Source organism: Streptomyces sp. BBFR51 (assembly GCF_044591655.1).
Taxonomy (GTDB): domain Bacteria; phylum Actinomycetota; class Actinomycetes; order Streptomycetales; family Streptomycetaceae; genus Streptomyces.
The window spans coordinates 3,914,719-4,025,777 of sequence record NZ_CP172448.1; the positions used below are offsets into that span (position 1 = coordinate 3,914,719).

At 71.6% G+C, this 111,059-nt stretch carries 113 protein-coding genes, 1 tRNA gene and 2 pseudogenes (2 of these 116 only partly in view); 57 read left to right on the forward strand and 59 right to left on the reverse strand.

The features are described from left to right. From ACGH7X_RS17715 to ACGH7X_RS17755, 9 genes are all read left to right on the forward strand, one after another. Positions 1-3,417, forward strand: the 3' portion of a protein-coding gene (locus ACGH7X_RS17715) for a hypothetical protein (RefSeq protein WP_399886317.1). 420 nt of this gene lie to the left of the window's left edge; the window shows 3,417 of its 3,837 coding nt (coding positions 421-3,837); the start codon falls outside the window, past its left edge; it ends in the stop codon at positions 3,415-3,417. Positions 3,418-3,471: 54 nt separating this feature from the next. After that, positions 3,472-3,894, forward strand: a complete 423-nt coding sequence (locus ACGH7X_RS17720) for a phage tail protein (RefSeq protein ID WP_399886318.1) — start codon at positions 3,472-3,474, stop codon at positions 3,892-3,894. Positions 3,895-3,921: 27 nt separating this feature from the next. After that, positions 3,922-4,644, forward strand: a complete 723-nt coding sequence (locus tag ACGH7X_RS17725; RefSeq protein ID WP_399886319.1) for a LysM peptidoglycan-binding domain-containing protein — start codon at positions 3,922-3,924, stop codon at positions 4,642-4,644. After that, positions 4,644-6,563: a VgrG-related protein gene (locus ACGH7X_RS17730; protein WP_399886320.1), complete on the forward strand. Its 1,920-nt coding sequence runs from the start codon at positions 4,644-4,646 to the stop codon at positions 6,561-6,563. The genes ACGH7X_RS17725 and ACGH7X_RS17730 overlap by 1 nt, the downstream gene beginning before the upstream one ends. A 46-nt stretch (positions 6,564-6,609) precedes the next feature. Then, complete coding sequence (locus ACGH7X_RS17735) at positions 6,610-7,071, forward strand: GPW/gp25 family protein (protein ID WP_399886321.1); 462 nt, start codon at positions 6,610-6,612, stop codon at positions 7,069-7,071. Continuing rightward, complete coding sequence (locus ACGH7X_RS17740) at positions 7,071-9,029, forward strand: putative baseplate assembly protein (RefSeq protein WP_399886322.1); 1,959 nt, start codon at positions 7,071-7,073, stop codon at positions 9,027-9,029. Before ACGH7X_RS17735 ends, ACGH7X_RS17740 begins: the two co-directional genes overlap by 1 nt. A 62-nt stretch (positions 9,030-9,091) precedes the next feature. After that, on the forward strand, positions 9,092-9,601 hold the full coding sequence (locus tag ACGH7X_RS17745; RefSeq protein WP_399897130.1) for a phage tail protein: 510 nt from the start codon (positions 9,092-9,094) through the stop codon (positions 9,599-9,601). After that, on the forward strand, positions 9,598-11,028 hold the full coding sequence (locus ACGH7X_RS17750) for an NADase-type glycan-binding domain-containing protein (RefSeq protein WP_399886323.1): 1,431 nt from the start codon (positions 9,598-9,600) through the stop codon (positions 11,026-11,028). The genes ACGH7X_RS17745 and ACGH7X_RS17750 overlap by 4 nt, the downstream gene beginning before the upstream one ends. Before the next feature lie 162 nt (positions 11,029-11,190). Beyond that, entirely contained in the window at positions 11,191-12,840 is a 1,650-nt protein-coding gene (locus tag ACGH7X_RS17755; RefSeq protein WP_399886324.1) for an alpha/beta hydrolase, read from the forward strand. Between the two features lie 72 nt (positions 12,841-12,912). Here the strand turns inward: ACGH7X_RS17755 and ACGH7X_RS17760 are convergent. Further along, positions 12,913-12,986: transfer RNA gene (locus ACGH7X_RS17760), tRNA-Thr, on the reverse strand. A 219-nt stretch (positions 12,987-13,205) separates the two neighbouring features. Here ACGH7X_RS17760 and msiK point away from each other — a divergent pair. The 3 genes from msiK (at position 13,206) to ACGH7X_RS17775 (ending at position 15,837) form a co-directional block, all read left to right on the forward strand. Beyond that, positions 13,206-14,342, forward strand: coding sequence for a diacetylchitobiose ABC transporter ATP-binding protein MsiK (msiK, locus tag ACGH7X_RS17765; RefSeq protein WP_399886325.1), 1,137 nt, complete (start codon positions 13,206-13,208; stop codon positions 14,340-14,342). 259 nt (positions 14,343-14,601) lie between these two features. Next, positions 14,602-15,057: a hypothetical protein gene (locus tag ACGH7X_RS17770; RefSeq protein WP_399897133.1), complete on the forward strand. Its 456-nt coding sequence runs from the start codon at positions 14,602-14,604 to the stop codon at positions 15,055-15,057. 42 nt (positions 15,058-15,099) lie between these two features. Then, on the forward strand, positions 15,100-15,837 hold the full coding sequence (locus ACGH7X_RS17775; protein WP_399886326.1) for an NDP-sugar synthase: 738 nt from the start codon (positions 15,100-15,102) through the stop codon (positions 15,835-15,837). Between the two features lie 94 nt (positions 15,838-15,931). On the opposite strand, the gene ACGH7X_RS17780 is transcribed toward ACGH7X_RS17775, so the two are convergent. From ACGH7X_RS17780 to ACGH7X_RS17805, 6 genes are all read right to left on the reverse strand, one after another. Next, positions 15,932-17,656, reverse strand: a complete 1,725-nt coding sequence (locus tag ACGH7X_RS17780) for a DoxX family membrane protein (RefSeq protein WP_399886327.1) — start codon at positions 17,654-17,656, stop codon at positions 15,932-15,934. Positions 17,657-17,787: 131 nt separating this feature from the next. Beyond that, entirely contained in the window at positions 17,788-18,732 is a 945-nt protein-coding gene (gene rlmB / locus ACGH7X_RS17785; RefSeq protein ID WP_399886328.1) for a 23S rRNA (guanosine(2251)-2'-O)-methyltransferase RlmB, read from the reverse strand. Positions 18,733-18,863: 131 nt separating this feature from the next. Continuing rightward, positions 18,864-20,264, reverse strand: a complete 1,401-nt coding sequence (gene cysS, locus ACGH7X_RS17790) for a cysteine--tRNA ligase (RefSeq protein ID WP_399886329.1) — start codon at positions 20,262-20,264, stop codon at positions 18,864-18,866. A 255-nt stretch (positions 20,265-20,519) separates the two neighbouring features. Beyond that, a complete protein-coding gene (gene ispF, locus ACGH7X_RS17795) occupies positions 20,520-21,059 on the reverse strand; it encodes a 2-C-methyl-D-erythritol 2,4-cyclodiphosphate synthase (protein ID WP_399886330.1) in 540 nt (179 codons plus the stop codon). After that, positions 21,049-21,861 (reverse strand): 2-C-methyl-D-erythritol 4-phosphate cytidylyltransferase, encoded by an 813-nt coding sequence (gene ispD / locus ACGH7X_RS17800; protein ID WP_399886332.1) that lies wholly within the window; start codon positions 21,859-21,861, stop codon positions 21,049-21,051. Before ispD ends, ispF begins: the two co-directional genes overlap by 11 nt. A 316-nt stretch (positions 21,862-22,177) precedes the next feature. Further along, positions 22,178-22,660: a CarD family transcriptional regulator gene (locus tag ACGH7X_RS17805; RefSeq protein ID WP_003953493.1), complete on the reverse strand. Its 483-nt coding sequence runs from the start codon at positions 22,658-22,660 to the stop codon at positions 22,178-22,180. A 670-nt stretch (positions 22,661-23,330) separates the two neighbouring features. Between ACGH7X_RS17805 and ACGH7X_RS17810 the strand changes: the two genes are divergently transcribed. Continuing rightward, positions 23,331-24,089 (forward strand): DUF461 domain-containing protein, encoded by a 759-nt coding sequence (locus ACGH7X_RS17810; RefSeq protein WP_399886333.1) that lies wholly within the window; start codon positions 23,331-23,333, stop codon positions 24,087-24,089. Positions 24,090-24,213: 124 nt separating this feature from the next. Here ACGH7X_RS17810 and ACGH7X_RS17815 read toward each other — a convergent pair whose 3' ends face one another. Together ACGH7X_RS17815 and ACGH7X_RS17820 are read right to left on the reverse strand one after the other, a co-directional pair. Further along, positions 24,214-24,894, reverse strand: a complete 681-nt coding sequence (locus ACGH7X_RS17815) for a response regulator transcription factor (RefSeq protein WP_043381903.1) — start codon at positions 24,892-24,894, stop codon at positions 24,214-24,216. After that, entirely contained in the window at positions 24,891-26,162 is a 1,272-nt protein-coding gene (locus ACGH7X_RS17820; protein ID WP_399886334.1) for a sensor histidine kinase, read from the reverse strand. Before ACGH7X_RS17820 ends, ACGH7X_RS17815 begins: the two co-directional genes overlap by 4 nt. Before the next feature lie 242 nt (positions 26,163-26,404). On the opposite strand from ACGH7X_RS17820, the gene phoU reads away from it, so the two are divergent. The 5 genes from phoU to ACGH7X_RS17845 all read left to right on the forward strand — a co-directional run bounded on the left by phoU (position 26,405) and on the right by ACGH7X_RS17845 (position 30,222). Further along, positions 26,405-27,094, forward strand: a complete 690-nt coding sequence (gene phoU, locus ACGH7X_RS17825) for a phosphate signaling complex protein PhoU (RefSeq protein WP_217167220.1) — start codon at positions 26,405-26,407, stop codon at positions 27,092-27,094. 111 nt (positions 27,095-27,205) lie between these two features. After that, positions 27,206-27,361, forward strand: a complete 156-nt coding sequence (locus ACGH7X_RS17830) for a hypothetical protein (RefSeq protein WP_217167221.1) — start codon at positions 27,206-27,208, stop codon at positions 27,359-27,361. A 238-nt stretch (positions 27,362-27,599) separates the two neighbouring features. Beyond that, on the forward strand, positions 27,600-27,953 hold the full coding sequence (locus ACGH7X_RS17835) for an SCO4225 family membrane protein (protein WP_399886335.1): 354 nt from the start codon (positions 27,600-27,602) through the stop codon (positions 27,951-27,953). Between the two features lie 68 nt (positions 27,954-28,021). After that, on the forward strand, positions 28,022-29,281 hold the full coding sequence (locus ACGH7X_RS17840; RefSeq protein ID WP_399886336.1) for a lanthionine synthetase LanC family protein: 1,260 nt from the start codon (positions 28,022-28,024) through the stop codon (positions 29,279-29,281). 71 nt (positions 29,282-29,352) lie between these two features. Continuing rightward, on the forward strand, positions 29,353-30,222 hold the full coding sequence (locus ACGH7X_RS17845; RefSeq protein WP_399886337.1) for a GyrI-like domain-containing protein: 870 nt from the start codon (positions 29,353-29,355) through the stop codon (positions 30,220-30,222). 9 nt (positions 30,223-30,231) lie between these two features. Here ACGH7X_RS17845 and ACGH7X_RS17850 read toward each other — a convergent pair whose 3' ends face one another. Further along, entirely contained in the window at positions 30,232-30,612 is a 381-nt protein-coding gene (locus ACGH7X_RS17850) for a VOC family protein (protein ID WP_399886338.1), read from the reverse strand. A gap of 143 nt (positions 30,613-30,755) precedes the next feature. Between ACGH7X_RS17850 and ACGH7X_RS17855 the strand changes: the two genes are divergently transcribed. The 4 genes from ACGH7X_RS17855 to ACGH7X_RS17870 all read left to right on the forward strand — a co-directional run bounded on the left by ACGH7X_RS17855 (position 30,756) and on the right by ACGH7X_RS17870 (position 32,519). Then, positions 30,756-31,154, forward strand: coding sequence for a signal peptidase I (locus tag ACGH7X_RS17855; RefSeq protein WP_399886339.1), 399 nt, complete (start codon positions 30,756-30,758; stop codon positions 31,152-31,154). Between the two features lie 66 nt (positions 31,155-31,220). Further along, a complete protein-coding gene (locus ACGH7X_RS17860; protein WP_399886340.1) occupies positions 31,221-31,616 on the forward strand; it encodes a VOC family protein in 396 nt (131 codons plus the stop codon). Between the two features lie 94 nt (positions 31,617-31,710). Beyond that, positions 31,711-32,202, forward strand: coding sequence for a hypothetical protein (locus tag ACGH7X_RS17865; RefSeq protein ID WP_399886341.1), 492 nt, complete (start codon positions 31,711-31,713; stop codon positions 32,200-32,202). Continuing rightward, positions 32,199-32,519 carry a transcriptional regulator gene (locus tag ACGH7X_RS17870; protein ID WP_399886342.1) on the forward strand — a complete coding sequence of 107 codons (321 nt, stop codon included), beginning with the start codon at positions 32,199-32,201 and terminating at the stop codon, positions 32,517-32,519. The genes ACGH7X_RS17865 and ACGH7X_RS17870 overlap by 4 nt, the downstream gene beginning before the upstream one ends. 31 nt (positions 32,520-32,550) lie before the next feature. On the opposite strand, the gene ACGH7X_RS17875 is transcribed toward ACGH7X_RS17870, so the two are convergent. Beyond that, on the reverse strand, positions 32,551-33,168 hold the full coding sequence (locus ACGH7X_RS17875; RefSeq protein ID WP_399886343.1) for a hypothetical protein: 618 nt from the start codon (positions 33,166-33,168) through the stop codon (positions 32,551-32,553). An 813-nt stretch (positions 33,169-33,981) separates the two neighbouring features. Here ACGH7X_RS17875 and ACGH7X_RS17880 point away from each other — a divergent pair. The 3 genes from ACGH7X_RS17880 (at position 33,982) to ACGH7X_RS17890 (ending at position 36,784) form a co-directional block, all read left to right on the forward strand. After that, positions 33,982-35,973 carry an aconitate hydratase gene (locus tag ACGH7X_RS17880; RefSeq protein ID WP_399886344.1) on the forward strand — a complete coding sequence of 664 codons (1,992 nt, stop codon included), beginning with the start codon at positions 33,982-33,984 and terminating at the stop codon, positions 35,971-35,973. A gap of 78 nt (positions 35,974-36,051) precedes the next feature. Beyond that, on the forward strand, positions 36,052-36,267 hold the full coding sequence (locus ACGH7X_RS17885) for a hypothetical protein (RefSeq protein ID WP_399886345.1): 216 nt from the start codon (positions 36,052-36,054) through the stop codon (positions 36,265-36,267). A gap of 67 nt (positions 36,268-36,334) precedes the next feature. Continuing rightward, entirely contained in the window at positions 36,335-36,784 is a 450-nt protein-coding gene (locus tag ACGH7X_RS17890) for a hypothetical protein (protein ID WP_399886346.1), read from the forward strand. A 357-nt stretch (positions 36,785-37,141) separates the two neighbouring features. Here ACGH7X_RS17890 and ACGH7X_RS17895 read toward each other — a convergent pair whose 3' ends face one another. Together ACGH7X_RS17895 and ACGH7X_RS17900 are read right to left on the reverse strand one after the other, a co-directional pair. Next, positions 37,142-38,743, reverse strand: a complete 1,602-nt coding sequence (locus ACGH7X_RS17895; RefSeq protein ID WP_399886347.1) for a restriction endonuclease — start codon at positions 38,741-38,743, stop codon at positions 37,142-37,144. A 456-nt stretch (positions 38,744-39,199) separates the two neighbouring features. Beyond that, positions 39,200-39,526 (reverse strand): hypothetical protein, encoded by a 327-nt coding sequence (locus tag ACGH7X_RS17900; protein ID WP_399886348.1) that lies wholly within the window; start codon positions 39,524-39,526, stop codon positions 39,200-39,202. A gap of 447 nt (positions 39,527-39,973) precedes the next feature. On the opposite strand from ACGH7X_RS17900, the pseudogene ACGH7X_RS17905 reads away from it, so the two are divergent. After that, positions 39,974-40,477: pseudogene (locus ACGH7X_RS17905) on the forward strand (tyrosine-type recombinase/integrase); the annotation flags it as partial. Positions 40,478-41,225: 748 nt separating this feature from the next. Here the strand turns inward: ACGH7X_RS17905 and ACGH7X_RS17910 are convergent. Further along, the gene (locus tag ACGH7X_RS17910) at positions 41,226-41,987 is read right to left on the reverse strand and encodes a phosphoglyceromutase (protein ID WP_399886349.1); all 762 of its coding nucleotides are present in this window, start codon (positions 41,985-41,987) and stop codon (positions 41,226-41,228) included. A 163-nt stretch (positions 41,988-42,150) separates the two neighbouring features. Between ACGH7X_RS17910 and ACGH7X_RS17915 the strand changes: the two genes are divergently transcribed. Next, positions 42,151-43,431, forward strand: a complete 1,281-nt coding sequence (locus ACGH7X_RS17915) for an MDR family MFS transporter (protein WP_399886350.1) — start codon at positions 42,151-42,153, stop codon at positions 43,429-43,431. Between the two features lie 13 nt (positions 43,432-43,444). Here the strand turns inward: ACGH7X_RS17915 and ACGH7X_RS17920 are convergent, their stop codons facing one another. Beyond that, positions 43,445-43,915, reverse strand: a complete 471-nt coding sequence (locus ACGH7X_RS17920; RefSeq protein ID WP_399886351.1) for a DUF2000 family protein — start codon at positions 43,913-43,915, stop codon at positions 43,445-43,447. A 49-nt stretch (positions 43,916-43,964) separates the two neighbouring features. Between ACGH7X_RS17920 and ACGH7X_RS17925 the strand changes: the two genes are divergently transcribed. Beyond that, positions 43,965-44,795, forward strand: coding sequence for an AraC family transcriptional regulator (locus ACGH7X_RS17925; protein WP_399886352.1), 831 nt, complete (start codon positions 43,965-43,967; stop codon positions 44,793-44,795). 24 nt (positions 44,796-44,819) lie between these two features. On the opposite strand, the gene ACGH7X_RS17930 is transcribed toward ACGH7X_RS17925, so the two are convergent. Next, positions 44,820-45,341 (reverse strand): YbjN domain-containing protein, encoded by a 522-nt coding sequence (locus tag ACGH7X_RS17930; RefSeq protein WP_399886353.1) that lies wholly within the window; start codon positions 45,339-45,341, stop codon positions 44,820-44,822. Beyond that, on the reverse strand, positions 45,334-46,707 hold the full coding sequence (gene mshA, locus ACGH7X_RS17935; RefSeq protein ID WP_399886354.1) for a D-inositol-3-phosphate glycosyltransferase: 1,374 nt from the start codon (positions 46,705-46,707) through the stop codon (positions 45,334-45,336). The genes ACGH7X_RS17930 and mshA overlap by 8 nt, the downstream gene beginning before the upstream one ends. Positions 46,708-46,946: 239 nt before the next feature. Here mshA and ACGH7X_RS17940 point away from each other — a divergent pair, with 239 nt between their 5' ends. The 4 genes from ACGH7X_RS17940 to ACGH7X_RS17955 all read left to right on the forward strand — a co-directional run bounded on the left by ACGH7X_RS17940 (position 46,947) and on the right by ACGH7X_RS17955 (position 51,463). After that, positions 46,947-47,516 carry a CPCC family cysteine-rich protein gene (locus ACGH7X_RS17940; protein ID WP_399886355.1) on the forward strand — a complete coding sequence of 190 codons (570 nt, stop codon included), beginning with the start codon at positions 46,947-46,949 and terminating at the stop codon, positions 47,514-47,516. Positions 47,517-47,565: 49 nt separating this feature from the next. Then, positions 47,566-48,381, forward strand: coding sequence for a class I SAM-dependent methyltransferase (locus ACGH7X_RS17945; protein WP_399886356.1), 816 nt, complete (start codon positions 47,566-47,568; stop codon positions 48,379-48,381). A gap of 201 nt (positions 48,382-48,582) precedes the next feature. Continuing rightward, a complete protein-coding gene (locus ACGH7X_RS17950) occupies positions 48,583-49,731 on the forward strand; it encodes an NlpC/P60 family protein (RefSeq protein ID WP_399886357.1) in 1,149 nt (382 codons plus the stop codon). A 271-nt stretch (positions 49,732-50,002) separates the two neighbouring features. Continuing rightward, positions 50,003-51,463 carry a PP2C family protein-serine/threonine phosphatase gene (locus ACGH7X_RS17955; protein WP_399886358.1) on the forward strand — a complete coding sequence of 487 codons (1,461 nt, stop codon included), beginning with the start codon at positions 50,003-50,005 and terminating at the stop codon, positions 51,461-51,463. A 15-nt stretch (positions 51,464-51,478) separates the two neighbouring features. Here ACGH7X_RS17955 and ACGH7X_RS17960 read toward each other — a convergent pair whose 3' ends face one another. The 10 genes and pseudogenes from ACGH7X_RS17960 to ACGH7X_RS18005 form a co-directional block, all read right to left on the reverse strand. Beyond that, positions 51,479-51,814, reverse strand: a complete 336-nt coding sequence (locus ACGH7X_RS17960; protein WP_399886359.1) for a DUF2516 family protein — start codon at positions 51,812-51,814, stop codon at positions 51,479-51,481. Positions 51,815-51,931: 117 nt separating this feature from the next. Next, complete coding sequence (locus ACGH7X_RS17965; protein ID WP_399886360.1) at positions 51,932-52,588, reverse strand: hypothetical protein; 657 nt, start codon at positions 52,586-52,588, stop codon at positions 51,932-51,934. Positions 52,589-52,668: 80 nt separating this feature from the next. Then, a complete protein-coding gene (locus tag ACGH7X_RS17970) occupies positions 52,669-53,139 on the reverse strand; it encodes a helix-turn-helix domain-containing protein (protein ID WP_399886361.1) in 471 nt (156 codons plus the stop codon). 106 nt (positions 53,140-53,245) lie between these two features. Next, positions 53,246-55,283, reverse strand: a pseudogene (locus ACGH7X_RS17975) (HelD family protein). 49 nt (positions 55,284-55,332) lie between these two features. Beyond that, positions 55,333-55,938, reverse strand: a complete 606-nt coding sequence (locus tag ACGH7X_RS17980) for a TetR family transcriptional regulator (RefSeq protein WP_399886362.1) — start codon at positions 55,936-55,938, stop codon at positions 55,333-55,335. Between the two features lie 9 nt (positions 55,939-55,947). After that, positions 55,948-56,949, reverse strand: a complete 1,002-nt coding sequence (locus tag ACGH7X_RS17985; protein ID WP_399886363.1) for an ATP/GTP-binding protein — start codon at positions 56,947-56,949, stop codon at positions 55,948-55,950. 81 nt (positions 56,950-57,030) lie between these two features. After that, a complete protein-coding gene (locus ACGH7X_RS17990) occupies positions 57,031-58,110 on the reverse strand; it encodes a phosphotransferase family protein (protein ID WP_399886364.1) in 1,080 nt (359 codons plus the stop codon). A gap of 109 nt (positions 58,111-58,219) precedes the next feature. Continuing rightward, a complete protein-coding gene (locus ACGH7X_RS17995; RefSeq protein WP_399886365.1) occupies positions 58,220-58,366 on the reverse strand; it encodes a hypothetical protein in 147 nt (48 codons plus the stop codon). A gap of 259 nt (positions 58,367-58,625) precedes the next feature. After that, a complete protein-coding gene (locus ACGH7X_RS18000) occupies positions 58,626-59,363 on the reverse strand; it encodes an HAD family hydrolase (RefSeq protein WP_399886366.1) in 738 nt (245 codons plus the stop codon). Positions 59,364-59,392: 29 nt separating this feature from the next. Then, entirely contained in the window at positions 59,393-60,268 is an 876-nt protein-coding gene (locus ACGH7X_RS18005) for a winged helix-turn-helix domain-containing protein (RefSeq protein ID WP_399886367.1), read from the reverse strand. Between the two features lie 150 nt (positions 60,269-60,418). Here ACGH7X_RS18005 and ACGH7X_RS18010 point away from each other — a divergent pair, with 150 nt between their 5' ends. Next, positions 60,419-60,607 carry a hypothetical protein gene (locus ACGH7X_RS18010; RefSeq protein WP_399886368.1) on the forward strand — a complete coding sequence of 63 codons (189 nt, stop codon included), beginning with the start codon at positions 60,419-60,421 and terminating at the stop codon, positions 60,605-60,607. 10 nt (positions 60,608-60,617) lie between these two features. Here ACGH7X_RS18010 and ACGH7X_RS18015 read toward each other — a convergent pair whose 3' ends face one another. Further along, positions 60,618-61,529: a winged helix-turn-helix domain-containing protein gene (locus ACGH7X_RS18015; protein WP_399886369.1), complete on the reverse strand. Its 912-nt coding sequence runs from the start codon at positions 61,527-61,529 to the stop codon at positions 60,618-60,620. 153 nt (positions 61,530-61,682) lie between these two features. Between ACGH7X_RS18015 and ACGH7X_RS18020 the strand changes: the two genes are divergently transcribed. Beyond that, entirely contained in the window at positions 61,683-61,868 is a 186-nt protein-coding gene (locus ACGH7X_RS18020; protein ID WP_104635636.1) for a hypothetical protein, read from the forward strand. A 176-nt stretch (positions 61,869-62,044) separates the two neighbouring features. Here the strand turns inward: ACGH7X_RS18020 and ACGH7X_RS18025 are convergent, their stop codons facing one another. From ACGH7X_RS18025 to ACGH7X_RS18035, 3 genes are all read right to left on the reverse strand, one after another. Further along, positions 62,045-63,301: a GNAT family N-acetyltransferase gene (locus tag ACGH7X_RS18025; protein ID WP_399886370.1), complete on the reverse strand. Its 1,257-nt coding sequence runs from the start codon at positions 63,299-63,301 to the stop codon at positions 62,045-62,047. 58 nt (positions 63,302-63,359) lie between these two features. Next, positions 63,360-64,442 carry an asparaginase gene (locus ACGH7X_RS18030; RefSeq protein ID WP_399886371.1) on the reverse strand — a complete coding sequence of 361 codons (1,083 nt, stop codon included), beginning with the start codon at positions 64,440-64,442 and terminating at the stop codon, positions 63,360-63,362. A gap of 88 nt (positions 64,443-64,530) precedes the next feature. Continuing rightward, positions 64,531-65,154: an aerial mycelium formation protein gene (locus ACGH7X_RS18035; RefSeq protein WP_399886372.1), complete on the reverse strand. Its 624-nt coding sequence runs from the start codon at positions 65,152-65,154 to the stop codon at positions 64,531-64,533. Positions 65,155-65,332: 178 nt separating this feature from the next. Between ACGH7X_RS18035 and dtd the strand changes: the two genes are divergently transcribed. Beyond that, entirely contained in the window at positions 65,333-65,758 is a 426-nt protein-coding gene (dtd, locus tag ACGH7X_RS18040; protein ID WP_399886373.1) for a D-aminoacyl-tRNA deacylase, read from the forward strand. 18 nt (positions 65,759-65,776) lie between these two features. On the opposite strand, the gene ACGH7X_RS18045 is transcribed toward dtd, so the two are convergent. The 5 genes from ACGH7X_RS18045 to ACGH7X_RS18065 all read right to left on the reverse strand — a co-directional run bounded on the left by ACGH7X_RS18045 (position 65,777) and on the right by ACGH7X_RS18065 (position 69,067). Next, on the reverse strand, positions 65,777-66,742 hold the full coding sequence (locus ACGH7X_RS18045) for a YgfZ/GcvT domain-containing protein (protein WP_399886374.1): 966 nt from the start codon (positions 66,740-66,742) through the stop codon (positions 65,777-65,779). A gap of 10 nt (positions 66,743-66,752) precedes the next feature. Further along, positions 66,753-67,190, reverse strand: coding sequence for a Fur family transcriptional regulator (locus ACGH7X_RS18050; RefSeq protein WP_399886375.1), 438 nt, complete (start codon positions 67,188-67,190; stop codon positions 66,753-66,755). Positions 67,191-67,206: 16 nt separating this feature from the next. Beyond that, positions 67,207-67,782, reverse strand: a complete 576-nt coding sequence (locus tag ACGH7X_RS18055) for an FABP family protein (protein WP_399886376.1) — start codon at positions 67,780-67,782, stop codon at positions 67,207-67,209. 170 nt (positions 67,783-67,952) lie between these two features. Then, positions 67,953-68,243 carry a DUF397 domain-containing protein gene (locus tag ACGH7X_RS18060; protein ID WP_399886377.1) on the reverse strand — a complete coding sequence of 97 codons (291 nt, stop codon included), beginning with the start codon at positions 68,241-68,243 and terminating at the stop codon, positions 67,953-67,955. Next, positions 68,225-69,067, reverse strand: coding sequence for a helix-turn-helix domain-containing protein (locus ACGH7X_RS18065; RefSeq protein ID WP_399886379.1), 843 nt, complete (start codon positions 69,065-69,067; stop codon positions 68,225-68,227). The genes ACGH7X_RS18060 and ACGH7X_RS18065 overlap by 19 nt, the downstream gene beginning before the upstream one ends. Positions 69,068-69,239: 172 nt before the next feature. Between ACGH7X_RS18065 and ACGH7X_RS18070 the strand changes: the two genes are divergently transcribed. The 3 genes from ACGH7X_RS18070 to ACGH7X_RS18080 are packed head-to-tail and all read left to right on the forward strand — an operon-like array spanning position 69,240 to position 70,271. Then, positions 69,240-69,632 (forward strand): hypothetical protein, encoded by a 393-nt coding sequence (locus ACGH7X_RS18070; RefSeq protein WP_399886380.1) that lies wholly within the window; start codon positions 69,240-69,242, stop codon positions 69,630-69,632. Then, entirely contained in the window at positions 69,629-69,880 is a 252-nt protein-coding gene (locus ACGH7X_RS18075) for a hypothetical protein (protein WP_399886381.1), read from the forward strand. Before ACGH7X_RS18070 ends, ACGH7X_RS18075 begins: the two co-directional genes overlap by 4 nt. A gap of 28 nt (positions 69,881-69,908) precedes the next feature. Beyond that, a complete protein-coding gene (locus ACGH7X_RS18080; RefSeq protein WP_003974797.1) occupies positions 69,909-70,271 on the forward strand; it encodes a DsrE family protein in 363 nt (120 codons plus the stop codon). 119 nt (positions 70,272-70,390) lie between these two features. On the opposite strand, the gene ACGH7X_RS18085 is transcribed toward ACGH7X_RS18080, so the two are convergent. The 11 genes from ACGH7X_RS18085 to ACGH7X_RS18135 form a co-directional block, all read right to left on the reverse strand. Next, complete coding sequence (locus tag ACGH7X_RS18085; RefSeq protein WP_399886382.1) at positions 70,391-71,254, reverse strand: hypothetical protein; 864 nt, start codon at positions 71,252-71,254, stop codon at positions 70,391-70,393. Continuing rightward, on the reverse strand, positions 71,251-72,072 hold the full coding sequence (locus tag ACGH7X_RS18090) for a hypothetical protein (RefSeq protein WP_399886383.1): 822 nt from the start codon (positions 72,070-72,072) through the stop codon (positions 71,251-71,253). The genes ACGH7X_RS18085 and ACGH7X_RS18090 overlap by 4 nt, the downstream gene beginning before the upstream one ends. Then, positions 72,069-72,872 (reverse strand): hypothetical protein, encoded by an 804-nt coding sequence (locus ACGH7X_RS18095; RefSeq protein WP_399886384.1) that lies wholly within the window; start codon positions 72,870-72,872, stop codon positions 72,069-72,071. Before ACGH7X_RS18095 ends, ACGH7X_RS18090 begins: the two co-directional genes overlap by 4 nt. Positions 72,873-73,133: 261 nt before the next feature. Further along, positions 73,134-73,520: a VOC family protein gene (locus tag ACGH7X_RS18100; protein WP_399886385.1), complete on the reverse strand. Its 387-nt coding sequence runs from the start codon at positions 73,518-73,520 to the stop codon at positions 73,134-73,136. A gap of 41 nt (positions 73,521-73,561) precedes the next feature. Next, entirely contained in the window at positions 73,562-73,822 is a 261-nt protein-coding gene (locus ACGH7X_RS18105) for a DUF3099 domain-containing protein (protein WP_399886386.1), read from the reverse strand. Positions 73,823-73,939: 117 nt separating this feature from the next. Beyond that, on the reverse strand, positions 73,940-74,227 hold the full coding sequence (locus tag ACGH7X_RS18110) for a DUF1416 domain-containing protein (protein ID WP_003974805.1): 288 nt from the start codon (positions 74,225-74,227) through the stop codon (positions 73,940-73,942). 40 nt (positions 74,228-74,267) lie between these two features. Further along, positions 74,268-75,113: a sulfurtransferase gene (locus ACGH7X_RS18115; protein WP_399886387.1), complete on the reverse strand. Its 846-nt coding sequence runs from the start codon at positions 75,111-75,113 to the stop codon at positions 74,268-74,270. A gap of 447 nt (positions 75,114-75,560) precedes the next feature. Then, the gene (locus ACGH7X_RS18120; protein WP_399886388.1) at positions 75,561-76,298 is read right to left on the reverse strand and encodes a DUF2993 domain-containing protein; all 738 of its coding nucleotides are present in this window, start codon (positions 76,296-76,298) and stop codon (positions 75,561-75,563) included. A gap of 166 nt (positions 76,299-76,464) precedes the next feature. After that, positions 76,465-77,685, reverse strand: a complete 1,221-nt coding sequence (locus tag ACGH7X_RS18125) for a hypothetical protein (RefSeq protein ID WP_399886389.1) — start codon at positions 77,683-77,685, stop codon at positions 76,465-76,467. A gap of 3 nt (positions 77,686-77,688) precedes the next feature. Beyond that, a complete protein-coding gene (locus ACGH7X_RS18130) occupies positions 77,689-77,943 on the reverse strand; it encodes a MoaD/ThiS family protein (RefSeq protein WP_399886390.1) in 255 nt (84 codons plus the stop codon). A gap of 61 nt (positions 77,944-78,004) precedes the next feature. Then, positions 78,005-78,853 (reverse strand): alpha/beta hydrolase, encoded by an 849-nt coding sequence (locus ACGH7X_RS18135; protein WP_399886391.1) that lies wholly within the window; start codon positions 78,851-78,853, stop codon positions 78,005-78,007. Between the two features lie 256 nt (positions 78,854-79,109). On the opposite strand from ACGH7X_RS18135, the gene ACGH7X_RS18140 reads away from it, so the two are divergent. The 5 genes from ACGH7X_RS18140 to ACGH7X_RS18160 all read left to right on the forward strand — a co-directional run bounded on the left by ACGH7X_RS18140 (position 79,110) and on the right by ACGH7X_RS18160 (position 84,385). Beyond that, complete coding sequence (locus ACGH7X_RS18140) at positions 79,110-79,913, forward strand: response regulator transcription factor (protein ID WP_399886393.1); 804 nt, start codon at positions 79,110-79,112, stop codon at positions 79,911-79,913. 42 nt (positions 79,914-79,955) lie between these two features. Beyond that, positions 79,956-80,978, forward strand: a complete 1,023-nt coding sequence (locus ACGH7X_RS18145; protein WP_399886394.1) for a LacI family DNA-binding transcriptional regulator — start codon at positions 79,956-79,958, stop codon at positions 80,976-80,978. Between the two features lie 98 nt (positions 80,979-81,076). Next, on the forward strand, positions 81,077-82,138 hold the full coding sequence (locus tag ACGH7X_RS18150) for a S1C family serine protease (protein ID WP_399886395.1): 1,062 nt from the start codon (positions 81,077-81,079) through the stop codon (positions 82,136-82,138). 85 nt (positions 82,139-82,223) lie between these two features. Beyond that, positions 82,224-82,964 (forward strand): response regulator transcription factor, encoded by a 741-nt coding sequence (locus ACGH7X_RS18155; RefSeq protein ID WP_399886396.1) that lies wholly within the window; start codon positions 82,224-82,226, stop codon positions 82,962-82,964. Further along, positions 82,961-84,385, forward strand: a complete 1,425-nt coding sequence (locus tag ACGH7X_RS18160) for a sensor histidine kinase (protein ID WP_399886397.1) — start codon at positions 82,961-82,963, stop codon at positions 84,383-84,385. The genes ACGH7X_RS18155 and ACGH7X_RS18160 overlap by 4 nt, the downstream gene beginning before the upstream one ends. Before the next feature lie 115 nt (positions 84,386-84,500). On the opposite strand, the gene ACGH7X_RS18165 is transcribed toward ACGH7X_RS18160, so the two are convergent. Continuing rightward, entirely contained in the window at positions 84,501-86,354 is a 1,854-nt protein-coding gene (locus tag ACGH7X_RS18165; RefSeq protein WP_399886398.1) for a bifunctional metallophosphatase/5'-nucleotidase, read from the reverse strand. 172 nt (positions 86,355-86,526) lie between these two features. Between ACGH7X_RS18165 and mshD the strand changes: the two genes are divergently transcribed. Next, positions 86,527-87,456 carry a mycothiol synthase gene (mshD, locus tag ACGH7X_RS18170; protein WP_399886399.1) on the forward strand — a complete coding sequence of 310 codons (930 nt, stop codon included), beginning with the start codon at positions 86,527-86,529 and terminating at the stop codon, positions 87,454-87,456. On the opposite strand, the gene ACGH7X_RS18175 is transcribed toward mshD, so the two are convergent. The 5 genes from ACGH7X_RS18175 to ACGH7X_RS18195 are packed head-to-tail and all read right to left on the reverse strand — an operon-like array spanning position 87,416 to position 91,910. After that, positions 87,416-88,090, reverse strand: a complete 675-nt coding sequence (locus tag ACGH7X_RS18175; RefSeq protein ID WP_399886400.1) for an ABC transporter — start codon at positions 88,088-88,090, stop codon at positions 87,416-87,418. The genes mshD and ACGH7X_RS18175 overlap by 41 nt on opposite strands. Beyond that, on the reverse strand, positions 88,078-89,601 hold the full coding sequence (locus ACGH7X_RS18180) for an ABC transporter permease (protein WP_399886401.1): 1,524 nt from the start codon (positions 89,599-89,601) through the stop codon (positions 88,078-88,080). Before ACGH7X_RS18180 ends, ACGH7X_RS18175 begins: the two co-directional genes overlap by 13 nt. Beyond that, positions 89,598-90,458: an ABC transporter ATP-binding protein gene (locus ACGH7X_RS18185; protein WP_399886402.1), complete on the reverse strand. Its 861-nt coding sequence runs from the start codon at positions 90,456-90,458 to the stop codon at positions 89,598-89,600. The genes ACGH7X_RS18180 and ACGH7X_RS18185 overlap by 4 nt, the downstream gene beginning before the upstream one ends. Before the next feature lie 49 nt (positions 90,459-90,507). Further along, the gene (locus ACGH7X_RS18190) at positions 90,508-91,371 is read right to left on the reverse strand and encodes a zf-HC2 domain-containing protein (protein ID WP_399886403.1); all 864 of its coding nucleotides are present in this window, start codon (positions 91,369-91,371) and stop codon (positions 90,508-90,510) included. Continuing rightward, complete coding sequence (locus ACGH7X_RS18195; RefSeq protein WP_356823254.1) at positions 91,368-91,910, reverse strand: RNA polymerase sigma factor; 543 nt, start codon at positions 91,908-91,910, stop codon at positions 91,368-91,370. The genes ACGH7X_RS18190 and ACGH7X_RS18195 overlap by 4 nt, the downstream gene beginning before the upstream one ends. A gap of 258 nt (positions 91,911-92,168) precedes the next feature. Between ACGH7X_RS18195 and ACGH7X_RS18200 the strand changes: the two genes are divergently transcribed. The 7 genes from ACGH7X_RS18200 to pstB all read left to right on the forward strand — a co-directional run bounded on the left by ACGH7X_RS18200 (position 92,169) and on the right by pstB (position 100,712). Next, a complete protein-coding gene (locus ACGH7X_RS18200; RefSeq protein WP_399886404.1) occupies positions 92,169-94,409 on the forward strand; it encodes an RNA degradosome polyphosphate kinase in 2,241 nt (746 codons plus the stop codon). A gap of 289 nt (positions 94,410-94,698) precedes the next feature. Next, on the forward strand, positions 94,699-95,835 hold the full coding sequence (locus ACGH7X_RS18205) for a CHAD domain-containing protein (protein WP_399897135.1): 1,137 nt from the start codon (positions 94,699-94,701) through the stop codon (positions 95,833-95,835). Between the two features lie 30 nt (positions 95,836-95,865). Beyond that, the gene (locus ACGH7X_RS18210) at positions 95,866-96,345 is read left to right on the forward strand and encodes an NUDIX hydrolase (protein WP_399886405.1); all 480 of its coding nucleotides are present in this window, start codon (positions 95,866-95,868) and stop codon (positions 96,343-96,345) included. 218 nt (positions 96,346-96,563) lie between these two features. Further along, on the forward strand, positions 96,564-97,691 hold the full coding sequence (gene pstS, locus ACGH7X_RS18215) for a phosphate ABC transporter substrate-binding protein PstS (RefSeq protein ID WP_399886407.1): 1,128 nt from the start codon (positions 96,564-96,566) through the stop codon (positions 97,689-97,691). Between the two features lie 125 nt (positions 97,692-97,816). Further along, on the forward strand, positions 97,817-98,827 hold the full coding sequence (gene pstC, locus ACGH7X_RS18220) for a phosphate ABC transporter permease subunit PstC (RefSeq protein ID WP_399886408.1): 1,011 nt from the start codon (positions 97,817-97,819) through the stop codon (positions 98,825-98,827). Beyond that, a complete protein-coding gene (pstA, locus tag ACGH7X_RS18225) occupies positions 98,824-99,882 on the forward strand; it encodes a phosphate ABC transporter permease PstA (protein ID WP_399886409.1) in 1,059 nt (352 codons plus the stop codon). The genes pstC and pstA overlap by 4 nt, the downstream gene beginning before the upstream one ends. 53 nt (positions 99,883-99,935) lie before the next feature. Then, positions 99,936-100,712 carry a phosphate ABC transporter ATP-binding protein PstB gene (gene pstB / locus ACGH7X_RS18230; RefSeq protein WP_217166647.1) on the forward strand — a complete coding sequence of 259 codons (777 nt, stop codon included), beginning with the start codon at positions 99,936-99,938 and terminating at the stop codon, positions 100,710-100,712. Positions 100,713-100,866: 154 nt separating this feature from the next. Here pstB and ACGH7X_RS18235 read toward each other — a convergent pair whose 3' ends face one another. Together ACGH7X_RS18235 and ACGH7X_RS18240 are read right to left on the reverse strand one after the other, a co-directional pair. Further along, entirely contained in the window at positions 100,867-101,865 is a 999-nt protein-coding gene (locus ACGH7X_RS18235; RefSeq protein ID WP_399886410.1) for an anion permease, read from the reverse strand. A gap of 7 nt (positions 101,866-101,872) precedes the next feature. Further along, entirely contained in the window at positions 101,873-102,493 is a 621-nt protein-coding gene (locus tag ACGH7X_RS18240; protein WP_399886411.1) for a DUF47 domain-containing protein, read from the reverse strand. A gap of 263 nt (positions 102,494-102,756) precedes the next feature. On the opposite strand from ACGH7X_RS18240, the gene ACGH7X_RS18245 reads away from it, so the two are divergent. Next, positions 102,757-103,134: a metal-sensitive transcriptional regulator gene (locus ACGH7X_RS18245; RefSeq protein WP_399886413.1), complete on the forward strand. Its 378-nt coding sequence runs from the start codon at positions 102,757-102,759 to the stop codon at positions 103,132-103,134. 45 nt (positions 103,135-103,179) lie between these two features. On the opposite strand, the gene ACGH7X_RS18250 is transcribed toward ACGH7X_RS18245, so the two are convergent. Beyond that, positions 103,180-103,359: a hypothetical protein gene (locus tag ACGH7X_RS18250; RefSeq protein ID WP_399886414.1), complete on the reverse strand. Its 180-nt coding sequence runs from the start codon at positions 103,357-103,359 to the stop codon at positions 103,180-103,182. A 68-nt stretch (positions 103,360-103,427) separates the two neighbouring features. Then, positions 103,428-104,309 (reverse strand): hypothetical protein, encoded by an 882-nt coding sequence (locus ACGH7X_RS18255; protein WP_399897138.1) that lies wholly within the window; start codon positions 104,307-104,309, stop codon positions 103,428-103,430. Between the two features lie 590 nt (positions 104,310-104,899). Here ACGH7X_RS18255 and ACGH7X_RS18260 point away from each other — a divergent pair. Next, positions 104,900-106,498, forward strand: a complete 1,599-nt coding sequence (locus ACGH7X_RS18260; protein ID WP_399886415.1) for an FAD-binding oxidoreductase — start codon at positions 104,900-104,902, stop codon at positions 106,496-106,498. A gap of 22 nt (positions 106,499-106,520) precedes the next feature. On the opposite strand, the gene ACGH7X_RS18265 is transcribed toward ACGH7X_RS18260, so the two are convergent. Together ACGH7X_RS18265 and ACGH7X_RS18270 are read right to left on the reverse strand one after the other, a co-directional pair. After that, positions 106,521-107,234: a phosphatase PAP2 family protein gene (locus ACGH7X_RS18265; RefSeq protein ID WP_399886416.1), complete on the reverse strand. Its 714-nt coding sequence runs from the start codon at positions 107,232-107,234 to the stop codon at positions 106,521-106,523. 206 nt (positions 107,235-107,440) lie between these two features. After that, positions 107,441-108,460, reverse strand: a complete 1,020-nt coding sequence (locus tag ACGH7X_RS18270) for an NlpC/P60 family protein (protein ID WP_399886417.1) — start codon at positions 108,458-108,460, stop codon at positions 107,441-107,443. Between the two features lie 235 nt (positions 108,461-108,695). Here ACGH7X_RS18270 and ACGH7X_RS18275 point away from each other — a divergent pair, with 235 nt between their 5' ends. The 4 genes from ACGH7X_RS18275 to ACGH7X_RS18290 form a co-directional block, all read left to right on the forward strand. Beyond that, complete coding sequence (locus ACGH7X_RS18275) at positions 108,696-109,208, forward strand: hypothetical protein (RefSeq protein ID WP_399886418.1); 513 nt, start codon at positions 108,696-108,698, stop codon at positions 109,206-109,208. Between the two features lie 362 nt (positions 109,209-109,570). Further along, positions 109,571-109,879, forward strand: coding sequence for a hypothetical protein (locus tag ACGH7X_RS18280; protein ID WP_019526682.1), 309 nt, complete (start codon positions 109,571-109,573; stop codon positions 109,877-109,879). Positions 109,880-110,046: 167 nt separating this feature from the next. After that, positions 110,047-110,862, forward strand: coding sequence for a hypothetical protein (locus tag ACGH7X_RS18285; RefSeq protein ID WP_399886419.1), 816 nt, complete (start codon positions 110,047-110,049; stop codon positions 110,860-110,862). Next, on the forward strand, positions 110,852-111,059 hold the 5' end (the start) of the coding sequence (locus ACGH7X_RS18290; protein WP_399886420.1) for a hypothetical protein. Its footprint extends 1,136 nt past the window's final position; 208 of the gene's 1,344 nt are visible here — the first part of the coding sequence; it begins with the start codon at positions 110,852-110,854; its stop codon lies beyond the right edge, outside the window. The genes ACGH7X_RS18285 and ACGH7X_RS18290 overlap by 11 nt, the downstream gene beginning before the upstream one ends.

Genomic DNA, 111,059 nt, shown 5'->3' on the forward strand with positions numbered 1-111,059 from the left:
CCTCTGCGGGCGATACCGGCGGACACCTCGACCCCGGCCTCGGCACCGACCGCTCCCACGGGTTTCGGCCCTGGGGCGCGGGGCGGTGCCTCCGGCGCGTCCGGTGGGCGGGGTGCTGCCTCGTCCGGTGCGCGGGGTGCCTCGTCAGGCGCGTCGCCCTCGGCGTCCACGGCGTCGGCGACGCCGGTCCAGCGGGCACGCTCCGCCGGGTCGGCGTCTTCCGCGGCGCCCGCGAGCGCGTCGGACCAGGCACCGGCCCAGGCCGCCCGCGGGGTCCGGGTGACCCCGGTACCGCCGCCGTCCGCCGCCCCGCGTCCGCGGCAGGCTCTGACCAAGGCGCCCTCCGGTTCGTCGGCCGTGCAACGCCGGGCCCTGCCGGCGAGCCGCCGGACCACCACCCCCTCCTCCCCGCAGACCTCCGAAACGGCGCCCTCGTCGTCGGACGGCGACCGAGCGGACCCCGGCGCGGCACCGGCCGGTGACGTCCTGCCGGACCACGGCCCCGGCGCCGCGACGACCGCACCGGTGCAGCGTGCCGTGCAGCCGCCGGCCGCCACCGACGCCCCGGCCGCCGCTGCTCCCGTCCGGCGGGCGGAGTCCACGCCCGGGACCACACCGGCCACGGGCGCCCGCGGCAACACCCCGGCACCGAACCCGGCGCCCGGGGCCAGGGCCGGGTCCAGCGCCCCCAGCACGTCCGGCGACGGCACCGCACCCGCAACGCCGGTGCAGCGAGCCGCCGCACAGCCCGGCAGCGACGCGTCGTCCGGCACGCCGGTACAGCGAGCCGCCGTACGGCCGACCGGCCCCGCCCCGACCGCCACGACGGGCAGCGGCACCACCTCCGGAACGCCGGTACAGCGAGCCGCCTCCCAGCCCGGCGGCGACGCGTCGTCCGGCACGCCGGTACAGCGAGCCGCCGTACGGCCGACCGGCCCCGCCCCGACCGCCACGACGGGCAGCGGCACCGCCTCCGGCACACCGGTGCAGCGAGCCGCCGCCTCCCGGTCCGGCAACGGCACGACACCCACTTCCGGCGACGGCACCGCATCCGGTACGCCCGTTCAGCGAGCCGCCGCACGGCCGACCGGCCCCGCACCCGGCAACCCGACGGGCAGCGGCACGACACCCACATCCGACCACGACACCTCGCCCGGTGCACCGGTTCAGCGAGCCGCCGCACGACCGGCCGATCCCGCACCCGGCAACCCGACGGGCAGCGGCACCACGCCCGGCACGCCGGTACAGCGAGCCACCCCCCAGCCCGGGAGCGGCACGGCTCCCCCGTCGGGCAACCCCACCGCGTCCGGTGCGCCCGCACCACGAGCCGCCGCACAGCCCGGCCCCGCACCGGCCGACCGCCCCGCATCCGCCGGTGAGCGACGGGTCACCTCACCGGATGCCACGACGGCCGGCCCGCCGGTACAGCGGGCGGTGCCGCGGTCCGACCCGGCCGGCGCGCCCGGCGCTCTTGGGACCGACGGCCCGGCAACGGCCGCCCCCGGCAACGACACGGCACCCGGCACACCCGTGCAGCGAGCCGTGCCCCGGTCCGGCGCCACGCCGGGTGACGCGAAGGGCGAACCCCCGGTACGGCGGGCGGAGTCACGGCCCACCTCTCCCGCCGCCCCCGCGCCCTCTCCCACCGGCCGGGCCGACCGCGGCACGCCCGACCTGCCGGTGCAGCGCGCGGCGGCCCGGCCCACCACACCCGCGTCCGACGCCGGCACCGGCACCGGCACCGCGCCCACCGGCCGCGCGTCGACGCCGTCGCCGTCGGCAGGCGCCGTCCCGGCGATTCCTCCGGTCCAGCGAGCCGGGTCATCGCCCAACAGCCCCAGTACCGACCGGCCTTCGCCCGCACCCGACGCCCCCGTCGAGCGAGCGTCCGACCGGTCCGGCCACTCCACCCCGCCCGCCGAGACACACGACCCCGGCACCCCGCCCCCGCCGGTCCAGCGAGCCGTGGCCCGCGTCAACCCGGCCCCGGGACCCGGCGACGGAGCACATCGCCCCTCGGCGTCCCCCGGCCGTCCCGGCATCCCGACCGGTGCGCAGCCCTCCGTCCAACGCCGGGCGGCGCCCCAGCCGTCGCAGCCCCCGCGGCCCGCCCCGGCGCCCGCGGACACGGCACCACAGCCGCCGGTCCAGCGAGCCACGGACCGGTCGGCCGGCGTGCCCGCCGCGCCGTCCACCTCCCCGGCGCCCGCACCGCATCGCGACCCCGTGACGCCCCCCGCCCAGCGATCGGCTCAGAACCCCGTCGCCCAGACCGGACCGGCGAGTTCGGCCTCCCCGGCACACCCCGTGCAGCGCAGTGCCGCCGCGCACCGTCCGGGTCTCGGCGCCCCCACCTCGTCCGGGCCCGCCGACCTCGTACGCCGCCCGATCGCGCCGCCCTCCGTCGCCCCGCAGGCGTCCACGCCCCCCGCCCCGGCGGCACCGCCCGCGCAGCCCGCGCGCCGCTCCTCACTCGGCGCTCCCCTCTCCTCGCCTCCGGCCGGCGCCACTCCGCTCGTCACGCGGCCCGCCGCCACCGAGGGCCGTACGCCTCCGCCCGTCCAACGGGCCACCGCGTCGGCCGTCCCGCCCGCGGCAACGGCGACGGCACCGCCCTTCACGACCGCGGAACACGCCTCGGCGGCGTTCCCGACCACGCAGTCCCCGCTCCCGGTCTCCTCGCCGATGTCCACGCCGGTCTCCTCTCCGGTGCCCCCGCACCCGGCCGCCCCCGCGGCCCCCGTCACACCGACCCTCGCACCGCCCCTCGGGCCGCCCCGCCCCGCCCTCGGCGGCGGGCCCACGTCCCCCGCCGTCCAGCGCGCCCACGCCAAGGCCGTACCCCTGCGCCGGCCCCGAACCCCCGGCGCCACCGCCACCGCGGCCCCGCTCCCGGTGGCCCCCCTCACGCCGCCCGCGCCGCCCGCGCCCCCGGCGTCCGGCCCGGCCCTCCCGGTCGGCACGCAGGCGGCGGCGCCCGCGTCGTCGCCCACGGACACCGCACCCGCCGCGTCCGGCGGCGACCTGCCCCCGGTCCAGCGCGTGTTCGGCCGGTCGAGCCGTACCGGCCGCACCACCGGCGCCCTGGCCGCCCATGCGGCGGCCGCCGTGGCCGACACCTTCAGCCGCTTCCGGACGCCCTCGTCCCAGCAGCCCCCGGCCGAACCGCCGCCGCCGCCCTACAGCCCGGCGCCGCCGCCCAACGACCCGCCCCCGCCCGCGTACTCGGCGACCGCGGAGGGCGGCCGGCCGCCCGAGTACTCGGCGATCCCGGAGGGCGGGTTCGACCCGCGCGAGCTGACCGACTTCCAACTCGACGAACTGGTGCACCGGATCATCGGCCGTGTCACCCGTCTCGTCCGCACCGAACTGCGTATGGACCGTGAACGGATCGGCAGACTGCGCGACCCCCGCTGACCGGACAGCCGCGCCCGCCCGCCACCGTTCCCCCGACAGAAAGGTCGACCCCCGATGCCCCGCAAGGACCCGGGCTCCTCCATCTGGTTCAGTCTCGCCATCGACGGCGAGAGCCTCGGATACTTCAACGGGTGCGAAGGCCTGTCGACCCAGGTGGAGGTGGAACAGCGCCAGGAGGGCGGCAACAACGGCTTCGTGTGGCAACTGCCCACCCGCGTCACGTTCTCCAACATCCGGCTGACCCGCCCGCTCACCCCGGACACGGCGAAGGTCGCCAAGTGGATCTCCTCCGTGCAGACCGGCATCAAGCGGCCCACCGCGCAGATCTCGGCCATGCGCGCCGACGGCTCGCTGGTCGCCCGCTGGGGACTGATCGACGTACTGCCCGTCAGCTGGCAGGGCCCCAGCCTCGACCCCAACAGCCCGTCCGTGGCCAATGAGGTCCTGGAGATCGCCCACCACGGATTCACGGACTGACGGCGCCGCAGAGCAGAGAGGAAGACCATGGCCAAGAGCAGCAAGGGCGCCGGCAAGAGCCTCGTACGCGCCAACCTCGCCATCCACGAGCCGCCCAAGGGCACGACCACCACACCCGGCGCGCTGATCCGGACGTTCGCCTTCGAGTTCAACCCGGCCCAGCTGTCCATCACCCAGCGCACCCAGTGGAAGGCCACCCCGACGGCCGCCGTGCGCAAGGCCGCGAAGCCGCAGTTCATGGGCGCCGAGCCGCGGGAGATGACCCTGGAGATCTTCCTGGACTCCTCGATGAAGCCCAACGGCAACACGGTGCTGAAGAAGGTCGAGTCGCTGCTGACCTGCTGCCAGGTGACCGCCAAGAGCCTGGCCACCAAGCAGCCGTCACCGCCCTGGGTGGTGTTCGAGTGGGGGTCGTTCTCCACGGCCCGCTTCACCGCGTACGTCGCGTCCATCGAGGCGGCGTACACCCTCTTCAGCACCACCGGCGTTCCCATCCGCGCCACCTGTCAGGTGGCTCTGGTCGAGATCCCCGGCCCGACCCGCGGCCAGAACCCGACCTCCGGCGCCCTCACCGCACAGCGCGTGCACCGGGTCGTCGCGGGCGACTCGCTCCAGTCGCTGGCCTGGCGCGAGTACGGCAGCGCCAACTCCTGGCGGGCGATCGCCGAGGCCAACGGCATCGACGACCCGTCCCGCCTGACGAACGGCACCGAGCTGATCCTGCCGGCCGCCGAGGAGGTGCCTCACTGATGGTGCGTCCCGCGTTCTCCAGCATCGTCGAGGTGCGGATCGGCGCCGCGAAGCTGCCCGACGACATCGCGACGATGCTCGTCGACGGCTGGGTCGACCAGGGCGTCAACGTGCCCGCGGCCTTCCGGCTCACCTTCCGCGACCCCTACCACCTGGTCCTCTCCAAGCTGAGCGTGGATTTCGGCACCAGGGTCGTCATCACGCCGATCGCCGACGGCCAGGGCGTCGGCAAGCCGCTGCTGACCGGCGAGGTCACCGCCATGGAGGCCGACTACGACGGCACCGGCAGCTTCACCGTGATCCGCGGCTACGACTACGGGCACCGCCTGATGCGCCAGCGCCGCGTCGCCGCGTACCGCAACCAGAAGGCCTCCGACATCGCCCGCAAACTCGCCGCCATGGACGGCGTGTCCATCGGCAAGATCCAGCCGACGAAGGGCGCGTACGGGTTCATCAGCCAGTCGAACGTCACCGACTGGGACTTCCTCTCGCGGCTCGCCGACGAGAACAACGTCGTGATGTCCATCGACGCCAAGGGGAAGTTCCGGTTCGTCAAGGCGCACCCGTCCTCCGGCGCGCCCTCCCCGCAGACCGAGGGCGACAAGAGCGCCTTCGTGCTTCAGGCCGGCCACGACATCCTGCGGCTGCGGGCCGCGGTGACCGCCGCCGACCAGGTCGGCAAGGTCGAGTCGCGCGGCTGGAACGTCACCACCAAGAAGAAGATCACCGAGATCGCGCCCGCCAAGACCGACCCGGGCATCACCATCGGCTCCACGCCGGGCAAGGCCGCCGGCAAGTTCAAGACCGCCAAGCTCGTGGAGACCGCCAACCCCTACGACAAGCAGGACGAGGTCCGGCACGCCGCGAAGGCCCTCGCCGCCGACGTCACGTCCTCCTTCGCCGAGTTGGAGGTCGCCGTCTACGGCAGCCCCGACCTGCGGCCCGGTGTGCCGGTCGCCCTCAGCGACGTCGGCAAGCCCTTCGAGGGCAAGTACACCGTCACCTCGGTGCGCCACCACTTCGGCGACGGCAAGGCCTACGAGTCCTGGATCACCGTCAGCGGACGCCAGTGGCGTTCCCTGTACGGGCTGGCCTCCGGCGGCAGCGGCGGCGTGGACCCCGCGAGCGCCGCCCGGCTGCCCAGCGTCGCCAACGCCATCGTCACCGACGTACAGGACCCCCTCAAGCAGGGCAGGGTCAAGCTCCAGTTCCCGTGGCTGGACGACGCCTACGTCAGCGACTGGGCGCGCAGCGTGCAGATGGGCGGCAAGGGCGGCGGCGGGGTCTTCCCCATGGACGTCGGCGACGAGGTGCTCGTCGCCTTCGACCGGGGCGCCCTCGACCACCCGTTCGTCATCGGCGGGCTCTACAACGGCCGGGACCTGCCGACCAAGGTGAACGACGTGCCCCTGCACGACGGCCTGAAGAAGAAGGCGGTACGGCACACCCTGTCCGACCGCCAGGGCAACCGCGTCGACCTGCTCAGCCAGCAGACCGGCGGGCGCAAGCAGGGCGTGCGGATCGCCAGCGGCAACGACAAGCTGACCATCAACCTCGACCGCACCAAGACCGAGATCACCGTCGACAGCAAGGGCTCGGTCAGCATCACGGGCAGCCGTTCGGTGTCGGTGGAGGCGGGCATGGACCTCACCCTGGAAGGGCGCCGGTCGGTGACGGTGAAGAGCGGCGGGCCGCTTCTCCTCCAGGGGCGGGGGCTGGTCAACCTCACGTCGACCGCGGGCACGGTCAACGTGCGGGCGATGGGGGCCCTGCTCATGTCCGCGACCGGTGTCATGTCGCTCACCGCGACGGGGATGCTGACCGTCACCTCCGTGGCCAACGTGAACATCAAGGCCATCAAGGTCGATCTCCTGGGTGCCGTCTTCGTCAACACGATCAAGTACCCACTCCCGGCATGACCGGACAACGAGCAGGAACAGGAAGAAGAAGGCAGGTGGCTCCCTGATGGCCGAACAGTTCGTCGGCTCCGGCTGGTCGTTCCCGCTGCGCATCGGGCCCACCGGCGGGATCGCCCTGGTCAGCGGCGAGCAGGAGGTCGAGGAGGCCATGCGGCTCATCCTGGCCACCGCCCCCGGCGAGCGGCCCATGCGGCCCGAGTTCGGCTGCGCCATCCACGACCTGGTCTTCGCCCCGGTCAACGAGCAGACCGCAGGACGCATCCAGCACGAGGTGTACACCACCCTGGACCGCTGGGAGCCGCGCATCGAGGTCCAGGACGTCGAGGTCAGCACCGGCGACGGCCAGAACGTCCTCTTCATCGACGTCCGCTACTCGATCCGCGGCACCAACAACCCGCGCAGTCTCGTCTTCCCGTTCTACGTCATCCCCTCCCACGACGAGCCTGACCTCCCCGACGGTCCCGCCGGACCCGCAGGCCTCCCGGGCTCTCCCGAAAGCGACCGCTGATGCCCCTGCCCTCCCCCAACCTCGACGACCGCCGCTTCCAGCAGTTCGTCGACGACGCCAAGCGCTACATCCAGCAGCGCGCCCCGGAGTGGACCGACCACAACGTCTCCGACCCCGGCATCACCCTCGTCGAGACCCTCGCCCACATGGCCGACCAGATCGTCTACCGCCTCAACCGGGTCCCGGACAAGAACCACCTCGCCTTCCTCGACCTCGTCGGCATCACCCTCTTCCCGCCCTCCGCCGCCCGTACGGACGTCACCTTCTGGCTGTCCGCACCGCAGGAGGACACGATCCTGGTCCCGGTCGGCACCGAGGTCGCCACGCTGCGCACCGAACGCGACGAGGCCGTCGTCTTCGCCACCGAGCGCGACCTGAACGTCGTACCGTGCACGCTCAGCCACCTGGTGGTGCAGCACCGCGGCGAGGCCGTCACCGACCGCACCACGGACCTCGCCGAGAGCAAGGACGTCATGTGCTTCGCCGAGGGACCGGGCCCCGGCGACTGCATGCTCATCGGCCTCACCTCGGCCACCCCGCACTGCGCGCTCGCCCTCGAACTCGACAGCCGCGTCGACGGCGTCGGCGTCGACCCCCGCCAGCCGCCGCTGGTCTGGGAGGCCTGGACGGAGGACGGCTGGCAGTCCTGCGAGGTCGACCGCGACGGCACCGGCGGCCTCAACCGCCCCGGCGACATCGTGCTCCACATCCCCGGCGGGCACGTCCTGTCCCGCAACGGCGGCCACGAGGCCGGCTGGATCCGCTGCCGGGTCACCGACCCGCTGCCCGGCCAGCCCTTCTACACCACCTCGCCGACCATCCGCTCCGCCGAGGCCTACACCATCGGCGGCACCACCGGCACCGTCCACGCCGAGACCGTGTACGACGAGTCCCTGGGCGAGTCCACCGGCCTGCCCGGGCAGCGGCTCAAGCTCGAGCACGCCCCCGTCGTCGCCGACGACCCGCCCGTCCTCCTCCAGACCGCCGCCGACGACGGCTGGCAGGACTGGCAGGTCGTCCCGCACTTCTCGGGCTCGCACCCCAACGACCACCACATCACCCTGGACGCCGCCACCGGCGAGATCGCCTTCGGCCCCGCCGTCCGCGAGGCCGACGGCACCCTGCGCCAGTACGGCACCGTCGCACCCAAGGGCGCCGTCATCCGGGCCCGCCGCTACCGCACCGGCGGCGGCCGGGCCGGCAACGTGGCCCGCGGCGCCGTACAGGTGCTGCGCACCTCCATCCCGTACGTCTCCGAGGTCGTCAACCGCGAAGCCGCCCGCGGCGGCGTCGACGGCGAGACCGTCGAGGAGGCGAAGCTGCGGGCCCCGATCACCCTGCGCGCGCAGGAACGCGCGGTCACCCTGCGCGACTACGAGGAACTCGCCCGCCGCGCCGCCCCCGAGACCGCCCGCATCACCTGCCTCGAGGGCCAGGAGAACGAGTACGGCGCCCAGGCCGTCCGCGTCCTCGTGGTCCCCCAGGCCGTCCCCGACCCCGGCGGCCGGCTCCGCTTCGAACAACTCGTCCCGGGCGACGCCCTCCTGAGCCGCATCACCCGCCACCTCGACGAACGCCGCCTCATCGGCACCCGGCTCGCCGTCGGCCCGCCCTATTACCAGGGCGTCACCGTCGTCGCCACCGTCCACGCCTTCCGGCACGTCGACGCCGACCGCGTACGCCGCCAGACCCACGACGCCCTCTACCGCCACCTCGACCCGCTCACCGGCGGCGCCGACGGCAAGGGCTGGCCCTTCGGACGCCCCGTGCAGACCGGCGAGGTCTTCGCCGTGCTCCAGCGGGTGCCCGGCGTCGAACTCGTCGACGAGGTCGTCCTGCACCCCGCCGACCCCCTCACCGGCAAGCGCGGCGACCCCACCGACCGCATCGACCTCGAACCGCCCGCGCTGGTCTTCTCCTTCGACCACCGGGTCCGAGTGATCGGCGACGGCGCGTGAGCGCCGCCGCGTCGTACCGGGGCTCCGTCGACGGACTCGGCTCCTCGCTGCCCATCGGCACGATGCTGCCGGCCGTCTTCGCCGACGACGACCTCGCCCTGCGCTTCGTCGGCGGGCTCGACGACGTCATCGCCCCCATCCTGAACGTCCTGGACTGCCTGGACACCTACTTCGACCCCGCGCTCACCCCGGCCGACTTCGCCCAGTGGCTCGGCACCTGGGTCGGCGCCGAGACCGACGGCACCGAACCCGAGGACCGGCTGCGCGCCGCCGTCGCCGCCGCCGCCCGGCTGCACCGCGTACGCGGCACCCGGCAGGGCCTGTCCGAGGCCGTACTGCTCGCGTTCGGCGTCGAACCCGACATCACCGAGAGCGGCGGCGCCGAATGGAACGCCCGCCCCCTCGGCCCGTTCCCCGGCCGGCCCCGCCCCCACCTGCACGTCACCCTCCGGCTGCCCGACCCGGCCCCGGCGGACACCCACCGCCTGGACGCCCTCGTCGCCGCCGCCCGCCCCGCCCACATGCCCTACACGGTCGAAGTGACCGCCTCCGAAAGGACCCCGGAGAGATGACCACGCAGAACTGCGCCGAGTGCGGAACGCGCGCGGAACCGGGCCAGTCCTTCTGCGACGCGTGCGGCGCCGTACTGAGCTGGGACCAGGCCGGCGCCCGCACCGCCCAGCCCGCGGCCGCCACGTCCGAACAGAAGCCCGGCTTCGACGCCTTCGGCGGTGCGGGCGTAGCCCCGGCCCGCGCGGGCCGCTCGGCCACCGCGGGCTCCGCTGACGACACCCGCGAACCGGCCGGCGCCATCGGGGACAACCCGACGACGCCCCAGCCGCGCCGCCCGGCGGACGCCGCAGACGGGACACCCGACGCGGACCGCACCGACCACGCGGCGAACGCCGCGGGGAGCGCCGGAAACGCGCACCCGACCGCGAGCGGCGGAACCACAGGAGCAGCCGCGGGAGCCGCGGGAGCCGGGGCAGTCGCCGCCGCGGGCGCCGCACCCGCCGCTCGCACCCCCGACACCGACGAGACCGCCCCCACCACCCCCCTGGCGTCCGCCCCGGCCCCGAACGCCCTCACCGACACCATGTCCGACCGGGCCCGCTCCCTCCTCGTCCCCGTCGCCGACCCGGAGGCCCCCGCCCCGGCCGCGCCGCCCGCCGTACCCCCCGTCCTGCCCGGCCGCCCCGACGCCGACCGGCCGCAGGTCCGCGCCCCCGGCCACCAGCCGGACATCGCCAACGGCCCGCCCTGCCCGTGGTGCTCCACCCCCAACCGCCCCGACCGCCACTACTGCGCCCGCTGCGCGATGCCCCTGACCGGCACCGGCGAGCAGTCCACCGCGCCCGCCCCCTGGTGGCGCCGCCTCTTCGGCGGGCGGCGCCGCGAGACCCCGTGGGCCGGCGACCGCCCCCGTCTGCGCCGCGTCTTCGACCGCATCGGCACCTGGATCACCGTCCTCGTCGTGGTCACCCTGGCCGTCCTCGGCTTCGTCTACATCCCCGACGGCGTCCAGAACACCCGCGACCACTTCGCCAAGCGCGCCCCGGTCTCCCCGGACGGGATCACCGCCTCGCACTCCTACACCGGCCACAAGCCGCAGCTCGTCATCGACAAGCTCAGCAACACCTGGTGGGGCCCGGGCATCTCGCAGTCCGGCCAGGGCGAATGGATCGAGGCCACCTTCACCGAGCCGACCCGCCTGCTGGACGTGATCATCACGCCCGGTGTCTCCTCCCGCGCCGACAAGCTCCAGGAGTCGGCCCTGCCCCACCGCATCAAGGCGACGATCACCACGAAGGACGGCAAGACCAAGACCCGCGATCTCACCCTCGACCAGGGCGCCGGCGGCCAGCGGCGCCCGTTCCGGGTCGGCGAGGTCACCAAGGTCCGCTTCACCATCGAGTCGGCCCACGCGGCGTCCGCCAACAAGCAGGTGGCCATCGCCGAGATCGAGTTCTTCGGCCCGTCCAGCGCCAACCGCTCCTGACCGCCCCCGGGCCCTGCCGCCGACCGGACAGGGCCCGGGAACCGACCCCCCGGGTCCCGTCCGGTCGGCGGCAGAACCCGGAATCACCCGGAGAACACGGGCCGCCCGCCCGAATGGACGCCACACCATGCGCCCCGGGACGGGCCGCCGGAGGCTGAGGCCATGCCCTCAGCACGAGCGATATCCACCGCCGTCCTGCTGTCCACGGCCACCCTGCTCGCCTCCTGTCTGACGGCCTGCGCGCCGGCGGCACAGGACGGCGACCGGCGCGGCGACAGCGGCACGGCCACCGACGAACAAGCGATGAGCGGATTCCGCGGCCAGTCCCTGGACTGGAAGGACTGCCCCGCCCCCGCTCCCGTCCAGGGCGGCGGAGAGGCCCCCGGAGCACTCCCCGACGGCACCAGGTGGCAGTGCGGCACCCTGCGGGCCCCGCTGGACTGGAAGAACCCCTCCGGCGACTCGATCGGCATCGAACTGATCCGGGCCCGCGCCAGCGGCGACCCGGACGACCGGATCGGCTCGCTGCTCTTCAACTTCGGCGGCCCCGGCGGCTCCGGAATCACCACCCTGCCCGGCCTCGCCCCCGACTACGACAAGCTCCGCACCCGCTACGACCTCGTGAGCTTCGACCCGCGCGGCGTCGGCAACAGCCGCGGCGTGCGCTGCCTGGACGCCGGCCTCCCCGACGAGGAGGAGGTGGACGAGACGCCCGACGACGGCGGCGACGAGACCAACGCACTCGTCGAGTTCAACCGGGAAACGGCCGCCGCCTGCAAGAAGAACTCCGGCGACGTCCTCCCCTACGTCGGCACCACCCAGGCCGCCCAGGACATGGACCTGATGCGGCAGGTCCTCGGCGACGAGAAACTCCACTACTTCGGGATCTCGTACGGCACCGAACTCGGCGGCGTGTACGCCCACCTCTTCCCGAAGAACGTCGGCCGCGCCGTACTCGACGGCGTCGTCGACCCCACCCACGACATGATGCAGGAAGCCCTCGGACAGGCCGCCGGATTCCAGCTCGCCTTCGAGCACTTCGCCACCTGGTGCGCCGAACAGGGCTGCGCCCTCGGCTCCGACGCCGAGGCGATCGTGGACGCCACCGTCGCCCTCGAGGAAGCCCTCGACGACACCCCGCTCCCCGCCTCCGACGGAGGCGAACTCGACGGCGACGAACTCATCGACGCCATCAGCGGTTCGCTCTACCGGCAGGACTACTGGCCCGCGCTCCGCGTCGCCCTGGAGGCGGCGGCCGACGACGACGGCGACATCCTCCAGGACCTCGCCGAGGCCCTGGGCCAGCACGGCGCCGGCGGCGACACGGACTCCGACTCCGACTCCGACGACACCGACCCGGACGAAAGCAACGAGGACGACGCCTTCAGAGCCATCACCTGCGACGACTCCAGCGACCGCTACACCGTCGCCGACGTCCAGTCCCGCCTGCCGGACTTCCTCGAGGCCTCCCCCCTCTTCGGCCCCGGCCTGGCCTGGAGCGCCCTGTCCTGCGACGGCTGGCCGGTCCCGGGCGCGGCCCGCCACCCCGAGGTCAGCGCCCCGGGCGCACCCCCGGTCCTCCTCGTCGGCAACACCGGCGACCCCGCCACCCCGTACGAGGGCGCGGCCCGCATGGCGGAACGCCTCGGCAAGGCCGTGGGCGTCGAGCTGACCTACGAGGGCGAGGGCCACGGCGCCTACGACAGCGGCAACACCTGCGTCCAGAACGCCGTCAACGCCTACCTGCTGAACGGAAAGCTCCCCAAGAGCGGCACGACCTGCGAGGCGGAACCGCTGCCGGAAGGCAAGTAGTCACGAAGCCGCGAAGAACCGCCGACGCCCCCGCGATCCAAGATCGTGGGGGCGCTTCCGCGGTAAGGGCAGAGCCCCCTGTCGGATTCGAACCGACGACCTTCGCTTTACAAGAGCGGCGCTCTGACCAGCTGAGCTAAGGAGGCACTCGCGCGGCGGCGCGCGCGCAGGCTGCTCCACTGTACACAGAGCCGGTGAACGATGGGATTCGAAAATTTCGGCGAAGTTCACACCCCCGCAGGTACTGACAGACCAGGTGAACGCCAGGTACCGTCCTGCCCAGCTTCACTCGCGTGGACTACACCACCACCTTCCTACAACGGATCGTCCGGCACGTTCCTGCCGGTAGAAGGGGGCCCATCACCATGGCCACTGTTACGTTCGACAAGGCAACCCGCGTCTACCCGGGTTCCACGAAGCCCGCCGTCGACGGTCTCGACATCGACATCGAGGACGGCGAGTTCCTCGTCCTGGTCGGCCCGTCCGGTTGTGGCAAGTCCACCTCGCTCCGCATGCTCGCGGGGCTCGAGGACGTCAACGGCGGCGCCATCCGCATCGGTGACCGCGACGTGACGCACCTGCCGCCGAAGGACCGGGACATCGCCATGGTGTTCCAGAACTACGCGCTGTACCCGCACATGTCGGTCGCCGACAACATGGGCTTCGCCCTCAAGATCGCGGGCGTCAACAAGGCGGAGATCCGGAAGAAGGTCGAGGAGGCCGCGAAGATCCTCGACCTCAGCGAGTACCTGGACCGCAAGCCGAAGGCGCTCTCCGGTGGTCAGCGCCAGCGTGTGGCGATGGGCCGCGCGATCGTGCGTGAGCCGCAGGTGTTCCTCATGGACGAGCCGCTGTCCAACCTGGACGCCAAGCTCCGTGTCTCCACCCGTACGCAGATCGCCTCGCTCCAGCGCCGCCTGGGCATCACCACCGTCTACGTCACCCACGACCAGGTCGAGGCCATGACGATGGGCGACCGCGTGGCGGTCCTCAAGGACGGTCTGCTCCAGCAGGTCGACACCCCGCGGAACATGTACGACAAGCCCGCGAACCTCTTCGTCGCCGGCTTCATCGGCTCCCCGGCCATGAACCTGGTCGAGGTCCCGATCACCGACGGCGGCGTGAAGTTCGGCAACAGCGTCGTCCCGGTCAACCGCGACGCCCTGAAGGCCGCCTCCGACAAGGGCGACCGCACGGTCACCGTCGGCGTCCGCCCCGAGCACTTCGACGTGGTGGAGCTGAACGGCGGCGCGGCCAAGACCCTGTCGAAGGAGGCCGACGACGCCCCGGCCGGTCTCGCGGTCTCGGTGAACGTCGTCGAGGAGACCGGCGCCGACGGCTACGTCTACGGCTCGGTCGAGGTCGGCGGCGAGACGAAGGACCTCGTGGTCCGTGTCAGCAGCCGCGCGGTGCCGGACAAGGGTGCGACCGTCCACGTCGTGCCGCGTCCGGGCGAGGCCCACGTGTTCTCGTCCTCCACGGGCGAGCGTCTGACCGACTGACGGGCCGAGAGCCCGTGGCGCGGGAAACCCCGTGCTGAGAAACCACGCGACCGGGTGATTTCACCCGCGTTGACGAAAAGAGCCCCGCGGCCTGCTGTGGGGCTCTTTTCGTTGTCGACAAATACCCCGGCACACCGGACTTTTCGACCAGCGTTCGTCAACGCCCTACCCCGTTCCGGGCCACCCTTCATCCCCGAAAGGGTGACTAAATGTCGCCAAATCATTACCGGGCGCTACCCTCACTCGCGTGAAGCACTCCGTGAAGCACTCCACCGCCCGACAGACGCGACGCGGCCGGGGCCCCGCCCGCCGGATCGGCCGCTCTCTCGCCTTCGTCCTGCCCGTCGTCCTGGTGCTCTCCGGGACCCTCGCGGTCACCCGGGTCAACTGGTCCGGGGATCCCTCGGACTCGGTGCTCGCCGCGTCGGAGGCCTCCTCGTCCAAGGCCTCCTCCCGGGCCGCGGCCCGCGCGCCGCACGAGGTGCTGCGCGACCGGCTGCTGACCGAGCTGCAGGAGGAGGACCCGGGCGTCGCCCTGACCCACCTCCAGCAGGCCGTGAACGAGCGCCCGTCGCTGGCCGACCACTGCGCGACCATCGCCCGCGCCCTCGGCCGCGCCGCGGTGAAGGTGTACGGCCCGACGCGCGCCCAGTCGTACGCCCGCCCCGTGTGCGACACCGCCTTCGCCTCGGGCGTCCTGGCGGCGCACGGCTGAGGACCCTCCGGTGGCCGGTGGGGCGCCGCGTACAGTTCGGGCATGACCGATCCGAACGCCGCGTCCCGCCGCCCCGTTCAAGCCGTCGTCCTGGCCGGTGGGCAGGGTTCCCGGCTGCGCCCCTACACCGACGACCGGCCCAAGCCGATGGTCGAGATCCCGGGCACGGGGACTCCGATCATCGGCCATCAGCTCACCTGGCTCGCCGAGGAGGGCGTGACGGACGTCGTGGTGTCCTGCGGGCATCTGGCCGAGGTGCTGCAGAAGTGGCTGGAGAGCGCCGACCTGCCGCTGTCCGTCACCACCGTCGTGGAGACCGAGCCTCTCGGCCGCGGCGGCGGCCTCAAGTACGCCGCCGCGCACCTGCCGCACCCGGACCGGCCCTGGTATGCCACCAACGGCGACATCTGGACCCGTTTCTCGCTGCGCGACATGGCCGACTTCCACGCCGAGCGGGACGCCGTCGCGACCCTCGCCCTGGCCCGCCCGCGCCTGCCGTGGGGCGCCGTGCAGACGGACGGCTTCGGTCACATCACCGACTTCATCGAGGCACCGCCGTCGACCTTCGAGATCAACGCCGGTGTGTACGTCTTCTCGTCCGCCTTCGCCGCGATGCTCCCGGAGCGCGGTGACCACGAGCGGACCACGTTCCCGAGGCTGGCCCGCGAGCGCCGGCTGTCCGGTTTCCCGATCCCGCAGGGCTCCTACTGGCGCGCGATCGACACCGCGAAGGACCTGACGGAGGCGGCCCGCGAACTGGCGGCCCTGGCAGGCCGCTGAGGCCTCCCTCGCCGCCCCGTCGTACGCGTACGCGGAAGGGCCCCGCACGTCGCCGTGCGGGGCCCTTTCCGGTACTGCGTGACCGTCCGGCGGGCTAGCCCAGGAGACCGCCGACGAGTCGGCCGCCGGGCTCACCGGTGGACGACGAACCGCCGCCGTCACCGCTCCCGGTGCCGCCGCCTGTGGAGCCCCCGCTGCCGCCCGACGTCGTGCCGCCCGCGGTCGGTCCCGCCGTGGTGCTCGGCGCCTGGTCGGCCGGGGAGGACTGCCGCGGCGGGGCCTGGCCCGTGGTGCCCTGGGTCTGGCTGGGCGTACCGCCGGTGGCGTCGGTGCTGCCGCTGTCGCGGGTCGCTCCCGGAGTGGTCGCGGCGTCCTTGGAGGGGGTGGCCGCGCCGCTGGTGGCGCCCTGGGTGGGGGAGGCGGAGGCCTCCGGGGACGAGGTCCTCGGCTTGCGGGTGCCGGGCTCCTGCGGGAGCGGTGAGCCGGGCAGTTCGTTGCGCGGGGCCTCGCCGGGCCCGGGCACGACCACCCGGTCGGCGTCCCGGACGGCACCGCCGAGCACCGAGCCGACCAGGAGGGTCACCCCGGCGACGAGGAAGGTGACGAGCGCGCCGCGGCGCAGGACGTAGCGGCGCAGGTCCCAGATGTCGGCGCGCGGGCCGAGCCGGCGCCAGGCCCCGCCCGCGAGTCTGCCGTCCACGGAGTAGACGGGGGCGCCGGCGATGATCAGCGGGGACCAGGCGGCGAGGTAGATGATGTCGGGCGCGTCGTAGACCGGGACGCTCTTCCAGCTGACGGTGACCAGCAGCGCGGCGGACAGGGTCGCGCCGACGACGGCGGCCACGCGCTGCCAGCAGCCGAGGACGGTGAGGACGCCCACGAGGACCTGGAGGAAGGCGATGACGAGTCCGGCGCCGACGGGGTGGGCGAGGGCGAACTGACGCAGCGGTTCGGCGACGTCCCAGGGGTGCAGGGCGTTGAGCCACTTGACCATGGAGCCGCGTTCGCCGCCGTCGAAGTAGACGGGGTCGCAGAGCTTGCCCATGCCGGCGTAGATGGAGATGAAGCCGAGGAAGACGCGCAGCGGCAGCAGCACGACGCCGAGGTTCATGCGGCGGCCGGGGAAGTAGGCGTGCCGCGCGGGGTCGTCGGTACGGCGCCTGCTGCGCGGCTCGCCCGGATCCGGGTCGTCGCCGTAGCCGTCGTGGCCGTCGTGGCCGTCTGCTGGGGACCCGAAGTCGTCGGTGCCGTAGGCGGGTTGGTCGTAGCCGGGTTCGTCGTAGGCGCTGCCGACGGGGCGCATGGCGGGCAGCAGCCGGGTGCCGTCGGGGACGGGGCCGCGCTGGGCGCCGACGAGCGGCGTCTCGAGCGTCTGGGTGGCGGGGCCGTCGTCGTAGCCCAGGGGGCCGCCGTCGATGTCGACCCGGGGGATGACCTGCGTGGCGCCGGCGTCGGCGGAGAGGTCGGCGCCCGGGTCCACGGCGTGGCGACCGGCTCCCGCCCGCACCGCCTGTAGCAGCCGGTGCGCGCCGGTGTCGTCCGGGTCGGACCGCCCGCTCCACACGACGGCGCGGCGACGGCCTGCGGCCGGTGCTGCGGGCATGCGGGCGGTGTCCTGGGTGGCGCTCAGGTGCCGCGCGATCCGCGGGGACTGGGTCCGCCGGGCGGAGGCACCGAACTGCACGCGGAAACTCGCGTGGTTGACGATGACCTGGGCCGGATCGCTCGGCACCTTCACCATGCTCAGCGCGGGAGCGTCGTCGTATCCCGACGAGCGGTCCCCCGTGGGTGTGCGGGGTGTTCTGGTGTCCACACTCATCTAACCGAGTGATGTGTCGTTAGGACACTGCCTTGACCACCCGGAACTGTCCGGACAGCGTCAACCGCGTCCGGACCGCCCGGAACACCCCGTATGGGGGACGGAGTCGGACACCCGTTCCCCCCTCGGCCTCACGCCCGCCGACGCGCCGCCTCGTACAGCACGATCCCCGCCGCCACACCGGCATTGAGGGACTCGGCCCCGCCCGGCATCGGGATGCGGACTCGGTGGTCGCAGGTTTCGCCGACGAGTCGGGACAGGCCCTTGCCCTCGCTGCCCACGACGACGACCACGGGACCGTCCAGGGCCGCCAGGTCGCCGAGTTCGGCCTCGCCGTCGGCGGCGAGGCCGACGACCGTGATACCGGCCTTCTGGTACGACTCGAGCGCCCGGGTGAGGTTGGTGGCGCGCGCCACCGGCGTACGGGCGGCCGTGCCGGCGGACGTCTTCCACGCGCCCGCCGTCATGCCGGCCGCGCGCCGCTCGGGCACGACGACGCCGTGGCCGCCGAAGGCGGAGACGGAGCGGACGACGGCACCGAGGTTGCGCGGGTCGGTCACGCCGTCGAGGGCGACGATCAGCGGGTCCACGCCCTCGTCGTGGGCGGCGGCGACCAGGTCCTCGGGGTGCGCGTACTCGTACGGCGGGACCTGGAGCACGAGCCCCTGGTGGTTCAGCCCGTTGGTCATCCGGTCCAGCTCGGGACGCGGCGCCTCCATCAGGTTGATCCCGCCGCGCTCGGCGGCGAGCTGGAGGGCCTCGCGGACCCGCTCGTCGTTGTCGATGAACTGCTGGACGTAGAGCGTGGAGGCGGGCACGCCCTCGCGCAGTGCCTCGTAGACGGGGTTGCGGCCGACGACCAGCTCGGACGTCGACCTGCCGCCGCCGCGCCGCTGCTGCGGGCGGCCGCCCGTGGTACGGCGCGCCTTCGCGTTGGCGGCGCGCTGCTTGGCGTGCCCCTTGCGCATCTCGGCGGGGGGCGTCGGCCCCTTGCCTTCCAGGCCCCGGCGTCGCTTGCCGCCGCTGCCGACCTGCGCGCCCTTCTTGCCGGACATGCGGCGGTTGTTCGCGGCCATGAGTTACCTGTCTCCGCTTCTCTGCGTCTCTACGGGGGTGCTGCGTGATGCTTGCGTCTTATGCAGTGTGCCGCCCGGAGGGCCGGGCGGCACAATCGATCTACGGGACCGGCCTTCGGCGCCCGGCCGGTTCAGCGGGAGCCGAGGCTCCAGCGGGGCCCCTGCGGGCTGTCCTCGATGACCAGACCGGACTGCCCGAGCTGGTCGCGGATGGCGTCGGCGGTGGCCCAGTCCTTGCGCGCCCGCGCGGCCTCCCGCTGCTCCAGGACGAGGCGTACGAGCCCGTCGACGACGTGCCGCAGGTCCTCGCCCTGCTCCTGCTCCCCGGCCCAGTGCGGGGCCAGCGGGTCGAGCCCGAGCACGCCGAGCATGGCCCGCACCTCGGCGAGGCGGGCGACCGCGGCGTCCTTGTCGTCGGCCGCCAGCGCGCTGTTGCCCTGCCGGACGGTGGTGTGCACGATCGCGAGGGCCTGCGGGACGCCCAGGTCGTCGTCCATGGCCTCGGCGAAGGCGGGCGGCACCTCGGCGGCGGGCTCGACGGTCCGGCCGGCCAGTTCGGTGACGCGCTGCACGAAGCCCTCGATCCGCGCGTACGCGGACTCGGCCTCGCGCAGGGACTCCTCGCTGTACTCGATGGTGGAGCGGTAGTGCGGGGTGCCGAGGTAGTACCGCAGGACGACCGGCCGCCACTGCTTGACCATCTCGCTGACGAGCACACTGTTGCCGAGCGACTTCGACATCTTCTCGCCGCTCATGGTGACCCAGGCGTTGTGCACCCAGTACCGGGCGAAGGCGTCGCCGAAGCCCTTGGCCTGCGCGATCTCGTTCTCGTGGTGCGGGAAGATGAGATCGATCCCGCCCCCGTGGATGTCGAATTCGCTCCCCAGGTACTTGTGCGCCATGGCGGAGCACTCCAGGTGCCACCCGGGACGGCCCCGCCCCCACGGCGTCTCCCAGCTCGGCTCCCCGGGCTTGGCCGCCTTCCACATGGCGAAGTCGCGCAGGTCCCGCTTGCCGGTCTCGCCGTCCTCGGAGGGCTGGCGCAGGTCGTCGATGTCCTGGTTCGACAGCGACAGGTAGCCCGGCAGGGACCGTACGTCGAAGTAGACGTTGCCCTCGGCCTCGTAGGCGTGCCCGCGCTCGATGAGCCCGCGCATCATCTCCACCATCTCGGTGATGTGTCCCGTGGCGCGCGGTTCGTACGTCGGCGGCAGGCACCCGAGGGCGTCGTAGGCGTCGTTGAACGCCCGCTCGTTCTCGTACCCGATGGACCACCAGGGGCGCTTCTGCTCGGCCGCCTTCCTGATGATCTTGTCGTCGATGTCGGTGACGTTGCGGATGAACGTGACGTCGTAGCCGCGGTACGCGAACCAGCGGCGCATGATGTCGAAGTTCAGCCCCGACCGGATGTGCCCGATGTGCGGGGCGGCCTGCACGGTGGCACCACACAGGTAGATCGAGACACAGCCCGGTACGAGGGGGGCGAAGTCACGAATCTGCCGGGCGCTGGTGTCGTACAGGCGAATAGTCACGAGGTCCAGGGTAGTAGGCGCCGGGCACTGCCACGGGCACACGGCCCGCGTTGTTGCCGGACCGAGCTTTTCCCCCACCGCGAGGCACCGAGCCGCCTTCCCCACCCTGCCCGACCACCCGACCGAGTCGGGTGGTGGGTGGGCATAGGCCGGGGTCCAGGGGCGGAGCCCCTGGCGGGGCGCGGGGCAGAGCCCCGCACGGCACGCCGCACGCCGCACGCCGCCCGCCCCCCAACCGTCACCGCCGGCCCGGAGTCACCCCACCCGCACAACCAACGCCGTGGCCACCGCCATCAGCCCCTCCCCCCGCCCGGGAAACCCCAGCCCGTCCGTCGTCGCCCCCGACACGGACACCGGCGCCCCCACCGCCGCCGAAAGAACCTCCTGCGCCTCCCCCCGCCGCTTGCCGATCTTCGGCCGCGGCCCGACCACCTGCACCGCCACGTTCCCGATCCGGAACCCCGCCGCCCGCACGATCCGCGCCGCCTCCGCCAGCAGCGTCACCCCCGGCGCCCCGGACCACTCCGGCCGCCCGGTGCCGAAGTGCTGCCCCAGGTCCCCGACCCCCGCCGCGGAGAACAACGCGTTGCACGCCGCGTGCGCGACGACGTCCGCGTCGGAGTGCCCGGCGAGCCCGGCCCCCTCGCCCTCCCACTTGAGCCCGGCGCACCACAGCTCACGCCCGTCCTCGAAGGCGTGAATGTCCGTACCGATCCCGACCTGCGGCAGCACAGGGAACCCGCCCGTCTCGGCAACCCCAGAACCCCCAGAACCCCCAGAACCCTCAGAACCCATCGTTCAGCCTCCGTCGCGCCAGGACCGCCTCCGCGAGCACCAGGTCGAGAGGGCGCGTCACCTTGAACGCCTCCTCGTGCCCCGGCACCACCACCACCGCGAGCCCGAGCTGCTCGACCATGCTCGCGTCGTCCGTGACGTTCTCGGTCACCGTCCCGTGGGCCCGCACCAGCGTCCCCCGGTCGAACCCCTGCGGCGTCTGCACCGCCCGCAACCGTGCCCGTTCCGGCGTCGCCACCACCGGCTCGGGATCGCCCGGCACCTCGGCGGGCTCGACCTGCTTGACCGTGTCGGCGAGCGGCACCGCCGGCACCACCGCGGGCGCGCCCTCGCGTACGGCGTCGATCACGGCGTCCACCGTGTCCACCGGCACCAGGGGCCGGGCCGCGTCGTGCACGAGGACGATGTCGTACTCGGGCGGCAGCGCGTCCAGACCGAGCCGTACGGACTCCTGCCGCGACTCGCCGCCGGGCACCACGAGGAAGTCCGTCCTCTCGGGCAGCGCGTGCGCGTCGAGGAGGCTCTTGACCTCGGCCGAGCCGTCGGGCGGGGCGACGACCACGACGAGGGAGACCCCGCGGGAGGCGGCCATCGCCCGGACCGCGTGGATGAGCATGGGCGTGCCGCCCAGCGCGCGGAGGGCCTTCGGGGCGCCCGGGCCGAGCCGTACGCCCCGGCCGGCGGCCGGAATCACGGCGGCGGTCCTGGTGTGCGTACGGTCCTCGACGGACGTCTCAGGAGACGTCTCGGCAGACGTCTGGGCAGACGTCTCCGCGGGCGAGGGACGCGATTCGTCAGACATCGGTTCCTGTCAGGTTTGTGTGCTCGACCTAGTTGGGTATGGCCTCACCGTGCCGGGCGCGACGCCTTGACCGGACCCTTCCGTGACCCTGGTCGAGCCAGCAGCCCGGGCCCGGCACGCCAGGACCCGGGGAAAGCCTCCCGGGATGAGCGTACGAGGATCATCGGCTTCCGGGCGTCCGGACGCGGGAAACCGAATCCGGGTACGAACATGCCGCAGCGCCCGGCGACAGTGGAGATGTCATCGGGCACCGCGGCATTTCAGTGCGCTGAACCGAGTGGGTGACGGTCTGCGCCTCGCCCCGGATCCTGTCGGATCAGGAGGCGAGCACCTCGTCGAGCAGGGCCTCCGCCTTGTCCTCGTTGGTGTTCTCCGCGAGAGCCAGCTCGCTCACCAGGATCTGGCGGGCCTTGGCGAGCATGCGCTTCTCACCGGCGGAGAGTCCGCGCTCGCGCTCGCGGCGCCACAGGTCGCGTACGACTTCCGCGACCTTGATGACGTCGCCGGAGGCGAGCTTCTCCAGGTTTGCCTTGTAACGACGCGACCAGTTCGTGGGCTCCTCGGCGTACGGCGCGCGCAGCACCTCGAAGACCCGGTCCAGCCCGTCCTGACCGACCACATCACGTACGCCGACGAACTCCGCATTGTCCGCTGGCACACGTACCGTCAGGTCGCCCTGAGCGACCTTCAGCACCAAGTAGGTCTTGTCCACGCCTTTGATCTGGCGAGTTTCGATAGCCTCGATCAGCGCGGCCCCGTGATGGGGATAGACCACGGTGTCGCCAACCTTGAACGTCATGTGACAGGTACCCCTTCCGTGGCTATCCAGGGTAACACGGAAACGGCGTCTTCTGAATGGCGTTTTCGCAGGTCAGGGCATATCTCGGGGCTTGACAACAGCGACAGGAACGTGCTGCGCCGGGCGAGCGGAAGAAAGTATTCGCAGGTCGGAGCGGCTCTTCAGGCCGGGCGAAACACGCACGTCACACGCTTCCGGAGCCCTCGCCTCGTGCCCGAAGATCCCGATATGTCCGGTTCCGCGTGTGCGACTTCCGCTACTCCGTTCGGTGGCCGTGGCGCGCTTCCGGACGATTCCGGAATTGATCACGACGCGCCACGGGCCGGCCCGCCTGTGATCAATTTCCGGGCCCTCCCGCGCATTCCTTCACGGAAATTTCGCGTACCGATCCACGACCGGTATGGCGGAGCGCTTCGTGCGTGAATGGCGGACGAGTACGCGCCGCAAATCGACTGGGGAACGGGCCCCGGAAGCGGCGCGCCGCGCACCCCGCCTACACCCCCGCCCGCACCCCGCACCTACCGCCTGGCGAGCGAAGCCGGGCGTCTTCGGGGAGGGTCGGGTGCGGCGGCCCGAGAACGGCTCGGTAGCCTAAGGCCGCTGACAGCCACTTAGGGCGGCTTTATCCGTTGCCGCCGCCAACGCTCGAGTCCAAGGAGTTGCCGCCGCCGTGAGCAGCAGCCTTCGACGCGGTGCCCTCGCCGCCGCCGCCATCGCGTTCTCGATCGCCTCGCTCGCCGCGTGCGGTGCCGGTCACAACGCCCAGACGCTGGAGATCAAGCCGGACAACGCTGCGACGACCGTCGGCGACATCAAGGTCCAGAACGCGGTCGTCATCACGCAGCCCGACCTGGAGTCGACCGGCCCGGCCGTGGTCTCCGCCACCCTGTTCAACAACGGCAGGACGGACCAGAAGCTCGAGTCCATCACCGTGGCCGGCACCGGCAAGTCCGCCGAGCTGAAGCCCGCCAAGGGCGAGAAGGGCGACCTGACCGTCCCGGCCGGGGGCTCCCTGGTCCTCGGCGGCAAGGACAACGCCGCCGCCGTCCTGCCCAGCAGTCGCGAGGCGATCCAGGACGGCAACGCGCAGAAGATCACCTTCTCCTTCAGCGAGACCGGCGACGTGAGCCTGCGCGCCTTCGTCGTGCCCGCCGAGAGCTTCTTCACCGACTGGGGCCCCAGCGACGTCCCGGCGGCCCCGGGCGCGTCGGGCCGGCCCTCGACGGAGAACTCCGGCGAGCCCGCGGACGGCGAGACGGCCGACGGTGCCGAGGGCACCGAGGGCACCGGTGAGCCCACCGGGGACGCGAACGAGACCGGAGCCGCCACGAACGGCACCGAGGCCGGAACCGGAACCGGCACGGATACCGAGACCGGTACCGGTACCGGTACCGGCGACTCGCAGGAGACCGGCAGCACCGGTCACTGAGACCGCACGGCGAAGGGCGGGGCCTCCGGAAGAGGTCCCGCCCTTCGCCGTACGCGTACACGCCGGGCCGCGCCGGGCGGCCGGAACGATCCGCCCGATCCGCCCGACCCGGCGTGCGGCCGCTCTACGGCTCGAACTTGTAGCCGAGCCCGCGCACCGTCACCAGGTACCGCGGCGCGCCCGGGTCGGGCTCGATCTTGGCGCGCAGCCGCTTGACGTGGACGTCGAGGGTCTTGGTGTCACCGACGTAGTCGGCACCCCACACCCGGTCGATCAGCTGCATGCGGGTCAGCACGCGGCCGGCGTTGCGCAGCAGCATCTCCAGCAGGTCGAACTCCTTCAGCGGCAGGTCGACCTTGGTGCCGCCGACGGTCACCACGTGCCGGTCGACGTCCATGCGGACGGGACCGGCCTCCAGGGCGGCGGGCGCGACCTCCTCCGGCTCGCCGCGGCGGCGCAGTACGGCACGGATGCGAGCGACCAGCTCGCGGGAGGAGAAGGGCTTGGTGACGTAGTCGTCGGCCCCTATCTCCAGCCCGACAACCTTGTCGATCTCGCTGTCCTTGGCGGTCACCATGATCACGGGGACATTGGAGCGGCCGCGCAGCTGGCGGCACACCTCCGTGCCCGGCAGGCCGGGCAGCATCAGGTCGAGGAGCACGAGGTCGGCGCCATTGCGCTCGAACTCGTCGAGTCCGTCGGGGCCGGTGGTCGCCACGGCGACCTCGAAGCCCTCCTTGCGGAGCATGTACGACAGGACGTCGGAGAAGGACTCCTCGTCCTCGACGACGAGCACACGGGTCACGGAAGGACCTCCGGGGCGGGAAGCGTTTCGTACGGGGATGTATCGGGGGATGAGAGGGACCGCTCGGTCTCGTCGCTGAGTCCGGCGCGGTCGGAACGCTGCTGAGCGCGGTCGCGGGCCCGGCCCGCCTCCGGCAGTCGCAGGGTGAAGGTGGAGCCCTGGCCTTCGGCGCTCCACACCGTGACCTCCCCGCCGTGCGAGGCGACCACGTGCTTGACGATCGCGAGACCCAGACCGGTGCCTCCGGTGGCCCGGGAGCGGGCCGGGTCGACGCGGTAGAAGCGCTCGAAGACGCGCTCCTTGTCCTTCTCCGAGATGCCGATGCCCTGGTCGGTCACGGCGATCTCGACCAGGTCGCCGCCGGGGGCGGCGACGCGGCGGGCCGCTATGCCGACGCGGGTGCGGGCCGGTGAGTAGTTGACGGCGTTCTCGACGAGGTTGCCGAGGGCCGCGGCGAGCTGGCCGCGGTTGCCGCGTACGCGCAGATCCGCCGTTCCTCCGGCGGCCATGGTGATCTGCTTGCCGCCGGCCGCCTGCCGGCAGCGGTCGACGGCCTCGGCGACCAGTTCCTCCACCCGGACGGGCTCGGCGTCGTCGAGGGGGTCGTCGTTCTGGACCCGGGAGAGGTCGATGAGTTCCTGTACGAGGTTGGTGAGCCGGGTCGCCTCGATCTGCATGCGTCCGGCGAACCGTTCCACCGCCTCGGGATCGTCCGAGGCGTCCATGACGGCCTCGGAGAGCAGGGAGAGCGCCCCGACCGGCGTCTTCAGCTCGTGGCTCACATTGGCGACGAAGTCGCGGCGTACGGCCTCGATGCGACGGGCCTCGGTGAGGTCCTCGACCAGCAGCAGCACCAGCCGCGACCCGAGGGGCGCGACGCGTGCGGACACGGCGAGCGCCTCTCCGCGCCCCGTCCCCCGCCTGGGCAGATCCAGCTCGACCTGCCGTATCTCCCCGTCCCGCCGTGTGTCCCGGGCCATCTGCAGCATGGGTTCGACGGCGAGCTTGCCGCCCCGGACCAGGCCGAGGGCGTACGCCGCCGAGCTGGCCTTGACCACCGCGTCGGCCTCGTCGAGGACGACCGCGGAGGACCTGAGCACCGACAGGACGGTGTCCACGCCGGGCGGGAGCACCGGGTCGGTGTGCAGGGAGGTGCGGGTGGGGCGGTTCTGGTCGCGCTCGCTCCAGCGGAACGCCAGCATGGCGATGACGCCGGTGAGCACTCCGGCGATCGCTGCCGCTGCGGCGACCGCCGCGTTCACGTCCATGTCTCCAGGTTAGGCATGGCGAACGTCCCTGCCCCAGCCATCGGGGTGCGACCTCGAACACTCGTCGCCCAGAGTTCACCTTGGAGCCAGTGATGGTTCATTTGGGGTGCCGGAAACGGACGCGTACAGGCCGGAACGTGTAAGCGTGGGGGCACGGCGAGGGGCAGTGGGCCGGTGCTGGGCCGGTAGGGCCGGTACAGCCGGTGCGAGCCCCCTAAACGTACGTACGAGAGGGAATCCTGATGCGGGACGCGTACCACGAGGAACTTGATTCGATCGGTGACGGTCTGGTGGAGATGGCCCGGCTGGTCGGGTCGGCCATCGGACGCGCCACGACCGCGATCCTCGACTCCGACCTGAAGCTGGCCGAGGCGGTCATCGAGGCCGACCAGAAGGTCGACGACCTCCAGCACGAGCTGGAGGCCCGGGCGATAACCCTGCTGGCCCGGCAGCAGCCGGTGGCGACGGACCTGCGCATCGTCGTCACCTCGCTGCGGATGTCCGCCGACCTGGAGCGCTCGGGCGACCTGGCCCAGCACGTGGCCAAGCTGGCCCGGCTGCGCTACCCGGAGCGGGCGGTGCCGCACGACCTGCACGCGACCATCCTGGAGATGGGCCAGCTCGCGCAGCGCCTGATGGCGAAGGCCGCCGAGGTGATCATCACCAAGGACGTCGACCTGGCCCTCCAGCTGGAGCAGGACGACGACGCGATGGACCTGCTGCACCGCGGTCTCTTCCAGCACCTGATGGACGACCGCTGGAAGCACGGCATCGAGACGGCGGTCGACGTGACCCTGCTGGGCCGCTACTACGAGCGCTGCGCCGACCACGCCGTCGCGGTCGCCAAGCGGGTCGTCTACCTGGTCACCGGCGAACACGCGGACGACCTCCAGGCGGACATCCAGCCGGCGACGCAGGTCGAGGGGGCCTGACCCCGCCTGCGCGGGAGCGGACCGGGGGCGCGCGTTCGCCCCAGTGCGCCGTTGATGCGACGGCCGCTGGGGGCGTGCAATGGACCCAGGCACCAGCTTCCAGGAGGAACCATGGCCGATTCCCCCAGCACGAAGCCCGACCCCGCGCAGGAACGTCCCACCGAGCAGCCCACCGACATCCGCGAGCTGCCGCTGATCGCCGCGTGCGGCTGCGGCTCGGGCTGCGGCTGCGGCTGCCAGTCGGGCAACCCCTGTCAGTGCGGCTGACGCGGTAGCGGCAAAGGCACCGCGCGGCGGTACTACGGCGCTAGTACGGCGGTCGGGCCGACCCCGACCGCCCTACGCCCGCACGCCCACGCGCCCTCATTCCCACGCGTCCTCATGCCCTCGCATAGGTGTCGCGTCGTCCCACTTGAGTACGGGTACTCAGGCCTCGCAGCCCGCGCCCGTCCGACCCTGGAGACAGGAAGCCGGACCAAGCCGACGCACGGGAGCCCGAGAGCCGATGAAGACCACCAGCCCGATACGCACCCTGACCCGCCTGGCCGTCGCCAACCGCGTCTCGGCGGTCTACCTGGCCCTGGTCGGCGGCGCGATGGCGACCGCCGCGGCGGTACCCCTCTTCGCGACCAGCCCCGACGCGTCCCTCATCTGGGTCTGGCCGGCCCTTTTCACCTTCCCGGCCTTCGGCTTCGTGGCCTGGCTCGGCGAGGCGGGCTGGGGCGGCAACGCCCCGACGTGGTTCCTCATCGGCGGCATCGCCCTCTCGGCGCTGATCCAGTCGCTGGCGCTGGGGACGGTGTGGCGGACCCTGCGGGGACGCCGGGACACCCGTGGACGGCTGACGCCCGCGAGCTGACGCCGGCGGCCCCTGAGCCACCGCACCGAGCTGTCCCGAGGCGATCGACGGGTGCCAGAGTGGGGCCCATGACGGCACCTGAAGCCACGGTCGTGGCGGTCCAAGAAGTCGAGGACATCGCGGTGGAGGGACTGCGGTGGCTGATCGGGGCGGCCCGCGAGACCCCGGGCGGAGGCCTCGGCTGGCCGACGAAACCGTCGGACGACGCCCTCGAACCGATGCTCTACAACGGCACGGCGGGCAACATCCCCGTACTCCTGGAGGCGTGGCGGCACTTCGGCGACGACTCCTACGCCGACACCGCCCTGCGCGCGGCCCGCAGCCTCGCGGACGCGGTCGACGACGTCGACGACGACTCCCTGTACTTCGGCCGCACGGGGATGGCGCTGGCCCTGCGCGCCGTCCACGACGAACTCGGCGACACGGCCTCCGCCGCCGCCGCGGACCGCGCGCTGAAGGTCGTACGCTCCCGCTTCGACGGCACCCGCTGGGGCGAGCTGTTCGAGCTGATGGGCGGCAACGCGGGCATCGGCCTCGGCGCGCTGGTGGCCGGGGACGCGGAGCTGGCCGTCCTCGCCGTGGAGCCGTACCTGCGCACGGCGGAGCAGACCGCGAACGGCGTCCACTGGCCCCACCGCCCGGGCACCGACGGTCGCATGCACCACATCTCGCACGGCACGCTGGGCACCGCCCTGGCCCTGGCCCGGATCGGCGCGGCCACCGGCCGTACGGACCTGCTCGACCTGGCGCTGACCGCTGTGGCGGGCGTCGTGGCGCGTGACGAGGCGGGCCCGGAGGGCTTCCTGGTCCCGCACTCCACCCCGCGGTTCCTCCCCGACCTCATCGCGCGCATCAGCTACGGCTGGTGCCACGGCCCGGCCGGCGACGCCCAGGTCTTCCGCACCCTCAGGGACGTCACCTCCGACCCCGCCTGGACCGCCCTGGCCGACCGCTGCTGGCACACGGTCACCCACTCCGGCCTGCCCGAGCGGCTGCGCCCCGGCTTCTGGGACAACAACGGCCGCTGCTGCGGCACCGCGGGCGTCCTGGCCCTGGCCTGCGACCGGATCGCCGAGCAGCAGGACGCGTTCGACTTCGCGGACGTCCTGGTCACGGACCTCGTCACCCGCGCGACCCGGGACACCGAGGGCGTCCGCTGGTCCAACGTCGAACTCGGGCCGCCCCCACGCGACCTCGAACCGCAGCCCGGCTGGGCGATGGGCAACGCGGGCATCGTCCGCGAACTGCTCCGCTACGTTCGCCTGACCCGGGGCGGCAGCCCGCGGTACGTGTTCACCTGGCCGGACCAGCCCCCGGTGCCGGCCTGACCGAACCGGACCGCAGTGATCGGGTGCCGCGGGGATGCCCCCTGCCACGGTGGATACCGAAGGGAGGCCTCATGATCTCGGCACTGAATGACCTGGTCGACCTGGTCGAGGAACACCTCGGCGAGGAACTGGACGTACCCGCACTGGCGGCCACGCTCGGCACGACGGAGTACCACCTGCGCCGGATGTTCTCGTCGCTGGCGGGCATGCCGCTGTCGGAGTACGTCCGCCGGCGCCGCATGACCGTGGCCGCGGCCGACGTCGTACGGGGCGAGGACGACCTGCTGGGCATCGCCGTCCGGTACGGATACGGCTCCACCGAGGCGTTCGGACGCGCGTTCCGGGCGGTCCACGGTGCCGCCCCGCGCGACGTACGCCGTGACGGAGGCCCCCTTCAGACACAGCCGCAGCTCAGGTTCCGCCTGACCGTCGAAGGGAGCACCCCCATGGACACCCGTTTCACCGACCGCCCCGCGTTCCGCCTGATCGGCCACGCGACCCGCGTCCCGCTGATCTACGAGGGCGTCAACCCGCACATCCAGGAGCACATCGCCGCGCTGCCCCCGGAGGCACACGTCCGCCTGAAGTCCCTCGGCGACACGGACCCGGCGGGCCTGCTCCAGGTCAGCGACGACGTGGCCCAGGACAGTCCGGAGGGCACCGAACTGACCTACCTCCACGGAGTGGCCGTCTCAGCCCGCACCCCGGCCCCCGACGACCTCGACGCCATCGAGGTCCCGGCGGGCACGTGGGCGGTCTTCCGCAGCTCGGGCCCCTACCCGGACACCCTCCAGTCCACCTGGGCGGCCACCGCGTCCGAGTGGTTCCCCTCCAACCCCTGGCGCCTGCGCCCGGGCCCGTCGATCGTCGCGGTCCTCGACCGCGCGGACGACTTCACGACGGCGACGACCGAGCTGTGGCTGCCGGTGGAACCGGCGTGAGGGTGTTGATCAGAGCGGGTTGATGCGGCGCTTGAGCAGGCAGAACTCATTGCCCTCGGGATCGACGAGGACGTGCCACGACTCCTCGCCGGTCTGCCCGATGTCGGCCGGCCGCGCCCCGAGCTTCAGAAGGCGCTCCAGTTCGGCGTCCTGATCCCGGTCGGTGGCGTTGAGATCGATGTGCAGCCGGGACTTGCCGGGCTCCGGCTCGTCCCGGCTGCTGAGGATGATCGTCGGCTGCGACCCGCCGAACCCGTCGCGCGCCCCGATCTCGAAGTACTCGTTGTCCTCACGGTCGAGCACCACGAAGTCCAGCACCTCGCACCAGAACCGCGCCAGCGCCTCCGGGTCACGGCAACCGAGCACGAGCTCACCGATACGACACGCCATGGACGAAACCTGCTCTCATCGTGGGAAGCACGGGTGCGAACGCGCAGGCGACCGTACCCGGCGAGTCGAGCGGGGGCGAAGGGTTTTCGCCGGGACACGAACACACACGGTCCCCGCAGCTCCGACTGCTAGCTTCCGGAAGCATGACGGACAGTGTGTACGTGGGCAACGCGGGCAAGGACGCGGCACTGGACCGGGGGTGGCTGCTGGGGCACTTCAAGGACGCCTCCGACCCTCGGCACAGCGCGGCGGTGGAGATCAAATGGGGTGTGCACCCGCAGGGGGACGAGCGCGCCCACTGGGTCACCGGAGAAGAACGCACCGCCTTGCAGGTCCTCATCAGCGGGCGCTTCCGGGTGGAACTGCCCGGCCGCAGCGTCGTGCTGGCCGAACAGGGCGACTACGTCATGTGGGGCAGGGGCGTCGACCACTCGTGGTACGCGGAGGAGGAGTCCGTGGTCCTGACGGTGCGGTGGCCGTCCGTGCCCGGGTACGCGGTCGCCGGCCAGGACGATCCTGGTGCGCAGGACGCTGGGAACTGAAAGTTCGCTCGCTGGCGGTGGACGGCCCCCTAGGCTGAGCGCCCGTACGCACTGCCTGGGGGAAAAATGACCAGTAGGTTCACGGAGTTGGTCGTCGACTGCCACGATCCGGAGCGGCTCGCGGCCTTCTGGTGCGCGGTCCTGGACTTCAAGGTGATCGACCGGGGCGAGGGCAAGGTCGAGATCGGCTCCTGGGTGCCGACCGTCGAGGAGGTCCGGGCCCGCCAGATGCCGCCCACCCTGCTCTTCGTCCGGGTGCCCGAGGGCAAGACCGTGAAGAACCGGCTCCATCTGGACGTCAGCCCGATCGACGGCAGTACCGACGACGAGGTGGCCAGACTGCTCGACCTCGGCGCCGCAAAGGTGGACATGGGCCAGGGCCCTCGCCGGAGCTGGGTGGTCATGGCCGACCCCGAGGGCAACGAGTTCGACGTCCTGCGCACCCTGGCGCCGTCCGAGTAGACGTTCTCCGCTGCCGTGACGTGCGAGTTCTTCACTTGCCGTACCGGAAACTCATGCCTTTCCATACCGGAAACCGACTGCTACATTTTCCAGTATGGAAACTAACGGGGTACGACTGACGCCGGAGCAGGCCCGTGCCGCCCTGGCCGACACCGAACGCGTCCGGGTCTCCGCCGCGGCACTGTCGGCCACGCCGTGGCCGAACTGGTTCTTCATCACGCTGACGCTCTACCTCGCCGCGCTTCCGATCCCCCTCGGAGGCGTCATCGCCGACCGGGACTGGTTGCTGCCGCGCCCCGCCTGGATGGCCATCATGCTGGCGCTCATCGCCGCTTACGGGGCGCTGTTCGCCGTGGCTGCGAAGGCCTGGCGCAACAAGACGGGTGTGGCGCTGCGGTTGGACGTACTGCCCAAGCGGGCGACCGTGCCGCTCACGCTCGGCCTGCCCCTGCTCCTGGTGGGGGCTCTATTCGCCTTCCGCGCCACCGGACGGCCGCTGTGGCTGATCGCGGCCTCGCTGCTCGGCGCGGCCGTCTCCGTCGGCTTCCACCTCGCCTTCGTACGCCTGCACCGGAGGACCACGTGAGCACGGAGCCCCGCGACCCGCTGGACGGCTTCGACACCACCATCCACGCCCCGCACCGGCTGCGCGTCTGCGCCCTCCTGGAGACCGCGGGCGAGGCGGAGTTCGGCCTGGTCCAAAAGAAACTCGACCTCTCCGCCTCCGCGTTGAGCAAGCACGTCACCGTACTGATGGACGTCGGCTACGTCGAGCAGCGCAAGGCCGTCCGCGACACCCGACAGCGAGTCTGGCTCCGGCTGACCCGGCAGGGTCGGGCTGCATACCAGGGCCACCTGGCGGCCCTACGGGCGATCGTGGAGCCCTCGGACGCGGCTCACTGAGTCGCTTCAGTGCCCTCCAGGGACTTGGTGATCACCGCGGCCGGTAGGAGAGCACGGGGTCCGCCCAGCCGCCCATCCGCCGGGAGAGCCCGAAACGCCGAGGAAGCCACCACCGACGCTTGGCGTGATCCGGCGCGACCGGGGACCACCGGGGTCCGGAAAGGTCTTCCACACCCCACCACGTCTTGACGGCCTTGTTCCCTCTCAGCTTCAGGAGCGGCCAACGGGGCAGGTGCAGGCCGATGAAGAACATGGAGACGTCGTCCCCGCACTTGGTGGTGTAGAAGTACCGCTCGACGTCCGTGTAGCCGGCGCCCAGACCGCAGTTCAAGCCCATGGTCCCGCCGAGCCACGTGAGCGCCAGCCTTCCGCCTGCCGGGATCGACGGCACCAGCACCGGGTTGTACCAAACCTCGCCGCCGAGCCCGCGCTTGAGGGCGGTCCTCTCGGCCTGGGCGACCACGATGTTGGTCGCCGGACCCGTTCCCACGTTGACGAGCCACCACTTCGGCCCGTCGGAACCGGCCTGCCCGCTCTCCCACATGAACTGCAGAACGGGCATGTGCGAACGCCGGCCGGCCGCGTAGGCCAGGACCAGGGAGCCCAGGGAGACGAGAACCGCGAGGACGGATATCAGAACGGTCAGCATCACCCCTCCTGTGACCCCAGGAACCCAGCGTCTCCCTACCCCCTCCCCCGTCGACCGAACACCCCCGCTGCTCCCCGTCCGCACCGGTGCGCTAGTGGTGCGGGGCTGGATCACCGGCAGGTCTGTTGTCAGTGCCCGTGGCTAGGATTTCAGGCGCGCGGTCGGCTCCCGGGGGTTCCAGCTCTGAAGGGAATGGTTGCATCCCCGGTCTGTCTGGGGGCGGCCCGGAGACACGTCCGGGACCCAACCGACGGCCGGGCTTCGTCGATGGCCAGGGAACGACCTGCCAGCGCCGGCCGCGCACCACTACTTCACCCAGGTCAGGAGGACGCACGGTTTCCACCTGTGCGGGTCGGGCGGCGGGCGTCGGACTGCCAGGACGAGGTGCGTGATTCCGCCGCCGATGCGGTCACCTCTCTCCGCTCCCGGCGGCCGGACTCGACCCTGTCGTCCGGGGAGATACGAGGTCGCCGGAGAACCCGGCGATCGCCTTCCGCAACGGCTCCGCCGCCTCGTGCGGAGCGGCGCCGGTGTCGATGCCCAGTACCTCCATATGACCCAGTCGGCCACGAGGACCCCGACGCGCAGAACGCGTCGGGGGGGCCGTCCGGCGAGGGATGGACCACCAGGGCGAGCGCGGACTCCGGAACCGTGTATCCGGCGATGTAGGTGAGGACCTGGTGGCGGTCGGCGGCCGAGCTTTCCTCCGTCGCGTACCGCTTGTACTTCGCGTCCACGGCAGTCCGACGAGGTGACCTGCCGGCCGTGTGGGTCGGCTTGCCGCTTGGGGGTGGGGCGCGCAGCCTGGGCGTTGTGACCCTCTCTTACGGCACGCTGGCGCACCGGCTCATCGCCGACCATCTCGTCGACGGGCAGATGGAGCCGGGCGGCGAGATCGGACTGCGGATCGACCAGACCCTCACCCAGGACGCCACCGGCACCCTGGTGATGCAGGAAATCGACGCTCTCGGCCTGGATCGGGTCCGTACCGAGGTCAGCGTCCAGTACGTCGACCACAACCTGCTCCAGGCGGACGAGCGCAACGCCGAGGACCACGCCTTCCTGCGCTCCGCCTGCCGTCGTTTCGGTATCTGGTATTCCAAACCGGGCAACGGCGTCTCTCACCCCAGTCACATGCAGTATTTCGGCGTCCCCGGCAGGACGCTGGCCGGGTCCGACTCGCACACCTGTGCCGCAGGGGCGCTCGGCATGCTCGCCCTGGGCACGGGCGGCCTGGAGGTCGCGCTCGCGATGGCCGGACGGCCCCTGCACGTGACCATGCCGGAGATCTGGGGCATCCGCCTCACCGGCGAGCTGCCGGAGTGGGTGAGCGCCAAGGACGTGGTGCTGGAGCTGCTGCGACGGCACGGCGTCAAGGGAGCGGTCAACCGGATCCTGGAGTACCACGGCCCGGGACTCGAAGGGTTGACAGCCATGGACAGGCACGTCATCGCCAACATGGGTGCCGAGCTCGGCGCGACCACCTCCGTCTTCCCCTCCGACGCCGCGGTTCGCGCCTTCCTGCGCGCCGAGGACCGCGAGTCCGACTTCCGCGAACTGTCCGCCGAGCCGGACGCCGTCTACGACCGCACCGAAGAGATCGACCTCTCCACGCTCGAGCCGCTCATCGCACGTCCCACCTCGCCCGGCAACGTCGTGCCGGTGCGCACGGCGGCGGGCGAACCCATCGGGCAGGCCGTCATCGGCTCCTCCGCCAACCCGGGACTGCGCGACTTCGCCATCGCCGCCGCCATCGTCGCCCGCCGCCAGACCCACCCCGCCGTCAGCTTCGACATCAACCCCACCTCCCGCGAGATCCTCGCCGATCTGACCAAGACCGGCTCGACCTTCGACCTGATCACCGCCGGGGCCCGTATCCACCAGGCCGGCTGCCTGGGCTGCATCGGCATGGGCCAGGCCCCGGCGGCCGGCCGCAACAGCCTGCGCACCTTCCCGCGCAACTTCCCAGGCCGCTCCGGCACCGAGGACGACGCGGTGTGGCTGTGCTCCCCGGAGACCGCCGCCGCCTCCGCACTCACCGGCGAGATCACCGACCCGCGGGACTGGGCGGCCCGCGAGGGCGTGCCGTATCCGCGGCTTCGCCTGCCCGAGCACGCGTCGGTCAACCGCTCGATGCTCGAGCCCCCGCTGCCGCCCGAGCAGGCCGCGCGCGTCGAACTCGAACGGGGCCCCAACATCTCCGGCCTCCCCGACTTCGACCCGCTGCCCGACCTGCTGGAGGGGCCGGTCCTGCTCAAGTGCGGAGACAACGTCTCCACCGACGAGATCTCCCCGGCCGGCGCGAAGGCACTGCCGTACCGTTCGAACATCCCCAGGCTCGCCGAGTTCACCTTCACCCGGCTCGACCCGGACTACCCTCGGCGCGCCGCCGAGCTGGCCGACGACAGCGGGAACGACGGCGGCCCGGGCCGGCACTTCGTCGTCGGCGGGGAGAACTACGGCCAGGGCTCCTCCCGCGAGCACGCCGCCATCACCCCGCGTCACCTGGGACTGCGCGCCGTGATCGCCAAGTCCTACGCCCGTATCCACTGGCAGAACCTGGCCAACTTCGGCGTTCTGGCGCTCGAGTTCGATCACGCGGCCGACTACGACCGCATCGACGCCGGCGACCGGCTACGGCTGGAGAACCTGCACGCCGCGCTCGCCCCCGGAGCCGAACCCCGCCTGCTGCTGCGCAACACCACCAAGGACGAGACCTACCAGGTCCGCCACCACCTCTCCGACGGCCGCCGCCGCACCGTACTCGCCGGAGGAACGATCGCGGCCCTCGCCCGGGAGGAGTAGCGGCGCCCGGAGACGTCGGGGCCGGCATCCCCGGGACAGTGCCTGCATGAGCTGCTCTGCGAGGGGCACACCGTGAACATGGAAGAGGCGCCTGTGATCGTGCAGCCGCCGAGCCCCGACGGCGGCAGGCGGGTCGCGATCCGCGGTGAGTACGTCGGCATCGCGTATCACCTGCTCGACGTGGTCGAGTTCCTGCGCCGGGCGGGCCTGCCCGAGTCCGACACGACGCTCGACGACCCCGAGCTGATCGAGTGGCGTGGTGGCGGGCCGGAGGCCTGGGCGTCAGGCGAGTGACGGCCTGCGTGCCCGGCGTCTCTTTGTCACCACCCCGGTTCCGCAGCGCGGGAGGGAGGGAGCGAACGTGGCACGAATCCTCGTGAAGGATGACGACCTCGTAGTGCGCCTCTCATGGTGGGAGAAGGCCGCCGCACACCGTGGAAGTGTGCGCGTGCCGCAGGCGGCTGTGTGCCGGGTGACAGTGGAGTCCGAGTGGTGGCGTGCCCTGCGCGGAGTCGCTCTGCACGGCGTGTGGATTCCCGACGTGCTGAGCGTCGGCACGCGGGGCCACATCGGCGGACAGGACTTCGTGGCGCTACGGCCCGGCAGACCCGTGGTGTGCCTTGAACTGCGGCCCACGGCTCCTTTCGGACTCCTGGCTGTCTCGGTCCGGGACGACGCGCAGGCCACGGCGGAACGGCTGAGGGCTTCGGCACCGGACATCGACGCGTCCACCCCCTGGCGGCAGCCGCTTCCCGTCGCCGAGGAGACAAAGGATTCCTGGAGAGAGCTGGACATGTACCGAAACCACTGAGTGAGCGGTGTTGCCGAGCCCGACGCCGCGCAGAGCGACGAGGACGGCGGCTGCTGGAACTCCACTTCCATTCCAAGAGGTTCACCATGTCCCGCGTGCAACTCGCCCTACGGGTCCCCGATCAGTCAGCCCCCGTCCCTGCGAAGTAACCACAGGGCGGGGGCTTACTGGCGTACGCCTACGTCTTCTTGCCCTGGGTCTTGCCGGGAATCTTGGTGAGCTGGGTTTCTGCTGGTCAGGGGCGGTGGGGTCGTGCGAGTGGTGGTCGTCGTTGGTCGTCATTGGGCACTGTCGAGCGGCCTCGGACGGCCCAGAGACGGCCCAGCTCCCTCGGTCTGTGTGGGCGGCCCGCCGACCTCAGCGCGAGGGGCGCCTCTTCGGGGGGACCGGGCCCGGGATCACATCCTTGCCAAGGTGCTCCTTGATCAGGTACTTGAGTTCCGGTCCTTCGATGAGCTGGAGCCGACCATGTTGGCGGGCAAAGTCGTGGCTGGCCCTGCCGAACCACGATGTGGTGATCAGGACCCCCTTGGCAGCACGCTTGTGCTCGACCACTCCGGCGAGCGCCTGGACGGACTCAACACCCACGAGCTTGCTGTAGCGCTTCGCCTGAATGATGCACTCACCGTTGAAGACGGGGTCCTTGCTGACGGCTACCGCGTCAACGCCCTCGTCTTTGGAGGCCTGGGTGTTCCAGGCCTCCATGCCGATCGCCTCGAACAGTTGGCGAATCAGGTGCTCGAACTCGGTGGGCGTCAGATTCACCAGCACGGGCCTGCTGTCCAAGCCGGCGACGACATCCATGCTGTCCATGAGCCGGTACTTCGACAGGTCGAATTCGACGATGGGGCGAATCGGTTCGAGATCGTAGGGGTTGGGAGACACCAGAGCGTTGAGTCCCCTGAGGCACTGCGCTGGATCAACCTGACTGAGACGGAGCTTCCCGAACTGCTCCCTGCTGGCGCTGAGCGTCACCAGACAGGGTGAGACCTCCTGACCGGTGGCCCGATCAATGGTTCTCACATGGCCGTTCAGGATCACGCCATTGATTACCCGGCCCGGATCGCTCGTCAGGACCTCGTGCACTGTCCTCAGAGCGACTTGCGCCAGGACGGAAGCGTAGATCTCCTTGCGTTCCTTCTCCGGACGAGGCAGGACGGTCGTCTCGTCTCGGTTCTTCACGTACCGGTAGCCACGCGCGGTTGGAACGATCGCCTCAGGCGGCATGTGGATCTCAACGAGTACGTCACCGGTGGCAGGACGGAAGGCGATTCGATGCTCGTGGGGGAAGCCCAATGGATACTCCGACGCATCCAGAACGGCTCCTAGATGAGCCTCGACCGCCGCAGGCTCCCCGGCCCTGTACGCCTCGCGCTCCTCGTCCAGCTTCGAGTTGAAGGCCGCCACCTCGTCAAGGGCCTGCGCTTCGGCCTGGCGATGCTCGGCACGCTTCCGCTCCAGCGTTGCCAGCCGCTTCTGCTCGGCTCGCCTGTAGCGATCTTGTGCCTCATTGAACCGCACACGCGCCTCGGCAGCCTCAGCTTCGTAGCGCTTCCTGCCAAGACCCAGGACAGCGGCCAGACCGCCAGGCTCCGGTGGTGCGAACTCCTCCCAGCGCGGTGAAGGCTCCGGACGAGACCAAGGACGCTCGTCTAACTTCTTCGGCGTGTGAGTCCTCCGCCGGCGCTCAAAGGTCGTCGGTGGATCGCCCACCAACGCGTCACGGAGCAACTGCCCGAGCTGCTCGACCTCGTGCTCGACTCCGATTGTGCGCACCTGCGCCTGCTCGGCCTGCTGCTCCTGATACGCGGCCTTCCGCTCGCGTTCCTGCCGCTTGCTGGCCGTTTCAGCGGCCTTGCGTTCCCGCTCCGCTTGTCGTACCCGTTGTTCCTGGGCTCGTCGTAACGCCTGCTGCTGCCGCTGATAGTCGTTGCCTCGGCCGCTGCCCCGTTGCGCCACCTGTTTGCCCCTCCCCTGGCCTGACTCCGCCACAGGGCTGCATTCCCCTTCCACCTCGCAAAATCACGCAGGGCAGAGACGTCGCCTCAGCCGGACGGCACGGTGCACCGTGGACTCAAGTCGTCTGTGCCTCAACCGACGACAGTCAGCCACGATGGCGGGTTTGCCAACCGACCAGGCGCGCGTGTGCCTCGCCGCACTCCCACTGGCCTCAGCCACACTGTCGAGGTGTCGTCGACCCAGAGGAAGCTAGGACGGCCGGCCCGTGAGCACACTGCCTGAGCCATCAGCTTGGGAAGCTGCGAGCATTTGAGCCACTTTCGGGAGCTGAGCTGGGCGAACACTCGGGACAGGGTGTCAATGGCCTTGGCCGGTCTCACCGTGATTCCCCGCTGGTCCCCGCCACACCTGGTGCGCTTGTGGTGCGTTCGCCAACGCACCGCTCCGTTGGTATGCCTACAGATCCACTCGCGTCTCGTTGTCGCCCCGCCTGAGACGGACGTGCGCCGGCCGGAACGGCAGACTGCGCAGAGTCGGCTCCAGGACCTTGAACAGAGCATCGGCATCGGGTCCGTAGGCGTACACGACGGCTTCGCCGCCTCCGAACTCGTTTCCGTCGATCTCCCCAACGCCCGCCCTCGCGGTCGCTGCCTCCATCACCTCCTCAGCTTCAAAGATTCGCTCGCGCTGGTCGACATCGCCGAATCCGTCACCGCCGAGCCGGAAGTGGGCGATGACCGCGTGCTCCTCGTCCCCGCTGTCAGGGGCAATGGGTGTGTCCATGCTGGCCAGACTCTCATCAGGGTCTGACACTTTCACCGCTGTGTCCGCCGCGGATCCGCCCCACCAACACGCTTTCCAACTGTGGTGGTGGGGTGTTGGGCTGTGTGCGGGGGCGTTCACCCGGGTTCACGAGCGATCGGCCGTCACTGTGGGGACGGCTCCGGATCTCGCCTCCACGGCCATGAACGGCGCTGAATGAGACGGAAACTGAGACGGTCGGTAGGGCTGGGGCTCGCTAGCATCTTCGCTGTTGGAGGGGGAGTCATGGCACTGGTCGGCAAGGGATCGCGACGGATCGTTGTCGACGGCACGATCTACCGCTGGCGGCTGCGGGGCAGGCCCACGTACTGCCAGGGGCTGGCCTGGTCGCCGTGTACGTTCGCGGTGGAGCACGCGAACACTCCGGGGACGACGCTCGTGGTCATCACCGACCAGCCGCATCCGAGCAAGCTGAGTCGCAGCAAGGCTGTGTTCGCGCCGCCGAAGGGCGGCAAGCTGCGGGACGTGCCGCTTCCCGGCCCCGTCGCCGATGCGCTCCGGGGCCACATGAAGCGGTTCCCGCCGGTCGAAATCACCTTGCCGTGGAAGGTCGCCGACGGTCCTCCGGTGACCAAACGGCTCATCTTCACCGGGCCGCGCGGCGGGCACGTCTGGCGTACGTCGCTCAACGAGGAGGCGTGGAAGGCAGCTCTCGTCACGGCCGGCGTCATCCCGACTCCCGAGCGAGGCCAGCCGTACGCCGAGTCCCGCGAGAACGGCATGCACGCGTTGCGCCACTTCTACGCCTCAGTGCTCCTTGACGCCGGGGAGAACGTCAAGGCCCTCGCGGAGTACCTCGGCCACTCAGACCCTGGGCTGACGCTACGTGTCTATGCACACCTGATGCCGACCAGTAGCGAGCGTACTCGGAGAGCGGTCCACGACATTTACTTCGGAAGCGGGTCAAAATAGACACATTTTGCCTCTATTCGGCTTCACTATTCAGGGAAGTAAATTAGAAGCGCTATCCGAGAAGCAATAACGGGATCATTAGCTACCTCTCCTGATAGCTACCTATCTCGGTCCATAGCTATCTCGATAGCATCATCGAGCAGTGACTACCGAGTCGCCTTCTACTGCGGAGCTTTCCGAGATACTAGCCCGCTGGCGAGGCCCCACCTGCACGAACGTGCCACGCGTGGATGGTTCTTGCTCCACCCGTGAGTGAAGCGGATCGCACCACCCAAGAAACACTCTCGCATCCCCAACGAAGGACAGAACGACACTCAAGGAAGACGTTTAGCAGGGCATTTGTGAAGCCCCCTCAGAAGGGGTAGCGTCCTGCCTGCCGAATGGTGAGAGCCACCCCGGGCAAGGGGTGGCTCTCGTCTCCGTCGGTGCATTGCGAAGATCCATAGCGGGATACCGAAACGCACAACTGGAGAAGGACATGTTGTCACGCCCTCGCCTCGCGCTCTACCTGGCCCCCCGAGACCTCCCGTTCGTCCTCGTCGGCGGCGCGATCGGCGTCCTCGGCGGCTGGTCTCCAGCGCCAACAGCGGCCGCTGTCTTGACGGCGTTCCTGGTGGCCTTCCAGGTGAGGACCGAGATCACCACGAGGCCTCGCTCATGACCGAACACGGCCCAGCGACGGCCCAGAGGTAACGAAAAGCCCCCTCCCAGCAGAGAACCCGCAGGTAGGGGGCTTGTTCATGTGTGCTTACTTCTTCTTGCCCTGGTTCTTCACGGCCTCGATCGCCGCCGCGGCCGCGTCCGGGTCCAGGTACGTCCCGCCCGGGTTCACCGGCTTGAACTCGGCGTCGAGTTCGTAGGACAGCGGGATGCCCGTCGGGATGTTGAGGCCCGCGATGTCGGCGTCGGAGACGCCGTCGAGGTGCTTGACGAGGGCGCGCAGGGAGTTGCCGTGGGCGGCGACCAGGACCGTGCGACCGGTGAGGAGGTCGGGGACGATCGCGTCGAACCAGTACGGGAGCATCCGGACGACGACGTCCTTGAGGCACTCCGTCTGGGGGCGCAGCTCCGGCGGGAGCATCGCGTAACGCGGGTCGGAGAACTGGGAGTACTCGGCGTCGCGGTCCAGCGCGGGCGGCGGGGTGTCGTAGGAACGGCGCCACAGCATGAACTGCTCCTCGCCGAACTCCGCGAGGGTCTGGGCCTTGTCCTTGCCCTGGAGGGCGCCGTAGTGGCGCTCGTTCAGGCGCCAGTGGCGGTGGACCGGGATCCAGTGGCGGTCCGCGGCCTCCAGCGCGAGCTGGGCCGTGCGGATCGCGCGCTTCTGGACGGACGTGTGGAGCACGTCGGGCAGCAGGCCGGCGTCCTTGAGCAGCTCGCCGCCGCGCGTCGCCTCCTTCTCGCCCTTCGGGGTGAGGTTGACGTCCACCCAGCCGGTGAACAGGTTCTTCTCGTTCCACTCGCTCTCGCCGTGGCGGAGGAGGATCAGCTTGTACGGTGCGTCGGCCATGGCTCCGAGCGTAATCCAAGCCCCTGATCGCCCGCGCGGGGCGCCCGGTGGGCGGACGGTTGACGAGAAGTGTTAATCGAGTGGCACCCCGGAGCGTTGCCTTCGTAAGTTGTGACTGCTGCATTCGCCGCTTACATCCGTACGTCCGCTCAACGGGGGTCCCATGTCAGTCGCCGGTCTGAGACGTGCCGCGCGGGAGACCGTCTCCGGGCTCCCCCGCGAGTTCTGGTGGCTGTGGACCAGCACCCTGGTCAACCGGCTAGGTGCCTTCGTCGCCACCTTCATGGCGCTGTACCTGACCATCGACCGCGGCTACTCCGCCTCGTACGCCGGTCTGGTCGCCGCCCTGCACGGGCTCGGCGGGGTCGTGTCCTCGCTGGGCGCCGGGGTGATGACCGACCGGCTCGGGCGGCGGCCCACGCTGCTCGTCGCGCAGACCTCCACCGCGCTGTCGGTCGCGCTGCTCGGCTTCATGCGGGACCCGGTGGCCATCGCCGCCGTCGCGTTCCTGGTCGGCATGGCCAGTAACGCCTCCCGGCCGGCCGTGCAGGCGATGATGGCGGACATCGTGCGGCCCGAGGACCGTATCCGCGCGTTCTCGCTCAACTACTGGGCGATCAACCTCGGCTTCGCGATCTCCTCCATGGCGGCCGGGTTCATCGCCGAGGTCAGCTATCTCGCCGGGTTCATGATCGAGGCCGGGATGACGCTGGTGTGCGCCGTACTCGTCTTCGTGAAGCTGCCCGAGTCGCGGCCCAAGGAGCACGCCGACGACACGTCCGGCGGCGGGGACGCGGTGCCCGTCTCGCTGGGGACCGTGCTGCGCGACGGGCGGTACATGGGGGTCGTCGGGCTGTCCTTCCTCATCGCGCTGATCTTTCAGCAGGCCTACGTCGGGCTGCCGGTGGCCATGGGCGAGGCCGGGTTCACGCCTGCCGACTTCGGCATGGCGATCGCCGTCAACGGTGTGCTGATCGTCGTGCTGCAGATTCCCGTCACGCGGTTCATCCAGCACCGTGATCCGCGGCTGCTGCTCATCGGCTCGGCGTTGCTGGCCGGGTACGGGTTCGGGCTCACCGCCTTCGCCGGGTCGGTCGCGGTGTTCGCCCTCACCGTGTGCGTGTGGACGCTGGCCGAGGTCGTCAACGCGCCGACGCAGACCGGGCTCGTCGTCCGGCTGTCGCCCTTGCACGGGCGCGGGCGGTACCAGGGGATGTACTCCATGTCCTGGGCGGTCGCCGCCCTCGTCGCCCCGCTGATGTCCGGGTTCGTCATCGACCACTGGGGCGCCGAGTGGCTGTGGGGCATCTGCGCCGTCGTCGGCACGGTGGCGGCGGCAGGGTACTGGGGGCTCATGCGGGGCCTGCCGGACCACGACGAGGCACCGGTTGCCCAGGATTCGTCCGTCGCCCCCGCACCCCGGGTCGACAGCGGCGCCGTCTGATCCCGCCGCTCGCTCACGGGTGCATCCGCGCCCCCTTCAGCACCTTGTCCACCGCGTTCTTCGGGCCGTACACCGCGAGGCCCACCAGATCCAGCTCCGCCGTGTGCACCGCCCGTACGGCCGCCCGGTTGTCGCAGTCGTTGCCCGTGGTGAAGAGGTCGGACGTGAAGAGGGCACGGGGCAGTGCGCGGGAGAGTACGCGCGCGTGGGCGGTGGTCAGGGTCTCCTTCGACCCCTCGAAGACCAGCACCGGCTGGCGGAACATCGGCAGGTAGCCGACCGCGTCCGCGTCCGCGTACGGCTCCCCGATCACCTCGGGGAACTGCTTGCCCAGGCCGCTGACCAGGAAGGCGGTGACGTTGAGGCGCTGCCAGGTCTCCAGGTCCTCGCGCAGCAGGACGGCGATCTTGGTGTCGAAACGGACAGGGGCCTCGGGGGCCGCGTGGTCTGCGTGGTCTGCGTGGTCTGCGTCGTGCGTGCTCATACGGTGAGACTGCCGACCCTCACCCCGCCCGGTCTTGTACGTTTTTTGCATGGCCGGCCAGCGGAAGGACCAGCGGAAGGACCAACGAAACGTGTCCGCCTGGCGACCCCGCGTCCCGGGCGTCGTCGAGGTCTTCCACGCCCACTACACGGAGTACGCCTATCCGATGCACGTCCATGACGCGTGGACGCTGCTCATCGTCGACGACGGCGCCGTACGGTACGACCTGGACCGGCACGAGCACGGCACGCCGCACGACACGGTGTCGCTGCTGCCGCCGCACGTGCCGCACAACGGCTCCCCCGCCACCCCGGACGGCTTCCGCAAGCGCGTCCTGTACCTGGACGCCTCCCGGCTCGGCGACGAGCTGATCGGGCCGGCCGTCGACGCCCCCGACCTGCGGGATCCGGTGCTGCGGCGGCGGGTCGGGCAGCTGCACGCCGCGCTCGCCCTGCCCGGCGACGAGCTGGAGGCGGAGAGCCGGCTGACGCTGATCGGCGAGCGGCTGCGCACCCATCTGCGCCCCAGGGGCGAAACGGACCCCGCGCGCCGGGACCCCGTGCTCGCGCGGCGGCTGCGAGAGCTGCTCGACGAGCGGGTCGTCCCGGGGATCGGCCTGGAGGAGGCGGCCGCGCTGGTCCCCGCCCATCCGGCCCACCTGGTACGGGCGTTCAGCGGCGCCTACGGCATCGCACCGCACCAGTACCTGATGTCGCGGCGGGTCGACCGGGCCCGGCGGCTGCTGCTCGCCGGACAGTCCCCGGCGGACGTGGCCGGCGCCACCGGTTTCTACGACCAGGCCCATCTGAACCGGCACTTCAAGCGCCTGGTCGGCGTCACGCCGGGGCGTTACCGCACCAGCGGCGGCACGGGATCCTGAGGGCTCTCATGATCCTGAGGGCTCTCAGTCCCGGGCGTCCCGGGCGTTCTCCGTGCGCTCGATCAGGTGCTGGAACGCCTCCAGGTTCCGCGTCGACTCCCCGCGCGCGGTCCGCCACTCGTACTCCTTGCGGATGGCGGACGCGAAGCCAAGCTCGAGCAGGGTGTTGAAGGCCCCGTCGGCGGCCTCGAGGACCTGGCCGAGGAGGCGGTCGATCTCGTCGGGGGTGACGGAGGCCAGGGGGAGTTTCGCGGTGACGTAGACGTCGCCGAGGCGGTCGACGGCGTAACCGACGCCGTAGAGCTTGAGGTTGCGTTCCAGCAGCCAGCGGTGGACGGCCGGTTCGTTCTCGTCGGGGTGGCGGACGACGAAGGCGTTGAGGGAGAGGGAGTGCCGGCCGAGGAGGAGGGAGACCGTCGTGGACAGCTTGCGGGTGCCGGGGAGCTTGACGACGTAGTTGCCCGGCTCGGGGCTCTCCCACTCCAGTTCGGCGTCCTTGAGGGCGCTCTCGAGGACCTGTGCCGCCTTCTGTGGTGCCTCAGCCATGGTGCGAGCGTACGCGACGGCGGTGGGCCTGGATCGCGGCCGTGTAGACGTCGGCCGTGGTCGCGGCGGCGCTGTCCCAGCCGAAGGACTGGGCGTGCCGGGCGGCGGCGTCGCCCATGCGGGGCGTCAGCTCCGGGTTGTCGGCGAAATCGCGCAGCACGCGCGCGTACGCGGCGGGATCGTGGCCGTCGACCAGGCGACCGGTGTGTCCGTCCCGTACGGCGACGGGGAGGCCGCCGACCGCGGCGGCGAGCACCGGTGTACCGGCCGCCTGGGCCTCTATGGCGACCAGGCCGAAGGACTCGCTGTAGGACGGCATGACCAGCACGGACGCGGCCCGGAACCAGTCGGCGAGCTGCTCCTGCCCGACGGGCGGACGGAAGCGTACGACGTCGGCGATGCCGAGCCGCGCGGCGAGTTTCTGCAGGCCCTCCGGCTTGGCGAGGCCGCTGCCGCTGGGGCCGCCGACGACGGGGACGACGATGCGGGAGCGCAGCTCGGGACACTCGTCGAGGAGTACGGCGACGGCGCGCAGCAGGATGTCCGGCGCCTTCAGGGGCTGTATGCGGCCGGCGAAGAGCGGGATGAGCGCATCCTGGGGCAGGCCGAGGCGGGCGCGGGCGGCGGCGCGGGCGTTCCCGTGTTGCCCCGGTCCCGGAACGGCGCCCTTGGGGAAGGGACGGAACCGGTCCAGGTTCACGCCGGGGTGGACGACGGCGACCCTGGAGGGGTCCGCGGCGTAGTGCCGGACCAGCTCGTCGGCCTCCTCGGCGGTGTTGGCGATCAGCCGGTCGGAGGCGGCGACGATCTGGGTCTCGCCGATGACACGGGCGGCCGGTTCGGGGGTGTCGCCGTCGGCCAGGTTGGCGTTCTTGACCTTGGCCATGGTGTGCATGGCGTGCACGAGGGGGGAGCCCCAGCGCTGGGCGGCGAGCCAGCCGACGTGGCCGGAGAGCCAGTAGTGGGAGTGCACGAGGTCGTAGTGGCCGGGGCGGTGTCCTGCCCAGGCCTGCATGACGCCGTGGGTGAAGGCGCACAGCTGGGCGGGCAGGTCCTCCTTGGCCAGGCCCTCGTACGGGCCCGCGTCGACGTGCCGGACGAGGACGCCGGGGGCCAGCTCGACGGCGGGCGGGAGGGCGGCGGTGGTCGCGCGCGTGAAGATCTCGACCTCGATGTTGATCGCGGCGAGGCGCTGCGCGAGTTCCACTATGTAGACGTTCATGCCGCCGGCGTCGCCGGTGCCGGGCTGGTGGAGCGGTGAGGTGTGCACGGAGAGCATGGCGACGCGGCGGGGCCTGCGCAGCAGCCTGAGCCGCGGGGAGGCCGCCGGTGAGCGACGCCCGAGCCTGCTGACGTACTGGCTCACGAGCCGTTCCTCCTCGCTGCGGGCATGCCGGTCGGAGGACAGGCGTCGCCCTCCAAGGGGTGGGAACACCGGATGGGCGGTGCTCCATTCCGGTTTTCCGACCTTTGCCGAATCATTACCGCGTATCGCTCAACCGTTCGAGGCCCCGCTGCGTGCGATACGCCGGAGCCGGATCCGGGCTCCCCACCCCCGGCGCAAATCGGTCGGCGACCTCACGGGTGCCCGCCTACGCTTCCGCCATGTCCGACCCGGAAGATCACCTCGCCGGCGCACCACACGACGCCGAGTACGCACGTGAGCTGGCCGGGCTGGCCGAGCTGGCCGAGCTGGAGTCCCTGGAGGCCCTGGAGGCGCACGTCTCGGGCGGTGTCGCCGAGGCGCAGTCGGACGCGGTGGCTGCGCCGCCCGGCGGCTGGTACCCCTGTCCGGCCTGCGGGCACCGGATGTTCAGCCAGTTGTGGGCGTACGAGATCTGCGAGGTGTGCTTCTGGGAGGAGGATCCCTACCAGTTGCGCTACCCGTGGACCGGCATGGGCCCCAACGGAGGTCTGAGCCTGATGGAGGCGCAGGCCAACTACCGGCGGTTCGGCGCGGTCGGGGAGGAGCACGTCCGGCACGTGCGCCCGCCGCGGGCCGACGAACCGGTGGACCCGGGCTGGCGCCCCGCCGACCCCGACCTCGACCCCTTCGAGCGGGACACCTCCGCGGCCGCGCCCCACCCGGACGACCTCGCCACCCTCTACTACTGGCGGCCGACCTACTGGCGGCGCCACCTGCGACCGCAGCCACGACCGAACCCGCAGCCGTGAAGCCTCGGGGCGGCCGTCCCCCGCCCGGCGGCCGCATACCCTCGTAGTCATGCCACCCCGCGCCACCGCCACCCGCCCCGTGGGCACGGTCACGCGCGGGACGACGAATCCGAACCGGCTGCGTCGCATGGACCGCTGGATCGCGGCCACGCACGGCGCCGAACTGCGCCGCGCCGCCGATCCCGTCGCCGTAGACCTCGGCTACGGCGCGGCCCCCTGGACGGCCGTGGAGCTGCTGCACCGCCTGCGCACCGTCGCGCCGCACGCGCGCGTGGTGGGCGTCGAGATCGACCCGGCCCGGGTGGCGGTGGCCCAGCCGTACGCGCGCGAGGGGCTCGTCTTCCGGCACGGCGGCTTCGAGGTCCCCGTCTCCCGGCCGCCGCTGCTGATCCGCGCGGCGAACGTGCTGCGCCAGTACGACGAGGGCGAGGTCGCCGCCGTCTGGCAGCGGCTGTGCGCGCGGCTCGCGCCGGCGTCGGAGCACGCGCGGGGCGGGCTTCTGGTCGAGGGCACCTGCGACGAGATCGGGCGCCGGCACGTGTGGGTGGCACTCGGCCCCGAGGGGCCGCGCACGGTCACCTTCGCGACCCGTCTCGGCTCCCTGGACCACCCCTCCGACCTGGCGGAACGCCTACCGAAGGCGCTCATCCACCGCAACGTCCCCGGCGAGCCCGTGCACGCCTTCCTGCGCGACTTCGACCGCGCGTGGGCCGCCGCCGCGCCCTACGCCTCCTACGGCGCCCGCCAGCGCTGGATGCGCGCGGTGCGGGACCTTACGGCCGACTGGCCGGTGACGGACGGACCGGCACGATGGCGCCAGGGCGAAGTGACGGTGCGGTGGGAGGCGTTGGCGCCCCGCACGTGAAACGGCGGACACGCACCCGCCCCGTGCCAGGCGGGAACGATCTCGGTGCGGCGTTCGTCACACAGCGGGGGAATCGTCGTACGGCGCGGCAGAAGGGGGGAAGCAGGAGGGAAGCACGGCCTCTGTCGCTTTCCGCGCCGTCATGGCACGATCCCCCGAGCGGGCTATGTTACTGACGGTTAATCAGTTTGGGGGCGAGGTATGCGTACGGGGAAGCATGGCTTGATGACCGCTGCCGTGACCGTGGTCTGCGCGGTCACCGTGCTGGCGGCACCGGGAACGGCGTTCGCGGATCCCGGGCCCACACCGTCACCGAGCGCCCCCAGCGCCTCCCCCGCCCCGGCCGCCACACCCGGCAAGGACCTGGAAGCCGTACGCAAGAAGCTCGACGCGCTCTACCGCGCGGCGGCCTCGGCCACGGACGAGTACAACGCCGCCGAAGAAAAGGCCGAGAAGCAGAACGCCGAGATCGTCGAACTGGCCAAGAAGATCGTCAAGGGCCAGGAGAAGCTGGACGGGCTGAAGGACCGCGCGGGAGCCGCGGCCCGCGCCCAGTACCGCACCGGTGGCCTGCCCGACGGCGCCAAGCTGATCCTGAGCGACGACCCCGAGGACTTCCTCGACGGCACCGGCCGGGTGATCCAGGGGCAGCGCGCCACCAAGGGTCTGCTCGGCGAGCTGACCCGCGCCCAGGAGGACCTGAAGACCTACGCGGCGGACGCCTCCGCCCGCTTCAAGGAGCTGGAGGCGAACCGCAAGGCCAAGGCCACCGCCCAGAAGAAGATCGAGAAGCAGATCGCGGCGGCCGAGAAGGTGGAGTCCGAGCTGGAGAAGGAGGAGAAGGAGCGCCTCGCCCGGCTGGAGCGGGAGGCCCAGGCCAAGGCCCAGACCGCCTGGCTCGACTCCGGCATCCTCAAGGACCTCGACACCAGGGCGACCGAGCGGGGCCGCCAGGCGGTCGAGTACGCCACCGCCCAGATCGGCAAGCCGTACCAGTGGGGCGCCGAGGGCCCGAAGTCGTACGACTGCTCCGGCCTGACCTCACAGGCCTGGGTGTCGGCCGGGCAGGCGATCCCGCGCACCTCGCAGCAGCAGTGGAAGCAGCTCAAGCACGTCGACATCAAGGACATGCGCCCCGGTGACCTGATCATCTACTTCGACGACGCCAGCCACGTCGGCATGTACGTCGGCGACGGCTCCGTCGTGCACGCCCCGCGCCCGGGGCGGTCGATCACCATCGCGGGGGCGGGCACGATGCCGATCCTCGGGGTGGTCCGGCCGGACACGACGCAGGCACCGGACGCGGACTCGGACGCGCCCGCGGACTCGGACCCCGCGTCGGAGGAGTGACGCGGGTCATGCGCCCCGCGCCGGGCGCGTGAAACGGGCCACGTGACCCAGTCCACGCCCGGCGCCCCGTCCCGCGTGACGTTCGTCATCCCCAGCCCCCGGCCGACCTGTCCAACTGCGGGGGATAACGCGGCATATGACAGTGGCCGTTGGCCGCCCGACGTGTTCTGGACCATTCCGCAGCGGCGCGGTCACCCGCTATGGTCCCCGTCGGTGGGTCGAGGTCCCTCGCCCCGCCATGCCCTCGGGGGGAGGGAAGGAAACCAAGACAATGCCCGTACCCGTACCGCGGCAGAGGGCGATCCCGGCCGTGGAGTGTGGTCAGGCGCCCGCCGCGTCCCCGGACAGCGGCCCTTCCAAGGAACAGGCCCCGCCCAGGACGAACCCGGCCGAGAACCCCACCGCCCAGCGAGAGAACCCCACGGAGAAGCGCGAGAAGCCCACGGACACCAGCACGGACCGGACCACGGACCGCACCCCGGACAAGAGCACCGACCCGCGCGCCGACTCACGCACGGACCCGCGCGCCGACCGTCGCGAGAGCACCACCCCCACGAACCTGACCGTGCTGCTGATCGAGGACGATCCGGCCGGCTCGCCGATCGTGCCCGAACTGATCGACCAGGCCGGCAAGCCGATCCGCGTCCGCACCGCACGCAACCTCACCGAGGCCGAGCGGCTGCTGACCGACGACGTCCACTGCATCCTGCTGGACCTCGCCCTGTCGGCCCCCGCCAGCAGCAGTGACGCGCAGGGCGAGGACGAGCTGGCGGTGCTCAGGCACGTACTGGAGCTCGCGCCCCGGCACGCCGTGCTCGCGCTCACCTCGTCCAGCGACGCCGAGCGCGGCGCCGAGGCCGTGGCGGTCGGCGCGCAGGACTACCTGTTCCGCGACGAGCTGGACGGCCGACTGCTGAGCCGGGCGATCCGCTACGCCGTCGAGCGCAAGCGGTCCGACTCGGCGGAGCGGCGCCTGGCCGAGGGCCGGCTGCGGGCGCAGGAGAACCGCCGTCTGGAGCGCGGTCTGCTGCCGACCCCGCTGCTGGCCGGCTCCCCGCTGCGCTTCGCCGCCCGCTACCGGCCGGGCCGCTCGCGCGCCCTGCTCGGCGGCGACTTCTACGACGTCGTGCGCACCCCGGACGGCACCGTGCACGCCATGATCGGCGACGTCTGCGGGCACGGACCGGACGAGGCGGCGCTCGGTGTGGAGCTGCGGATCGCCTGGCGGGCGCTGACGCTGGCGGGGCTGTGCGGCGACGAGCTGCTCGGCACGCTCCAGCAGGTACTGGAGCACGAGCGCTCGGACGACGAGATCTTCGCGACCCTGTGCGCCGTGGACATATCGCCGGACGGCCGCAGCGCCGGCCTGTGCCTGGCCGGGCACCCGTCCCCGCTGATCGCCGGTCCCGGCACGCCCGCACGGCTGCTGCCCTACGACAACAACGGCCCGGCGCTGGGGCTGCTGCCCGGCGCCCGCTGGCCGCGGATGCAGGTGGAGCTGGGCCCGGAGTGGAGCCTGATGCTCTACACCGACGGCCTGATCGAGGGCCACGTCGGCGAGGGCCGGGAGCGGCTCGGCCAGGACGGCATGGTGGAGATGGTCCGCCGCCAGCGCGCCGGGGGCCTCCAGGGCGAGGAGCTGCTGCGGGCGACCGTCAACGAGGTCCGCGAGCTCAACGGCGGCGAACTGGCGGACGACCTGGCGGTGGTCCTGCTGGACCGGACGGCCTGAGCCGCCCGGTCCGTCTCAGCGTCCGCCGTTGTACGGGCCGTACGGGCCGTCGCTGCTGGAGCCGCGGCGGCTGCTGCGGCCGCCGCCCGGCAGGCCGCGCAGTGCGGGCCGTACGTCGACCATGTACACGATCGTCGCGATGAGACCGATGATCGGCAGGAACGACAGGATGTTGAAGATCAGGTTCACCACGAAGGCGATCCCGAGGACGATCAGCCAGAACGGCTTGGTCTTCTTGTCGGCCGCGCGGTAGGCGTCCTCGCGGCGCGTGGCGGCGTCGATCAAAGCGAAGCCGCTGAAAAGGATCAGGGCGATGCTCAGCAGCCACATGAAGCCTGCGAACCCCTGCATCAGCACAACGTCCACCACCAGAATCGGGTCGTCATTACGCGGTCACCGTACCCGTAGAACGGGCCGGACACCCCAAGGGTGCCCGGCCCGTTCCCTCACTCGTCGTGCTCCCTGCCACTACTTGGCGGGCGGCGTCGTCTTCTTGGCGGTGGTGCTCTTCTTGGCCGGGGCCTTGCGCGGGGCGGGGGTCTTCTTCGCCGCGGCGGGCTTGGCCCCGGCGGCCTCGACCGGTCCGGGCTTGGCGGGCACGGGCCTGGCCGGCGCGGGCTTGGCTGCCTCGGACCTGGTCTGCGCGGGCTTGGCCGGCTCGACGGCCACGGCGAAGTCCTCCACGTCCTCGGCGAGGTCCTCGATGCCGTCGGCGGCCTGGCCGCGCCAGGTGCGCACCGCGTGCTCGCCGCGCTCGGCGACCTTCTCGTAGGTCTCCCGGGCCTTGACGGCGTACTCGGCGGCGACGCCGACCGAGCGCAGCGCGAGGTCCTGGGCGCTCTCGCCGAGCTTCTTGAGGTCGGTGTCGAGGGAGCCGAAGAGCTCGTTGGCCTTGGCCTGGAGGCTCCCCTGGGTCTCCTTGACGCGGGCCGTCGCCTTCTCCTGGACGGCCTTCGGGTCGGTGTTGCGCACGGCGTCGATACGCGCCGGGGCCTCCGCCCGCAGCTGCTCCACCAGCACCGGCACCTTCTTGGCCTGCTGGAAGGCCAGGTCGGCGGTGCCGGCGGCGAAGTAGAGCGGGGTGGGGTCGCTGAAGGTCTTGCGCAGGTCGTCGGTGATGGCCATGGTGATGGTCCTCCGGAATTACGTTCGTCTGAGGGTTTTTTAGTGGTTCCGCGTCCGTCCGGCCGGCTGCCGCCCGCCGCTCATCCGGCCGTCTGTCGCGGGCCGGCGTCGCCGCCGCCGGCCGTACGGGGGCCGGGGCCCGGTATGGAGGCCCCGCCGTCCGCGGCCGCGCCCGGGTCCACGCCCGCCTCCGCGTCGGCCCCGAACCCGTTCTCCTTGCGGAAGGATTCGTAGACCTGGAGCAGCACCTGCTTCTGCCCCTCGTTCAGCGAGGGGTCGGCGAGGATGACCGCACGCGTCTCCACGTCGTCCCGGTCCCGCTCGGCGTCGAGGATCCCGGCGCGGACGTACAGCGTCTCGGCGGAGATGCGCAGCGCCTTGGCGACCTGCTGGAGCACCTCCGCGCTCGGCTTGCGCAGCCCGCGCTCGATCTGGCTCAGGTACGGGTTGGACACGCCCGCGGCATCGGCGAGCTGGCGCAGTGACAGCTGCGCGTTGCGCCGCTGCTCGCGCAGGTACTCACCGAGATTGCCGACGTTGAGCGAAGCCATGCCTCCACCATGCAGCACCTCGCTAACTATTGCAAGCACCTTGCTTGCAATAGTGCGCCCACGGATGCTCGACGGCGGCACGCCGATTCGCGTAAGTCCGGCCGCGTCAGAACGGCAGGGGCCGCGCGTGGACCACGTCGAGCCGGGACACCGCGCGGGTGAGCACCACGTACAGCCGGTGCAGGCCCCGCCCTCCGGGACCCTCGGCCGCCGCGATCGCCGCCGGTTCGACGGCGACGACGTGGTCGTACTCCAGGCCCTTGACGACGCTCGCCGGGACGACGGCCACCCGGGCGCCCGGCGTCTCGGGCCCCGCCGCCGCGATGCCGGCCGCGTCGAGGGCCTCCCGCAGCGCGGGCACGTCCGGATCGGCGGCGACGACACCCACCGAGCCCTCCCGCGCGAGTGCGTGCCGTACGGCGTCCACGACCGCCTCCGGCACGGCGGCGGGCGCGGTCTCGCGCAACGTCAGCTCGCCGTCGCCGCAGGGAACGGGCCTCCGGTACGTCCACGTCGAGCCGTGCGAGCAGCCGGTTGGTGAGGCCCACGACCTCCTTCGGCACCCGGAACCCGGTGGTCAGCGGCACCACGGCCGCGTCAGGGCGGCCCAGGTGGGCGAGGACGGTCCGCCAGGACCGCGCGGCCCACGGTGTGGTCCCCTGGGCGAGGTCGCCGAGGACGGTGAGCGAACCGAAGGCGGACCGGCGGGCGATGGCCCGGCACTCCATCGGGGAGAGGTCCTGGGCCTCGTCGACGACGATGTGGCCGTAGCCCTCGGGGTGTTCGAGGAGTCCGGCGACCTCGTCGAGGAGGACCAGGTCGGCGGCGGACCAGCGCGCCGACTTCCACGAGCGCGGCACCCGGCCCGTCCACAGCAGCGCCTTCTGCTCGTCGTCGTCCAGCAGCCCGTCGGCGGCCCGCGCCAGCGCACCGGGGTCGCCGAGCAGTTGGGCGACGACCTCTTCGGGGCGCACCCGGGGCCAGGCCGCGTCGAGGTACGCGCCGACCGGCCGGGCCCGTTCGACGCGGCGCAGCCAGGCGTTGCTCTGCGGCCCGGCCCGCCGTTCGGCCCGTTCCTGGACGTACCGCACGATCCGCGCCCGCACCCGCTCGCGCCCGACGGCGTACGGCGGTTCCTCGTCCCGTACGCCCGCCACGATCCCGGCCAGGGCGTCGGCAGGGACGCGCCACCGGTAGGACCCGTCCGGTACGGCGAGGGGGCCACCGGCGTCGGGGTCCACGCGCGCGTACAGGGCGCGGCGCAGTACCTCGGCCGTCCGGGCGTCGTGCTTGACGGCGGCGGCCCGTTCGTCGTCGGTGCCGGTGACCGGGTGCCGGGCGATCTCCTGCGGGAGGGTGGACTGCCGTACGCCGCTCTCGCCGAGGGCGGGGAGGACCTCGGCGATGTAGGAGAGGAAGGTCGGGTTGGGGCCGAGGATCAGCAGTCCGCCGCGCCGGATGCGCTGCGGGTGGGTGTAGAGGAGGTACGCGGCCCGGTGCAGCCCGACGGCGGTCTTGCCGGTGCCCGGGGCGCCCTGGACGCAGACGGTGGCGTCGAGGCCGGCGCGTACGAGGTCGTCCTGCTCGGGCTGGATGGTGGCGGCGATGTCCCGCATGGGCCCGACGCGGGGCCGTTCGATCTCCCGGGCGACGATGGTGCTGGCCCGGGACTCGCCCCGGCCGAGGTGCTCGTCCTCGAGGCCGGTGAGGTCGGCGGAGTCCCCGTGACCGCCGGGCGCCCACCCGAAGCGGCGGCGGACGGTGACGCCGCGGGGGTCGCCCGTGGTGGCCTGGTAGAAGGCGCGGGAGACGGGGGCACGCCAGTCGACGACGAGCGGCGGGGCGGCGGGGTGCTCGGTGATCCGCAGCCGCCCGATGTGCAGCGCGCCCTCCGTCCCGCTCTGCGCGAAGTCCAGCCGTCCGAAGAACAGCGGCCCCTCGGGCAGTTCGCGCATCGCCTTGGCCCGGCTGCGCAGCCGGTACCCGAGGACCTCGGCGTCCGCCCCGGAGGCGGAGACGTCCTCGCCGGTGACGACGTGTTCCTGGGCGCCCTCGACCATCGCGGTGAGGACGGCCCGGCAGTGCTCGTGGTGGGCGCGTTCGTGGTCGAGGACGCGCTGGAGGGCGGGGTCGGTCGGCGTCATTCCAGCAAGCGTACCTGAATAACGTAACCGAGTTAAATTTTTCACCAGGTTACTCGAAACTCGGCAGCCCCGTCGCCAGCCCCGCGAACGCCCGCTCCGCCGCCGCCACCGCGTCCTGCCGCACGTCCTCCACCCGCTCCCCGGCTGCGACCCGCCGCCAGTTCTCCAGCGCCAGGATCCGCTGTACGGCGATGATCTGACCGGCGGCCAGCCTGGCCTCCAGGTCACCGCCGAGGGCCTGGGCAAGCGCGGCCTCGGACCGCTCCAGCTGCGTGTGCATCCGGGCGACCAGGGCGGGAGTGCCGTAGAGCAGCCGGTGGAAGGCGAGTACCGCGGGATGCCCGTTGAGCCCGGTCACCGGGTCCCCCCGCTCCAGCCCCGCCAGAAAGTGCCGCCGCAGCGCCTCGATCGGTGCCGGTCCCTCCCGCGCCACCCTGGCCGCCTCGTCCTCGTGGTCGGCGATGCGGTGCAGGACGAGGTCCTCCTTCGCCGGGAAGTACCGGAAGAGCGTCGGCTTGGACACCTCGGCCGCGGCGGCCACCTCCGCGACGGACACCGCGTCGAAGCCCTTCTCCAGGAAGAGTTCGATCGCGACGTCCGACAGCGTCTGGAACATCCGCTGCTTCTTGCGTTCTCGCAGACCGGGGGCGCTCATGGGGCGAGCCTACGCACCGGCGCCCTCGTGGACGGACTCCGGCCGCACCGGCTTGGCCGCGTCCCAGAGGATGCTGAAGAAGGCGCGCCTGCGTGCCACTACGTCCCGTCCCCGCTCACCGTCATACCGGCTCCAGCGGGTCAGCAGGGAACCGTGCCCGATGAGGTCGAGCAGCTGGTCGTCGTCGGCTCCCGATCGCGACGGGGCCGAAACGGGAGCACGGTACTCGTCCGGTCTCACGTCGATCTTGTCGTAGATCCCCTCAAAGACCACTTCGTCCCCGATGACGTACAGCTTGAGGAAGGGCGACATGTGCACCGCCCGAAACTCGACGGACAGCGTGCCCTGCGCCTTGCGGAGCATCCTGCCCCGCATCGTCCCGAGACCGCGCTCGTATCCCGTGATCTTCTCGACCAGGTACCGGCGGAATCCCGGCGCGTCCGCCAGCTTGCCGTCCGCGTCCCGCACCAGGCCGGGGACTTCGATGGGCCGAGTGAAGTCCGGAACCAGGATGCGGACGGACACGGACCTCGAGGGATCGGGAGGCAGATCCTCCAGCACTCTCCTGAGCGGTTCGACGAAGGTCTCCCCGGTGAAGCACATCCCCCACAGCTGCACGGCACCACCCTGCCGGACGGTCTGCGCGCACTCCTCCATCAACTGCTGCGCCGTGGCCTCCTCGCCCGACTGCGGGCGCAGCCGCGCGGTCAGGTCCCGGACCTCGTCGCTCAGCCGCCGGACGGTCTCGTGCAGACGCCGTGCCGCCTCCCGCTGGGTGTCGTGCGCCGTGTTCAGCCGCAACACCTCGGCATAGAGCACGTACCCCACGATGCTGAGCAGCGCTCCGCCGATGTAGGTCTTGCCTTCCAGCGCGTCGCCGACCGGTTTGACGAACTGGGCCACGAGCCCGACTACGAAGACGGCCAGGAGCAGGCCCTTGGTCACCGTCGTCTCGGCACGACTCCAGCGCGCCGCCATCCTGCCGCGCAGCGAGGATCCGCCCTCGGACACCAAGTCCCCCCAACCGCCGGCGCGTTCGGCCAAGCCCGCTCATGGTGCCCGGTGCCGGGGCGGACAGGAAGAGGGCGGGAGTCACTCGGCCCGGGTGCCGTACCAGGCGCGCAGAGCCTCCACGACCGGTTCCCGGCCCGGCACGTCGACCAGCCGGAGTGGCTCACGGGCCCGCCCTATCGCGCGCTGAACCCGGTCCGCCGCGGCCTGGAAGTGGTCCGTGTCCGCGTCCTCGGGAAGGTCGGTCGCCGCCCGCAGAACATCCGTGAAGACCGACTGCGCGTACTCGAACGCGACGTAGGTGGGGAGGTCTTCGTGCAGTCCGGCGGTCAGCTCGGTGAACCCGGCCTCCGCCATGGCCTCGGCCCACAGCTCCGTCATACGGACCTGCTCCTGCTTGTCGTACGCCATTCGCACGAGGTGGGTTGCGAGATCGTGCAGGGGATCGCCGAATATCGCCAGTTCCCAGTCGATCACCGCGAGCCGCCTGCCCCGCACGACGGTGTTGGCCTGGTGGACATCCGTGTGCAGAAGCCGGAACGGACGCGAGATTCGGCAACGATGGTTGGCGGCGAAACGCACCATCGCATCCTCCGGAACGCCGACGGCGTCGAAGAGCGCGCCGAAGCGGTCGCGGTTCGGACGATGCACCCGCTCCTCCGTGAAGCGGACCAGCCAGTCCAGGAAGCCCTGCGTGTCACCGTCCTCGGGCCAGCCCTCCGGACGGGCCGGCAGTTCCGCGACAGGAACGCGCGCGGTCCGGGCGAAGAAGGACGCGAACGAGCGCATGAGTTCGTCGCCCACGTTCCGGAGCGGGCCGCCGTCGCTGAGCGCCCGACCCATCCGGTACCGGTGCACGGAGCCGTCTCCGAGGTCGGCGAGGCACGGCGGCACCTCGCGCAGATACCGGCAGACGACGCGGAGCACTTCCGCCTCGCGCGGCCAGATGCGCGGCACCACCTCCACAGTGCGCAGCGGAACACGGTACTTGAGACGGGTGAACGGAACAGCGCCCAGCAGCAACGCCAGGACCGGACCCGAGCGCAAGACGTAGTTGATGTTGTGGTGCCCTCTCAGCACCTCGCCCCTGCCACGGAGTCTCCGGGACTCCACGAAGTGGCGCACGAGCGCCGTACGCGCTCGATGTGGCAGACGGTGCATGGCGGGAGAGTAGCGCCTCCGACCCGTTACGCGTGTCGGGATGACAGCGGTGTCCGCAAGAGCACACGGCCCGCTCCATGCCGTCCGAGCGGACCCGGAGCCCGCCGGACTACACGGACCGGCCGGTGAGATGCTCCCAGACGGAGTCGAACCAGGCCTGCATGCCCTCCACGAACACCGTGTCCTGCGCGCGGGGGTCGGCGTCCTTGACATGGTGGGTGAGCCGCGCCCCCGGGCGGAAGACGTCGTTGGCCACGACCTCCCGGCCGTCGTCCAGTTCGATGGGTCGCCGGAAGACCTCGTACAGGCCGTGCAGTGCCGCCGAGCCGTTGAATCAGACAGAGCTTGAAGGCCGGCGTCAGCGGCACCCGGCGGATCTCCACGTCCACCGACGGCACCAGTCTCATCGTCCGCCAGTCGGGGGCCCGGCATCACCGTGCGCTCCGCCCGCTCACTGCTGGTCGGCGAGCTTGCACTGTGGCGGCAGGGACGTATGAAGACCGTAGGTCCGTCGGTCATTCACACGGCGACTGTATCCCCCGCACGTCGGTCGGCAGGCACCACAACAGGCGCAGCAACGGCTCGAAGGAGTCCACGACCACGTCCGCCCCGGCCTCCCGCAGGAGCTTGCTCTTGCGTTCGTTGCGGGCGTAGCCGAGGAACGGCACCCGGGCGCGCCTGGCGGCCTCGCAGTCGGAGGGGGAGTCGCCGATGAACAGCGAGGCCGTCGGTTCGGCGCCCATCGCGCTGAGTGCGCGGACCAGGGTGTGCGGGTCCGGTTTGAGCAGCCGCAGCTCCTGGGTGCGGCCGTAGATGTGCGGGGTGAAGCACGGCAGCAGGCCCCGGTCGGCCAGGTAGGCGCGCACGACGCGCGGGGAGTTGTTGGTGGCGACGGCCAGCCGGACCCCGACGGCCGTCCAGGTGCGGATCAGCGGATCGGCGTACGCGGTGGGCATGGCGGAGGCGGCGGCCCGCAGTTCCTCCTGAGTGAGGCGCTCCTCCAGTTCCTCGACCAGGTCGCTGCGCGGATGGCGGCGGTCGACCGCGCGCAGCACCGCGTGGGGGTCGGGTGACTCGCGTTCGGTCTCGGTGAGCAGTCCGCGCAGTCCTCGGCTGCCGAGCCAGTCGACCAGGTCCGCCGCGACGCCTTCCGCCGTGTGGCCGGCGAACAGGCGGCAGATCGGCCCGTCGAAGTCCCACAGCACGAAGCGGGCATCGCTCACCAGCCGCCCGAGTTGTTCCGTGTCTGCCACCGTTCCGGTCCGCGTCGCTTCAGAAGTCACTAGGAGAGTGTCATGTCCGTGGTGATGGTTTCCCAGAGGGCGTCGAACCACTTCTGTGATTCCTCCACGAACACCGCGTCGCGGTGGCCCGTCCGCTTCAGGAAGGAGAACAGCAGCGACTGGGAGCCGAGCGCGTCGTACATCTCCAGCGTGCGGCTCTCGTACTCCTCCTCGCGCCGGGTCAGCATGTAGTAGCCGAGGAGGGCCTCCTCGCCGTTGAGCAGGTAGAGCTTCATCGGCGGGGTGAACGGCAGGGCGCGGAAGGCGATGCGCACGTCGACGCGGTGGGTGGAGCGCACGGCGTGCAGGTTGTGCTGGAGGACGCGGGCCTGGGCGTTGCGCATCTGGAGCCAGCGCTGGTGGACCGGATCGTCCTCCTCGTCCTCGACCAGGACGGGGAAGGCGAGTTCGATGTCGCGCGAGGGCATCAGGACGCGGAAGTCGATCGCCTCCGGGTGGATGCGGCCCTCGTGGATCAGGCGGAGCGGCTCGCTGAGCGCCAGCATCAGCGTCTCCGAGGTGTGGCACACGACGTCGACCCGCACGCGCGGGGCGGAGAACGCCTGCGCCAGCCGCGGCCCGAGCGCCACCATCGTCGGCTGCGGTTCGCCCCGGGGCGTGGCGGGCTCGGCGATGCGGGGCGGGCTGCCCTTGCTGACGTTGGTGAGCAGGCCGTCTTCCTGGAGCGCGCGCAGTGCCTGGCGGACGGCGCCGCGTTCCACGCCGAACTCGTCGGCCAGCTCGGCCTGGGTGGGCAGGCGGTCGCCCGCCTTGAGGTCACCCCCGCGGATCCGCTCCCGCAGGACGTCGGCGATCTCCTGGGACGAGAGCCTTCTGCTGCCGTTCACGGACACGTTCTCCTGGGTCACGACCAAACGCTACAACTTCGACCTACCTATAGGGAGTTGTTTGAAACTTGTTTATAGGTAGTAGCCAAGTGGGGACAACATAGTCAGAGTTGGTCACCAACTTAGCCCAGTTGGTGGAAGTTTACCTTCCCGAACGTCCGAAGGGGGGAAAGACCAATGCCCGTCCTCGCCCTGGTCTCCGCGGTCTTCGTCGTCGGCTTCGAGCAGGTCGTCCAGTGGAAGTACGGTGCCACCGGCATCGTCGGCCTGCTCCTGCTCACCATAGGCATCAAGGCCAAGAGCCCGTCCGTCAGCTCCGCCGGAGCGGTGCTGCTGGCCCTCCTGGTCGCGGGTCCCGCGCTGTGACCGGGGGCGGTCAGCCCGTGAGCAGCAGCTCCGAGCTGATCGTCCCCCACAGCGCGTCGAACCACAGCCGGGACTGCTTCACGAACACGCCGTCGCGCAGGTCACCGCCCTGATCGAAGGCGAACAGCGTCGAGCGGATGCCCTCCGCGTCGTACAACTCCAGCTGCTCGTGGTCGATCTCCTGCTCACGCCGGCTGAGGGTGTAGTACGCGAAGAGCGCCTCCGTGCCGTTGAGCACGTACAGCTTCACCGGCGGCGTGAAGGGCAGCGCGCGGAAGGAGACGCGCACGTCGATGCCGTGCGTGGCGCGCAGGCTCAGCAGGTTGTGCCGGAGCACCTGGCCCTGGGCGTTGCGCATCGCCAGCCACCGCTCGTGCACCGGGCCGCCCGCCGCACCGCCCGCCACCGCCACCGGAAAGGCGAGGTCGATGTCGCGGCTGGGCAGCAGGACACGGACGTCGACCTTGGCCGGTTTCAGTCGCCCCGCGTGGATCTGGCGCAGCGGTTCGCCGATGGCGAGGGTGAGGGAGACGGAGGTCAGACACAGCGCGTCGATCTCGACGTGCTCGGCGGCGAAGGCCCCGGCGATCCGGGGCGCGAGGGTGACCGTGGTGGGCATCGGCCGCGCCCCGGGCCCGGCCAGGGGGCCGTGCAGGTCCTGCGCGACCGTCGCGGGGCTCCCCTTGGACACGTTGGTGAGCAGACGTTCCGACTGGAGGATGCGCAGGGCCAGGCGGACGGCGCCGCGCTCCACGCCGAACTCCTCGGCCAACTGGGCCTGGGTGGGCATGCGCTGGCCCGCCTGCAGCCGACCGGACCTGATCCGGGCGCGCAGCTCGTCGGCCACCTCTCGATGTGTTGTCTGTGGCCGCTGCGGTCTCTTCCGCCCGTTGACGGGGGCATGTTCCGGCTCCACGACCAAACACTACAACTTCTCGCCATCTTTCGGCAGTTCGCGGGAAGGTGGTTATGAGACGCTTCCAAGCGGAGATAAGTACAGTGAAGTTGGCAGCCAACTTGAGCAACGTGGTCGATTCTTTCGAGGGTTGGCCACCACGGTGACAGGGGGACCACCATGCCGCTCATCGCCATCGTCGTCGCGGCTCTGGCCATCGGGTTCGAGCAGCTCGTGCAATGGAGGTACGGGCCGATGGGCATCATCGCGTTCGTCGCGCTGTCCATCGGCATCAAGGCGAAGAACACCATGATCGGCGGTGTGGGTGCGGTGATCCTCGTGATGCTGCTCGCCCAGTCCGGCTGAACCGACGTACTGACCGGCCGGGCCCCCTTCCGGAGGGGAGCCGGGAGCCCGACCGGTCGGTCAGCACCACGCACAACAACCACAACCACAACTGAACAACGGCACAACAACCACAACTCAATGAGCACGCGCTACGGATGCGCACGTCCACCCGTCACCGGCCGAAGGGAGCCACCTCAGAACATGTCCGGGCACCAAGGCCGCCTGGACGTACGCAGCAGGGCGTCGACCACACGGGCGGCGCCCGCTCGTTCTTCCCGCACCCGGCCGAGCGCCGCCAGCCGCACGGCCGACTCGTCGCCCAGCCACAGTGCCCCCAACTCGCGCACGTCCAGCACGAGATGGGCGCTCTCGGTGGTCGGCACGCAGGACGCCCCGTCCGCTCCCGCCTCCAGCCGCCACCGCCCGCCGGTGAGCCCTCCCCGGTCCACGACCTCCAGCACCACCGACCCCCGGCCCTCGTACGTCCGCGCCTCCAGCGCCGCCGCCACGTCCAGGATCCGTACCCACAGCCAGTCCGCCTGGGTGGTGATCCTCGCCGCGCGCGGATCGGGCAGGAGCTGCGGGAGCAGGTCGTCGGGGGCCCGCCAGCCGCTCTTGACGGTCGTGATCCAGTCGATCGAGCACAGGTAGTGCCACAGTGCGCGCTCCGCGCCCGGCGTCACGGCGATCAGCCAGTCGACCGTCGCCGTGTTCAGCGGCTGCTTGGCGTCGCCCCAGCGGTCGTCGGTCCGGTACGCGGCCATGCCCTCGACCTCGCCGTCCGCCGAGCGGTACACGGCGTAGCAGGGCTCGGTCCACTGGGAGCCGTTCCAGTCGACGACACCGGTCCGGTACTGCCACCACAGCTCGGTCCGGCTGACCGCGCCCGGCTGGGCCCGGCGCAGCCGCTCGTGCAGCTCGGGCCCGAGCTTGCGGACCTCCTCACCCTCCACCAGGTCGATCCGCCCGCCGTCCTCCGGGGCCGCCCAGCGCGGGTCGAGGCCGGCGCGGGGCACGTCGACGGTCCACTCGGCCATGGTGGTGGCGGGGCCGAAGCCGTACCGGCCGTAGATCGGGTACTCGGCCGCGATCAGCGTCGCGACGACGTCACCGCGGTCCTTCGCCGCGGCCAGGTCCTGCGCCATCATCCGGGTGAGCAGACCACGGCGGCGGTGGGTCGCGGTGACGGTGACGTTGGAGATCGCGTCGGCCCGGACGGGGGCGCCTCCGACCGCGGTGACCTCCTGGTCGAAGGACCGGAAGGTGGCGACACAGCGCTCCCCGTCGAAGGCGCCCAGCGACCGGCCCGGCACGAACTCGGGGCGGCGGGCCTCCAACTGGTCCGCGGGCACGGTGGGCGACCGCAGGAACCCGGTGTTCATGGCGCGGTTCCAGTCGGGGAACTCGGCCTCGGTGATGGGACGTACGTCGATCTCGGTGCGGCGGCTCATGCGCTCACGGTAGGCCGAGGGCCCCACCTGCGTCGCGGGGATTTGCGGGGGCCGGGCGTCAGAAGGACGCGCGGATCTCGCCCACCTCCCGCCCGCCGCCCAGCAGGGGGGCGCGACCGATGCGGTCGACGACCGGGGCGTCCACGCCCACCAGGGTCAGGGCGCGGGCCAGGACCGGGCCCAGGGCGCGGGTCGCGCCGTCCTCGATCTTGAAGGCGAGGGCGCGGCCGTCCGGCAGGGCCACCGCCTGGACGGCCTCGGCGCCCATCTTGGAGAGGGTGCCGGGCACCTCGCGCATCAGCCAGGTGTCGGCGCGGCGGGTGCCGGCGACGTACTCGGGGTGGGCGCGCATCGCGTCGGCGACCCGGCGCTCCGCCGAACCGGGCTCGGCGCCGACGAAGGAGCGGAAGGCGCGGGCCAGCCCGACCAGGCTGATCGCCATCAGCGGCGCCCCGCACCCGTCCGTGCCCACGGCGGCGACCGGCTCGCCCGCCGCGTCCTCCACAACCCTGTGGATGATCCGCTGGAGCGGGTGGTCCGGGTCGAGGTACGTCTCCACCGGCCAGCCCCGCTGCGCGCAGACCGCGAGCATCGCGGTGTGCTTGCCGGAGCAGTTCATGGTGATCCGGTCGGGCACGGCGCCCGACGCCAGGTACGTCTCCCGCTCCACGGGGTCCAGCGGCAGGTCGGGCGGGCACTGGAGCAGGGCCGGGTCCAGACCGTACTCGTCCAGCATCTTGCGGGCCAGGTCGCGGTGAAACGGTTCTCCGGAGTGGCTCGCTGCGGCCAGCGTCAGCCGCTCCCCCGCGAGGTCGAGGCCGGCCCGCAGGACGCCGGCCGCCTGCATCGGCTTGTTGGAGGAGCGCGGGAAGACCGGCGCCGTCACCTCGCCGAGCGCCAGCTCCACGGCCCCGTCGGCGCCCAGGACCACCAGAGCGCCCCGGTGCCGCCCCTCGACGAAGCCCGACCGGACGACCTCGGCGAGAACGGGCGGCACGACGGCCGAGAGGGCAGACGTGGGCGCGGATGCGGCCGAGGACGAGGGCGAGGGCTGGGACTGCGGCTCGGACTGGGACTGGGACTGGTGCTGGTGCTGGTGCTGGTGCTGGTGGGACGGTTGCGACGGCTGGGGCGCGGACATCGGCGGTGGCCTTCCAAACGGGTGACCCGCCGCGGCGACGGCCCGGGATCACCGGGCCCCGAGGAGCGGAGCTGATGCCCGCCCCCGGTCACACGAGCAGGTCGTCGACTTGTGCTTCCCCCTCACGGTACCGGCGTGCGATCTCCGCGCTGCATCCGTCCGCCGTGCGCTGGAGCCGCTGCCTGCGCCGGGAGACCTGCTGCTCGTAGCGCACGAGCCGCCCCATCCCGGCGGTCAGTTCGACGTCGGTGCGGGCCGTCAGGTCGGACAGCTCCACCTCGCCCAGCATCTCGGCGGCCAGCCGCCGGCACTCCTCGCTCCGCGGGGTGCCCAGCGTCACGTGCCGGGCGGAGGAGCGCTGCCGGGCCGGCGCGTCGGCGAGGATCTCCGACAGCCGCTCGACCACGGACCCCGTCGCCGCGGTGGTCACCACGGCCGTCGGCCCGCGCCGCGCCAGCTCCGCGCGCAGGATGTCGATACGGCCCTGGAGCAGCCGCCGTACGTAGCTGAGGTCGGCCTCCTCGCGCTGGGCGTCCCGGCGCAGGGTGCGCAGCTCCGGCAGGCTCAGTGCTCCCAGGTCCCGCTCCACGGGGTCCGCCGTGGGCAGTTCCGGACTGTCCGTGCGCTGCGCGGGTGGCCGGGGCGCCTCCAGGCCCCCCGGCCCTGTCAACGCGGCGGTCCCGAACGACTGCCCCGTACTCGGTGTGCTCATGTGCCTCAACCGTCCCCTCGCCCGGCGTCTGGGTGCATCGTGCCACTCCGGGTGGCCGCTATGTGACCGAGTGCCCATGATCGGCCCCGATCGGCCCCAGATGGGGGGTTAGATAGCGAAACAAACCCCGTACGGGCCCGGCCGCTCGCACCCTGGGGGCGCACGGCATCATGACGGGATGCGTGCAGTGGTGCAGAGGGTGGACGGCGCGAGCGTCGTCGTGGACGGCGAGACGGTGGGCGCGATCGACGGCGAGGGCCTGTGTGTCCTGGTCGGGGTCACCCACGACGACACCAAGGAGAAGGCCGCGCAGCTGGCCCGCAAGCTCTGGTCGGTGCGGATCCTGCACGACGAGAAGTCGTGCAGCGACCTCGACGCCCCGCTGCTGGTGATCAGCCAGTTCACCCTTTATGGCGACGCCCGCAAGGGCCGCCGCCCCACCTGGAACGCCGCCGCGCCCGGCGACGTCGCCGAACCGCTCGTCGACGAGGTCGTCGCCCGGCTGCGCGCGCTGGGCGCGACCGTGGCGACGGGCCGTTTCGGCGCGCGGATGCGGGTGTCGCTGACGAACGACGGCCCGTTCACGGTCCTGGTCGAGGTCTAGGCCGAGGTCCAGGAAGCCCTACGGCTCGACGACCGTCTCCTGGGCCGCCGCCGTGTCCTCGGCCATCAGGCGGGCGTCCACCGGCACGTTCCGCTTCACCAGGGCGAGCGCGACCGGGCCCAGCTCGTGGTGGCGTACGGACGTGGTGACGAAGCCGATCTTCCGGCCCTCGGGTCCGTCGTCCGCGAGCCTGATCTCCGCACCGGCCGGCGGCAGGTGCACCTCGCTGCCGTCCAGGTGCAGGAAGACCAGCCGGCGCGGCGGCTTGCCGAGGTTCTGCACCCGGGCGACGGTCTCCTGCCCGCGGTAGCAGCCCTTCTGGAGGTGCACGGCCGTGCCGATCCAGCCCAGCTCGTGCGGGATGGTCCGGTGGTCGGTCTCGAAGCCGAGGCGCGGGCGGTGCTGCTCGACGCGCAGCGCCTCGTGCGCGAGGATCCCGGCCGCCGGTCCGGCGTCGGCGGCGAACGCCTCCAGCTCCTCCCTCGGCAGGAAGAGATCACGGCCGTACGGCGTCTCGCGGACGGCGGCCGACTCGGGGGCCTGCGCGATCGACCCGGCCGGCAGGTGCACGACGGCGGTGTCCGGGGTCCGGTCGGCGACCTCGACCCGGTAGAAGAACTTCATCGACTCCAGGTAGGTGATCAGCGCCTCCTGGCTGCCGGGCTCCACGTGGGCCCAGACGGTCGTGCCGTCGTCGACGAGGTACAGGGCGTGTTCGATGTGGCCGTTCGCGGAGAGGACCAGCGCCTCGGTGGCCTGGCCGGTCGGCAGGTCGCTGACGTGCTGGGTGAGCAGCAGGTGCAGCCAGCTCAGCCGGTCGTCGCCCGTCACGGTGACGACACCGCGGTGGGAGAGGTCGACGAAGCCGGTGCCGTCGGCGAGGGCACGCTGCTCGCGGAACAGGTCGCCGTAGTGGGCGGCGACGCCTTCGTCCACGCCCTCGGCGGGGACGGCGCCGGGCAGGGACAGCAGAGGGCTCTTCATGACCCCTAGCCTACGACTCGGTAGTTGAACCCTTCAGGGAACAGTCCTCACACCGGCCGAAGATCGCGAAGTGCTTCATGTCGGTGTCGAAGCCGAACTGCTCGCGCAGCTTGGCGGTGAAGTCGGCGGCCACCGACAGATCGGCCTCGATGACGTTGGTGCAGTCCCGGCAGACCAGGTGGATGTGGTGATGCCGGTCGGCGAGGTGGTATGTCGGCGCACCGTGCCCCAGGTGGGCATGGCTGACCAGCCCCAGCTCCTCCAGCAGCTCCAGCGTGCGGTACACCGTGGAGATGTTGATCCCCGACGCCGTCTTCCGCACCTGGCCGAGGATGTCGTCGGGGGTCGCGTGCTCGAGGGTGTCCACGGCTTCGAGCACCAGCTGCCGCTGCGGGGTCAGCCGGTAGCCGCGCTGCCTGAGGTCACTCTTCCAGTCGGTGCTCACCACACCCATGAGTCTAGGACTACTTGAAGAAAGCGATCCCGTCGTCCGGCATGTCGTCCGGGAGGGCCTTGGCCCAGCGCTCGACGTCCTCCGGGGAGACGACCTTCTTCAGGTGCGCCGACATGTACGGGCGCAGCTCGACCTCTGGGGTCTGCTTCTCGCCGACCCACATCAGGTCGCTCTTCACGTAGCCGTACAGCCGCTTGCCGCCGGTGTAGGGCCGAGAGGCCGCGGTGCGGGCCACCGCGTCCGTCACCAGGTCGATCTGGGGCTTCTGGTCGGCCAGCTCGCCGTACCAGATCTCGATGACGCCGTCGTCGCGGGTCATCGTGACCTCGACCCGGCGGTTGGCGTCGATGCGCCAGAAGCCGTGCTCGGACTCCAGCGGACGGACCTTGTTGCCGTCGTTGTCCAGCGCCCAGGTGTGGGACTGGTACTCCAGGAAGTCCCGGCCGTCGTGGGTGAAGGAGACCTCCTGGCCGAAGTTGCACTTCTCGGCGCCGGGGAAGTCGTGCACGCCCGCGCCGGCCCAGTCACCCAGCAGGAAGACGAGGGGGACGAGGTCCTTGTGCAGGTCGGACGGGATCTCGATCATGAGCGGTACTTCCTGGCGTCGGTGATCAGCGCTGGCCCTGGTACAGCTTCTTCACGGTCAGACCGGCGAAGGCGAGAACGCCGACGCAGACCAGGACCAGCAGGGCTTCGAAGAAGATCTCCACGGGGTTGCTCCTTGAGCGGGGGGCATACGACAGGGCCGCCCCCAGCTTACGCGGCCCACCTCGGCTCTTCTCGCCGGACTCCGCCCACGAAGGCGGCCCACGCGGGCGCGGCGAACAGGAGGGCTCCGCGAGCGGGGTCCTTGCTGTCGCGGACGGGGACGAGGGGGAGGCCGGGGGCGACCTCGACGCACTCGCCGCCGCTCGCGTTGCTGTAGCTGCTCTTGCGCCAGTCGGCGGCGCGGAGGAGGTCGTCGGAGACCTCGACGCAGTCGCCGCCGCTCGTGTTGCTGTAGCTGCTCTTACGCCAAGAGACGGCGCTCAGATCGATGGCTCGCACGGCGCTTCCTCCAACGTCCGCAGGATGAACTCGCGAGACTCGGCCGGTGACAGCGCCAAGTCACGCATCGCATCGTACCTACGTTGCAGCAGCTCAACTGAGGCGTTTTCCTCCACCAGTTCACCGCGCAGGTCGTTCTCGGTATAGGCGACGACGCGGCCGTTCGGCAGCCGCAGGAACTTCACCGCGGTGTTCATCAGACCGTGCGGGCCCGCACGGAACTGCAGTACTTGGAGGGTGATGCCGGGACGCCCGGCCATCTCGGCCAAGTGGGCCAGCTGCTCCCTCCACGCCTCCACGTCGCGCAGCGACGTGCGCAGCACCGCCTCGGAGAGAATGACGCGAAATGGCGGTGGGGCCTCCCCGTCCAGGAGTTGCCGTCGGCCGAGCCGGGCCTCGACCTGCTGCTCCAGCTCAGGTCCCTTGAGCCAGCCCACGGCGAGTGCCTCGCGCGCGTACCCGGCGGTCTGGAGCAGGCCCGGCGGTGCGCTCACCGCGTAGTGCCACAGGCTGATCGCCTCGGCCTCCAGGATCATGTACCGGCGGTACTGCTCGCGGAACTGCGTGGGATCGGCCACCGCCAGCTCCCACAGCGTGAGCAGCATGCCGCCCGTCCCGTAGTACTGGTCCAGCGCCTCCACGATCTCCGGGCCGCCCAGCGTGTGGCCGTTCTCCATCTTGCCGAACTGGGACGCGTCCCAGCCCACCGCCTCCGCCATGCCCCGCAGGGACACGCCCCGCCCGTGCCGGAGCAGCCGCAGCTCCTCCGCGAACCGTGCCCTCGGTTCCTGGCTGCGACCCGTGATCGCCCTCCGCTGCGGCACCGCGCCCCTCCCGGCTGTGGAATTTGTGGAATTTGGAGCGCCCGTTGTGGCACTAGCGGCCGTTCCGGGCTTGGCGACCCCCGCCGTGGGTCATGCTCGTAACTGCCCACCACTACGCAGAGTAGGGCAACTGTCGCATTCCGTATAGATGTTGACGTAAGGGAGCGGACCCGTGAGAACAGAACCGGCCACCTACGAGCCCGGCACCGTGCTCTACGACACCGCCGCCGCCAGGGTCGGTGAGTACCGGGGCCGCAGCGGGGCGCGCGTGCTGCTCCGCCCCCTCGGCGGCGGCCGGGAGTGGGAGGCGGAGCCGGCCGCGCTGCGCCCGGCGACCGACCGGGAGCGCCTCGGGGCGAGCCTGCGTGCCGCGAACGACCGCACCCTCGCCGCGCCCCGGGCCCCCGGCGAGTTGGAGCGGCCGCCCCTGCCGGTGCCCGACTGCGAGGCCTGCGCCTGGTTGGCCGACCGGCGGGAGGCCGCGCGCGCGGCGTTCGACCACAGCGCGGTGACGGACGCGAACGTCCTGCTGCGCCAGCACCAGCGCAAGGAGCACGAGGGATGACGTACGACGGCGGACTGCCCTACGAGGAGTGCAAGCGGGCGCAGCGGCTCGCGCCCCGGCGGGACCGGGCTCCCCTCTCCCCGGGCTTCGCGATGCCGCCGTTCCATCCGGGCCACCCGCCGCGGCCCGCGCCGAAGCACAGGGCCCGGCCCCGGCGGCGCACCCGGCTGGACGGGGCCACGGTCAGCGGCCTGCTGACCGTCCTGTGCGTCGCGACGCTGCTGGTGACGATCAGCTTCGCGGTCTGACGCGACCCGCGAGGGCTACGCTTCCAGCATGGCGAAGAAGCTCGTGATCAAGGTGACGGCGGGGGCCGATGCCCCGGAGCGCTGCTCGCAGGCGTTCACCGTGGCGGCGGTGGCCGTGGCCAGTGGGGTCGACGTGTCGCTGTGGCTGACTGGCGAGTCCGCGTGGTTCGCGGTGCCGGGGCGCGCGGCCGAGTTCGAACTGCCGCACGCCGCGCCGCTGCCCGACCTGCTCGACTCGCTCCTGGCGGGCGGCCGGGTGACGCTGTGCACGCAGTGCGCCGCCCGGCGCGACCTGACCGAGAAGGACGTCATCGAGGGCGTACGGATCGCGGGCGCGCAGGTCTTCGTGCAGGAGGCACTCGCCGACGACACGCAGGCGCTCGTCTACTGAGTCCCTACCGAAAAGCGTGAGCAGATCACGGAGAAGTGTCACCAGGGCGCTCAAATGAGCGCCACGAGGACAGTAGAGGGCGAAATGCTCACGCTTTCGGGGTGGGCACGTCCCGATGGTCAGAGGAGCATCCGGGTCTGCAGGGCCACGGTTTGCTGGAAGGGCACCTCCCCTGCCCCGCCCGCGCGGCTCTGCACCACCACCGCCAGAACGTCGCCGGCGCCGAGGTACGCCTCACGGACCTGTTCGCCGCCATAGGGATCGGGCTCGGTGAAGACGGCGGAGAGCACGTCGTCGGACTCGGCAGCCTCCGGGAAGTTCTCGTCGGGTTCCACCGTGTCCGCGCCTCTCACGGCGTAGATCGGGCTGTCGTACGGCGCCAGCTGCATCGTGTGCAGGTCGTCCACGACGGCCGCCGTACCGAACTGGAGCAGGTAGATCCGCGTGTGCGTCCCGTCGTCGGTGGTCCAGCCACGGGCGGCGATGTGACGCAGCCCCGCATCGACGATCTTCAGCCGCAGTGCGTCACGGTCGGACTCCTCCTCGTACTCCGCGAGGAAGGTCTCCGTCGCCAGCCAACCGTCCGTCCCGCGCAGAGCGGGGTCCGCTGTCGCCCCGTCGGGCGCCGGCAGGAGCAGGGCACGCAGATCGGCGTAGTGGGCACCGGCCGCGTTTCCCTCGGCGAACGGCCCCGGGCTGCCGGACGGCAGCGGCGCCGCGGTGAGCGTCGGGTACTTCCAGCGCCCGTCCGACACGGTCGCGAGCCCTGGCACGTCCGTCCGGTCCATCCGCGTGATGCCGTACGCCGTGGCCGATCCGACCGCCGCGAAGACGGCGACGGCAGCGGTCCAGCGCAGCACGGCGCGCAGGACCCGGCGGTCCTTGCCCGACGGAGCCGGGGCGCCGGGCGGCGGGGCGTCCGGCGGGGACGGCGGGGCAAGCGCCGGCGTGACGGGCTCCGACGGGGCGATCTGCTCGGTCACACGGACTTCCCGGGTTCGACGATGCGGTCCAACTGGTCCTTCAACAGCGCGGCAACGCCGTCGGCGTCGAACGGCTGCACTCCTTCGGCGGTGGCGACGACCGCGATGTCCGCCGTGGAGGCGGAGCAGAACATCGCATCGAGACCTTCGTCGTCGCCGGAACCGGAAGGCGCGCGAAAGCACGCGGCGTCCTCGTAGCCCTCGATCTCGGGGCCGTCACGGAAGACGTCAAGGGCCTCCAGGAACGCGTTCCGGCCCCTCGTCACGGAACGGGCGGCGGCCTGGTCCTCCATGCGGGCCAGAACGAGGGTCATGGTGGCGGCGCCCGCCACACGGTCGGCGTTCTCCCCCATGGTGAAGGCGTAGCTGCGCATCGCCATCTCCTTGACGGGCCGGCGGTCGATCTCCTTCTCCAGCTGCTTGCGCTCGGTTCGAGGCAGTCCGGCCAGCGACTCCTTGAACAGGGCGGCCGTTCGGTTTCCGTTCAGCACGGCGTCCGATCCGAACTCACCCAGGTCGGGGCCGCGCCGCCAGTTGTCGGGCCGGTACGGCACGAGGGTCCAGGCCAGACTGCCCGGCTCGGCCGTGACCGCTGGCTGGTCCTCGGTGGGCTGGGGACGCGCCCAGGAGGGGACGCCCGGGTCGCGGTCGGCGTCGGCGACGGCCACGGCGGTGCACGCGACGGCTCCGACGACGGCGCCGGTCAGCAGGAGTGCTCCGGTGACGGCGGCGATCCGACGGCGGCCTCGGCGTCCGGGGGCGGGAGGGGGCGGTTCGGTGGTGGCGGGGGACGGGGCGTCGTTCCGGTTCTCGTTCACAGCCGCTCCATCTGCTGCTCGGCCAGGCCCAAGATCATCTTCTTGTCGATCCGCTTGGCTCCGCTCACCCAGATCTCCATGGCGATGCCGCCCCGCCGGGCGTGCGCTTCCGCCCGGTAGGGGAACGCCGCCCCGTCGAGGCCGGGGACAGGCTCGTCGTTGACGAACACACGGCCGTCCCCCGTGCCCGGGATGCTCCAGTCGCCGACGCGGCCGCCGTCGCCGGCCACGAAGTACCCGCTCGCCACGTCGGCAGCGAAGTACTGGCTCTCCACGTTGGCCTCGGTGGCGCCGAGAACCTCTTCCTGCCGGTACTGGATCAGCCGGATCTCCACGGAGTACGTGTCGTCGACCTCCCAGCCGGTGATGGCGGCCCGGCGGAACTCACTGCGGAGCAGGTTCTCGAACCCACGCTGCGGTTCCCCGAAGGTCCCGGCGTAGCTCTCCAGGTCCATCCAGCCGTCGGAGTCCTTCAGCCAGTCGGTCTCCTCGGCCCCGCGCGGCTTCTTCAGCAGCAGGTCGCGCAGGTCGCCCCCGGTGCGCACCTGGCGGTCCTGGCCGGCGGGCAGCGGCTTCGGCGCCTCACCCCCGCTGCGCGCGAGCGCGGTCTGCGACAGGGGCGGCAGCTTCGTCGGCTCCCGGCCCGCCTGCACGAGAACCCCGCCGCAGGCCCCGGCGACCAGGCCCAACACGGCGGCGGCACCGATGAGCAGGGCCGTACGCCCGCGCCGCCGAGGCGGTGCGGCCCCCTCGGCGGGCGCGGACGCGTCACTGATCGGGGCGGATTCGTCCGGCGCCACGGGCCCTTCCGACGGCTCGCGGTCCTCATCGGCCGCGGACTTCTCCGGCGGCGTGCGGTCTTCCGGTGTCGCCGGTGCGGCGGGTCTCGCCGGTTCCTCTTCCAAGACGCCCCCCACAGAAACGTGTACAGCGCATTCGATCAATGCGTGCGCACAGGAGACCCGCAGCCCGGCTCCGGGGTTGCGGCGACGTTGATCACGATTCGGTCATGGCAGCGGTGTTCGCAGGCGCTCGTCCACTGAGCCCCCTGATGCCCGGCGCTACTGAGGGGCCCGCGTCCACAGGCAGAAGGGGTGGCCGGAGGGGTCGAGCAGGACGCGTACGTCGTCCTGGGGCTGGTACTCGGCGAGGCGGGCGCCCTCGGTCACGGCCCGTGCGGTCTCCGCCGCGAGGTCGTCGACCTCGATGTCGAGGTGCAGCATCATCTGCTGGTCGCCCAGGTCCCGGCCCGGCCAGACGGGCGGTACGTACGCGGGTTCCGTCTCGAAGGCCAGGGAGGTGCCCTCGGTGCCGGGTGGCGGGCCGGTGAGGACCCACCCGGGTTCCTCGGCGCGCACCACGTAGCCCAGCAGCCGCAGGTAGAAACCGGCGAGTTCGTGGGCGTCGTGGGCGTCCAGCACGACGGTGGACAGCTTCGTCGGAGACATGCCCGTCATCATTCCCGAGCCCGGGGGCCCGGCACAGGGGCCTAGTGCGGACGCTTCTTTCCGTCCAGTTCGTCCCACCACTCGTCGGACTCGGCGTCGCCCGACGGGTCGTCCCACCAGCGGTCCTCCGGGCCGCGCCGGTTGGCCATCATCGCGGCCACCGGTGGGATGAGCATGGCGACCACGCACATGCCCACGGCCGCGGGGACGGACCAGATGCGCACGACTCCCCAGGCCAGGACGAAGAGCACGATGCAGGTCCCCATCATGGCGAAGTAGACGTGCCGCCGCCGCGCGTACATACCTCCAGGGTAGGCCTGACATGGCTAAGGGGCCGCACCCCGGATGTCCCACCCGGGTGGTGCGGCCCCTCGGCCGTCGTGCGCCGTCGTGCGCCGTTGTGGCGCCTTCGCGGTGCGTCAGACGGCGATCGCGACCTCCGCCAGGCCGCCCTGCTGAGCCACGACCGTGCGGTCGGCGGTGCCGCCCGGGATCAGCGCGCGTACGGTCCAGGTGCCCTCGGCCGCGTAGAAGCGGAACTGGCCCGTCGCGGAGGTCGGGACCTCCGCCGTGAACTCGCCGGTGGCGTCCAGCAGACGGACGTAGCCCGTCACCGGCTCGCCGTCGCGGGTCACCTGACCCTGGATGGTGGTCTCACCGGGCTTGATCGTCGAGGCGTCGGGGCCGCCGGCCTTCGCTCCGCACATGTCGTACTCCTGAGGGGTTGGGAAAGGTCGGTCGGGACGGTTACTTCGCGGCGCCGAGCTCGATCGGCACGCCGACGAGGGAGCCGTACTCGGTCCAGGAGCCGTCGTAGTTCTTGACGTTCTCCACACCCAGCAGCTCGTGCAGGACGAACCAGGTCAGGGCCGAGCGCTCACCGATGCGGCAGTAGGCGATGGTGTCCTTCGCCAGGTCGACCTGCTCGTCCTCGTAGAGCGCCTTGAGCTCGTCGTCGGACTTGAAGGTGCCGTCGTCGTTGGCGTTCTTCGACCACGGGATGTTGCGGGCGGACGGGACGTGGCCCGGACGCTGCGACTGCTCCTGGGGGAGGTGGGCCGGGGCGAGCAGCTTGCCGGAGAACTCGTCGGGCGAGCGGACGTCGACCAGGTTCTCGGCGCCGATGGCGGAGACCACGTCGTCGCGGAAGGCGCGGATCGCGGTGTTCTGCGGCTTGGCCTTGTAGTCGGTGGTGGCGCGCTGGGGCACCTCGTCGCCGGCGACCAGCTCGCGGGCGTCCAGCTCCCACTTCTTGCGGCCGCCGTCGAGGAGCTTGACGTTGTCGTGGCCGTACAGCTTGAAGTACCAGTAGGCGTAGGACGCGAACCAGTTGTTGTTGCCGCCGTAGAGGACCACCAGCGTGTCGTTGGCGATGCCCTTCGCGGAGAGCAGCTTCTCGAAGCCCTCCTGGTCGACGAAGTCGCGGCGGACCGGGTCCTGGAGGTCCTGGGTCCAGTCGATCCGGATCGCGTTCTTGATGTGGTTCTTCTCGTAGGCGGACGTGTCCTCGTCCACCTCGACGATCGCGATGCTGGGGTCGTCCAGGTGGTCCTGCACCCAGTCGGCGTCGACCAGGACGTCGCTGCGGCTCATGTTTTCTCCTCCGGGGCAGTTGCGGCGGGGCGTGCGGTGAGAGGGGCGCGCGCTCGGGCCGTGCGGCGGCGCGCGGATGCCCTGGGCAGGGCGGGTGAGGGGGACGGACGGCGGCGTCGCCGTACGCTCAGAAGGTGCGACAGAGCATGGCGGCAACGCGGCACAGGTCCACTGCCCGCCGCTTCGTGAGGTCCGCCTGGCGCTTCATAAGTCCCGATCGTAGGGATTGAGGGCGGGCCATGTCACCGATGTGTCGCATCGTGAGACGGGATCGTCCGGGATGTGGGATCGGGGCAGCCTCCGGGCCGTCACGAAGGGCCGTCGGGGCCGGGTGCTCGGCTCCCCATCTGCGGTACGGACGGCGGTGTCTCGCCTGTCGGACGCCGGACTCCGCGGCCCCCGGTCGGACGCCGGCCGCCGCCCCTGCGGCGCGGACCGACCCTCGTCCTACCCGGCCAGCTTGACGTTCGAACCCTTCACCGTGATCTCGACGCCGTCCTTCGCCGCCTCGACCTTGTCCAGCTTGATACCGCCCGGCAGCTCGTCGATGGTCTGCTGGAAATCGGTGATGGCCCGGATCCGGGACTCGGCGAGCTGCTTGCCGCCGATCTCCGGCAGGCCGTCGGCGGAGACCTCGACGTCGTTGTTCTTGACGGTGACGGAGCTGAGCACCTCGACCGGCTCGGGCACCTCGACGCCCAGGACCGTGGCCTGGAGCGACACCTTGATCTTTCCGTTGCCGCCGTCGGAGAGGCCGATGACCTTGGCGGTGACGCCGGGAGAGATCTCCGTGGGTTCGGACTTGGCGGCCTTCATCAGCTCGTCGTAGCCGACGGTCGCGGTGCCGGTGGCGGTGGCCGCGGTGGCGGAGCTGTAGTCGCCGGAGAACTCGACGCCCTTCATGTTCGCGTGCAGTTGGTCGATGCGGATCTTCTCGCCCGAGTTGGCGGTGGAGGCCTCGTAGTCGTCGATGCCGACCTCCACGTCGTCCAGCTCACCGCCGGCGACCTGGGTGAGGAAGGGGAAGCCGTTGATGGAGACGTCCGGCGTCGAGGCCAGGTTCTCGGTGCTGCGCAGCTTGTCGGCCACCTCGTCCTCGGCGAAGTGGACGGCGACACGGTCGGCGACCACGAAGAGGCCGCCCAGGATCACGACGACGATCAACAGTATTCGCAGTGCGCGCATGCGGTGTTCCCCAACTTTGGACGGTCGACGACGGCGGAATCCGACGACCGGCGGCCGTCCAGCGCGAGAGTAACGCGGGCCGGAAGCACCACCGGGGTTTTGTCGAACAGCTGTGACAGGGGGCGGCCGGGGGCGCGCAGCGGACGGCAGGGCACCCCCGGCGGGCTCAGGCCAGAGCCCGGCCGAGTACGTAGACCGCCGGGGCGGCCGCCGCGAGGGGCAGGGCCACGCCCGCGGTGAAGTGGACGAACCTGGAGGGGTAGTCGTAGGCCGCCACCCGCAGGCCGATCAGCGCGCACACCGCCGCGCCCGCGCCGAGCAGCGCCCCCGACGTCCCGAAGTCCGTCATCGAGCCGGCCGCGATCCCCGCTCCGGCCGCCGCGAGCAGCGCGACGACCACGGACGCCGCCGTCGGCAACGGCAGCGCACGGGCCACGACGGCCACGGCCACCGCGATCGCGCCCACCGTCACCGCGTCCGCGTCGGCGGCCAGGTACCCGCCGGCGACGACGGCCAGTGCCGCCGCGGCGATGGTCGCCATCAGGCCGTACATCCGCTCGTCGGGGTCGGCGTGCGAGCGCAGTTGCAGGACGAGGGAGAGCAGTACCCACACCCCGAGCGTGCCGAGGATCGCCGCCGGGGAGCGGTCCGACACCAGCAGCGCCGCGTCGGCGGCGAGCGCGCCTGCGAAGCCCAGCGCGATGCCCTGCCGGGCGGGCCACATGCCGTTCAGGCGGAACCAGCCCGCCGCGGTGACCGCCTGGAGGGCGACGAGCGGGACGAGGAGGGCGTACGTGCCGAGCGTCGCCGCGCCTGCCAGCAGCAGCCCGAGCAGCGCGGTGAGACCGGCCGGCTGCATCCCCGGGTCGATGATCGGCGAACGCCCCTCGGCCCGGGCCCGCTGCGCGTCGGTGACCCGCGTGTTCCCGGCGACGGTCGCCGGACCGTAGCCCGGCTCGCCGGGGGCGGCTGGGGTGGCGGGGGCGGATGGAGCAGGCGCGGGGGGCTCGTACGGCTGCGGCTGGGGTGCGTACGCCTGCGGCGGGTACGGCTGCTGCTGCGGTGCGTGCGATGCGTACGGAGCCCCCGCCTGCGCCTGGTGGCCCTGCGGGGCCTGCTGGGCGTGCGGCGGCAGATACGCCGTCTGTTCCGCCGAGACCGGGGGCTGCACCTGCGTCTCCCAGGTCTGGCCCTGCCACTGCTGCGTGTACTGCCCGGCGGCGTTCGGGTCCTCGTACCCCTGATACTGCTGCTGCCCCTGGGGCTCCTGCGGCTCCTGGTGCCCAGAGGGCCACGCCTGGCCGTCATAGGTCCCGTACCCGGCGTGCTCGTCGTATCCCTCGTACGGCTGATTCTGCCCGTACGGCTGATGCGGCTGGTTGGTCATCGCTCACCCTCCTGCGAACGGCGGGAGCACCTCGACCGTGCCGCCGTCAGCCAGCCGTACCGTCTCATGCCCGCGGGTGCCCACGGGGTCGCCGTCGACGAGGAACGAGCAGCGCAGCAGCACGCGCGTGAGTTCGCCGGGGTGCCGCTCGCGCACCGCGCCGAGCGCGTCGGCGAGCGTGGCCGCGTCGTACGGCTCCTCGTCCACCCCCGCCGCGGCCTTCGCGGCGGCCCAGTAGCGCACCGTGACCTTTGCCATCTGGATCCTTCGTCGCCGGTGCCGATCGGCGTCCGTGCCGATCGGCAGTGAACACCTCAGGCTAGCCCGCCCGGGACACGGCCCAGTCGCCGATGCGGTCCAGCAGCGCCTCGTCCGAAGCGTGCTCGGCGTGGCCCATGCCGGGCTCCAGCCAGAGTTCGCCGTGGTCACCGGCCGCCTCGGCCAGCATCCGGGGGTGGTCGAGGGGAAAGTAGCCGTCCCGGTCGCCGTGCACGACGAGCAGCGGCGTCGGCGCGATCCGCCCCGCCGCCTGGACCGGCGACAGCGGCACCGGGTCCCAGTCCCGGTGATGGATACGGGTGCGCAGTCCGTAGCGGCCCACCAGGCGCCCGGCGGGGCGCATGACCAGCCAGTGCAGGCGCCGCATGGGCGCCGTGCCCCGGTAGTACCAGCGGGCCGGTGAGCTGACCGACACCACGGCGTCCGTGCCCGCCGCGCTGTCGTCGGCGTACAGCGCGGCGTGCCGCAGCACCACCGAGCCGCCCATGGAGAAGCCGACGGTCACCACGCGCGCGTGCCCGAAGCCGCGGGCCCAGGTGACCGCCGCCGCCAGGTCGAGCACCTCGCGGTCACCGACGGTGGACCGTCCGCCGGAGGTGCCGTGGCCGCGGAAGGAGAACGTCACCACGGCACCGTGCCGCGCGAACGCCGCCGCGATCCGCCGTACGTGCGGGCGGTCCGCGTCGCCCGTGAACCCGTGGGCGACGACGAACACCAGGTCAGAGGCATCGCGACGGGTCTCTCCCGGCTCGTACACGGCGTCGATCCGGACGCCGTCGGCCGTACGGAGGAAGGTGCGTGCGGGCGTGCGGCGCGGTGCCTTTCGGGGCGTCTCGGGATGCGGACGATGGGTGGAACGCGCCACATGACCCGGCGGTCGGTTGCTCATGTCGGCTATTCTGCTGGGCAGAGGACTCGGGCAACGTAGCCCCCGGGTCCTTTTGTGCTTTCGGGAGCGATGCCGGGCAGTCGCCGGGCATTCACCTCCCGGACGCGCGGCGGGCCCCACGGGCACGGGATCCGCATCTGCACGAACCTGTACGAAGCAGTGCCGTAAACGTCCTCGCAGGGACCCAGGAGGAACCAGACGTTATGGGCGAGCGAACCGGGCACGACCATTGGACGACCCAGGCAGGTGGGACGCGATGAGTTCTCTGCTGCTCCTGACCAACGCCCTCCAGCCGTCGACGGAGGTGCTCCCCGCCCTCGGTCTGCTGCTGCACAACGTACGCGTCGCTCCCGCCGAGGGCCCCGCCCTCGTCGACACCCCCGGCGCCGACGTCATCCTCGTCGACGGCCGCCGTGACCTGCCGCAGGTGCGCAGCCTGTGCCAGCTGCTGCGCTCCACGGGGCTCGGCTGTCCCCTCGTCCTCGTCGTCACCGAGGGCGGCCTCGCGGCCGTCACCGCCGACTGGGGCATCGACGACGTACTGCTGGACACCGCCGGTCCGGCGGAGGTCGAGGCGCGGCTGCGGCTGGCCATGGGCCGCCAGCAGATCGGCGGCGACGACTCCCCGATGGAGATCCGCAACGGCGACCTGTCGGTGGACGAGGCGACGTACTCCGCGAAGCTCAAGGGCCGGGTCCTGGACCTGACCTTCAAGGAGTTCGAGCTGCTGAAGTACCTCGCCCAGCACCCGGGCCGCGTCTTCACCCGCGCCCAGCTGCTCCAGGAGGTGTGGGGCTACGACTACTTCGGCGGCACCCGCACGGTCGACGTGCACGTACGGCGGCTGCGCGCCAAGCTCGGCCCCGAGCACGAGTCGCTGATCGGCACCGTCCGCAACGTCGGCTACCGCTTCGTCACGCCGGAGAAGCCGGAGAAGGCGGAGAAGGCGGAGCGCGCCGTGGAGGAGACGAGGGCGAAGGCGGCCAAAGCCCCGGCGCAGGCGGACACGGCGGCGGACGTGGCGGCGGACACGGCGCACACAAGGTCATCCAAGGTGTGATACGCCCTGCCCGGGGCGGGTCCATCCGCGTAGACTCCGCGCGTGGCCAAGGTGACTCGGGATGATGTGGCGCGGCTGGCGGGGACTTCGACCGCCGTCGTCAGCTATGTCATCAACAACGGACCCCGGCCGGTCGCCCCGGCCACGCGCGAGCGTGTACTCGCCGCGATCAAGGAACTGGGGTACCGGCCGGACCGGGTCGCCCAGGCGATGGCGTCGCGGCGCACGGACCTCATAGGCCTGATCGTGCCGGACGCCCGCCAGCCGTTCTTCGCGGAGATGGCGCACGCGGTCGAGTGGGCCGCCTCCGAGCGCGGGAAAATGGTGCTCGTCGGCAATTCCGACTACGTCGGCGAGCGCGAGGTGCACTATCTGCGCGCCTTCCTCGGCATGCGCGTCTCCGGGCTCATCCTGGTCAGCCACGCGCTCAACGACAACGCCGCCGCCGAGATCGACGCCTGGGACGCCCGGGTCGTGCTGCTGCACGAGCGCCCCGAGGCCATCGACGACGTCGCCGTCGTCACCGACGACCTGGGCGGCGCCCAGCTCGCCGTACGCCACCTGCTGGAGCACGGGTACGAGTACGTCGCCTGCATGGGCGGCACCGCCCAGACCCCGTCCGTCGGCGACCCGGTCTCCGACCACGTCGAGGGCTGGAAGCGCGCGATGAAGGAGGCCGGGCTCCCGACCGAGGGCCGGCTCTTCGAGGCGCCGTACAACCGCTACGACGCCTACAAGGTGGCCCTGGAGATCCTCGCCGGGCCGCGCCGCCCGCCCGCGGTCTTCTGCTCCACCGACGACCAGGCGATCGGCCTGCTGCGCGCGGCCCGCGAGCTGCGCATCGACGTCCCCGGGGAGCTGGCGGTCGCGGGCTTCGACGACATCAAGGAGGCCGCGCTGGCCGACCCGCCGCTGACGACGGTCGCCTCCGACCGGTCGGCGATGGCGCGGTCCGCGGTGGACCTGGTCCTGGACGACGGTCTGCGGGTGGCGGGCTCCCGGCGCGAGCGGCTGAAGGTGTTCCCGTCGCAGTTGGTGCTGCGGCAGTCCTGCGGCTGCGCGTAACCCCCGGCGATCGCCTTTATATCGGGCATACGAGGTTCTGCCGGGCTTCTCAGGCAGCACTCAGGCCGCTCTCATACGGGGGCGGGAGGCTCATGGACATGACCGAGAGCCTCCGCCACAGCGGCGAGTACGAGCACGCGAACCCGTACCAGGGAACCCACCAGCACGCCTCCTCTCCCGTCAACCCCGAGTGGCCGCCCCCGCCGGCGCAGCCGCCCGCGGACCCCACGCAGCCCGTGCAGCCCGAGCAGCCCGAGCAGCCCGAGCCTCCGCACCGCAGGCGCACGGCACGGCGCGGCCCCGCCGCCCTGCTCGTGGCCGTGGCGATCGTCGCGGCGGCCGTCGGCGGCGGCACGGCGTACGGCATCCAGGAGCTGACCGGCAGCGACACCGTCGCCGCCGGCTCCACCAGCACCAACGTGGTGCCCTCCAGCCAGAAGGGCACGGTCTCCGGGGTCGCGACGGCGGTCAGCCCGAGCATCGTCGAGATCAGCGCCACCTCGAACGCCGGCTCCTCCACCGGTTCCGGTGTGATCATCACCGACGACGGCGAGATCATCACCAACAACCACGTCGTGTCCGGCGCCTCGTCCGTCAAGGTGCGCACCAGCGACGGCAAGCAGTACACCGCCCAGGTCGTCGGCACCGACAGCAAGAAGGACCTCGCGCTGATCAAGCTGGAGAACGCCTCCGGCCTCAAGACCGCGACTCTCGGCGACTCCGACGGCCTCGGGGTCGGCGACCAGGTCGTGGCGATCGGCTCCCCGGAGGGCTTGACCGGCACCGTGACCAGCGGCATCGTCTCGGCCCTCGACCGCGACGTGACCGTCTCGACGGACGAGGGACAGCAGCAGCAACAGCAGCAGGGGCAGGGCGGTGGCGGTGGCTGGCCGTTCGAGTTCGGCGGCCAGGAGTTCAACGGCGACACCGGCTCGTCCACGACGACGTACAAGGCGATCCAGACCGACGCCTCGCTCAACCCGGGCAACTCCGGCGGTGCGCTGATCGACATGAACGGCAACATCGTCGGCATCAACTCCGCGATGTACTCCTCGACCGAGTCCTCCGCGAGCGCGGGCAGCGTCGGTCTCGGCTTCGCCATCCCGATCAACACCGTCAAGGCCGACCTGCCCGACCTGCGCGCGGGTGCCAACAGCTGACGGGGCACGAGAACGTGCGACGCTGAAGGCGTTGGCAGCCCGTACCCCCGCACACCCACCCACCGCATCCGAGGATCCCGAGCCCATGAGCCCCGCAGACGGCGACCGCGACCGTGACGTCCAGCGCATCCTGATCGTCGACGACGAGCCGGCGGTCCGTGAGGCACTCCAGCGCAGCCTCGCCTTCGAGGGATACGACACCGAGGTCGCGGTCGACGGCGCCGACGCGCTGGAGAAGGCGGCGGCGTACCGGCCCGACCTCGTGGTCCTCGACATCCAGATGCCCCGCATGGACGGCCTCACCGCCGCCCGCCGGATCCGCGGCGCGGGCGACCTGACCCCGATCCTGATGCTGACGGCCCGCGACACGGTCGGCGACCGGGTGACCGGCCTGGACGCCGGCGCCGACGACTACCTGGTCAAGCCCTTCGAGCTGGACGAGCTGTTCGCCCGCATCCGCGCGCTGCTGCGCCGCAGCTCCTACGCGCCGGCCGCCCTGGCCGCCGCCCAGGACGACGACGTGCTGTCCTTCGCCGACCTGTCCATGGACCTGGCGACGCGGGAGGTCCGGCGGGGCGGGCGGCCGGTGGAGCTGACCCGCACGGAGTTCACCCTCCTCGAGATGTTCATGGCCCACCCGCGCCAGGTCCTCACCCGGGAGCAGATCCTCAAGGCGGTCTGGGGCTTCGACTTCGAGCCGTCGTCGAACTCCCTCGACGTGTACGTCATGTACCTGCGCCGCAAGACCGAGGCGGGCGGCGAACCGCGCCTCGTCCACACCGTCCGCGGCGTCGGCTACGTCCTGCGGCAGGGCGGCGCGGAGTGAGAGGCCTCGCCCGCCGCGTCCGGGCCCTGCCCATCAGGGCGCGGCTGTCGCTGCTGGTGGCGGCGGCGGTGGCGTTCGCGGTGGCGGCGGCGGCGCTGGCGTGCTGGTTCGTGGTGAAGAGCGTGCTGGTGAGTTCGCTGGACGAGGCGCTGAAGGCGAACCGCATGGACAGGACGCAGGTGAGCCAGTACGTCAACCTGCGCACCGGCCTGTGCGCCCACGACCCCGTCACGCACGAACAGAACCCCTACGGCTCGTCCGTGCAGCTCGTGGACCGGCAGGGCGGCAGCTGCCTCATCATCGGCACGGAGGAGGTCCCGCTCACCGACGCCGACCACGCCGTGGCCGAGGGCACCTCCTCCAACGCGCTGCACGACGCGACGGGTTCCGACGGCACCCAGTACCGCGTCTTCACCTACACCGTGCCCGGCCTGTCGGACGTGGCGGTCTCCGCCGCGCGCCCGCTGAGCGAGGTGAACAGCTCACTCAGCAACCTCGCGCTGGTGCTCGTCTTCGTCGCGGGCGCCGGGGTCGTGGGCGCGGGTGCCGCCGGGCTCTGGGTGGCCCGGACGGCGCTGCGCCCCGTCGACGAACTGACCCGGGCGGTGGAGCACGTGGCCCGCACCGAGGACCTCACCGTCCGCATCCCCGTCGAGGACGACGGCGACGACGAGATCGCCCGCCTCTCCCGCTCCTTCAACAGCATGACCTCGTCCCTGGCCAGCTCCCGCGACCTCCAGCAGCAGCTCATCGCCGACGCCGGCCACGAACTGCGCACCCCCCTCACCTCCCTGCGCACCAACATCGAACTCCTCACCCGCAGCGAGGAGACCGGCCGCCCCATCCCGGAGGCGGACCGCAAGGCGCTGCTCGCCTCGGTGAAGGCGCAGATGACGGAACTGGCCGCCCTGATCGGCGACCTCCAGGAACTCTCCCGCCCCGACACCGGCCAGCACGAGGGCCGCACCCGCATCCTCGCCTGGCACGACGTCGTCGAGTCGGCCCTGCGCCGCGCCCGCCTGCGCGGCCCGGAGCTGACGGTCACGGCCGACGTACAGCCCTGGTACGTACGGGCGGAACCGGCCGCTCTGGAACGCGCGGTCGTCAACATCCTGGACAACGCGGTGAAGTTCAGCCCCGAGTCCGGCACCGTCGACGTACGCCTGGCCGACGGCGTCCTCACCGTCCGCGACCACGGACCCGGCATCCCCGCCGACGAACTCCCCCACGTCTTCGACCGCTTCTGGCGCTCCCCGAGCGCCCGCGCCCTGCCCGGCTCGGGCCTCGGCCTGTCGATCGTGGCCCGGACGGTGCAGCAGGCGGGCGGCGAGGTGAGTCTCACTCCGGCGGCGGACGGGGTCGGCACGACGGCGACGGTACGGCTGCCGGGGGCGCCGACGCCGCCGCCCGAGGTGCCGTAGGGCCTGCCTGCCGTCCTTGCCGTGACGAAGAAGGGGCCCGGCGCATCCGTGGTCTCGTGGCCGTCGGATGTGCCGGGCCCCTTCCTGGCTTCCCGTCTCCCGGAGCCGGTGTCGCCTACTGCACGACCGTGATCCGGTCGGCCGCCGGCGGGGTGATCGGGTCGGTCGCCGAGGAGTTGGCGGTCAGGTACTGCTCCAGGGCCGTCAGGTCGTCCGTGCCGACGAGTTCGTTCGCGCCCTCGCCCAGGGTGGTGAAGCCGTCGCCGCCGCCCGCGAGGAAGCTGTTGGACGCGACGCGGTAGGTGGCGGACGGGTCGACGGGGGCGCCGCCCAGACGGACGGAGTCCGTGACGACGCGGTCCGCGCCCGACTTGGTCAGGTCCAGGGTGTAGGTGAGGCCGGAGGAGACCTGGAGGATCTTCGGGGCCGCCTCGTTCGGGCCGCTCACCTGTTCCTTGAGGACCTGGATCAGCTGGGCGCCCGTGTAGTCCTTGAGGTTCACCGTGTTGGCGAAGGGCTGGACCGTGAAGCCCTCGGCGTAGGTCACCACACCGTCGCCCTCGGCGCCCGAGGCCGTGTAGGTCAGCGGGGCGCGGATGCCGCCCGGGTTCATCAGGGCCAGGTCGGTCTCCGGGTCCTGGGTCCTGCCGTACGCGAGCTGCGCGTCGGCGATGAGGTCGCCGAGCGGGGACTCGGTGCCGTCGCGGTCGATGTCGCCGGAGACGTAGCCGATGGCGCGGTTGCCGATCGGGGCGGCCAGGGTGCTCCACTTGTCGATCAGCCGGGTCATGTCGGGCGCCTTCGGGACGTCCCGCGTGACCACGTGGTTCGCCGACTTCACCGACGTACGGGCGATGTCACCCGTGCGACGGTCGTACGTCAGCGTCGTGTCCGTGTACAGGCGGCCGAAGGACGAGGCCGAGGTGACCATGCGGGGGTTGCCCGCCGGGTCGGGGATCGTGCAGACGTACGCGTTGTGGGTGTGGCCGGTGACCAGCGCGTCGACCTGCGGCGTGATGTTCTTGGCGATGTCGACGATCGGGCCGGAGACGCCGTCGCCCGCGCCCGGCGAGTCGCAGTCGTAGTTGTAGGAGGACGAGGCGGGGAAGCCGCCCTCGTGGATGAGCGCGACGACGGATTTCACGCCCTGGCGCTGCAGCTCCTTGGCGTACTTGTTGATCGTCTCGACCTCGTCCTTGAACTTCAGGCCCTTGACGCCCTCCGCCGAGACGATGTCAGGGGTGCCCTCCAGGGTCACGCCGATGAAGCCGACCTTGACGCCCTTGTGCTTCCACACCCAGTAGGGCTTGAGGAGGGGCTTCCTCGTCTTCTCGTCCAGGACGTTCGCCGCGAGGTAGGGGAAGTCGGCGCCCTCGAACTTCTGGTCGCCGTAGCAGCCCTCGGTGGGGTGGCAGCCGCCGTTCTGGAGGCGGGCCAGTTCCTTGGCTCCCTCGTCGAACTCGTGGTTGCCGACGCTCGTGACGTCCAGGTCGAGCTTGTTCAGCGCCTCGACGGTCGGCTCGTCGTGGAAGAGGCCGGACAGGAGCGGGGACGCGCCGACCATGTCGCCGCCGGCCGCGGTGATCGAGTAGCGGTTGCCCTTGCGGGCCTCGCGCAGGTGGGTGGCGAGGTACTCCACGCCGCCCGCGTCGATCGTCTTCGTCGTGCCGTCCGGCTGCGCCTCGGTGACCCGGCCGGAGGAGCCCGCCGGCGGTTCCAGGTTGCCGTGCAGGTCGTTGAAGGAGAGGAGCTGGACGTCCTGGTAGCGGCCGTGGCCATGCCCATGGCCGTGCCCATGGCCCTGTCCGTGTCCCTGTCCGTGGTCCCGGTTGCCTCCGCCCGCGCTCGCCGACGCCGGCAGCGCCGCCGCGGCGAGCGCACCCGCGGTGACGACCGTGGCGGCGGCGACGAGGAGACGGTGCGTACGGCGTCTGCGGCGCGACTGGTGCGACTGTGCTGTGGCTGGCATGCGCCCCCCTGTGGGTGTGCGTGACGCGAGCCGCTGAGGAGACGGCTCGTCGGCGCATGAGCCTAGAGTCAACGCGCGTAGCGCGACAGGGGCTTCCGGGTTACAGCCTGGTTTAACTTCCTCCTCGTCCACTGCCGCCGCTTTGCCTCACCCGCCCCTTACCCTCGTACGCATGACCAGCGACGACACCGTGCGGCCCGGCCGCCCCCGCTCGATCGAGACCCTCGCCGAACTCACCCCCGAGCAGACCGACGCCGTCCTCGCCCTGCTCACCGAGGCGGCCCGGAACGACGGGCAGCACGCCGTGTCCGAGCAGGGCCGGCTGCAACTGCGCGGCCCCGCGCGGGAGGGCGTCGCGCATCTCCTGCTCACCCTCGACGGCGGTGAACTCGTCGGCTACGCCCAGCTGGAGGGCACCGACCCGGTCGAGCCCCCGGCCGCCGAACTGGTCGTCCACCCCTCGCACCGGGGCCAGGGCCACGGACGGGCCCTGGGCGCCGCGCTGCTCGCCGCCACCGGCAAACGGCTGCGGGTCTGGGCACACGGCGGCCACTCCGCCGCCCGGCACCTCGCGCAGGTGCTCGGTCTTGCCCTCTTCCGCGAACTGCGGCAGCTGCGGCGCCCGTTGGCCGGCCTCGACCTGCCGGACCCGCGGCTGCCCGAGGGAGTGAGCGTGCGCACCTTCGTGCCCGGGCAGGACGACGCGGCCTGGCTCGCCGTGAACGCGGCCGCCTTCGCCCACCACCCCGAGCAGGGCTCGCTCACCCAGCGCGACCTCGACGACCGCAAGGCCGAGCCGTGGTTCGACCCCGCGGGGTTCTTCCTCGCCGAGCGCGACGGCGAGCTGATCGGCTTCCACTGGACCAAGGAGCACGCGGAGGAGCGCCTCGGTGAGGTGTACGTCCTCGGCATCCGCCCCGACACCCAGGGCGGCGGCCTCGGCAAGGCCCTGACCACCATCGGCCTGCGGCACCTGGAGGGGCGGGGACTGCCCACCGCGATGCTGTACGTCGACGCCGACAACAAGGCGGCGGTGTCCGTCTACGAGCGCCTCGGATTCGTCACCCACGAGACGGACCTGATGTACCGCACGGAGACCTGATCCTCCGGCCCCCGCGCCCCAACGGCTCCGGCCCGCACAGCGCCCCCACCGCGGTCGCCGCCACCAGCAGCACCGCCCAACGGTCGTGCGCGGCGGGCCAGCGCGGGTCGTCGGGCTGCCCGAACAGCGCCCAGTCCCCCGGCGCGAGCAGTGGCGCGAGGACGGCCGCGAGCAGCAGGAACGCCGCGACGAACGGCCCCGGACGCGCCTCCTCCGTCAGCCGCACCACCAGGGCCGCCCCGGCGAGCGCCAGTACGCCCACCGCCGCCGCCTCCAGCGTGACGTCGCCGGCCGGGGGACGGGACGCCGAGGGCACGAGGAGCAGTGCGGCCGTCCACCACAGCGCGGCGAGCGGCGCGACCAGGGCCACGCGCAGGGCCTGTCTGACGGGCCGGTGGGTCGGGACGGCTGCGGTGAGGTGGCGGGCCGGGTCGTCCAGCAGGAAGGCCAGGCCGAGCGCGCCGATCAGGGCGACGCCCCGCAGCAGCAACAGCGTCTGCCAGGGGGCCGGTTCGGCGCCGGTGAGGACCGGTGTACCGGCGATGAGCAGGCCGAGGGTCCCGGCCGCGGCCAGGGCCCGCCACGGCAGCGTGCGCCACAGCGGTCCGATCAGGTCCGTCGTCAGTCCTCGCACGAGTCCGCCTTCTCCGGCCCGGCCACGCCCAGCAGTTCGGCGGCGCGGGCGGTCGTGACGCCCGGCTTGCTCAGTTCGGCCCAGTGCGCCTTCACCCGCTCCCCGATCCCGGCGGGCGGCTTCTCCAGCAGGCGCCGTACGACGTCCGTCTGGCCCTCGGTCATGGACAGCGGGTCGGCGGGTGACAGGACGATCGCCGACCCCGTCACGCTGTCGTCGAGGCGGACCCGGCGCAGGGCGTTCATCGGGTCGTCCTGCCAGCTCAGGGAGAGCCACATGACGGTGACCATCCGCCCGTCGCACAACTCGCTCGCCGCCTGCTCGGTGCCCGCGACGAGGACGGCGGCGACGGCACTGGAGAACTCGGGGACCCGGTTGCCGCCCCAGGCGGTGCCCACGGTCACCTGGTGGGCGTCGGTCAGCGCGGGGATCGCGGGGTCGCTCTCCAGCCCGTACCGGGCGTCGATCCGCTGCCGGACGACGAGCTTCCGGTCGTGCGCGGGGCCGCCCGCGAGGGACTGGACCCGGTCCACGACACCGGCCCAGGCACCGACGCGGGGCCCCCACTCGGGGAAGGCGCAGTACCTCGACCCGCCGCGATCGGCGCAGGTCAGGTCGGGGCGCACCGAGGCGCGCTCGCGGGCCGCGGTCAGCTCCGGCGACGGGGCGGCGCCCCCGGCCTGGAGGACCCCGCCCGTCACCGCCAGCGCGAGGCCAAGGACGAGGCCCGCCCGCACGGCAAGGCTCCGCCCGCCGGCGACGGCCACCGCGAGGAAGGCCGCGCACAGGGCCGCGCCCGCCAAATACAGGGCGTGCCAGGCGGCGGGCCGTCCCAGCAGCTCGGAGGGCAGGGTGTCGGAACCGACCTCGGAGACGACCGGTGCCAACCAGGACAGCCCGCTCCCGTCACCCGGAGCGGTACCGAGAACGAAGGCGAACAGCAGCACGACCACCAGCAACGGCGCGCCGAGCGCCGACCGCAGCAGCCGCCCGAGCAGCACCCCGAGCGCCCCGAACCCGAGCACCGTCAGCGGCCCCACCGCCAGCTCGGCCGGCGAACCGTGCCCGATCGCCCCCGGCTTGAGCGCCTCCCAGGTGAACTGACCGGCGACGCAGAGCGCGGTGAGCAGCGCGGCCGGTACGACGGACAGCGCGTGGGCCGCCGTACGGCGCCAGGGCGGCATGACCTGCACCGAGAAGTGGTGCTCGGTGCCGTGCCGCTCGGAGCGCACGACGGCGATGTTGGCGTACAGCAGGACGGCGAGACCGACGAGCATCGGCATGCCCTGGGTGGAGCGGTCGACGTCCTGGAGGGCCGGATTGCCGTCCCAGGAGTCGCGCGTACGCCACACGATCCAGGCGACGTACGCCGCGAACGCGATGACGACGGGGATGCTCAGCAGCAGCCTGCGGGCCTCGAACCGGGCCAGGGCGAGCACGGCCCGCGCACCGCCGTCGTGGGCCCGCGTCCGCTCGGAGGAGGGGGCCTCCTCCACCACTACGGCGCTCACGCGGCCACCTCCGCGCCGGCGTCGTCGAGGGTCAGCAGGTAGCCGTCCTCCAGGGTGGGGTCGGCCAACTCCGCCCCGGGGGGCGGGTCGCCCACGTTCCGGAAGGAGCCGGTCCCGGTGCGCCATCCGGCCTTGGCGGCCGGGTCCTTCTCCGGACTGCTCCACACGCGTCCGGCGGCCCGCGCGGTCAGCTCGGCCGGGGCCCCGTCGAACCGCACCGCCCCGGCCGCCATGACGATCACCCGGTGGCAGAGCATCGCCACGTCCTCGGTCTGGTGGGTGGACAGCAGCACGGTCCGCCCTTCCCCCGCCCCGGCGATCAGCTCCCTGAACCGCATCCGCTGCTCGGGGTCGAGACCGACGGTGGGCTCGTCGAGCACCAGAAACCCCGGGTCGCCCACGAGCGCGGCCGCGAGCGCGACCCGCTGCCGCATGCCCCCGGACAACTTCTTGATCCTGCGCCCGCGCACCTCGCCGAGGTCGACCTCCTCCAGCACCCGCCGCACCTCACGGTGGCGGTCCCGGCGGTCCGACAGCTCCTTGAGGATCGCGACGTAGTCGACGAACTCGAAGGCGGTGAAGTCCGGATGGAAACCGGGCGTCTGCGGCAGATACCCGAGCCGCCGCCGCACCTCCTGCCGGCCGCGCGAGGTCCCCGGATCGTGCCCGAGCACGGTGAAGGCCCCCGTGTCGGCGGGCACGGCGGTGGCCAGCACGCGCAGCAGCGTGGTCTTCCCGGCGCCGTTGGGCCCGAGCAGCCCGGTGACGCCCGGGGTCAGCCGCAGCGACACGTCGTCGAGGGCGCGGGTGCGCCCGTAGCGGAGGCTGAGCCCGGACGCGGAAACAGTGGGGGTCATACGGCACTCCCGTGCAAGGACAAGAAACGGATGCGGAAGAAGTCGGGACTCACGCGGCACCGCGCGGGAGGACGTCGAACCGGTCGCGGAACACGTACAGCAGACCGGCGCCCAGCACGGCCACGAGCCCGGACACGCCCTGTCCGGCCGCGGTGAACGGCGCCAGCGGGCCGTCCTCGGCCGTGCGCGCGGCGTCCGCGGCCAGCAGCACGGCCGCCCAGACGCACACGAGCACGGACGGCGCGATCACCGGACCCAGCCGGGGTGTCAGCGCGAGCGCGGTCGCGGTGAGAGCGAGTCCGGGCAGCAGCCAGGCCAGGGCGGCGGGCCCGAACCCGGGCAGCGCGAGGCCTGCCACGGCGCCCACCCCCAGTGCCACGACGAGCACGGCGACCGTACGGATCATCAGCAGCCGGAAGCCGTGCATCGGCGAGACGACGGCCATCTCGTACGTGGGGTCCAGCGCGGGCCCGTAGGCGAGCGCCACCGAGGCCAGCGGCAGCAGCGGGGCGAAGGCGAGGAACAGGGTTGGCTTGTCCGCGGCACCGGCCGTGAAGGCCACGAAGAAGGTCATGAGCAGCACCGCGGCGATCGCGCCGAACCAGGACCGACGCAGTATCGGGGTGGCCGTGAGCAGCCGCGCGGTGCCGTCACCGACGCCGCACCGCACCAGCAGCCCCTCGATCCGGCCCGGCCGGGGCGCGTCCAGCTCGGCGTCGAGCCGTTCCCAGGCCGTGTCCAGGGCGGCGGCGTCACTCACCTCGGCGAGAACGCCGCGGCACGCCGCGCAGGCGGTCAGATGGGCGTCGGCGGACCACAGCGCGGGCGCCGCCAGCTCTCCCCGGGCGTAGGCCCGCAGGTCGTCCTCGTCCACGTGCCAGGTGTCCCGGCGACGGCTGTCCTCGATACTCATGCCAGCGCCTCCCGCAGCTGCCGGCGGGCGCGCATCGCCCGCGTCTTGACGGTGCCCGGCGGAATGCCGAGCAGGACGGCCGCCTCGCGGGTGGTCAGCCCGTCCACGACGGTGGCCTGGAGCACCGCGCGAAGCTCCGGCGAGAGCCGCACGAGCGCCCCTGCGAGGTCGCCGTGCTCGACCCCGGCGAGCACGCGCTCCTCCGCCGAGACCTCGTCCCGGTGCCGCAACCGCGCCAGCGCCTGCCGCAGCCGCCCGCGCGCGCCCTCGCCGCGCAGCACGTCGATCAGCCGCCGCGACCCGATCCGCCACAGCCAGCCGGCCACGTCGCCCTCCTCCCGGTAGCGCGCGCTGCCGCGCCACACCGCGAGGAACGTCTCCTGTACGACGTCGTCGACCACGGCCGCGTCGGCGCAGCGGCCGCGCATGCGGGCGGTCAGCCAGGGCGCGTACCGGCGGTACAGCTCCTCGAAGGCACGCCGGTCGGCATCGGCCGCGACGGCCCGCAGCAGCTCCCCGTCGCTTCTCGTTTCGCTCACATCTCCTCATCGCACGAGCCCGGCCGATCGGTTCACACGATCTCAGGGGCTTCGCAGGAGACCTCGCGGTGACCTCGCCGGGACCTCACGGGGGCCTTGCCGGGGACTTTCGGAAGCCCGCCGCTATCCCACACGTCATGTCCCCGTAACCATCGATTCAGACAGCCTTGCGACGCTCACCGAATGAAGCCGACCGAGCCAGACCCTTCCGTGCCCTCCGACGCGCCTGTCCGGCGCGCGGCGCGGAAGAATGGGTTCATGAGGCAGCCGAACAGCCAGGCAGAGGTCCAGCACACGCAGCCCTCCGTGGGCTCCATCGCCGCGCACCGCTCGCACACCGTGGCCGCCACGGTCTCCGACCTGGAGCCGGACATCGACGCCGACCTGGACGCGTACGAGGAGTCGGAGGAGTCCCAGGCCGGCGGCGCCCGGCTCCCGCAGGGCCGCTTCCTGGACCGTGAGCGCAGCTGGCTCGCCTTCAACGAACGGGTGCTCGAACTGGCCGAGGACCCGAACACGCCCCTCCTGGAGCGGGCCAACTTCCTCGCGATCTTCGCCAGCAACCTGGACGAGTTCTTCATGGTCCGCGTCGCCGGTCTCAAGCGCCGCATCGCGACCGGTGTCGCCACCCGCTCCGCCTCGGGCCTCCAGCCCCGCGAGGTGCTGGACATGATCTGGGCCCGCTCACGCGAGCTGATGGCCCGGCACGCCGCCTGCTTCCACGAGGACGTCGCCCCGGCCCTCGCCGAGGAAGGCATCCACCTGGTCCGCTGGAATGAACTGGCCGAGAAGGAACAGGCCCGCCTGTTCACCCTCTTCCGGCACCAGATCTTCCCGGTCCTCACGCCCCTCGCGGTCGACCCGGCCCACCCCTTCCCGTACATCTCGGGCCTCTCCCTGAACCTCGCGGTCGTCGTCCGCAACCCCGTCACGGGCCACCGCCACTTCGCCCGCGTCAAGGTCCCCCCGCTGCTCTCCCGTTTCCTGGAGGCGTCCCCGGGCCGCTACGTCCCCATCGAGGACGTCATCGCCGCGCACCTGGAGGAGCTGTTCCCGGGCATGGAGGTGCTGGAGCACCACACCTTCCGCCTCACCCGCAACGAGGACCTCGAGGTGGAGGAGGACGATGCGGAGAACCTCCTCCAGGCCCTGGAGAAGGAGCTGATGCGGCGGCGCCTGGGACCGCCCGTCCGCCTGGAGGTCGAGGAGTCGGTGGACCGCGAGGTCCTGGACCTCCTGGTGCGCGAGCTCAAGATCGGCGAGGCGGAGGTGTACCCACTCCCCGGCCCCCTGGACCTCACCGGCCTCTTCCGCATCCACAGCCTCGACCGGCCCGAGCTGAAGTACCCGAAGTTCGTCGCCGGCACCCACCGCGACCTCGCCGAGGTGGAGTCCGCGTCCGCGCCGGACATCTTCGCCGCGCTGCGCGGCAAGGACGTCCTGCTGCACCACCCGTACGACTCCTTCTCCACCTCCGTGCAGGCGTTCCTGGAGCAGGCGGCCACCGACCCGGACGTCCTCGCGATCAAGCAGACGCTGTACCGGACGTCCGGCGACTCCCCCATAGTCGACGCGCTCATCGAGGCGGCCGAGGCCGGCAAGCAGGTCCTCGTCCTGGTCGAGATCAAGGCCCGCTTCGACGAGTCCGCCAACATCAAGTGGGCCCGCAAGCTGGAGGAGGCCGGCTGCCACGTCGTCTACGGGCTGGTCGGCCTGAAGACCCACTGCAAGCTCTCCCTCGTCGTACGGCAGGAGGGCGAGACGCTGCGCCGCTACAGCCACGTCGGCACCGGCAACTACCACCCGAAGACGGCCCGCCTCTACGAGGACCTGGGCCTGCTCACCGCGGACCCGCAGGTCGGCGCGGACCTCTCCGACCTGTTCAACCGCCTCTCCGGCTACTCCCGGCGCGAGACCTACCGCCGCCTCCTCGTCGCGCCCAAGTCGCTGCGCGACGGTCTGGTCTCCAGGATCCACAAGGAGATCCAGCACCACCGCGCGGGACGCCCCGCCTACATCCGCATCAAGGCCAACTCGATGGTCGACGAGGCCGTGGTCGACGCCTGCTACCGCGCGTCCCAGGCCGGCGTCCCGGTCGACGTGTGGGTGCGCGGCATCTGCGCGCTGCGCCCGGGCGTGACGGGCCTGTCGGAGAACATCCGGGTCCGTTCCGTCCTCGGCCGCTTCCTCGAGCACTCGCGGGTCTTCGCCTTTGGCAACGGCGGCGAGCCCGAGGTCTGGTTCGGCAGCGCCGACATGATGCACCGCAACCTCGACCGCCGGATAGAGGCCCTGGTACGGGTCACCGACCCGGCCCACCGGGCGGCCCTGAACCGGCTCCTCGAGAACGGCATGTCCGACGGCACCGCCTCCTGGCACCTCGGCCCGGACGGCGAGTGGACCCGGCACGCGACCGACGCGGACGGCCAGCCCCTGCGCAACATCCAGGAGATGCTCATAGACGCCCGGAGGCGCCGGCGTGGCACAGCGACACCTTGATCCGACGGACCCCACGGCGACCGCCGGACCGCCGGCACCCGCGAGCGCGAACCGGGACCCCGGCCCCCGCACCGCCCCGGGCCCGGCCACCAACCCGGGCCCGAGCGCCAATCCGGCCCCAAGCACCGCCCCGGACCCAGGCTCCAATCCGGGCCCAAGCACCAACCCGGGCCCAAGCGTCGCCCCGGCCCCAAGCGTCGCCCCGGCCCCAAGCACCAATCCTGGTCCGGGCCCAAGCGCCAACCGAGGCCGAAACGCCGACGCGGACACGAACGCACTCGCGGACTATCTGCGCGCCCAGGCCACGGAGTTCCTCCGCGCCCTGCGCCGGCACCGGGAATCGGGGGCGGCCACGAACGGCGCGCCTGGACCGGGCCGGGTGGCGGCCCCGCCCGCGGACCACGTGGACGCGGCCCGCGCCCTGCGCCGCGCGGCCCGTCGCATCAGCGGCACCCTGCACACCTTCCAGCCGCTCCTGGACGCCGACTGGGCGGAGGGCATGCGCCCCGAGCTGGCCTGGCTGTCGGGCACGCTGGCGATGGAGCACGCGTACGCGTCCCGCCTGGAACGCCTGCTCCAGGCCCTGCACCGGCTGTCCGGCTCGTCGGCATTCCCGGCACCGCGGCCGGTGGGCCGGGCCGCCGTCACCGCGACCGTGCCGGCCCCCTTGCCCGCGACCGCCCACCCCGCGCCCGCGGACCGCGGCAACCTCACCGTGGGCGCGGCCAAGGCGGGCGCGCTGCTCGACCGTCAGCTGACCCTGGCCCGCACCCGGGCGCACTCCACGGCCCTCCAGGCACTGGGCAGCAGTCGCTTCCACGCGGTGGCGGACAAGGTCGCCTTACTGGCCAGCGAAGTCCCGCTGAGCCACACCGGCCACACGAGCCGTAGCCCCGCCGCCGAAGCCACGCCCGCCGACCTGCGCCCCCTCGCCACCGCCGCGCAGGAGCGCCTCACCGACGCCGTGGCTGCCCTCCCCCTGGTCACCGCGGGAAACCCGTACAACGCCGAGGCGCTCGTCCACGGCCTCTCCCCCGACCCGGCGCCGCACCCCCAGGACGCCCCCTGGCACCAGGTCCGCCTGCTGCTGCGCCTGCACCGCTACGCCCTCGAGGCGCTGGCCTTCGAGGACGCCGGGATCGACGAAAGCAGCAGAAGTAACGGAAGCGAGGGGTGGGAGGGGAGCGAGGGAAGCGCCGGGGACTGCGCGGACGTACGCCTCCTGGCCGCCGGCGAGGCCCTGAACCGGCACCGCGACGCCTCGGAGGCCGCTGCGGCCGCCGCCCAGGCCGCCCGCACACCGCGCATCGCCCCGGCGACGGCGTACGCGCTGGGCGTGCTCCACGCCGACCAGCGGCATGAGGTGGAGGCGGCGAGGTACGCGTTCCAGCACAGCTGGCGCAAGGAGCCGATCAGGCTGCCGTAGGAAAACACCGCCCCGCAGGAGGCGCGCGACGTGAGCCCCGCCGACGACACCACCGTCCACGCGGCCGGCTGCGTCCTGTGGCGCCCCGCCCCTGCCACGGCTCCTGCCACGGCCCCTGCCACCACTCCTGCCACCGTCCCCGCCGGGCTGGAGCTCTGCCTCGTCCACCGCCCGAAGTACGACGACTGGTCGCATCCGAAGGGCAAGCTCAAGCCCGGCGAGGACCCGCTCGCGGGCGCCCTGCGCGAGGTCGCGGAGGAGACGGGGTACGCGGCCGCGCCGGGCGCGGAGCTGCCCACCGTGCGCTATCTCGCGAACGGCCGCCCCAAGGAGGTCCGCTACTGGGCGGCGGCGGCCACCACCGGCGCCTTCGCCCCGTCCGACGAGGTCGACCGCATCCTGTGGCTGGCGCCGGCGGCGGCCCGCGCGCGCCTCACCCAGCCGCGCGACCGGGACCTCGTCGACGCCCTGCTCGCGACGCGTCCGCCCGGAACCACTCCGTGTCCTTGACGTAAGCGTTCCGTGACCTCACCGCACCGTCCACAGGGGTTCACCCCGCGTTCATTTACGCCCTTCGGCGGCTTCACCTGTTCTGCCTAATTTCGGCCTTACCCGATACGGGGCGCATCTCGAAAACGCGTCCGTATCGCCCAGTACTGCTCGTCTTCAACGCCACTCCTCGCACGCCGCCGAATTCAGGACGGCGGCTCCTGGAAGGAACTCCCTCAGTGAAGCTTCAGCGCATGAACCGGCGGGCCCTCGCTCTCGGTGCTCTCGCCGTCTCCGGCGCCCTGGCCCTCACGGCGTGCGGCTCCGACGACACCGGCGGCAACAGCAGCGGTGGTGACTCCAGCGCCGCCGCCAACAGCAACATCAAGTGCGAGGACGCCAAGGGCCAGCTCCAGGCCTCCGGCTCCTCCGCCCAGAAGAACGCGATCGACGCCTGGGTCAAGCAGTACGTCGCGGCGTGCAACGGCGTGCAGATCAACTACAACCCGACCGGCTCCGGCGCGGGCATCACCGCGTTCACGCAGGGCCAGACCGCGTTCGCCGGTTCGGACTCCGCGCTCAAGCCCGAGGAGATCGAGGCCTCGAAGAAGGTCTGCACCGACGGTCAGGCCATCGACCTGCCGATGGTCGGCGGCCCGATCGCGGTCGGCTTCAACGTCACGGGCGTCGACACCCTCGTCCTGGACGCCCCGACGCTCGCCAAGATCTTCGACAGCAAGATCACCAACTGGAACGACGAGGCGATCGCGAAGCTCAACCCCGACGCCAAGCTTCCCGACCTGAAGATCCAGGCCTTCCACCGCTCGGACGAGTCCGGCACCACGGACAACTTCACCAAGTACCTGAAGGCCGCCGCGCCCGGCGACTGGAAGTACGAGGGCGGCAAGTCCTGGGAGGCCAAGGGCGGCCAGTCCGCGCAGGGCTCCTCCGGTCTGGCCGGCCAGGTGAAGCAGACGCCCGGCGCCATCTCGTACTTCGAGCTGTCCTACGCCAAGGACGGCATCAACACCGTCGACGTCAAGACCGCGGCCGCCGAGCCGGTCAAGGCCACCGTCGAGAACGCCACCGCCGCCATCGGCGCGGCGAAGGTCGTCGGCACCGGCAAGGACCTCGCGCTGGAGCTGGACTACACCCCGGACGCCGACGGCGCCTACCCGATCGTCCTCGTGACGTACGAGATCGCCTGCGACAAGGGCAACAAGGCGGAGTCCCTGCCCGCCACCAAGTCCTTCCTGAACTACATCGCCTCGGAGGACGGCCAGGGCCTGCTGGCGGACGCCGGCTACGCCCCGATGCCCACCGAGATCATCACCAAGGTCCGCGAGACCATCTCGGGCCTGAGCTGACCCGAGTGCGGTCCGGCCCCCGCGCGGGGCCGGACCGCACCGTCCGGTGCACCGCCGCCAGGGGCCCCCGACCGGGGCTCCGCCCGAGCCGCCGACCACGACGGCTCCGCAGACCGGAGAACCCGATGGACATCACCACGGACACCCAGAAGCAGACACCCTCCCCCACGCCCCAGCCGCCCACCACCGGGGACAAGCCCGCCACCCGCGGCGTCACCCGGCCCGGCGACCGGATCTTCGTCGGGCTCTCCCGCGGGTCCGGCATCCTCGTGCTGGTCATCATGGCCGCCATCGCGGCCTTCCTCACCTACCGCGCCTCCCTCGCCATCAGCGAGGACGAGGCGAACTTCTTCACCAGCTTCGAATGGAACCCGACGGGCATACCGCCGGAGTTCGGCATCGCGGTCCTGGCCTTCGGCACCGTCGTGTCGTCGATCATCGCCATGGCCATCGCGGTCCCGGTCTCGGTCGGCATCGCCCTGTTCATCACGCACTACGCGCCGCGCAAGCTGGGCGGTCTGATCGGCTACGTGATCGACCTGCTCGCCGCCGTGCCCTCGATCGTCTACGGCCTGTGGGGCGCCCTCGTCCTCGTGCCGCACCTGGACGGTCTCTACGGCTGGCTCGACCAGTACCTCGGCTGGACCGGGATCTTCGAGTGGAACGGCGGCGCGGGGCGCTCGCTGTTCACCGTGGGCATCCTGCTCGCGATCATGATCCTGCCGATCATCACCAACGTCTCCCGTGAGGTCTTCCGGCAGGTCCCGCGCATGCACGAGGAGGCCGCGCTGGCCCTCGGCGCCACGCGCTGGGAGGTCATCCGGATGTCCGTGATCCCCTTCGGCCGCTCCGGCGTCATCTCCGCCTCGATGCTCGGCCTCGGGCGCGCGCTCGGCGAGACGATGGCCGTGGCCATGGTGCTCTCCCCGACCTTCGACATCACCCCCAGCCTGCTGGACCCGGGCGGCGGCACCTTCGCCCAGAACATCGCCAGCAAGTTCAACGAGGCCACCCCGATGGGCCGCGACGCGCTGATCGCCTCCGGTCTCGTCCTGTTCGTCATCACCCTGCTGGTCAACGGCGCGGCCCGGCTGATCATCGCCCGCCGCAAGGAGTACTCGGGGGCCAACGCATGAGCCACGCAACCCTTACCCCCAAGAGCCGCAGCTCCCTGCGCGCCGCCACCCTGCCCAAGTGGTTCCCCTGGGCCGTCGCGGCCGGCTCGGTCGCCCTCGGCCTCGGCATCAGCGCCGCCGCCGGGCTGAACAGCAGCATCCAGTGGGCCCTGATCGCCGCGGTCCTCTTCGTCGGCGGCTCGTACGGCATCTCGGCGCGCGTCGAGGGCGGGCGGCAGGCCAAGGACCGGGTGGCGACCAGCATGGTGTGGGTCGCCTTCCTGCTGGCCCTCATCCCGCTGCTCTCCCTGATCTGGGAGACCGTGAAGCAGGGCGTGAAGGTCCTCGACGGCTACTTCCTGACCCACTCGATGGGCGTGGTCGCCGACAGCGAGCCCGGCGGTGGCATCTACCACGCCATCCTCGGCACCCTGGAGCAGGTCGGCCTCGCCACCCTGTTCTCCGTGCCAATCGGCGTGCTCACCGCGATCTACCTCGTCGAGTACGGGCGCGGCCGGCTCGCCAAGGCCGTCACCTTCTTCGTGGACGTCATGACGGGCATCCCGTCGATCGTCGCGGGCCTGTTCGTGCTCAGCCTGTGGGTCCTGATCCTGGACATGGGGCCGTCCGGCGTCGCCGGCTCGTTCGCCCTGTGCATCCTGATGATCCCCGTGGTCGTCCGCTCCACCGAGGAGATGCTCAAGCTCGTCCCGAACGAGCTGCGCGAGGCGTCCCTGGCCCTGGGCGTGCCGAAGTGGCGCACGATCCTCAAGGTGGTCCTGCCGACCTCGCTCGGCGGCATCGTCACCGGCGTCATGCTGGCCGTCGCCCGCATCACCGGCGAGACGGCCCCCGTACTGCTGCTGGTCTGGGGCACCGACTTCATCAACGCGAATCCGTTCCAGGACCCGCAGGAGTCGCTGCCGATGTACATCTACCTGCAGTACGGCGCGGGCTCCGACGCGGCCTACGACCGTGCCTGGGCGGCGGCCCTGACGCTCATCGCGTTCATCATGATCCTCAACCTCGCGGCCCGCGGCATCGCCCGCTGGAAGGCACCGAAGACGGGTCGCTGACGCGACCGACGCAGAACAGTCAGCGACTCGGACCGAAAGAAGCAGTGATTTCCATGGCCAAGCGCATAGATGTCAGCGGCCTCAACGCCTACTACAGCTCCTTCCTCGCCATCGAGGACATCTCGATGACCGTCGAGCCCCGCTCCGTGACGGCCTTCATCGGCCCCTCCGGCTGCGGCAAGTCCACCTTCCTGCGCACGCTCAACCGCATGCACGAGGTCACGCCGGGCGGCCGCGTCGACGGCAAGGTCATGCTGGACGACGAGAACCTCTACGGCACGGGCATCGACCCGGTGGCGGTGCGCCGCGAGGTCGGCATGGTCTTCCAGCGCCCGAACCCGTTCCCGACGATGTCGGTCTACGACAACGTGGCGGCGGGCCTGCGCCTGAACGGCAAGTACAAGAAGTCCCAGCTGGACGACGTCGTCGAGAAGTCGCTGCGGGGCGCCAACCTCTGGAACGAGGTCAAGGACCGCCTGAACAAGCCCGGCTCCGGCCTCTCCGGCGGCCAGCAGCAGCGCCTGTGCATCGCGCGGGCGATCGCCGTCGAGCCGAACGTCCTGCTCATGGACGAGCCCTGCTCCGCCCTCGACCCGATCTCCACCCTCGCGATCGAGGACCTGATCGGCGAGCTGAAGGAGCGCTTCACGATCGTCATCGTGACGCACAACATGCAGCAGGCGGCGCGCGTCTCCGACCGTACGGCGTTCTTCAACCTGGCGGCCGTCGGCCAGCCCGGCAAGCTGATCGAGATCGACGAGACGGAGCGCATCTTCTCCAACCCGTCGGTCCAGGCCACCGAGGACTACATCTCGGGCCGCTTCGGCTAGGCCGATCCGATCCCCTCGCGGTGCTGCATGGCGGTGCCACCGCGAGGAGCACAAGGGCCCGCCCCCGAGAACGGGGGCGGGCCCATCGCCGTACGGGGCATCGCCGTACAGGGCATCGCGTACAGAGCATCGCCGTACAGGGCGGGAAGTGCTGCTACAGGAACGCCAGGTTCACGAGCCAGAACGACACCGCGGCCACCACCGCGGCGGCCGGCATCGTGATGAACCACCCCATGATGATGTTCTTGGCGACGCCCCACCGCACGGCGTTCACCCGCTTCGTGGCACCCACACCCATGATCGCCGAAGTGATCACGTGCGTCGTCGAGATCGGCGCGTGGAACACGAACGCCGACCCGAACATGATCGCCGCCCCCGTCGTCTCCGCGGCGAACCCCTGCGGCGGGTCCAGCTCGATGATCTTCCGTCCCAGCGTCCGCATGATCCGCCAGCCACCCGCGTACGTCCCGAGCGACAGCATCAGCGCACAGGCGAGCTTCACCCACACCGGAATGGGATCGCTGTAGTCCTCGACATCGGCGATGACCAGCGCCATCACCACGATGCCCATCGTCTTCTGCGCGTCCTGCAGACCGTGCCCCAGCGCCATGGCCGCCGCCGACACCGTCTGCGCGATACGGAAGCCGCGCTTCGCCTTGTGCGGATTGGACCGCCGGAACATCCACAGGATCGCGGTCATCACCAGGTAACCGACGCCCAGACCGATCACCGGCGACACGAACATGGGGATGACGACCTTGTCGACGACCCCGTGCCAGTACACGGCCGAACCGCCGGCCAGCGCCGCCCCGACCAGGCCGCCGAACAGGGCGTGCGACGAGGAGGAGGGCAGGCCGAAGTACCAGGTGATGAGATTCCAGACGATCGCGCCCACGAGCGCCGCGAAGAGGATCCCCATCCCCTTCGAGCCCTCGGGGGTCTCGATCAGCCCCTCACTCACGGTCTTGGCGATCCCGGAACCGAGGAACGCACCGGCGAGGTTCATGACGGCGGCCATCGCGAGCGCCGCCCGGGGCGTCAGCGCACGCGTCGACACGGACGTCGCGATCGCGTTCGCCGAGTCGTGGAAACCGTTGGTGTAGGTGAAGAAGAGCGCGACCGCGATGGTCACGACCAGAGCGAAGGTGTCCATGAAAGGGTCAGGACTCCTTGACCGCGATGGTCTCCACCGTGTTGGCCACGTGCTCGAAGGCGTCGGCCGCCTCTTCCAGAACGTCCACGATCTGCTTCAGCTTCAGCACCTCGATGGCCTCGTACGTGCCGTTGAAGAGGTGGGCGAGCAGCTTGCGGTGCACCTGGTCGGCCTGGTTCTCCAGCCGGTTGACCTCGATCCAGTACTCGGTGAGGTTGTCCATGGTGCGCAGGTTCGGCATGGCCTCGGCGGTCAGCTCGGCGGCCCGTGACAGCACCTCGATCTGCTGCTCGACGCCCTTGGGCAGCTCCTCGACGTTGTAGAGGACGACCAGGTCGACGGCCTCCTCCATGAAGTCCATGATGTCGTCGAGGGACGAGGCGAGGTTGTAGATGTCCTCGCGGTCGAAGGGCGTGATGAACGAGGAGTTCAGCTGGTGGAAGATCGCGTGCGTGGCGTCGTCACCCGCGTGTTCGGCGGCCCGCATACGCTCTGCGATCTCGGCCCGGGCGGATGCGTCCGCCCCGAGCAGTTCCATCAGGAGCTTGGAGCCCGTGACGATGTTGTCCGCGGAGGCGGCGAACATGTCGTAGAAGCTCGTCTCCCTGGGGGTCAGACGAAAGCGCACGTGGGGTCCTCGGGGTGCATCGGTTTCGGTCAGGCTGATGCTAGGCGCATCATCCAGCCACTGCTAACGGGCCGTCCTCCAGTGTCGCCCATCGGGCACGGTGATGAGCAGGGGGGCGACGTCCGGGCTCCGGCTAGGGCCCCATACCCACGAAAGTTCGTTACCATATACCCGCCAGGGGTATATGTCTGCTATCCGCCGAATCCCCGGATCCCCGCCTCGGATCCCTTGGATCCCCGCCCACCCGACACCAGGAGGACGCGATGACGACCACCGAGGCCGGCGCAGGTGCGCCCTCCCCCACCGTGGACCAGGTCGAGACGGACGGCACGGACATCGTGACCGACCACGACCGCGGGGTGCACGGGTACCACAAACAGAAGGACGAGCACCTCAAGCGCCTGCGCCGCATCGAGGGCCAGATCCGCGGCCTTCAGCGCATGGTCGACGAGGACGTCTACTGCATCGACATACTCACCCAGGTCTCCGCCTCCACGAAGGCCCTTCAGTCCTTCGCACTGCAACTGCTCGAGGAGCACCTGCGCCACTGCGTCGCCGACGCGGCCGTCAAGGGCGGCACCGAGATCGACGCGAAGGTCGAGGAGGCCACGAAGGCCATCGGCCGCCTGCTGCGCACCTGATCTCCTACGGATCGCACCCGCCACCGCCGGATCGGCCCCGCGCCGCTACTGGCCGGATCCGGCCCCACGCTCCTCGGCCACGCGCAGCACCCGGTCGATGCTCTCCAGGCTGAGCCGCTCCCGGGCGGCCGACGCCGCGATGATCAGCTCGCCGCACAGCTCGATCTCGGCGAGGGCCACGTGGTCCTGAACCGCCGTACCGCCGACCGGAGCCACACGCGTCACCTCGTCTCTGCCGTCACCGACTTCCTAGAGTAGGGAGCGGCCTACACACCGCGCATGGCACGGAAGGGCTAGTTCTTGTCGTCCGCCTCACCCGGCTCCGCCGCGATCTTGCCGGCGTAGATGTCCTCGTCCTCGGGCAGCCGTACGCGGACGGCGGCGCCGAAGTCGTACAGCAGCGTCGTCGAGGCGACGGCCACGGTGCCCTCGTCACGCCCGTTGGAGAAGCTGAAGCGGTGCCGGACCTTGCGGATACGGCCCTCGTCGTCGAGGTAGGCGTCGAAGGGCACCTCGGCGGTGGCGAACCCCTCGGCCGCCGCGGCCAGCGCCTTCTTGTTCCCGCCGGAGGCGTCCCGCGCCGCCCGCGCGAGGTCGGCGGTCCCCCGGTAGTGCCGCACCTCGGTGCCGGCCAGCTCCGTACGCCCCACGAACGTGGCCGTCCGCGTGCCGCGCAGCACCTCGGCGGCGGCGAACGGGTCCGTCGCCCCGCCGGTCACCAGGTTCCCGTCGGACAGCGAGGCGGTCTCCACCCGCACCCACTTGTCCTCCGGCACACCGGCCCCACGGTTCTTCATGAACAACGCCCCCGGCGCGAGCAGTTCGGTGATCGGCCGGTGCTCGCTCGTCCCCGCCGGGTCCTGGGGCAGCCGCACCTTCAGCCGCCCGAGCCGCCCCTCGAAGTCGTACACGCCCTCGCCCCGGATGGTCACCCGCGTCCCGCCACTGGCCATCTCCATCGCCGTACGCGCCTTGGCGCTCCCGGCGGCCACCAGCCGGTCGGCGGCCCGGTGCAGCACGGCGACCGGATCGCCGGCGTCCGCTCCCTGCACGGCGGCGCCCTGCCCGGAGCACCCGGCACCGGCCAGACAGACGCAGACCACACCGCCGGCGAGGGCAGGACCAAGACCGCCGCCCGTCCTCCAACCCCGCCGCTCCCGCTCCCGCCCGACCATCGCCACCTGCTATCCCAAGCCGTCTCGCCCGTTGTGGACCCCCTGCCGTTCCGGTTAACGAGGGGCAGGTTGCCCCGGTAACGTTGTGGGCGTGGCGCAGCAGGACGGACTCGAAGCCTCCGGGGACGGCCCGGAACACCTCACGACAACGGTCGAACAAGGCCCCTTCTGCCTGGCCCGCTGCACCTGCGGCTGGCGAGGCCCGGCCCGCAGAGCCAGAAGCCAGGCCCGCACAGACGCAGCAACCCACACAACGCCGTAACCAACCAACGCCACCGCCGGCCCGGTGTAGCCGCGGGCAGTCGTGCCGCTGGGGCGGCACGGCTGGGCGCAGGCGGCACCCGGCCAGCGCCGGCCCGCGTCCCCACCCCCCGGCCCGGTGTAGCCGCGGGCAGTCGTGCCGCTGGGGCGGCACGGCTGGGCGCAGGCGGCACCCGGCCAGCGCCGGCTCGCGTCCCCACCCCCGGCCCGCCCCCACTCCGCGCACCGATGCACCGATGCACCGATGCACCCACAAGGAGCACCCCCGGGAACCCCTCACCCCCACACCCCGTCTCCTCCCACGACCCCCCACGGGACGCGGAGGCGACATGCACCGGCGCACATTCCTCAGCGGCACCACAGCCGCCGCCCTAGCGGCAACCACAGCCGCCTGCACGGGCAAAGACACAGCCACCGAAACCGGCAAGGGCCCAGCACCCGACACCGCCACCGACACCGCCAAGGGCCAAACAACCGGCACTCGCACGCGCACCAGCACCACCCCCGGCAAAACCCCCGCCCCCGCCACCTGGACCGCCCTGGCCAAGTCCCTCGACGGCCCCCTGCTCCGTCCCGGCGACCACGCCTGGAAAACGGCCCACCAGCTCTACAACACCCGCTTCGACACCCTCAAACCCACCGCCGTCGCCTACGCCGCCCACCCCGACGACATCCGCACCGCCCTCTCCTACGCCCGCGCCCACCACATCCCCGTGGCCATCCGCAACGGCGGCCACTCCTACGCCGGCTGGTCCTCCGGCGACGGCCGTCTGATCATCGACGTCTCCAAGCTCAACCGCGTCCGGGCAAGCGCCGGCGAGGCGGTCGTAGGCGCCGGCGCCAAGCTGATCGACGTCTACCGCGCCCTCGCCGCGAAGGGCGTGACCGTCCCGGCCGGCTCCTGCCCCACCGTCGGCGTCTCCGGCCTCACCCTCGGCGGCGGCCACGGCGTCGTCTCGCGCGCGTACGGCCTGACCTGCGACAGCCTCACCCAGGCCACCCTGATCACGGCGGACGGCAAGGAACTCACCGCCAACGCCACCGACCACAAGGACCTCTTCTGGGCCCTGCGCGGCGCGGGCAACGCCAACTTCGGGATCGTCACGGAGTTCCGCTTCCGCACCCACCCCGCCCCCCGGGCCGTGTCGGCGTACCTGACCTGGCCCTGGCGCAAGGCCGCCGCGGTCGTCCGCGCCTGGCAGGAGTGGGGTCCGGACCAGCCCGACGAGATCTGGTCCTCGCTCCACCTGGCGGCCGCCCCCGGCCGTACCCCCACCGTCTCGGTCGCCGCGTTCTCCCTGGGCACCTACGGCGAGCTCCAGAACGCCGTCGACCGTCTCGCCGACCGCATCGGCTCGCCCGCGAGCAACGTCTCCCTCAAGCGCCGTACGTACGAGGAGTCGATGGAGATGTACGCCGGCTGCTCGTCGTTCTCCACCGACGCCGGCTGCCACCTCCCCGGCGGCACCCCGGGGCACTCGCCGCGGGGCTCGCTGGGCCGCGAGACGTACGCGGCCCGCTCGGACTTCTTCGACCGCTCGATCCCGTCGGCCGGCGTCGGGGCGCTGCTCTCCCAGCTCACCTCGGTGCGCGGCGGCGCCGGCAGCATCGCGTTCACGGCGCTGGGCGGAGCGGTGAACCGCGTCTCCCCGACGGCCACCGCGTTCGTGCACCGGCGGTCGCGGATGCTGGCCCAGTACCTCGTCTCGTGGCGTCCGGGCTCGAGCGGAACGGCGGCCCAGTCGTGGCTGGATTCCGCCCACGGAGCGATGCGCCCGCACGCCTCGGGCGCCGCCTACCAGAACTACACGGACGCGACCCTGACGAACTGGCGGAAGGCCTACTACGGAGACGCGGCCCCGCGTCTGGTGAAACTAAAGCACCAGTACGACCCGGACCGCGTCTTCACCCACCCACAGGCGCTGTAGAACCTGGCAACCCGGCCGAGGCCTACGCGGCGAGATCCCGCTCGCCAGCCGTCTCGGCGCCTTCCTTGCGCGCCCCCGGAATCACGGCGCCGCGCCCGGCGGCACCGTCCCGTCCTCGCGCGCTGACCAGCCACCCCACCCGGGGCGAGCGCTCGATGGCCCGGGTCAGCGGCGTCAGCAGGGCCATGGCGACCGGCGACAGCAGCAGCGCGACCGCCGTACCGAGGGCGAATCCGCCCACGACGTCCGTCGGGTAGTGCACGCCCATGTAGACCCGGGCGAAACCGCCGAAGAGCGCCAGCACGATCGCGACGATCCCGAACTTTCGGTTGGCGACGAACAGGCCGACGGCCAGGGCCATGCAGAGCGTGGCGTGGTCACTCACGAAGGAGAAGTCGTTCTTCCCCTCGACGAGCACTTCGAGCCCCTCGTGGGACTTGAAAGGCCGGGGCCGCTCCACGAAACCCCGTATCGGCACGTTGACCAGTACCGCGACGCCGGCCGCGAGGGGCGCCCACACCAGCGCCGCCACGTTCGAGGCGGCGTCCTCGTCACCTCGCCGCCGCACACCCCACCAGCACCAGAGCACCAGCAGCACGATGGCGAACAGGAGTCCGTACTCACCCACGAACTCCATGACCCGGTCGAACCAGTGCGGGGCGTCCTTGGCCAGGCCGTTGATGTCGTAGAGCAGCTCGACGTCGGGGTTCGACCCGGATTCTGCGAGTCCAGCCATGGTGCTGCGGCCCCTTCGTCATGTCCTCCGGCGCACCGATCGCACGCCTCTTGCGCCACCCCCGTGGTCACCTGTACGCCAACAGGAACGCACGGCCCCCGTTGATACGTTCCACACTCCACTGAATGATCACGCAGACGTTATCGAAGAGAGACACGTCGTCGCAGCTCAGGCCAGGGTTTCACGCTGAGTTCAAACCCTCCCATTCACACCGTGGTGGGCAACGCTTTCGCGCCATCCTCGGTCACCCGGGTCGCCCCGAAGTAGTCGGGGGTGTCGATCGGGTCGAACCGGATCACAGCACCCGGCCGCGGCGCGTCGATCATGTACCCGCCACCGACGTAAATGCCGACATGCCGGATCGCCCGGGAGTTGGTGAGGTCGTCCGAGAAGAACACCAGGTCACCGGGGAGCAGTTCATCACGTCCGGGATGCGCCCCCGCGTTGTACTGATCGTTCGCCACCCGGGGCAGCGTGATCCCCCCACTCTCGTACGCCGCCTTCGTCAGCCCCGAACAGTCGAACCGCCCACCCTGATCGGCCGTCCCGTTCCCACCCCACAGATACAGCGTCCCGAGCTTCTTCTGCGCGTAGGCGATGGCCCCGGCGGCCTGCTCGGAGGGATCGACCCGGGTGGTCGGCGCGGCGAAGCTCTCCGCCAGCGTCGTGATGGTCTTCACGTAGTTCTGGGTCTCCTTGTACGGCGGCACACCTTGGTACCTGATCACCGCGTCGGGACCCGCGTTGTAAGCGGCCAGCATGTTCTCGGTCGGATTCCCGGGCACGCTCTCCACGTACGACGCGAGGGAGCAGTCGTACGAAGCCGCCGACGGAATGGCGTCCTTCGGGTCCCACACGTCCCGGTCCCCGTCCCCGTCCCCGTCGACGCCGTGGATGGCCCACGTCCCGGGAATGAACTGCGCTATGCCCTGCGCCGCCGCCGCGCTCTGCGCCTTCGGGTTGAACCCGCTCTCCTGGTACAGCTGGGAGGCCAGCAGCGCGGGGTTGATGGCGGGGCAGAGATTGCCCCACTCCTGCACGAGCGGCTGGTAGGCCGCGGGCACGGCCCCCTTGGCCAGCTTCTTGGCCCCGCCGCCCGCACCGCCGGCCAGGTTCCCGGCGACGAGGTAGACGCCCACGACGAGCAGCATCACGAAGCCCATCCCGAGGGCACCGGCGACCCCGGCCCCGACCCACATCTTGCGCATGCCCCAACCATCCCCCACGCGCCCGCCGTTCAGTGCCCCTTTCCGGCCATGTCGCCCCTCGCCGAGCCAGGTGTACCTGATTGCCAAGGGCACCCCCTACCCAGGTATGACAGCCGAGTTGGCTCTCAGGTATGTCGAGAAGAGGGGTGATCATCACTTAGCGTCGTGACTCATGAGCACTTCACGGATGCCCCCTCCCTCACCCGGCGCGGCCGCCTCTCGGCCCCCTCGGCCGTCCGTGATCCGGGGCTTCGTGGGTCGCCTGTACGAAGCGGTCACCTTGCTGCCGCGCGGGGCCCTGGCGTTCGGCGCGGCCGCTGCGGGGCGCGGGGACGCCGGCCGCACCCTCCTGCGGGCCGACGCGAGCCCCGGGGAAGGTCGGCAGGAGCCGCTGCGGCCGGGCGGGGCCCGGGTGATGGGGCACGCCGTTCTGACCGTGCTGCTGGGTGCGCTGTCGCTCGTCCTGGCCGCCCTGTTCGTCCTGGCCGTGGCCCGGGGCGCGCTGTACGGCTTCGTGGATCACGGTCCCTACGACACGTCGTGGGGCGGTCCGAGCCGAGCCGGAGCCTGGCTCGCGCACTTCGCCGTCGCCACTCCCGCCGGTTGCGCGGCCTTGGCCGCGATGTACGGCACCGCGGCCCTGCAGAGGCGGACGACCGCACCCCTGCGCGGAGAGCGCAGAGTCCGCTGGGCACTGCCGGCGGCCCTGATATGCGCACTGGCCGGAACGCTGTTCGTCATCGCCTTCGTCCGCCAGCTGCCCTGACCCCCCGTCCAGGCATCCTGGACCACCGCCTCGAAGCCCCGGCCGGGAAGGCCTGCCGCCTTCACCAGACGGTGCACTGCGCAGAAGGGCTCAACGACGCAACCACTCGACAGGTTGCGCTCCAGCCTCATTGCCCGGCGTAACCCCACGTGATACACAGAGTGACCATACGACTCTTTCCATACCGGTCCGCACCACCCTGCCGGGGCCCGGCGCGGACCGGTGGCAAGCTATTCGTACGAAACCCGCCAATCAATGACGCCAAGTCGACATGCGACCGCGCCGTTGTCGGCGACAATGAGGCCTGACCTCTGCACGTCCGCAGAGGGCGCTGGAACTACCCAACAGGGGCGGTGACTTACATGCTCTTTGCGGCCGACGAGGGAGACATCAACACCATCATCGGGGGGATCGCTCCGGACTGGGGCCCCTTCGGCAGCCTGGGCAACGAGGCCAAGGTGATGATCGAGGTGGTGATGGCCGTCGCCATTCTGCTCTGCCTCGGCATCGCCATCTGGGGCGCCGCCAAGCAGCGCATCGGTGCCACCGCGCTCCGCGACACCTTCAGCGCGGAGCAGGGCAAAGGCCTCATCATCGCGGGCCTGACGGGCGTGTTCATCATCGGCTCGCTCGGCACGCTCTTCACCATCGTGTACGGGATGGCCGTGTAGCCCGGCACCAGATCCGTTCCTCCCCCTCCATCCCACCCGCCCGTCGTGCCAACCGGCTGAGGTTGCGTTTCCCTGATGTCGAGTCATAACACCGCGCCCGCGCGGGAACCAGCACGGCTACCGTCGTACTTCTACGACCGGCACGACGTCGAGGGGGCGTACGCGGCATGAGTCTCGGAGACGACCACCAGTCCTCCGGCGGTTACGGCGGCACGGGTCAGACACGGACCCGGCTGCCGGACGGTGACGGCGAGGGGTACGGCGGCCCACGGCGCGGCGGCCGCTCGTCCTCGCGGAGCCTGGTCACGGTGGTCGGCGTCGTCGTCCTGCTCATCGCCGCGATCGCCTTCGCGAACCGTGGAGGAGGCGATTCCGCATCCTCCGACGACGCCGCCGCGGACAAGCCGAAGACCTCGGCAACGGCCCCCTCCGGAACCAAGCCGGTCCAGGCGGGCTTCGCCCACGACGAGCAGGGTGCGCAGAGCGCGGCTGCGAACTACGCGGTGGCTCTGGGTTCTGACGGCATGTTCGACGAGGCCAGACGGCACGCGATCGTAGACACCGTCTACGCGCCCGATGTCGCCGCTGCCCGGCAGGCGGATCTGGACGGCGCGTACTCGAGCCAGAAGTTCCTGGCGAACATCGGCCTGGACAAGAACGGCAAAGCACCGAGCGGTCAGACCTTTGTCTCGCGGGTGATCCCAGTGGGCACCAAAGCCACGGCGTCCACCGCCGACAAGGCCACTGTCGAGGTTTGGTACACCTCGCTCTTCGGACTCTCCGGTGGCGACTCGACCAACCCAGTGACCGAGAGTTGGTACACCACCACGTATCAGCTGACGTGGACCAATGACGACTGGAAGGTCACCGACTTCCAGCAGAAGGACGGACCGGTGCCGGTCGGGCGCGATCAGCGGGCTTCCACGGCCGACGACATGACGAAGGCCGTCGAGGAGTACGGAGGGTTCACGTATGCGCGCTAACCACCGCGTCCTCAAGGTCGCGGCAGCTGTCGCAGCACTACAGGCGTCGACGGTGCTGCTGGCCACCCGCGCGTTCGCCGCACCCACACCGGCTCCTACGGACACCGAGGATCCCTGCGATCTCATCCGCGGCCCCGCCAAGGACTACTGCGAACGAGGCGAAGGCGGCGGCTCCGGCGGAGGTGGTGGTGGGGGAA

Excerpts from the sequence above, each read along its gene's own strand:
- ACGH7X_RS17720 (WP_399886318.1), top strand. The coding sequence starts at position 3,472 with ATGCCCCGCAAGGACCCGGGCTCCTCCATCTGGTTCAGTCTCGCCATC.
- ACGH7X_RS17725 (WP_399886319.1), top strand. The coding sequence starts at position 3,922 with ATGGCCAAGAGCAGCAAGGGCGCCGGCAAGAGCCTCGTACGCGCCAAC.
- ACGH7X_RS17730 (WP_399886320.1), top strand. The coding sequence starts at position 4,644 with ATGGTGCGTCCCGCGTTCTCCAGCATCGTCGAGGTGCGGATCGGCGCC.
- ACGH7X_RS17735 (WP_399886321.1), top strand. The coding sequence starts at position 6,610 with ATGGCCGAACAGTTCGTCGGCTCCGGCTGGTCGTTCCCGCTGCGCATC.
- ACGH7X_RS17740 (WP_399886322.1), top strand. The coding sequence starts at position 7,071 with ATGCCCCTGCCCTCCCCCAACCTCGACGACCGCCGCTTCCAGCAGTTC.
- ACGH7X_RS17745 (WP_399897130.1), top strand. The coding sequence starts at position 9,092 with ATGCTGCCGGCCGTCTTCGCCGACGACGACCTCGCCCTGCGCTTCGTC.
- ACGH7X_RS17750 (WP_399886323.1), top strand. The coding sequence starts at position 9,598 with ATGACCACGCAGAACTGCGCCGAGTGCGGAACGCGCGCGGAACCGGGC.
- ACGH7X_RS17755 (WP_399886324.1), top strand. The coding sequence starts at position 11,191 with ATGCCCTCAGCACGAGCGATATCCACCGCCGTCCTGCTGTCCACGGCC.
- msiK (WP_399886325.1), top strand. The coding sequence starts at position 13,206 with ATGGCCACTGTTACGTTCGACAAGGCAACCCGCGTCTACCCGGGTTCC.
- ACGH7X_RS17775 (WP_399886326.1), top strand. The coding sequence starts at position 15,100 with ATGACCGATCCGAACGCCGCGTCCCGCCGCCCCGTTCAAGCCGTCGTC.
- ACGH7X_RS17780 (WP_399886327.1), bottom strand. The coding sequence starts at position 17,656 with ATGAGTGTGGACACCAGAACACCCCGCACACCCACGGGGGACCGCTCG.
- rlmB (WP_399886328.1), bottom strand. The coding sequence starts at position 18,732 with ATGGCCGCGAACAACCGCCGCATGTCCGGCAAGAAGGGCGCGCAGGTC.
- ispF (WP_399886330.1), bottom strand. The coding sequence starts at position 21,059 with ATGGGTTCTGAGGGTTCTGGGGGTTCTGGGGGTTCTGGGGTTGCCGAG.
- ispD (WP_399886332.1), bottom strand. The coding sequence starts at position 21,861 with ATGTCTGACGAATCGCGTCCCTCGCCCGCGGAGACGTCTGCCCAGACG.
- ACGH7X_RS17805 (WP_003953493.1), bottom strand. The coding sequence starts at position 22,660 with ATGACGTTCAAGGTTGGCGACACCGTGGTCTATCCCCATCACGGGGCC.
- ACGH7X_RS17820 (WP_399886334.1), bottom strand. The coding sequence starts at position 26,162 with ATGGACGTGAACGCGGCGGTCGCCGCAGCGGCAGCGATCGCCGGAGTG.
- phoU (WP_217167220.1), top strand. The coding sequence starts at position 26,405 with ATGCGGGACGCGTACCACGAGGAACTTGATTCGATCGGTGACGGTCTG.
- ACGH7X_RS17830 (WP_217167221.1), top strand. The coding sequence starts at position 27,206 with ATGGCCGATTCCCCCAGCACGAAGCCCGACCCCGCGCAGGAACGTCCC.
- ACGH7X_RS17835 (WP_399886335.1), top strand. The coding sequence starts at position 27,600 with ATGAAGACCACCAGCCCGATACGCACCCTGACCCGCCTGGCCGTCGCC.
- ACGH7X_RS17840 (WP_399886336.1), top strand. The coding sequence starts at position 28,022 with ATGACGGCACCTGAAGCCACGGTCGTGGCGGTCCAAGAAGTCGAGGAC.
- ACGH7X_RS17845 (WP_399886337.1), top strand. The coding sequence starts at position 29,353 with ATGATCTCGGCACTGAATGACCTGGTCGACCTGGTCGAGGAACACCTC.
- ACGH7X_RS17850 (WP_399886338.1), bottom strand. The coding sequence starts at position 30,612 with ATGGCGTGTCGTATCGGTGAGCTCGTGCTCGGTTGCCGTGACCCGGAG.
- ACGH7X_RS17855 (WP_399886339.1), top strand. The coding sequence starts at position 30,756 with ATGACGGACAGTGTGTACGTGGGCAACGCGGGCAAGGACGCGGCACTG.
- ACGH7X_RS17860 (WP_399886340.1), top strand. The coding sequence starts at position 31,221 with ATGACCAGTAGGTTCACGGAGTTGGTCGTCGACTGCCACGATCCGGAG.
- ACGH7X_RS17865 (WP_399886341.1), top strand. The coding sequence starts at position 31,711 with ATGGAAACTAACGGGGTACGACTGACGCCGGAGCAGGCCCGTGCCGCC.
- ACGH7X_RS17875 (WP_399886343.1), bottom strand. The coding sequence starts at position 33,168 with ATGCTGACCGTTCTGATATCCGTCCTCGCGGTTCTCGTCTCCCTGGGC.
- ACGH7X_RS17885 (WP_399886345.1), top strand. The coding sequence starts at position 36,052 with ATGGAAGAGGCGCCTGTGATCGTGCAGCCGCCGAGCCCCGACGGCGGC.
- ACGH7X_RS17900 (WP_399886348.1), bottom strand. The coding sequence starts at position 39,526 with ATGGACACACCCATTGCCCCTGACAGCGGGGACGAGGAGCACGCGGTC.
- ACGH7X_RS17910 (WP_399886349.1), bottom strand. The coding sequence starts at position 41,987 with ATGGCCGACGCACCGTACAAGCTGATCCTCCTCCGCCACGGCGAGAGC.
- ACGH7X_RS17915 (WP_399886350.1), top strand. The coding sequence starts at position 42,151 with ATGTCAGTCGCCGGTCTGAGACGTGCCGCGCGGGAGACCGTCTCCGGG.
- ACGH7X_RS17920 (WP_399886351.1), bottom strand. The coding sequence starts at position 43,915 with ATGAGCACGCACGACGCAGACCACGCAGACCACGCAGACCACGCGGCC.
- ACGH7X_RS17925 (WP_399886352.1), top strand. The coding sequence starts at position 43,965 with ATGGCCGGCCAGCGGAAGGACCAGCGGAAGGACCAACGAAACGTGTCC.
- ACGH7X_RS17930 (WP_399886353.1), bottom strand. The coding sequence starts at position 45,341 with ATGGCTGAGGCACCACAGAAGGCGGCACAGGTCCTCGAGAGCGCCCTC.
- ACGH7X_RS17940 (WP_399886355.1), top strand. The coding sequence starts at position 46,947 with ATGTCCGACCCGGAAGATCACCTCGCCGGCGCACCACACGACGCCGAG.
- ACGH7X_RS17945 (WP_399886356.1), top strand. The coding sequence starts at position 47,566 with ATGCCACCCCGCGCCACCGCCACCCGCCCCGTGGGCACGGTCACGCGC.
- ACGH7X_RS17950 (WP_399886357.1), top strand. The coding sequence starts at position 48,583 with ATGCGTACGGGGAAGCATGGCTTGATGACCGCTGCCGTGACCGTGGTC.
- ACGH7X_RS17955 (WP_399886358.1), top strand. The coding sequence starts at position 50,003 with ATGCCCGTACCCGTACCGCGGCAGAGGGCGATCCCGGCCGTGGAGTGT.
- ACGH7X_RS17960 (WP_399886359.1), bottom strand. The coding sequence starts at position 51,814 with ATGCAGGGGTTCGCAGGCTTCATGTGGCTGCTGAGCATCGCCCTGATC.
- ACGH7X_RS17965 (WP_399886360.1), bottom strand. The coding sequence starts at position 52,588 with ATGGCCATCACCGACGACCTGCGCAAGACCTTCAGCGACCCCACCCCG.
- ACGH7X_RS17970 (WP_399886361.1), bottom strand. The coding sequence starts at position 53,139 with ATGGCTTCGCTCAACGTCGGCAATCTCGGTGAGTACCTGCGCGAGCAG.
- ACGH7X_RS17980 (WP_399886362.1), bottom strand. The coding sequence starts at position 55,938 with ATGAGCGCCCCCGGTCTGCGAGAACGCAAGAAGCAGCGGATGTTCCAG.
- ACGH7X_RS17990 (WP_399886364.1), bottom strand. The coding sequence starts at position 58,110 with ATGCACCGTCTGCCACATCGAGCGCGTACGGCGCTCGTGCGCCACTTC.
- ACGH7X_RS18010 (WP_399886368.1), top strand. The coding sequence starts at position 60,419 with ATGCCCGTCCTCGCCCTGGTCTCCGCGGTCTTCGTCGTCGGCTTCGAG.
- ACGH7X_RS18020 (WP_104635636.1), top strand. The coding sequence starts at position 61,683 with ATGCCGCTCATCGCCATCGTCGTCGCGGCTCTGGCCATCGGGTTCGAG.
- ACGH7X_RS18025 (WP_399886370.1), bottom strand. The coding sequence starts at position 63,301 with ATGAGCCGCCGCACCGAGATCGACGTACGTCCCATCACCGAGGCCGAG.
- ACGH7X_RS18030 (WP_399886371.1), bottom strand. The coding sequence starts at position 64,442 with ATGTCCGCGCCCCAGCCGTCGCAACCGTCCCACCAGCACCAGCACCAG.
- ACGH7X_RS18035 (WP_399886372.1), bottom strand. The coding sequence starts at position 65,154 with ATGAGCACACCGAGTACGGGGCAGTCGTTCGGGACCGCCGCGTTGACA.
- dtd (WP_399886373.1), top strand. The coding sequence starts at position 65,333 with ATGCGTGCAGTGGTGCAGAGGGTGGACGGCGCGAGCGTCGTCGTGGAC.
- ACGH7X_RS18045 (WP_399886374.1), bottom strand. The coding sequence starts at position 66,742 with ATGAAGAGCCCTCTGCTGTCCCTGCCCGGCGCCGTCCCCGCCGAGGGC.
- ACGH7X_RS18055 (WP_399886376.1), bottom strand. The coding sequence starts at position 67,782 with ATGATCGAGATCCCGTCCGACCTGCACAAGGACCTCGTCCCCCTCGTC.
- ACGH7X_RS18075 (WP_399886381.1), top strand. The coding sequence starts at position 69,629 with ATGACGTACGACGGCGGACTGCCCTACGAGGAGTGCAAGCGGGCGCAG.
- ACGH7X_RS18080 (WP_003974797.1), top strand. The coding sequence starts at position 69,909 with ATGGCGAAGAAGCTCGTGATCAAGGTGACGGCGGGGGCCGATGCCCCG.
- ACGH7X_RS18100 (WP_399886385.1), bottom strand. The coding sequence starts at position 73,520 with ATGTCTCCGACGAAGCTGTCCACCGTCGTGCTGGACGCCCACGACGCC.
- ACGH7X_RS18105 (WP_399886386.1), bottom strand. The coding sequence starts at position 73,822 with ATGTACGCGCGGCGGCGGCACGTCTACTTCGCCATGATGGGGACCTGC.
- ACGH7X_RS18110 (WP_003974805.1), bottom strand. The coding sequence starts at position 74,227 with ATGTGCGGAGCGAAGGCCGGCGGCCCCGACGCCTCGACGATCAAGCCC.
- ACGH7X_RS18115 (WP_399886387.1), bottom strand. The coding sequence starts at position 75,113 with ATGAGCCGCAGCGACGTCCTGGTCGACGCCGACTGGGTGCAGGACCAC.
- ACGH7X_RS18120 (WP_399886388.1), bottom strand. The coding sequence starts at position 76,298 with ATGCGCGCACTGCGAATACTGTTGATCGTCGTCGTGATCCTGGGCGGC.
- ACGH7X_RS18125 (WP_399886389.1), bottom strand. The coding sequence starts at position 77,685 with ATGACCAACCAGCCGCATCAGCCGTACGGGCAGAATCAGCCGTACGAG.
- ACGH7X_RS18130 (WP_399886390.1), bottom strand. The coding sequence starts at position 77,943 with ATGGCAAAGGTCACGGTGCGCTACTGGGCCGCCGCGAAGGCCGCGGCG.
- ACGH7X_RS18135 (WP_399886391.1), bottom strand. The coding sequence starts at position 78,853 with ATGAGCAACCGACCGCCGGGTCATGTGGCGCGTTCCACCCATCGTCCG.
- ACGH7X_RS18140 (WP_399886393.1), top strand. The coding sequence starts at position 79,110 with ATGAGTTCTCTGCTGCTCCTGACCAACGCCCTCCAGCCGTCGACGGAG.
- ACGH7X_RS18150 (WP_399886395.1), top strand. The coding sequence starts at position 81,077 with ATGACCGAGAGCCTCCGCCACAGCGGCGAGTACGAGCACGCGAACCCG.
- ACGH7X_RS18155 (WP_399886396.1), top strand. The coding sequence starts at position 82,224 with ATGAGCCCCGCAGACGGCGACCGCGACCGTGACGTCCAGCGCATCCTG.
- ACGH7X_RS18165 (WP_399886398.1), bottom strand. The coding sequence starts at position 86,354 with ATGCCAGCCACAGCACAGTCGCACCAGTCGCGCCGCAGACGCCGTACG.
- mshD (WP_399886399.1), top strand. The coding sequence starts at position 86,527 with ATGACCAGCGACGACACCGTGCGGCCCGGCCGCCCCCGCTCGATCGAG.
- ACGH7X_RS18185 (WP_399886402.1), bottom strand. The coding sequence starts at position 90,458 with ATGACCCCCACTGTTTCCGCGTCCGGGCTCAGCCTCCGCTACGGGCGC.
- ACGH7X_RS18190 (WP_399886403.1), bottom strand. The coding sequence starts at position 91,371 with ATGAGTATCGAGGACAGCCGTCGCCGGGACACCTGGCACGTGGACGAG.
- ACGH7X_RS18200 (WP_399886404.1), top strand. The coding sequence starts at position 92,169 with ATGAGGCAGCCGAACAGCCAGGCAGAGGTCCAGCACACGCAGCCCTCC.
- pstC (WP_399886408.1), top strand. The coding sequence starts at position 97,817 with ATGGACATCACCACGGACACCCAGAAGCAGACACCCTCCCCCACGCCC.
- pstA (WP_399886409.1), top strand. The coding sequence starts at position 98,824 with ATGAGCCACGCAACCCTTACCCCCAAGAGCCGCAGCTCCCTGCGCGCC.
- pstB (WP_217166647.1), top strand. The coding sequence starts at position 99,936 with ATGGCCAAGCGCATAGATGTCAGCGGCCTCAACGCCTACTACAGCTCC.
- ACGH7X_RS18235 (WP_399886410.1), bottom strand. The coding sequence starts at position 101,865 with ATGGACACCTTCGCTCTGGTCGTGACCATCGCGGTCGCGCTCTTCTTC.
- ACGH7X_RS18245 (WP_399886413.1), top strand. The coding sequence starts at position 102,757 with ATGACGACCACCGAGGCCGGCGCAGGTGCGCCCTCCCCCACCGTGGAC.
- ACGH7X_RS18255 (WP_399897138.1), bottom strand. The coding sequence starts at position 104,309 with ATGGTCGGGCGGGAGCGGGAGCGGCGGGGTTGGAGGACGGGCGGCGGT.
- ACGH7X_RS18260 (WP_399886415.1), top strand. The coding sequence starts at position 104,900 with ATGCACCGGCGCACATTCCTCAGCGGCACCACAGCCGCCGCCCTAGCG.
- ACGH7X_RS18265 (WP_399886416.1), bottom strand. The coding sequence starts at position 107,234 with ATGGCTGGACTCGCAGAATCCGGGTCGAACCCCGACGTCGAGCTGCTC.
- ACGH7X_RS18280 (WP_019526682.1), top strand. The coding sequence starts at position 109,571 with ATGCTCTTTGCGGCCGACGAGGGAGACATCAACACCATCATCGGGGGG.
- ACGH7X_RS18285 (WP_399886419.1), top strand. The coding sequence starts at position 110,047 with ATGAGTCTCGGAGACGACCACCAGTCCTCCGGCGGTTACGGCGGCACG.